Below are 112,829 nucleotides of genomic sequence, written 5' to 3'. Positions count from 1 at the left end.
GGATCTGGAATGTTGTCGCCCTTCACGATGGCCTCGTAGACCTTCACGCGGCCTACCACGTCATCGGACTTGATGGTAAGCAGCTCCTGCAGGGTGTAGGCAGCGCCGTAAGCCTGCATTGCCCACACCTCCATCTCGCCGAAGCGCTGGCCACCGAACTGAGCCTTACCACCCAGTGGCTGCTGGGTAATCATGGAGTAAGGACCAGTGGAACGGGCGTGAATCTTCTCATCGACCAAGTGGTGCAGCTTGAGCATGTACATGTAGCCCACGGAGATGGGGTACTTGTACGGCTCGCCGGACCGGCCATCGAAAAGCGTGGCCTTACCGTGCTCGTTAACCAGTACGTCGCCGTCGCGGTTCGGGCGGGACGATGCCAATAGGCGCTCGATCTCGTGGTTGGTAGCACCGTCGAAGACCGGGGTGGCGGTCAGGGAGTCCGCTGGGACATCGTAAAGCTCTTCCGGCAAGGTCTTGAGCAGCTCGGCATTAGCCGGATCCTCGGTGTCGACCTTCCAACCGGCGTGAGCCAACCAGCCCAAGTGCAGCTCAAGAACCTGGCCGATGTTCATACGACGCGGCACACCGTGGGTGTTCAGCAGGATGTCCACCGGGGTGCCGTCCTCCATGAACGGCATATCCTCTGGCGGCAAAATCTTGCCCACAACGCCCTTGTTGCCGTGGCGGCCGGCCATCTTATCGCCGTCCTGGATCTTGCGCTTTTGCGCAACGTAGACGCGGATCATCTCGTTGACGCCAGGTGCCAGGTCGTCATCGTCATCGCGGGAGAAGCGAGCAACACCAATGACCTTGCCCACCTCACCGTGCGGAACCTTCATGGAGGTATCGCGCACCTCGCGGGCCTTCTCACCGAAGATGGCGCGCAGCAGGCGCTCTTCCGGAGTCAGCTCGGTCTCACCCTTCGGAGTGACCTTACCCACCAGGATATCGCCGGCACGGACGTCAGCACCGATGCGGATGATGCCGCGCTCATCGAGGTCGCTCAAGACGTCCTCGGAGACGTTTGGAATCTCGCGGGTGATTTCCTCAGCGCCCAGCTTGGTGTCACGAGCATCGATCTCGTGCTCCTCAATGTGGACCGAGGTCAGGATGTCCTCTTCCACGATGCGTTGGTTGAGGATGATGGCGTCCTCGTAGTTGTGGCCTTCCCACGGCATGAATGCAACCAGCAGGTTGCGGCCGAGCGACATCTCACCGTTGTGGGTACCTGGGCCATCGGCCAAAACCTGGCCGGCCTCTACGCGCTGACCCATGGAAACCAGCGGGGTCTGGTTGTAGTTGGTGCCCTGGTTGGTGCGCTCGAACTTGCGCAGGATGTAGGTATCGCGCTGTCCCTCATCATCCATGATGGTAATGACGTCAGCGGTGACGTTTTCTACTACACCGGCCTTTGGCGTGATGACGACGTCACCCGCGTCATAGGCAGCGCGCTGCTCCATACCGGTACCCACCAGTGGGGCCTCGGAGCGAACCAGCGGGACCGCCTGCTTCTGCATGTTCGCACCCATCAAGGCACGGTTAGCATCGTCGTGCTCCAAGAACGGAATCATGGCGGTACCAACGGAGACCATCTGGCGCGGGGAAACGTCAACGTAGTCCACACCGGAGGCATCGGTCACTCCGATGTCCCCCTCCTTCAGGCGGACCTCGATGCGCTCGCCGATCAAACGGCCTTCCTCGTCCTGCTCGACCTCAGCCTGAGCAATGGCGAAGCGGTCCTCCTCATCAGCGGTGAGGTACTCCACCTGGTCCGTAACCTTGCCGTCAACGACCTTGCGGTACGGGGTCTCGATGAAGCCGAAGGGGTTCACGCGGGCGTAGGACGCCAGCGCACCAATCAGACCAATGTTCGGACCCTCGGGGGTCTCAATCGGGCACATGCGGCCGTAGTGCGACGCGTGCACGTCTCGCACCTCAATGCCGGCGCGCTCACGGGACAGACCGCCTGGGCCCAGCGCGGACAGGCGGCGCTTGTGGGTCAGGCCAGACAGGGAGTTGTTGTGGTCCATGAACTGCGAGAGCTGGGAGGTACCAAAGAACTCGCGGATAGCAGCAGAGACCGGACGCACGTTAATCAGGGACGTCGGCGTGATCGACTCAGCGTCCTGGGTGGTCATGCGCTCGCGCACGACGCGCTCCATGCGGGACAGGCCCACGCGGACCTGGTTCTGAATGAGCTCACCCACGGTGCGCAGACGACGGTTACCAAAGTGGTCGATGTCGTCGGTGTTCAGCGAGATCATCTCGCCGTTTGGCGCCTTCATCTCACGCTCGCCCACGTGCAGGCGTACCAGGTACTCCAGGGTGACGGCGATGTCTTCTTCAGTCAGGGTCATCAGACCGTCGTGGTCACCGCCAAGGCCCAGCTTGCGGTTGGCCTTGTAGCGGCCAACCTTAGCAAGGTCATAGCGCTTAGCGCGGAAGAAGGAGTTATCCAACAAGGACTGCGCCAGCTCACGGGTAGGCTGCTCGCCCGGGCGCTGCTTGCGGTAGATCTCCAGCAGCGCTTCATCGGTATTGGAAACGCCGTCAGATTCCAGGGTGGACATCATGAGCTCAGAGAAGCTGAAGCGCTCCCTGATCTGCTCCTCACTCCAACCCAGCGCCTTCAACAGGACGGTTACCGGCTGGCGGCGCTTGCGGTCAATGCGCACGCCGACGGTATCGCGCTTGTCCACGTCGAACTCCAGCCAAGCACCGCGGGAAGGAATAATCTTCACGGAGTGCAGCGGGCGTTCGGTGGACTTATCGATGGAACGATCGAAGTACACGCCCGGGGAACGCACCAGCTGGGAGACGATGACGCGCTCGGTACCGTTCACGATGAAGGTACCCATATCCGTCATGATCGGGAAGTCACCGATGAAGACGGTCTGCGACTTAATCTCTTGGGTGTCGTTATTAATGAACTCTGCGGTCACGTACAGCGGCGCGGAGTAGTTTATGTCCTTTTCTTTACACTCGTCGACGGTGTTTTTCACCGGCTCGAAGCGAGGCTCCGACAAGGACAGGGACATATTGCCCGAGTAGTCCTGAATCGGCGAGAGCTCTTCGAGGATATCCTCAAGGCCGCTCGTCACGCGTGCGTTATCGCCGCGCTCAGCCTGCTCACGCTCGCGCCATTCCGGCGAGCCGACGAGCCAAGCAAAGGAATCGAGTTGTACGTCAAGGAGGCCCGGCAGGGCGATAGGCTCGCTAATTTTTGCAAACGAGTATCGCTTCGGGGCTCCGGGGATATTGGCCACTGACTTGGTCTGGCGGGAGACTGCCAAGATGGGTCCTTCCAGCACCTCACGCGGATTGCTACTCGCCCTGGCCGACGAGCAGCAAAACCGCTGGTAATTTTAGCATTCGGTCTGCTGTGGAGTGTCTGGGTTCAGAATGCACAAAATCACCTTGTCAAGTCGGTTTTGCCATCACCAACCCGAAAGGCTAAATGTGCACCGAAGATCCAGATTCCAGCGCAACGAATTAGTGTATAGGAAAAACTCAGGTATGTAAAGACACACCACTCTTAAGGCTTTTTCTTTCCGCGCTAGGGGGCAAGCTCTCGCTCGCCGCTGCGCCAACGCGGCAATAATGTTGCGCCAGATCTAGTGGGGCAACCACAAGCACCGTACCACTAAAAACTCATTCCACCGCAACCCTAACCGCGCTTAATACTCTTAGCTGACACTTTCGCTAGTCATTTCGCTGGCGCTTTTCTTTCCGCGTCGGCGCACATGCTTGTTTTTACGGTCGTAAATTCCCAGCGCCCCAATGACTCCAATAAAGGTGAACACGATACCGATACCCAGTGCCGCCCACCGCGCAATCTCCGCCACGCGGTTGCGTGGGAACGATTTCGCTTCATCGAGTAGCGCCGCGCGGGACTCCTCTGAGGTGGAACCATTAAAGACGAATGCTCGCTCGCGGCCTATGCCCTCTCGGTCCGCGTAGTAGTCATCGATATCCATGTCCATGCCCACCACCAGGCCGGTAGCTTGGTCGACGTAGAAATCCGTACTGCCCGAGTGCATCAAATAACCAGGTTCGTGTCCCCCATCTTCCTTGGGGAAAGAGGTGGTATTGCCATCGGCGGCATAAAGCTGCGCTACGTTTGTTGGCTCGATTTCCTGGTGATACCGATACACCGTACGGCCATCTATTTCAGTTTCTTCTTCAAAGACCGCGTCCACTGTCTTGCGCAAGGTGGGGTCAAAGACTGGGTAATTCGTCTTTTCCGCATCCGCCGGGAATTTTAGCCAGTACCCATCGACAGCAACCTTCTCCTCAGGGCTGGCCAAGGTATGGCTCAGGCTGGCCTCTGCCTTTGCCTCACCGCTCAGGCGGTCAATGGGATAGGTCCACACCTGCGCCTGGCTTAAATCATCGAGTCCTTGGCCATCGCCGCGAAGGCGCGTCTCCCCTATGCGCAGCGTCGCAGTATCTTCATCCGAAGGCTCTTGGATGCCCGCATTGATCTGGTAGGTCATCGGCCCGGAATAAGGCGACGTTCCATCCTTATTGACCACTTGGGAATCCGCGGACTCATCCTTAAGAGTCCACGTGGTGTTTTTGAGTTCCAACGGCAGCCGCGGTGAGAAATCCAAAAACGCCGGCGCCGCTACTCCGGCGGCCACCAGCGCAACGCCGAGGCCGAGCAGGAGGACGGAGAAGATGCGGGACTTGGGCAGCATGGTGGCTTATCCTACCGACTCGTTTGTTCAAAACACACTCCCTGAAACGAGATATAGAACTTTTGTAGGATACCCGGACCCAAAGTGCTCATGTAGATTCTAATTACCTCAAGTAATGCACATCACACTACCGGGAGATTTTACCTTGCATCACGCAGAAGTAGCACCGCGTCTCAGCGCTCAGATAGCACGGGAGATTCTAAACCAGACAGAACACCCCACACCACGACCCAATCACAAGCTGGACGCCTTTATTAATGATTACAAAATCAAGGCAGGAAATCACGACGTAAAAAAGGACTTTTAGCTACCCCCTGTGAATGCAAGCCCCTCAAGCATGCATCCACAGGACCCCGCCATGTATCTATGACGATCCTTATAGACGAAAATTTCACCATAAGACTTCAAGGCCCAAGCAACGATTTTCAGCGAGAATTCCGCCACAATCACCCCGAATCGCTTCCATCAAAAAGTGTAGTCTTCATAACCCGCCAAGATGACCGAGAATGTGACCTCCTGTCGCTGATTCTCGCCAGCCAAAACATTGGAGTCGTACGAATTGACAGCGACGGCGAACTCAGTAAAGAGCTATTACCAATAGATAACTTCGGAAGACTGGTTACGGAACATGGCAACACCACGGTGGCAGTAGCTTGGGTCCGCCATTTGTCACGCGAATCTATAAAAAATGTATCCTGCGTTAAAGGGGAAATAATTTATATCAAAGATCAGGCAATATCCTACATACAAACGCTTGAAGAGATTGCTTTATTTAGCGTAAACCAATTTTGTAACGCTCGGTCACGGCTTGCACAAATTCAGCTCGCTAATTCTATTGGACTTACTACCCCTCAAACGTCAATTGGATATGAAGCGGCGTTTCCCTTTTCAATTGCCAAACCGATTGGCCCCCACTGGGTAGAACCGACTCCGGGAACACTTCTTGGAGCTATGCCTAAACGTTTGAAGCTAGATCAATCAACTCGTGATGAGCCGGTACCTCTCCTATTCCAGAAGTATATGAACTCAGAGTATGAGCTCCGCTGCTACGTAATCGACCAAGAAGTTATCGTTTTCCGAGTATCGGGATATGACAATGCAGACGACCTGTGGCAAGAGAACAACCGCGTGAGCGTATCTCTATATAAATCTACCCAAAGATTAAAAGATATTCTAATTGAATACTCCCAACTATCCGGTTGTAATTTATGTGCCATCGACCTCCTAATACAAGGAGGTGACCCAATATTTCTTGAATGTAACGTTTGCTTCGATTGGCTATTCTACGAAGACCGAGCTGGCACGAATCTCGTCTCCAACGCCATTGCTAGATATTTACAAAGGACTTTAAACGATGCTTAGAATAGCGACAGTGGGCCATTTTCGGTTCAAGGGACCGTATCTCGTTTGGGACAACCCTCTAGAGCAAACTCAGACAATCTTAAACCAGAAGGCAAGGGAGGAACTCTTCCGCTTACTAGATAGTCAAACTATTAGTGGAGTAACGGTCGTGTCTAGCGAAGATTCATTTCCGGAACTCCAGAACTTAGGGGTACTACAGCATTTTTCTAATGAACCCCCAATACCGAATGCACGGTTCTAGATATGTGGCCCGATACTCCTCCGCTCGCGCGCGACTACGCATTTGCCAGCGGAGTCCGTTCCGACGAGACAATCGCTCAACTAGATGAGCATCACCAGCATTTAAGGGAAAAACTCGCGCTCACCGGCCCACCGCATCATGTATCGGAGAATCCGATTTTCGCCAAGCAAGAATTGAACCTTCCGCACGGCGAGATAATAAGCTACACTAGAAGCTTCAAATCTGTTTTGAATTCTCGAAAATCTGCACGTTTTACGAATACAGAGCTAAAATCAATTAGCCTTAGGTCACTAGCATCAATCCTTTACGATTCCGCAAGCTTTTCAAAGCGCCCAACAACAAACGAACAGAAGTCCGGAAACATCCATTTTCGTTCGGCCCCATCTGCCGGAGGATTGTGCTCAACCGAGCTCATTGTCCGCGTTAGTAGATGCGATTCAATCGACGATGGTTATTATTTATACCACCCGAAAAACCATTCCTTACTGTTTCTCAATCATCTAGAGCCCTATAAGGAAAGGAAGACCGCGGTTGGGAAACAATCGCATGTCGTGGATGCCCCAATACATTTTATTACTGTTGGTGATCCTCGAGTCATATCCTGGAAATACGAAAGTCTAAACTCGATTCGAACGCTCTGGCTAGAAATTGGGCACTTTAGCCAAGTTATTCAAATGGTTGCTACAGCCACTGGCCACCTCTCTCGGGGCATTTCTCTCTTTCGGGAAGACATCATCGCTGACAACGCGGGACTAGATTGGCGATCTTTCCTCTGGGGCATGCTAATTGCAGTTGGGCCTAGGGACGACTGAGATGGCTTTGTTATAGGAGGAGCATTGAATATAAATGAATTTGATCGCACCAACCCAAGTGATTTTAGACTATTCCTGTGGTCTGACCTCGTGGCTCAGATAGCCGGGGTAGGAGCCGGGCTTGCTATTCCGGTGGTCACTCTACGCTTGAGCGATAGCCTTACCCTTGCCGGCCTGTATGGAACCATCACCGGAATAGCTGCACTGGCAGGCGGAATCATCGGCGGCTCTCTTGCGGATATGTGGCGCCGCAAGCCACTCATCATTGTGACCAACGCTCTGGCCGGGGTACTCAACCTCGCGTTAGCGAGTCTCATTCTATCCGGAAGTTTCTCCCCCATGGTCTTCGGTGCGCTTCTCGGGAGCATGATGTTCTTTTACCGGATAGGTCAAGCTTGCTCCGACCCTTGCCTGCCCCAGCTCGTTGAGGAAGAACAGCTCGCCGCCAAACAAGGGCTCATCCAAGCACGTCTGCAATTTGCGGGACTCATCGGCCCCACTGTGGGCGGCGCGCTTCTAGAAGTCAATGTGGCACTACCCTTCGTGTTTGTCGGTCTGGCAAATATCCTCACCATTGTCTTCTTCCTCTTCATCAGGGCTCGCCTAGACCCCCCAAAGAAGGCAGAGAACAAGCTCCTACGCACGACGAAGGAAGGCTTAGCCATCGTGGCTCGCGCGCCACTACTTCGCGGGCTCATTGCCATGCAAACACTGTCGAACTGCGCAATTAACGGCTCGCTGTTCATGGCGGTCCTCATACTGGAGGAGGGGAATAACCCTGGATGGGTAACGGGACTAGCCCGCACGTCCATAGGCCTCATCGGGATTGTGGGGGCTTTGTCGACGGGTTGGTTGCAGAAGAAGTTCTCCTTCGCCACCCTTCAGGTAGGCACATGCGCCTGGGTTGCTGCATCAATCGCCTGTGGTGCCCTGCTCAGCCCCAGCCTGTTGATGATCATCCCCTTAGGGCTGTCTGTTCTTACAGCCCCAGCCGCCGGCGCGGTAACCTATGCCGCACTCCACAGGCTTCTGGCAGAAGAAACTTTTGGCCGAGTCACCAATATCCAAATGAGCACCGTCGTTTCACTCTCTAGTGTGTGGTCGACCCCGCTGGCCGCATTGTCTCATCGCTGTACCTTGACCACTGGTTTGTGGGCCAATGCGCTCGCCGGGCTCCTCGCTATCGGGCCCGCCCTTATCTTTGTGCGCCGAGCCGATCGCGTCCTTGCGCAAGCAGACGCGAGGGAGAAAGGGAATTCCCCTAGCCACTCATGAGCGCAAGTCAACTGTTCCTATGAATGAGACTCGGCTTCTTCTTTGTGATTCCACGGAACGATGGCGCTGACATCAGTGGTCTGGCGAGTTTTCCACAGATCGTATTCCTCTTGAGTCCGAGCCAGAACTCCGCGGAATTCCCAAAGTAGGCCGACCAGCGCAAGGCCATATCGGCGCTGATACCGAGCGCACCGCGGGTGATTTTGCAGACTTGAGAGCGGGTAGTGCCAATGTCGTTGGCCAGGCGATACTGGGTAATTCCGCAGGGTTTGAGGAATTCTAGGAGAAGAATTTCTCCGGGATGCGGAACGGGAACAACATCAACATGAGTGCGTGCTTCAGTGGTAGTCGATAAAGTCAACGCCAACAGCTCCTTCGGGGGCCTAAACGACAGGATGTGTTGGTGAAGTTATATGTTTAGCCGGTCTGGCGTGCTGGTATTAGGATTATTTCACTTATCCGGAGGCATAACGCAGCCTCGGACCTGAAATACCGCCGGGGGCAGGCTGATGTGCTAGGTGCCGAGGTTCACGATGAATGGATGAGTAAGAATCATCCTCGATGCCCCGTCTGTAGCGGGGCCTGCACCAAACACGGAACGACGAGTACTGGGCGTCAACGCTGGCGATGCCGCATCTGCAAAGCCACCTTCACCCGCACCAATGACGACGCAGTTCAAGCAAAATGGTTCCGCCTTTTTATCAGTTGGCTCACCTCAGGCCGCAGCCTGGCGGTCAAGTCCGTTTGAGTGGTGTTTCTACCTTTCGATAGAGCATGCAGTGTGATGGTGTCAGGGGCCAGCACGTGCTCGGTGCTTTAACTGGTTCATGCGACCTCCTTGGTGGTGTCAGCGTCTATGACGTTGGCGGTAATCAATGCTTTGGTCTGTTCCAGGCTGGTTAGTGACATGTAGCGGTTTTGCTGGATCCAGTCATCGTGTTGTTCTGCTAGGACAGCACCAACAAGGCGCACGACAGCGTCACGATTGGGGAAGATGCCTACAACATCCGTACGCCTGCGGATTTCACGATTGAGCCGTTCAGTAGGGTTATTCGACCAGACTTTCTTCCAGACGGATTTCGGGGCGTTGGTAAAAGCTAAGAGCTCGTCGAGGGCTTCTTCCAGGTAGCTGGCAACGTGGGGGAATTTATCTTCACAAAACGCTACGACCTCACGTGCTTGGGACCACACCGATTCCGAGTCTGGTTGCTGGAATATCGTATGAAACATCGCCGATAGGGTTGGCCACTGGGTCTTGGCAACCATCGAAGACAGGTTTTTAGAAAAGTGCGTTCGACACCGCTGCCAGGACGCATTCGGCAACACGTCACTAATCGCATGCTGGATTCCTAGATGCGCGTCACTGGTGAGGTTACCCTCGTTTAGTGGACACCCGATTAGTGCGGATCTTGTGTCCGTAGGAGAGGATGTTCATTGTGAGTTCGTCAAGGAAGAAGTACACCCCGGAGTACCGGCAGGAGGCCGCCAGACTGGTCATTGAGTCTGGGCGCCCAATCGCTCATGTGGCTAAGGAAATTAGCGTATCAGCCACAATTTTAGGCAGGTGGGTCAAACTTGAGCGGGAACGCCAAGGCTCGGTAGATGGCCGCAGTGATGCCGATATACGAGCCGAAAACGCTCGCCTGCGTCGTGAGTTAGCTGAGGCCAAGATGGATAATGAGTTCTTGTCAAAAGCCACCGCCTTCTTCGCTGCGAAGCAACGCGATCGGAAAAATTTGAGCTAATGCAGCCAGAGCAAGGCGAACTACAGCATCAAACGAATGAGCAGGTTATTAGAGGTTTCTCGTTCTGGCTACTATAAATGGCAAAAGGCTCAAGCAGTACGGCTTCGCGGTGAAAATCAGCGTCAGAGATTCCTCGACCAGTTAGACAGAAAAATTCATGACATCTGGCAAGATTCTGACGAAGTCTACGGTGCCCCACGGATTACTGCAGAACTCGCCGAGGATGGGGTCTATGTCAATCGCAAAACCGTGGCCAAACGCATGCGGATGATGGGTATTGAAGGCATCTCACCCAGGGCGTTTGTTCCCGTAACGACGATTCAATCCAAGCGGAAGTCAACGCTTCCAGACCTAGTGAAACGCCTATTTGATCAAGGGCAGCTTAATCGAGTGTGGATGTCGGATATTACCTATCTACGCACGAATGAGGGCTGGCTGTACCTATGCGTTATCCGCGATGGACACTCCCGCCGAGTCCTAGGCTGGTCCATGGATAGTGTGCAGGATTCTTACCTAGTTGAACGTGCACTGCGCATGGCTTACACCCTGCGTGGTGAAGTACCCGACGGCGTGGTCTTCCACGCCGATCGTGGTACCCAGTTCACCAGCGAACAGCTGTGGCAGGTCTGTCAAGAACTAGGGATTGCACAATCGGTCGGCCGTACTGGTGTCTGCTTTGACAATGCGATGGCCGAGTCGTTCTGGTCGACATTGAAGACCGAATTTTACGATCGGAAGAAATGGCGAACCCGCAACGAAGCCCGGAAGGCGGTGGCTCGCTGGATTGAGATTGTCTACAACCGGCGCCGTCGCCACTCGTCCATCGGGATGGTAAGCCCCGTCGATTTCGAAGCCCAGCTCGCTGATCAAAATGGTAATAAGAAGGCCGCTGCTTAACCCCTAAGCAGCTTAACTACGTGTCCACGATTTGCGGGCAACCCCACTGGTGACAAGATAGACCTCATTAAGTCCGCGAGCTTTAAGATCCCTAAAGAACCCAGTCCACGACGCCACAGACTCAGATGTAGCAACCTGCATGCCCAATAGCTCACGATAGCCTTCGGCATTAACCCCGGTAGCCACGAGGACGGAAGCTTTGACCACGCGTCCTCCTTCGCGGACTTTCATGGTCAATGCATCACAGGCAACATACAGGTATGGACCGGTATCGAGTGGTCGGGTACGGAAGTCTTCGACCATCTCGTCCAGGTCTTTAGCCATGTCAGATACCTGCGACTTTGAAAGATTATTAATTCCCAAACTGGCGACGAGATCGTTCATCCTGCGTGTGGACACGCCTTTTAAATAGCAGGTAGCTATTACGGTTGTTAGTGCTCGTTCTGCCCGAGTGCGTCGTTGCAATAACCAGTCCGGGAAAAATGACCCGGTACGTAGTTTGGGTACAGCGACATCAATGGTGCCAACGCGAGTATCAAGATCGCGGTGGCGGTAGCCGTTGCGGACATTGGTTCGAGACTTAGACGTGGTGGCGTAGTCGGCGCCGCAGATCTGGTCTGCTTGAGTCGATAGGATTTGGTTGATGAATCCTTGAAGCATCTCGCGCATGAGATCTGGGGATGCTTGGGCAAGCAATTCGTCTAAGTAGGTAGTCGGGTCTATAGAATATGGGCTAGCGGCCATCGTGGTTATCCCTTTCGAGGAAGTGTGGTTACGGAATCGAAAGGTACTACGGTGGTCGCCGGCCTCATTCATAAGGGGCCCACCGTCAGTTACAGATACACCACGCTACTGGACGCAACCAGCCTGGCAGAGACCGCTAAAACCTGCGGTGTTTCAACGCGAACTCTGCAACGACGCTTCACATCTTTCTGGCTCATCCAACCTCCCCGAAGTGTTGCGACCGGCTATTTGGTAGCAATGTCGTGACTATCTGGTAGCGCTTTAGTGGGTATCCGGTAGCAGCTCACAACGCTTAGGGTGATACTTCCGGTAGCCGCACCACTCGGGTGCGGCGCATACTGGAAGGAGTCTGTCATGACGGATTACCGTGCGGTGATGACGCTGCTGATACAGCAGCGTTCTTATCGTCAGATTGAAGACCAGCTCGGGAGCTCGCACCGCGCGATTTCACGCGCGAACCATGCACTGCGAAGCCTCGGTTTGACCACGATTCAGCAGGTCGCGGCGTTGACGAATGATGAGTTGGATGAGATCTTCGTTGATAACCGCAGTAGTGGGCAAGGACAGTTCGTCCCGATTAACTTTGACGCGGTTGTCAAAGCACGCGCTGGGCGCACGAAGCAAACACTGCAATTATTGTGGGCTCGCTACACCTCAATCCCCGCCCAGGCGGGTCAGCGTCATTACAGCTACGACCGGTTTCGCCAGCTGGTGACCGCCCATGTTGATGCAGCTGGGCTTACCGCCCGTATCACCCATGCACCAGGGCATACGATGCAGGTGGATTGGGCTGGCACCAAGATGCGCCTGTACGACCCCGCGGGCAAACTGGGTGCGAAAGTCAGCATTTTCGTCGCCTCGCTGCCGTATTCAGGGCTGCTCTTTGCGTGTGCGTGCGTTGACCAGCGCCAACAATCCTGGCTTGATGCCCACCGCCAAGCATTTGACTATTTCGGGGGGTCTGCCAGGTTGTTGTCCCCCAATTGGGATCTTTGCATCGCCATCTGGTTTTCCCTTTGGATGTTGTGCCATTTTTCTTCATCTGCCCTGCACAAATAGGGCATCGTTCTCGGTTAGTAGTCACCGGAAGAATCAACCAGCTCACCACATACCATATGCACGTAATGACAGCCAAGCTCACCAGCAGCCGAACGAACGCGGCCTAAACGACAGGATGTGTTGGTGAAGTTATATGTTTAGCCCGTCTGGCCTGCTGGTATTAGGACTATTTCACTTATCCGGAGGGATAACGCAGCCTCGGACCTGAAATACCGCCGGGGGCGTGCTGATGTGCTAGGCGCCTAGGCTCACGATGAATGGATGAGTAAGAAACATCCTCGATGCCCCGTCTGTAGCGGGACATGCACCAAAATACGGGACTACAAGCACCAATCCGCGAGCGAAGGCGATGGAACGCCTGTAAAGCCACTGTCACTCGCGCTAGAGGCCGACCCAGGAAAGTGGACGAATCAGGGCGCAGACCCACGAGCCAAAGCACACACCCTAGCCAACCAAGAAACACAAGCCACCATCGGCCGTGAATACGGCCGACCAGCAACTTTCGACAGTACCTACAACCACTCTATGGGAAAACGCAAAGGCCACATGCCCTAAACCACGCAGTCCACCAACACAAAATGTCGTTTACCCCGACACGCCGGAAAACAACACATTTTGTCGTTTAACCCACGAACGCTACGCCCACTGCCAACCAAGGCGACCAAGCCACGACGATCCGACTCAGACTACGAATGAAACGGGCCCACAACTCCAAGCACAACAACACCCTCCTAAGGGAAAGTGTTGCAACGACCCTCTGAACTCAAGAGGGGCATATAAAACGGGAGAATCCCCCATCTCCCACCGCATTTAGCGCGGTAAGAGTGGGGGCTTCGAAAGCGTGAAGCTCAGTTAAATTACTTGAGCTCGACGGAAGCGCCAGCCTCTTCCAGCTTGGTCTTAGCAGCCTCAGCGTCGTCCTTGGAAGCGCCTTCGATGATGGCCTTAGGTGCACCCTCAACCATTTCCTTAGCTTCCTTCAGGCCCAGGCCGGAGACGAGCTCGCGGACAGCCTTAATAACGCCGATCTTCTTAGCGCCAGCGTCGGTCAGAACGACGTCGAACTCGGTCTGCTCCTCAGCAGCGGAAGCGCCGCCCTCAGCCGGGGCGCCCGGTGCAGCAGCAGCAACCGGTGCAGCAGCCTCAACGTCGAAGACGTCCTCGAATTCCTTAACGAACTCAGACAGTTCGATGAGGGTCATTTCCTTGAAAGCTTCAATGAGCTCGTCCTTGGTGAGCTTAGCCATGATGGCAAGTCCTTTCTGTGTTGTGTGCTTGTTGCCCGGTGATGAGGTAGCAAGCACGGTGTTTTATGTGTGCGTCTGTTGTGACGACTTAAGCTTCTGCTTCCTTCTTGTCCTGCAGAGCAACAACGGTGCGAACCGCCTTGGTTGCAGGAGCGTTGAAGACAGCGGCTGCCTTCGCCATAGAACCCTTCATAGCGCCAGCCAGCTTTGCGAGGGTGGTCTCGCGGTTGTCCAGCTTGGCGATGGCCTGAACCTGCTCCGCAGACAATGCGTCGCCGTCCATGTAGCCACCCTTGATGACGAGTGCCTTGTTGTCATCAGCAAACTTGGTGATGATCTTCGCAGCATCTACTGCCTCGCCCTTGATGAACGCAATTGCGGTCGGGCCAGTCAGCAAATCATCAAGACCTTCGATGCCAGCTTCGTTGGCAGCGATCTTGAAGAGGGTGTTCTTGGCGACGGAGTAGTCAACGTCAAAGCCCAGGTTGTTACGCAGCTCCTGCAGCTGGGATACGGTCAGGCCGCGGTACTCAGTCAAAACGACGGAGCTAGAATCGGCCAGCTTCTCCTTCAGCTCTGCCAAGTCTGCAGTGTTCTTTGGGTTTGCCATTGTCTCTCGCCTCCTTCCAAAACATCTCTTTTATTTTCCGCTGGGGCCTTCCAAAAAGAAAAGCCCCGTGCAAGAGCACAGGGCGTACGACATGAGAAATGCCGCGGAATGCGCAAAGTGTCTCCTGCGTGGGCCGCCTCCAGGGTGGAGAACTTTCAATCCTTAGTGGATGACCAACGGTCTTCGGTGAACTTTGACTCGGCCACAAGGCCGTTCAAACTTCACAAGGGATACTACCGCGCTTTCCTCGTATTCCCAAATTGGCCAGCCGCGTAGGCTATCTAGTATGACTTCCCTCATGTGGTTTCGCGATGACCTGCGCTTATCCGATAACCAGGCCCTTACCCGCGCCGCGGAGGCCGCCACCGATAAAAACGGTTCAAAGCCAGAGTTAGTGGCCGTTGTCCTCGATGAGCCCGCCTACCCCAGCACCCGGCCGCTCGGTGGCGCCACTCACTGGTGGCGGGAGCGTTCGCTCCATGCCCTAGCGCAGGAGCTTGCCTCCCGTGGGGTGAAGCTTCTGCGCGCTACCGGCGATGCCCGCACCGTCATTCCCCGCATCGCCCACGAGGTTGGCGCCGATACCGTCACCTGGAACCGCCGCTACCACGGCCCGCTGCGCGAGGTAGACGCGAGGGTCAAAGCAACGCTTGCCGATGCCGGAATTAACGCCATCTCCTGCCCCGGTTTCACCCTCGTGGAGCCATGGGAGATCACCAACGCCCAGGGCAACCCTTATAAAGTCTTTACTCCCTTCGCGGCCGCCGCGCGGTCCCAGCTTGCTGATGAGGAACCGCTGCCAGTACCGGAATTGCTGGCGGGGCGGGAGATGGGGGCATCGGCAAGCAGCAGTTGGCCCAACCCCAGCGCCGATGAACCGCAGTGGGCTGCGTCGCTCGCCCAGTATTGGACTCCCGGAGAGGCCGGTGCGCGCGAACGCCTAGCCCAGCTCGACTTAGCTCACTACGCCGAGGAGCGCGATATACCCGCGCGCAACGCCACGTCCCTGCTCTCGCCGCACTTGCGCTTTGGCGAGGTATCCCCGCGCGAGGTCTGGGTGGCCGCCGCCGAGGAGCCCGACGCGGAGAAATTTCAGTCCGAGTTGCTGTGGCGCGACTTTGCCTGGCACCGGCTCTACCACCTGCCCGATCTGGCCACCCGCAACGTGCGGCAAAAATTCAACCGCTTCGACTGGTCCTGGAATGACCCGCGGCTAAAGGATTGGCAGGAGGGTACGACGGGCATCCCGCTTGTCGATGCCGGTATGCGCGAGCTCTGGCACACCGGCTACATGCACAACCGCGTGCGCATGGTGGTGGGTTCGTTTCTTACCAAGAACCTGGGCATCCATTGGCGCCTAGGCGAGGAATGGTTTTGGGACACCCTGGTGGATGCCGATGCCGCCTCCAATCCGTTTAACTGGCAATGGGTGGCCGGCTGCGGCGACGATGCCGCACCCTTCTTCCGCATCTTCAACCCGGAAACCCAGGCTCAGCGCTTCGACCCGGATGGCGCGTATATCCGCCAGTGGGCGCCCACGCTATCCGCCCCGCCCATCGTGGACCTCAGGCAGTCGCGCCAAGCGGCGCTAGATGCCTACGCCGAGATCAAAGACGCAAACTAACGCCCAGTACCTTGGCTTTTCGTTCACACCGCAGGGCCTGATGTTCGATGCAAAAAGACCCCAAGGAAAATCCTCGGGGTCTTCATTCACGCGCTATGCGCTATCACCGTCTTAGTCGGTGTAGCCCTTCTGCACGGAGCCGTCCACAGGAATACCTGGGCCGGAGGTGGTAGAGATGGTGGCGCGCTTGATGTAGATGCCCTTTGCGGAAGCTGGCTTCAGGCGCTGGATTTCATCCATGAGGGCGCCGTAGTTCTCAGCGAGCTTCTCAGCATCGAAGGAAGCCTTACCAAGGATGGCGTGCAAGTTTGCAGCCTTGTCCACACGGAAGGAGATCTTACCGCCTTTGACCTCGCTAATTGCCTTAGCAACGTCGTTGGTCACAGTGCCGGTCTTCGGGTTAGGCATGAGACCACGTGGGCCCAAGACGCGGGCGACGCGGCCAACCTTGGCCATCTGGTCCGGGGTAGCGATGGCAACGTCGAAGTCCAGGTTGCCCTCATTGATCTGCTCGATCAGCTCGGAGGTACCAACGATGTCAGCGCCAGCTTCCTGAGCTGCGGTTGCCTTCTCGCCCTCAGCGAAGACGGCGACGCGAACGTCCTTACCGGTGCCGTTAGGCAGGGAGACAGTACCGCGCACCAGCTGGTCAGCCTTGCGTGGGTCAACGCCCAGGCGGAAGACGACGTCAACGGTGGCGTCGAAGTTCTTTGAGGAGGTCTCCTTGGCCAGCTTTGCGGCCTCGATCGGACGGTACAGGCGGGACTTATCTACCAGTTCCGCAGCGGCCTTAAAAGCCTTAGACTTGGTGCTCATTTAACAATTCCTTTTCTGGATTGGCGTGGTATTTGACGGGCCGAAGCTGGCCCTACCACATAAAGTTTTTACTTCTCCGGTGCGCCATCGATGTTAAGGCCCATGGAGCGGGCGGTACCAGCGATGATGTGTGCGCCGGCCTCGATGTCGCGGGCGTTGAGGTCCTCGAACTTGGTCTGTGCAATTTCCTTGCACTGATCCCAGGTGACGGAGCCGACCTTATCGGTGTGCGGGACACCAGAGCCCTTCTGAACGCCTGCGGCCTTCAGCAGCAGCTTGGCTGCCGGCGGGGTCTTCAGCTTGAAGTCGAAGGAGCGGTCTTCGTAGACGGTGATCTCAACAGGGACCACGTTGCCACGCTGGTTCTCGGTAGCGGCGTTATAAGCCTTGCAGAATTCCATGATGTTGACGCCGTGGGCACCGAGTGCCGGGCCAACTGGCGGTGCCGGGTTAGCGGCGCCAGCCTCGATCTGCAGCTTGATGAAGCCAGATACCTTCTTCTTTGGAGCCATCGAATTACCTCTTTCCTGTGGTACCGGACCTGCGTCACGATGAATAACGCGGCCCGTCCGGATGCTCACCTCAGTGGGCCACCGGAGGATGAAACGATTTACGTGTGCGCACGCAAAAGGCGCACGGCGTTCCAGTCTAGAACACCGTGCGCCCTGCACAAAATCATTTTTTAAGAAATGCGCTCGATTTCCGTCGGCGACAACTCCACTGGGGTTTCGCGGCCGAAGATGGAGACCAAGCCCTGCATTTTGCCGGTTTCCGGGTCGATTTCGGAAATGGTGGCAGATACGGCAGCCAGCGGGCCGGACAGGATGGTAACGGCCTCGCCCACCTCGAAGTCGTGGGCGTATTTCTTGGCCACTTCCTTCTCTGGCATTTCGACGACCTGCTCGCCCTCTTGCTCATTCGGGGCGGCCTCGCCCTTGGTGGCGGGCGCTTCATTCGGCATGAGGAACTTGGCCACGTCGCGGGTCTTGACCGGCGTCGCGTTGCCTTCATTGCCCACGAAGGAGGTCACGCCGGGGGTTTCGCGGATGACGGACCAAGCGGCATCGTTAAGCTCAGCGCGCACCAGGACGTAGCCCGGCAGCAGCTTGCGCTTAACAATCTTCTTCTTGCCGTCCTTGTTTTCCATGATCTGCTCGATGGGGACGACGACCTCAAAGATGGAGTCTTCCACCTCAAGGGTCTGGGCACGCATGTCGAGGTTCGTGCGCACCTTGTTCTCGTAGCCGGAGTAGCACTGGATGATGTACCACTGGCCCGGCTGCTTCTTCAGCTCGCGGGTGAAGTCGCGCAGGCGCTTGCGGTAAGCGGCGTCCTCGGCCTCTTCCTCGGTTTCGGCGGACTCCGCTGGGGCAGCCTCTGCGGACTCCGCGGCGGACTCGGCTTCTGCCGCGGGGGCATCGGCAAGCGCAGCGTCTGCGTTGTTGGTGCCATCCTCAGCCGGCGCTGCGGCCTCCTCTTGGGCGTCCTCGACTGCGCTGGCGTGCTCTGCAGCCTGCTCCTGCACGTTGGACTGCATGGCCTCCTCTAGGGAGGTTCCTGGGTTTTCGACGTTATTCTCGTCGCTCATGAGTGGTACTCCAAAATGTCATCGGCGCGTGTTGTAGAACCAGCCTACCCGCGGCGCGCGTGGGCAAAAAGTATCCCGCCGTTCCGGAGTGCGGAAACAGCGGGATAAAAGATTATGGGGTCATTCTAGCTAATTAGTCAGAATCTTCTCAACTCCGAGGCCAGCCAGGGTATCAACGCCCCAAACCAGCGCGGTCATGACAATCAAGAAGGCGAACGTAATGAGGGTGTACTGCAGCATCTCCCCACGAGTGGGCCAGACCACCTTCTTCATTTCAGAGACAACCTCGCCGGGGAATGCGGCGATGCCGCCACCCGGGCTGTCGGTGCGGTTTTTATCCTCAACGCGGACAACGTTCTTCTTCGCCGAGTCCGTGGAGGTCGTGGAAGCCGCACCAGAAAGCTGACGCTTACCGGTGGGACGCGGGGCCGCCGAGCCGTTCGGCTGCTGCTCATCGCTCACAGCTAACCCTCCTTGGGAAATGAATTCTTTTTCTAGGCATGAATCTCCGCCCAGACATAACTTTGTCAACCCTAGCAAAAGCTGCACGGACAGGAAAGCACGCCAGGGCGGGTGCGCCGCATCTGTGACAAAAATATCCCCGCCACCTGGAAAGCTGGTGACGGGGATTCTTGCAGGGGCGACAGGACTCGAACCTGCAACCTACGGTTTTGGAGACCGTTGCGCTACCAATTGCGCCACGCCCCTATTTTGTTATCCGTGACGCTTGAACGTCACGCGCCGATGACCTTACCAGATCCCTAATTCCGCACGGAAACCAGTGCTCCGTTAAGGCCATAGGCACGGTAGTAAAAAAGCGCCGCAGTGGCGCTTTTCTTTCCCGGTAGCGATGGCGAGAATTGAACTCGCGACACAGCGATTATGAGTCGCTTGCTCTACCACTGAGCTACACCGCCATGGTGAACACCTTCATCCTGCAGGAAGATATTTCCTCCAGACATGAATGGAGCCCCCTGACAGAATCGAACTGTCGACCTTTTCCTTACCATGGAAACGCTCTGCCGACTGAGCTAAGGGGGCATATCCCAGCATCAAGCACGTCAATATTTCGTTGTGCTCTCCGTTGCGGACTTCATTAATGTAACCTGCCACCTCCACTTTTCACAAATCGCCACGTCAGCGCCCATAAGTGAGCAAATTTCTGGGGCTTAGACGATGGTGGTCCTGCCCGCCCGGTGTGCTTGAATGAAAGACATGCTGGATCATAAAGACTGTCTTTCTCTCGACGCCGCGAAGCTCTACTACAACTCCAGTTTTTCGCAGGCGGAGGTGGCGGCGCACCTGGGAATTTCCCGGCCGACGGTCTCCAAATTGCTCACCCACGCCGCCGAGCGCGGCTTTGTCACCGTGAGTATTACCGATCCCCGCGAGCAGTCCGATGAGCTGGTTTCTGCGCTCTGCGAGCGCTTTTCGCTTGCCGATGCCCGCGTCACCGCCACCCCTCCCGGCGGATCCCTGCTCGCTGATCTAGGCAGCGCTGGCGCCGCCCTACTGGAAGAGCTCATTACCGATCACACCTCGGTAGGCCTTTCCTGGGGCGAGACCATGTCCGCGGTGGCCTCCCATTTACGCAAGCGTCCGCTAGAGGGCGTGGACATCGTCCAGCTCAAAGGTGGACACTCCCACTCGGAGCGCTCCACCAAGGATCTGCAGACTATGCAGGCATTTACCCAGGCCTTTAATGCCGAGGCACACCTACTCCCCCTCCCGGTCATCTTTGATTCCGTCGAGGCCAAGGAGTGGGTCGTCCGCGACCGGCACATTTCCACAATCCTCGATATGGGGGCGTCCGTGGACGTGGCGGTATTTACCGCGGGGGCCATCGAAAAGGAGTCCCTGGCGCTGAACCTGGGCTATCTCACCGAGGAAGAAAGTGAGGAACTTCTCACCAATGCCGTAGGCGATGTCTGTTCCCGCTTTTATACCGCCGAGGGCGCCATCGCCTCCCCCGCCGTGGATGCGCGCACCGTCGGCATCGGCTTGGACGATTTAACCCAACGCCCCACTCGCGTACTCGTGGCCGGCGGACACACCAAAACCCGCGCCATCAACGTAGCCCTTGAGATGGGCTTGGCCACCCACCTTGTAACCGATCAATCCACAGCTCACAGGCTATTGGAGCATAATTAACATAAAACGCGTCACACTGAGGGAACATTTGTTAACCATCCCATTGACATTGGTTCCGGGCGGACTAGACTAACCCATGTACACACCCGAAGTTCACATGGAGGAGCACGTCAATGTCCGCCACCGACATTTCCACCCCGCACATCAACCCGCACGGCGCACCAATCGCAGAGACCATCCTGCTGCCCGGTGACCCACTGCGCGCGAAGTTCATTGCTGATAACTTCCTCGAAGACACCGTCCAATTCAACGAAATCCGCAATATGCTGGGCTTTACCGGCACCTATAACGGAAAGCCAGTATCCGTCATGGGCACCGGCATGGGCATCCCGTCCATCGGCATTTACTCCTGGGAGCTCATCCACAAGTTCGGTGCGAAAAAGCTCATCCGCGTCGGCTCCATCGGCGCGATGCAAGAGGACATCGAATTGCACGATGTCATCGTTGCTTCCTCTGCCTCCACCGATTCCAACTTCCTGTCCCAGTATGACCTGCCAGGTACCTACGCTCCCACCGCATCGTGGAAGCTGCTCAAGGCCTTGGTTAATGAATCCGAGAAGCAGAACCAGCACATCCACGTGGGCAATATCTTGAGCTCGGACATCTTCTACAACATGGACCAGACCGTCAATGACCGCTGGGCGCACATGGGCGTACTCGGCGTGGAAATGGAATCCGCAGCGCTCTATGCCACCGCCGCTGAGGCCGGCGTCGACGCCTTGGGCCTGTTTACCGTCTCTGACAACATCGTCACCGGCAAGCAGCTTTCCGCTGAAGACCGCCAGACCGCCTTCCGCACCATGGTGGAGCTTGCTCTGCCTCTCAACGCGCTGGACTAAAAGGACCCCGCCGCCATGCTGAAAAAAGTTAAGGCCACCCCGGGTGATCGCACCCAGGTAAACCCCAAGGCCGCCGTCCCCATCCTGCTGTTCGTCTTCGTCTTCTCCCTCATCATTGACAATGGTTTCAAGACGATGACCATGCCGATCGCGGAAGCGCTCGAAATTTCCGATAAGACCGCGTCGCTGCAGGCCTCCCTGGCCGGCGTGATCATTGGTATCGGCGCCGTCGTCTACGCCGCCTTGGCGGACTCCATCTCTATCCGGAAATTGATGCTTACCGGCATCGTTTTTGTGGCCGTGGGTTCCATCCTGGCCTTCGTCTTCTCCGGTTCGTGGGCCATGGTATTAACCGGCCGCCTGATTCAAACCACCGGTTTGGCCGCCGCTGAAACACTCTATGTCATCTACGTGACCAAGCACTTGAGCGAGGATGATCAAAAGACCTACCTCGGCTTTTCCACCGCCGCCTTCCAGGCCGGCCTGCTCATTGGCGCGCTAACCTCCGGATTCATCTCCACCCACGTGTCTTGGACGGCGATGTTCCTCATCCCGCTCATTCTCCTGCTGACCATTCCGCCCATCATTAAGAATGTGCCGGAAGATGAGGCCGTGGAAAGCCACCTGGATGCGCTAGGCCTGTTCTACGTTGCTCTCTTCGCCAGCGCGCTCATCTTGTTCATGCAGGATTACACCTGGTATTGGCTCATCTTTGCCATCGTTGGCGTTGCCGCATTCACCGTGCACATCAAGAACGCAAAGAACCCCGTGGTCACCCCGGAATTTTTCACCAATGGCCGCTACGTGTGGACCATTATCATGGTGCTCTTTGTCTATTCCACGCAGCTGGGCTTTATCTTCCTGCTGCCCTTCGCAGCCCATGACATGCACGGCATGAGCTTGGATCAGGCCTCGCTGTTGATGGTGCCCGGCTATATCTGCGCCATCCTCGTCGGTATCTTCTCCGGCAAGATTGGCAAGGTCATGTCCTCTCGCGCCACCATTTACACCGCCTTTGGCATGGTTGCCGGCGCACTCTTGTTCGCTGCGTTCTTCGCACAGGTTCACGTTTCCGTGCTCATCATCGCCATCGTGGCCTTTGCCAGCGGCTTTGCCCTGATGTACGCCCCTCTGGTCAATACCGCTTTGCGCAATATCAGCGCAGCAAAGTCCGGCATCGCCATTGGGTTCTACAACCTCACCATCAATATCGCCGTACCCCTGGGCATTGCTTATACCGCCAAGCTGCAGGAATCCACCAGCTACACCACCACGCTGTTGGTCCTCACCTTCATCGCCGCCATCGGCTCCGGCCTCTATGTGGTCTCTGACCTCAAGATGGCCCGTAAAGAATCCGCTGCTATTTCTTAAAGGAGAAAACCATGACTTCTCGCACTGACGTTGCTTCCTATATCGACCACACCCTGCTCAAGCCGGAGGCCACCCCGGAGCAATTCCGCGCCCTGGTAGAAGAGGCCACCGAGCTTGGCACCTACGCCGTGTGCGTCTCCCCTTCCGCCCTGCCGCTCGAGACCCCAGAGTCCCTCCACGTCGCCACGGTCGTGGGCTTTCCCTCCGGAGCCGTCAAGCCGGAAATCAAGGCCGCTGAGGCCGCCCGCGCGGTTGCCGATGGCGCCGAGGAAGTAGACATGGTCATCAATATCCCGCTGGCTATCGAGGGCCGCGCCAAGGAGCTGCAGGCAGAAATCCAGGCCGTGCGCGATGCCATCCCAGGCAAGGTGCTCAAGGTCATCATCGAGTCTGCCGCGCTTTCCGATGCCGCCATTGTCCTCGCCTGCCAGGCTGCCGCTGCCGCTCAGGCGGACTTTGTCAAGACCTCCACCGGTTTCCACCCCGCCGGCGGTGCCTCCACCCACGCGGTCAAACTCATGCGCGAGACCGTGGGCGACAAGCTGGGCGTGAAGGCTTCTGGTGGCATTCGCACCGCCGAGGATGCCCTCGCCATGATCGAGGCCGGCGCCAGCCGCCTGGGGCTGTCCTCCTCTGCCAAGATCCTCGAGGAGCTTTAAGCCATGTCTGTGGATAAGACCTTCGACATCAACTACGCCCGCACCTGGGCCGAACACGATCCGGATGCGGACACCGCCCGTCAGGTGCTCACGTGGATCGAGGAAGATAACTCCGAAGAACTCGCCGCCGCCTTCGCCGGTCCCCTGAACTTTGGTACCGCGGGCCTGCGCGCGGCCGTGGGCGCGGGCGAATCCCGCATGAACCGCGCCGTGGTCATTCGCACCACCTACGGGCTTATCACCTGGCTCAAGCAGCAGGTGAATACCCCAGTCGTGGTCATCGGCTGCGATGCCCGCCACGGCTCCGCGCAATTCCAGCGCGATGCCGCGCAGGTTATCTCCGCCGCAGGCGGAAAGGCCTTGGTCCTGCCCGCGCAGAACCCGACCCCGCTGACCGCCTTCGCGGTGCGTTCCTTGGGCGCGGACGCCGGCATTATGGTTACCGCCTCCCACAACCCGCCTGCCGATAATGGCTACAAGGTCTACCTGGGTGGCCGCGTTGCCACCGGCCCGGGCGAGGGCGTGCAGCTTATCTCCCCGGCCGATAAGGAAATCGCCGCCGCCATTGCTAAGGCCCCCTACGCCGACGAAGTCCCGCTCACCTCCGATCACATCGAGGACGTCGATACCCGAGCGGAGTACCTTGAGCGCGCCGCCGCGTTGGTCGGTGACAATACCGATATCACCATCGCGCTGACCGCCATGCACGGCGTGGGCGCCGAGCTGGGTAAGGAACTGCTGTCTCGCTGCGGATTTACCGTCTCGCTGGTACCAGAACAGGCCGCTCCTGACCCAGATTTCCCCACGGTTTCTTTCCCCAACCCGGAAGAGCCCGGCGCCCTAGACCTTGGCATCCAGCATGCCGAGAAAATCGGTGCCGATATCCTTATCGCTTACGACCCCGACGCCGATCGCTGCGCCGCCGCTGTGCCTACCGATGGCACCTGGCGCCAGCTCAGTGGCGATGAAACCGGTGCCTTGCTTGGTGATTACCTCGCCCGCCGCGGCGCTACCGGTAACTTCGCCAACTCCCTCGTATCGTCCCGCCTGCTCGGGCGCATCGCCGCGCACTACGGCCTCGGCCACGAGGAAACCCTGACCGGTTTCAAGTGGATCGCCCGCACCCCGGAGCTGGCCTTCGGCTACGAAGAAGCCATTGGCTTCTGCCCCGATCCCAACGCTGTGCGCGATAAGGACGGCATCTCTACCTCCGTGGTGCTCGCCAGCCTCGCCGCCGAATGCAAGGCCACTGGAAGCAGCCTCCTGGACCGCTTGGATGACATCTACGCCACAGTCGGCGCCCTGCACACGCAGCCGCTGACTTTCCGTGTCGAGGACCTGAGCCTGATTACCCAAGCAATGGACAAGGTCTCTACCACCCCGCCGACGGAGCTCGCCGGCTCCCCGGTGTCCAAGGTGGAAAAGTTTGCCCAAGGCTCGAAGTTCTTCACCGATAACAATGACCGCGTCATCGTTCGTCCCTCCGGCACCGAGCCCAAGCTCAAGTGCTACCTAGAGTCCCCCGACGCCGGTCGCCTCGATGCCATCGCGGCCGACCTGCGCGATTACTTCGGGCTCTAATCCGCCCGCTTACTGAAGACAGTCTTATGGGCCAGCAGGATATCGCCACCATAGCGCGAATCTGCTGGCCCATACGGCTTTATAAGGCGGCCTAGAGCACAAGGGCTCTTCTTTCCCTACGCGGGAAGCACCCCACTCGGGCGGGCCCTCGTGCCATCAGGTCAATTACTTAACATCCAAGTATTCGACTAGTTCTTCCGCGATCTTCTTCGCACCCGTTGGGCCAAGGCCCAAGAACCAGAGTTCATCGCTGACGCGGAAGGCCTTGCCTTCCTTCACCGCTGATAGATTCTTAAATTGTTCGGATTCGACAATTTTGTCCTCACCAGTGGCCGATGGATCGCCATAGCTGGAGTAAAACAGGTAATCTCCGTCTGCCTCAGAAATGGACTCTGGAGAAATCTCCGCTGCCAGCTCATCAATGTCCTGGTTTTCTGGGCGATCCAGTCCCGCATCGCGCAGAATGACACCGATGAGGGACTTATTGGCGTACAGGCGGATCTTGTCTGGCATGAATCGAAGCATGGAGACCGTCGTGTCCTTCGGCATTTTCTCCTTGATTTGAGCCAAGGTATCCGCATAGTCATTGAGGATATCGACAGTCTTCTCCTCTTCACCGAGCGCATCACCGATCAGCCGGAAGTCTTCCTTCCATGGATATCCTGGGCGAATAGCCAACACGGTCGGCGCGATATCGGAAAGCTGCCCGTAGAGATCGTCCACGCGCAGCTGGCTGCCCACAATGAGATCAGGCTTTAGCTCCGCGATTTTTTCGACGTTCACCTCTTGAATGGTGCCCACCGAAGGTACGTCTTTCACCTTGTCAGCCAAGTAATCCGGCACTGGATTCGCACCCTTAGAGGTAACCATGCCTACCGGCTTAATCCCCAAGGACAGCACAGAGTCGAGCTCACCCATATCCAGCACCACTACGCGCTCTGGCTTCTCTTTGATCTCAGTTTCACCATTGGCGTGTTTGATAGTGCGCGGGAACTGGCCGGGCTCAGCGTCAGTTCCCAACTTGGCGGTTTCTTCATCTGCTGTACCAAAGCGCTCACCACTATGGGAGACGCTTTCATTGCCCGAACCACCCTTGGATTCGTCATTTTCGGCGGCACTGCAGGCAGACAGTGACAAGGCAATGGCGACGGCGGCAGCCATGCTTGATAGCAGGCGTTTTTTGTTGAACAATACTTCTGACATAATGGTTAGCCTAAGCTAACTTACTTATTTGTTGAAAATAATATGACGCATACCAAATCAACGCTCCCCCCAATGGGTGTACCGAATGCTCGTCGCCGCAGGTGGCGGGTCGGCGTATTCCTTGCACTTGCACTTCTGCTAATGGTGCTTCTGATTGTGCTCAGCCTATTCATCGGCGCGCAGTCTTTTAGCCCCTCTGAAATAGTCGCAGGCCTCCGCGGTGGCCCCGGCAGCGGCACGGCTGGAGACATCCTCTACGAGCGACGAATCCCACGCACCGTCGCCGCCATCCTTGCGGGTACTGGGCTCGCGGTCGCCGGCTGCATTCTCCAGATCATCACCCGAAACCCGCTGGCAGATACCGGAGTATTCGGTATGAACGCCGGTGCCGCCTTCGCGGCCGCGCTCGCACTTAGCGTGTTCGGACTATCTTCGCCCATAGCTTTTACCGCCGCCGCCTTGATCGGCGCGAGTGGCACCATGCTATTAGTTGCGCGCCTAGGACGTGACGTGTCTGGAGCCATTGATCCGCTCCGTATCGTGCTTGCCGGCGTGGCGTTAAGCGCTGTGTTCGAAGGCCTTTCTGAAGGCATGTCGCTCCTAGGTCCGCAAGCCTTCGCCCGAATCAAGGCGTGGATGGTGGGCAGCATGGATATAGCCGCTACCACCCCGCTTTATCTCATGGGGTGTGGATTGGCTATCGCCGCAGTGATGCTGCTTTTCCTAGCACCCCGCCTGACCGTCCTGCCGCTAGGTGAACACGCTGCAGAAGCACTTGGCATCAACGTAGCCCAAACCCGCGCATTGGCCCTCTTTGTTGTGTCTTTGCTCGCCGCAACGACCACTGCCGCAGTCGGCGTTTTAGCATTTGTCGGCATGCTTGTCCCCCACTTGGTTCGCCAAGTAGGCATCACCAATGAGCGCGATCAGATTTGGATTAGTGGGTTAATCGGTCCAAATCTGCTTCTCTTCGCCGACATCATTGGGCGGCTTATCTTGCCCGGCGAGTTACCCGCCGGAGTAACCGTCGCGATAATCGGTGCTCCTTTCCTCATTTTCCTTGCACAACGCAAGCAGGTGGTTCTATGAGGACCACAGACCTAAATGCCACGAGGACCGCTACCACCTCGGTACGCACCATCGCTGCGCGATACCGCCGCCGCGAAATAATCGTGCTTTTTGTGGGCATCGCCGCAGTCCTTCTCGCTGCCGTCGTAGCGCTGACGTACCCTGGCGCAGGACTAGATCGCGTGTCGGCTTGGCAGGCGCTCATTCACCCCGACTCCGGCTTCGGCACCACCGTAATCTACGAATGGCGCTTGCCCAGAGTCACCGCTGCCATCGTGGTAGGAGCTGGCCTCGCTATCGCCGGCACACTTTTTCAGACCGTAACCCGCAACCCGCTGGGCTCGCCCGACATCATTGGTTTTAACACCGGTGCCTATACCGGGGTGATCGTGGTGAGCTACTTAGGGTTCAGCAGTTTTATTAACGTCGCATTAGGAGCGGTGATCGGAGGCGGGATCACCGCGCTGATCATCGTCGTCCTGGCCCTGCACAGACAGGTAAGCGGCATGCGACTCATCCTGGTCGGTATCGGAGTCTCCCTTACGCTCTCTGCGGTCAACCGTTACCTCATCTTGAGCGCAGATTTGGACACGGCCATGACTGCGGCCACGTGGGCTGCTGGTTCGCTCAACGGCATTGAATGGATTTTCATCGGCCCAGCGGCCATCGTGCTGGCACTAATCATCGTGCTAGCTTTCACGTTGAGGTCGCGTTGCGAGGCCCTAGAGCTTGCCGATGACACCGCCTACTCCCTCGGCCTAAATGTAACCCGCACCCGCCTTGTTCTAGTGTTCCTCTCTGCCCTTTTAACAGCACTGTGCACCGCGCTGGCCGGTCCGATTTCTTTCGTAGCCTTAGCGGCACCACACCTGACAAGGTTCCTTACCGGTGGCCAACGAGTCAGCCTCCCTGTTGGTGCGCTTATCGGCGCCACCTTGCTATTGGTCTGCGACATCATAGGGCAACAGCTTTTCCACCCCACCATGCTGCCGGTTGGCGTCGTAACCGTCACCTTGGGCGGCACGTATCTGATCATCCTCATGCTCTTCGCGCACCGCACCTACCGCAGGTAATTTTGAAAGGACTTTTCCCATAATGGCTTTCCCAGATTCAGACAGCGATGGAGACATCGCGGTAGCAGTACAGGGCGCTACCGTCACTTACGGTGACTTCACCGCCGTAAACAACGTAAGCGTGGATTTCCCGCGCGGAAAGTTTACGTGCATTATTGGTCCCAATGGCTGTGGCAAATCCACCCTTCTGCGCGCTATGGCGCGAGTATTGCCCACAGAGGCAGGCACTATTTCCTTAGAAAACAAAGAGATTGATTCTTTTGGCCGCAAGGAATTATCGCGGCGCATCGCGCTCATGGCCCAAGATGCAATAGCCCCTGAGCATCTCACCGTGACGGAACTGGTAGCGCGTGGTAGGTTCGCACACCTAGGACCGCTAGGGCAGCGCAGCAGCCAGGACTTCGACAAGGTATCCCAAGCAATATCGACGGTGGAACTGGATTCGCTGGCTGACCGGCGGATGAATGAATTATCCGGCGGTCAACGCCAACGCGCTTGGTTGGCTATGGCGCTAGCCCAAGACACCCCAGTGCTCCTACTAGATGAGCCCACAACCTTTTTGGATTTGGGCTATCAGCATGACTTGCTCACTCTGGTGAGAAACCTCAGCGAAAACGAGCGCAAAACAGTCATCGCCGTAGTACATGACCTCCAGCAAGCGATACGTTTCGCCGACCATATAGTAGCGATGCAAAGCGGGCAGTTAGTCGCCCACGGAAATCCCGTGGACATAATCACCTCAGAACTAATTGAGCACCTATATGGCCTACCCGTAGAGGTTACCAAGGCTGGGCAGCAAGGACGGACAGTGATCATTCCAGACTGAAGTTTGAAGTGTCCCAGGTTTTTCCTCTGAGTAGACGGGAAATCTAAACTAGGGCCTGACCCCCGGAAAGTAGACACATCGGGGGTCAGGCCCAGCGGATTCATAAGGCCTTGGACTACGCCACCCCACAAGAAGTAGAAACCGAATACTATCTCACTCAGCCCATCAACACAGGGTCGTAAACGGAGCGGAACTCAACCCAGGACGCTTCAAAATTTGGGAATCACCTACCCGTGGCCATTTCCTCTTTATCTTTATCCGGCCATACCGTCACTGCTTTGTATGTGTAGTAGACACATGCCACGAATACAACAATATTTCCAAAGATGATCCACTGCGGTATATCATTCGGCAGAACTATCTCTAGAACAGCACTCACAAAGCACATCATTGCAACGTTTGTACTCAACGCAATGATCAGCATTCTACGTCCAAGGCCCATTTTTATCCCCTTACTTTTTCGTGTTTCCTATATTTATCCGCACTGGTCAGCGGCTGTTATGATAGAACCAGATGCGCTTGCCATGGTAGCTGCAGCCAGCGTAGGCCCAATAGGGCCTGTGAGCGGTGCAGAGGCGACCCCGACTGCAGCTGCTGTAGTCCCTCCGATCCCTACGAGGATGGTCCCCGCACACCCAGCAGCAGACCGAGTCTGAATGAGGGTTGCGTCGACCAACTCTGGATCAACATTCGTTGAATACTTTGCAGCGATCTGGTTGCCCTCTACCGAGTATTCGATGTCTACTTTCTCTCCAGTGGTGAGAGTCTTTGAAGTGGGCAGAGCTTCTTCTTTGCCATTCGGGCTTTCTACAACTACTGCGTCTGCTTCTTTATGAACATTGCCGTTTACTACTTCAGCGGAGTATCCACTCTCATTAGCGTCATTGATTACGAGAAGTGCCTGTTGCTCCTCCTGGGCCTTAGCAATCCTTTCCTTAAGGACATCATTTCCCGTCCCTATGTTGGTTGACTGCTGAACCTCGTTCTGAGGAGTTTCTGCGGATGTAGCGACTGGCGCTGGTGCGAGTACAGAAGCTAGTGCGATAGAAGCAGCAAGCTTAGTTCCGAACTTCAAGGAAAAACCTCTTTCTGAATTCTGGAATACGAATGAACTCAGGTGGATGATAAGGTCTGCGATCGTCCTGCGCAAGACATAACTGGAGTATCCCCTTTTGACCTTTAAGGGTTAAGGGTTAGAAAGTGTGTCTGGGATCGGGGATTTTTAGGTTCTGACCTGTAGGTTAGCGTGAAATATATGCTTTGGGAGCATATATCTGGCCTCAACACGGTAAATCCCCAGTGTGGCTGCCAGTCTGTGGTAGTAGGCGGTGGTGTGGTGACTCAATGCCAAAGAACCGACCACGCTGCTACTGCGGCGGTGATACCAAACGCAATGGAACAACCAGCAAAGGCACTACCCGATGGCGATGTAAGGCCTGCGGAGCCTCAGTCAATAAAAGTCGGCCAGATGTCACAGTAGCAGACCACCAGTCCCGTTAGACCCCCGAGCGTAGCTACATTCCCACTATGCACAGTCCTTCACTTGCATACTTGGCAAGCATTAGACTTGCATGCACAGCGAGTGTTACACTTGCCTTAGTTGCAAACCAGGGAAGTTGGCGTTAGGGAGAAGAACGATGAGCGACGACCTTAAGATCATTCACGACGTTCAAAAGCGCACCACGTGGAAACAGAGCTGGTGGGCGGTGGCGATAGTGGCGCTTGGCGTCGGCGGCGGTCTCGCGCTAACCAAGCTGTCATGGTGGTACGGCCTCGCGGTTCTTGTACCGACGTTCGTTCTGGGCTATCTCCTCAAGGATAAGATTGCAAACCCATTCGTGCGCCTCGATCCAAATATGGGTCCGAGCAACGATCACGCAACCTGGTCACGAGTATTGCTACCCGGTGCAATGATCATGTCTACAACACCGACGCCGGATTCATGGCCCTGGATAGTGTTCTCCGGAGCGGTAGTCACTGCAGCTACCGCGTGGATGTTGTATGAGAACCGCAACGCCGCTGTAAAGGGTGTCAATGTCTAAGGATTCTTCACCACGCCCAGCAAAGCTGGATCCGGTCATCCACCCCATCAATCGGCTTAAAATTTGTGCCGCGCTGTTCCATTCAGGCGCAACCGACGGCAGGCAGATGAAATACGCCGTGCTTGCAGAACTCACCGAGCTTCCCGCCGATACGCTGTCCAAGCAGTTGAAACATCTTGAGGACAGCGGCTATATCAGCCGCACCCGCGAATATGGCTCCACGCGCGCGAAAGACGCCGTCTGGGTCGCGTTGACTCAGACTGGAACAGGAGCCTATGCACAGCACGTTGCCGCACTTAAAGCCATGACAGAGGGCTCATAGGCTGCGCAGCCACTGCATAATGTGCTGCCACAACTGCGGAAATTCGAGGTAGCCGTCACTCCCCGGGAAGTGCCCACCGTTCTCAATGGTAGTGAGCGGAGCCGAGAAAACGTCGGCAAGCGTGATGGCTGTATCTAAAAACAGAACTGCCCGACGATCCCGTAGAAATCGCCAGGCAGTCCAACTGGGGCCAGGACCAACTCGCCAAAGTACAAACCCTGACCCACAACGAGAACCAAGCCGACCACGAAACAGGACGACCAACCCTCTACGACAACGCTATCGACACCAACTACACCCATTCAATCGGCATCCAAAAAGGCCAAATCTAGCCCAAGCGACACGCCGAGCCAGACACACATTTTGACCCTTAACCCACCTTTAAGCCCCAAGACACACTTTTTGTCGCATATGCCACGAAGCCCCGCAAGCTTCAGCTTGTGGGGCTCCATGTTGTGCCAGGTAGAAGATTCGAACTTCTGAAGGCAATGCCGGCGGATTTACAGTCCGCTCCCTTTGGCCGCTCGGGCAACCTGGCATGCACTCTGTGGTGCGTGTATGTACTTTACTATAAAGCACCCACCTACCTCCAAATCGCCAGCGCAGCAGGGAGAAATGGGGTGTGTAAGAGGGGACATCGACAAGCAGCTAGCCCACGCGGCGAACGGTGTAATCCGCGAGCTGGCGCAGCGCTTGGCTAGCGGAATTTTCCGGCAGCACGGAAAGCTGTTCTTCTACGGTGCGTAGGTAGGCGTTAATGTCCTCTAGCGCCCTCTGACGGCCGCCAGACTGGCGCAGGAGCTCGATGGCACGCTCGACCTCAGCATCGGTTTCTAGGGGTCCTGTCAGCAGCTCACGCAGCTGGTCTCCCACCACGCCGTCTTCTTCCAAGGCGTAGAGGACTGGGAGGGTAAACACGCCCTCGCGCAGGTCGGTGCCCGGGGTCTTTCCGGAGTCCTTCGGATCGGAGAAGATATCGATGACATCGTCCACGATCTGGAAGATCATGCCGATGGCACCGCCAATGCGGTATAGGGCCGCAGCGTGGTCGGCCGAGGCGCCCGAGTGGTACGCGCCGAGGTAGCCGGCCGAGGCGATAAGCACCGCGGTCTTTTCCTGAATAACGGCCATGTAGTGGTCCACGGGGTTGGCTTCACCGGCACCGATGGTCTCGCGCATCTGGCCGGTCACCAGCTCTTCAAAGGTATCCGCGAAGTGGCCTACGGTATGGGTATCTAGTTGGCTCATCAGGCGGGAGGCGTGTGCGAGGAGGGCATCGCCGGCAAGGATGGCTACGGAGTTATTCCACCGAGAGTTGGCGGATTCCACGCCGCGGCGGCGGTCCGCCTCATCCATCACATCATCGTGGTACAGGGTAGCAACGTGCACCATCTCCACAACGGTGGCGGACTTAATAACCTCTTCACAGCCCGGTTTGGTGCCGTACTCAGAGGCAAGCAGGGCCATCATCGGGCGAAAGCGCTTGCCGCCTGCCTTGGACAGATGGCTTACCTTGTCCTTCAAGAAGTCCTGGCCGCGGTCAGTTTCACTGCGCAGCTTTTCTTCTACTGCTTCCATGCCCGCGCCAATGCGTTCATTAAGCTGTGGATCACCAAGATCCACGTGAGTGGCATGCGAGTGGCCGTGAGTCATTAAATAGCGTTCCTTGCAATTAAAAGCCAGAGATAATCGTTTATCTACCGTAGTCCAAACCAGCCCCCTTAACACACTTGAGGGGTTGAACTAGTGCAATGATAGTCCCTATGTCGGAACAGATCGATTCCCCCCGCCCTGTCGAAGTCGCCATCATCGGTGCAGGACCCGCAGGAAGTGCCGCGGCCATCCACGCCGCCCGCGCAGGCTATGAGACTGTCTTCATTGATTCAGCCACATTCCCCCGCGATAAAACCTGCGGCGATGGCCTCACCCCACGGGCAATGCACCAGCTAGACAAGCTTGGCATCACCGTTAACGCCTCCTACCGCAACCGCGGGCTCAAGCTGCACGGCTACGGCGGAGACGTCACCGCCCCGTGGCCGCAAACCTATCCTTCCCAGGTGGGCACTGCCCTGCCGCGCTTTAGGCTCGATGCGCAGCTGGTAGAGGCTGCCACCGCCGCAGGTGCCACGCTTATATCCGGTACCCCCGCAAGCGCCCCGGTGATGGAGGGCAACCGGGTGACCTCGTTTCGCATCGGCGAGCAGATTATTCGGCCGAAATGGCTCATCGTGGCCGATGGCGTGCGTTCTACCTTTGGCAAGCAATTGGGCCGCACCTGGCACCGAGACGAGGTCTATGGCATCGCCGCGCGCTCCTATGCCGCCTCCCCTCAAGCAACCGAGCCGTGGATGCACTCGCACGTGGAATTAAAAGATGAAGATGATGCAGTCCAGCCCGGCTACGGGTGGATTTTCCCGTTGGGTGCAGAGCTAGGGCAGGTCAATATCGGCGTCGGCGCGCTATCGACCGCGCAGCGGCCGGCCAAGATTAATACCAAAAAGTTGCTAGAGTTCTACGCCGCCCAGCAGCGCGCGGAGTGGGGCCTTGGAGACATCGAACACGTCACCTCTGCCCTGCTGCCCATGGGCGGGGCGGTCTCTAATGTGGCGGGGGCCAATTGGATGCTCATTGGTGATGCCGCCGCCTGCGTCAACCCCTTAAACGGCGAGGGCATCGACTACGGCCTCGAGACCGCAGCGCTCGCGGTGGGCATGCTCGGGCCGAAGGATTTCACCCTCGCGTGGCCGGCCACCCTGCGCGAGCACTACGGCGAATCCTTCCTCCTTGCGCGCACGGCCGCCCGCCTGTTGACCTACCCGCAATTCCTGCCCGTGGCGAGCCCATTGGCGCTGCGCGGGCCGGTGGGCCGCTTGCTGATGCCCGCCGCAGCCCGCCTTATGGGCAACCTCATCACGGAGGAGGACCGCGACCTTATCGCCCGCCTGTGGCGCATGGCGGGCCGCAGCGTAGGCGCCGTCCGGCGCGATACGCCCCTGTGGGCCTCCACCGCGGCGGTCTAGGCGGGCTACAAGGGGTTACTGTGGGGCATCGGCAAGCGGCTTCGTTGCCGAGTGCAAGGCAACGATACCCAGGGTGAGGTTTTGCCAGCCCGCGTTGGCCCAGCCATTGCGGTTGATGGCCGCCGCCAATTCCTCTTGTCCAGGCCAAGCGCGGATGGATTCCGCGAGGTAAATATAGGCATCCGGGTTGGAGGAGACCACGCGCGCAACCGGGGGCAGCAGGCGCATGAGGTATTCCTTGTACACGGTGCCAAATACCGGGACGATGGGCGTGGAAAATTCCGCCACCGCCAGGCGCCCGCCCGGTTTGGTCACGCGCGCCATTTCCCGCAGGCCCAGCTCGTAATCGTGGATATTGCGCAGGCCATAGGAGATGGTGACGGCGTCAAACGTATTATCCGCAAAGGGCAATTTCATGCCATCGCCGGCCACCTTGGGCACATCGCGCTCGCTTCCGGCGGCGAGCATGCCGCGCGAAAAATCGCAGGCTACGCACCACGCACCGGATTTAGACAGCTCTTCTGTAGATACCGCGGTTCCGGCCGCGAGGTCGAGGACCTTCTCCCCCGGCTGCAGGTTAAGGCGCTCGCGGGTACGCTTGCGCCAGCGCTTGTCCTGCCCAAAGGACAAGACGGTATTGGTGAGGTCGTATTTTTCGCCGACGGCGTCAAACATGCGCGCGACGTCGAAGGGCTTTTTATCCAGATCTGCCTTAGACACAAATGCCTAGTCTAGGCTACGCGCGCCCCAAGGGCACGAGCCGCCCACCGTGGCAGCTCTGGGCGCTGCCCCAAAATGGTCAGCGGCACCCGGCGGGTATCTTCTAACACCTCTTCGTAATAGCCCACCAGCTGCTCGCACAGCGCGGTCCACGTCTTAGAAGAAATGGCGGCGCGTGCATTATCCCGCAACTCCGCATGGATCTCTGGGTTTAAAAGCGCATCGACGGCATTGGGCAGGTCCTCGACAAAGCTATCCACGTCTAAGAGCAGGCCGTTATAACCTTCCTGGATAAGATCCACGGGCCCGCCTGCCCGCGGGCCGATGGTGGGCACGCCAGAGGCCTGGGCCTCCTGGATGGACTGGCAGAAGGTTTCAAATTCGCCGGCGTGCACAAAAACATCGAGCGAGGCATAGGCCTGCGCCAGCTCCTCACCGCTGAGCGCGCCGGTAAACACGGCGCCGGGAAGCTGTGCCTCCAGCAGAGGGCGCTCTGGGCCGTCACCAACAATAACCAGCTGAATATCCTCGCGGCCATTGAGTGCGGACAAGCGGTGCACGCCCTTTTCCGCGGCCAAGCGGCCGACGAAGCCGACGATGTTCTTCTTTCCACTGCGGTCCCAGTTGCGGCGCAGACTAGCAGAGCGCTTTTGGGGATGGAAAAGCTCAGCATTGACGCCGCGGCCCCAGTGGCGCACGTGTTTAATGTGGTGTTTTTCCAAGTCCCGGATGGTCAGCGAGGATGGCGCCAAGGTCATCTGGCAAGAGTTGTGGATCGTGCGCAGCCACTCCCACACGGCGTAGGCCAAGGCGGAGGCATGGTACTTGGTGGCGAAGCCTGCGACATCGGTTTGGTAGAGCGCCACTGCCGGAATGCGCTGTTGGCGGGCCGAAAATGCGCCCGCTGCACCCAACACGAACGGGCTGGCTAGGTGGATGATATCGGGCCTGAATTTCCGCAACGCGTCATCCACGGCCGTGGTTGGCACGCCCACCGGCAGCGAATCCACCAGCGGCACGCGCACGGTGGGCACGCGGTAGATGGGAAAGCCTAAATAATCGGGGATTTCTTCTTGGCCCTCGCGGGCACCGGGAGCGATGACAATCGCGTCGTGTCCGGTTTCGTGCAGGTGCTCCAAAACGCGCAGCACCGAGTTTGTCACGCCATTGACATTGGGGAGGAACGATTCGGCCACGATTGCAACTCGCATGCCACCATAATGGCCTATTTTTCTTGGCCTTTGGTGAATCCAATGAAAAATCTGGGTAAATTATTTTTCAGCGCGATTTTCAGCCCGGCGGGTGGTCACGGTGATAAGCCGCCACAACCCCACGGCGGCAAGCGTAGATACAACCGCCACGGACAGCGCCGGTATGACCGCCAAGGTCCACTCGCGGCCTTCTACCTTCACCAAATCCGGGTTGTCCTCGGCGTACTGCACCCATACCTGCTGGCCCTCGCCCAGATCCGTCGGATAGAGCAAGCCTTGCCGTGGGGAATGATAGATCCCATCGCTATCTTGGAAATCCACGGTAGTGCGCAGCGCGCCGACGTCCTTGACCGTTGCCAAGGCCCGGCTAGGCTGCGCGGAAATGGCGCGGTCATTGAGGAAGGGCCCTACCACCAGGCCCACCGACCCCACGATCAGCGCCACATAGATGGCCAGCACAAGCTGGTGCAGCCGGCGCCGAAAAACCGCGGGCCTATAGCGCGGGGCCACTTACTGGCCCACCTTCTGCGTGAGCTTATCCTGCAGCGCCCGGCGCGTGGCACGGGTGGTCTGCGCCTCCACGATGGTAATGCCCGTGGAGTATTCCTTGAGCTCTGCCAGGGTATCCAGCAGCTCCTGCGGGGTGGTCACCAAGCGGTGGTCGGCACCATACGCCTCCGCCAGCTTGCCGATGCCCACCCCATGCGGCGTGCCAAAGGCCGGCTCGAAGGCATCGCGAAGCGCGGGCGCGCCTTGCTCCAAGGTCTCGAAGATGCCGCCGCCATTGTCATTGGCCACCACGATGGTGAGGTTTTCCGGCCGCGGCTGGTCCTCCGGGATCAGCAGCCCATTGGCATCGTGCAAGAAGGTCACATCCCCTACCAGGGCCATCACGCGTGGGGCGCGCCAATTGGTGGGGTCCAGCGATTGCGTGGCCAGGGCGACGCCGATGGCTTGGGAGACAGTGCCATCGATGCCCGCCACCCCGCGCGGGGCGTAGGTATCCACGCCGTCAAAGGGCATACCGATAAGGGAGGCATCACGCACCGGATTCGAGGCGCCGAGCACCACCGTGTCATTGACCGCGAGCGTATCGCCTACCGCCGCCGCTACGTGCAGGCCGGTAAACCCGAGCTCTTCATCCTCCAGGGTTGTGCGCACGGCCTCGCCGGCCATGTCGGTCGCGCCCTGGCAAATCTTGAGCCACTCGCGGCTTGGCTCCCCGGTGGTCTTGACAGTGGTGCCAAGGCGCGCGTTATCCCCGCGCTGGTTGGTAAAGTCCGCCGTGCGCGAGAGCACCACGAGCTCGATATCCGGGTCATTCATCAGCGCGAGCACGCCGCGATGCAGCGTGGGATGGCCCACCACGATGACCTGCTCGACCTTGGTATTGACCACATAGTCATTCGCGGAAACCTGCGCCTTGCGGAAAATATGCGCCGCGGCCGGGTGCACGGGGTGGAACGGCCCCGGCGCGGAGGGCTCCGCGATGGTCGGCACGTCTTCTAAGCCCTCGACCTCCCAGGCCTCATCGCCGGCGATGACGAGGGTATTTTTGCTCAAGTCCACCGCGACCTCGCCGTGGTCATAAAACCGCGGGGTGGCCGCGCGGGTGCCATCGCCACTTACCCGTTCCGGCAGGCTATCTCCTACCAGGGGTGCGTCAAAGGCGATATTGATATGCACCTGGAGGTCGCGCTCAAACCGCTCCGCAAGGGCGGCGATATCCTCTGCCGCATTGACCTGGGTGGTATCCGCATAGACGCCGAAGATGCCATCTTGCACGATGGTTTGGGAGGCGCCAGTGCCGATCAACCGCTCCGGGCGGTCTGCGCTAATAATGGCGAGCGGGGTATGCGAATAGTGCGCCTCAACCACCGCGGGCAGCGTATTGGCCACGGCCGTGCCGGAGGTCATCACCACCCCGACGTGGCGGTGTTGCACGCGCGCCATGCCTAAGGCGGTAAACGCAGCGCCGCGCTCATCAATGCGCGTATGCACCCGGATATCCTCGCGCGCTAAGAGCGCAAGGGACAGCGGTGCGTTGCGGGATCCCGGGCACAGCACCACATCAGTAAGGTGGCGCGCCAATTGGGCGGCCACCTGTTCAGCCAGCTGCATCGATTCATTCATGCTGCCAGATTTTACCTATTGCGGCGCAGCGGCTGGGAATCGGCAATCGCGCCGCGCCCTGCCGCGCCGCCGAGCCGCCGCGCCACTCTGCCGCTACTACTGCCTAGCCCTGCTGCTGGTTGCCGCTATCGCCAAACAGATCCCGCAAGAGGCGCTCCACGTCGAGGTCATCGCCTTCTTCCAGGCGGTCCTGGATTTCCGGTGGCAGCTCGGTAGGAATATCTTCAGGGAGTTCGTCCTGCAGCTTTGGCAGATTGCGCAAGCGCTCAGAGATTCCAGGGCCCGCATCCTCGGTTTCGGTCACCGTGGTGGGCACCTGCGTGGTCGTAGTTTCCGTCACCGGTTCTGGCGCCGGCTTATCGGCATCGCTCGCGGCATTGCGCCACAAGAAGAACAGGGCGCCCGCCGCCAAGATGGCAACCACGGCGATGGCGGCAAAGACCCCGGCCATCGCGCCGTTTTTCTTCTTTCCCCTACCGCGCTGATCCGGGTCATAGTCTGATGGCACCGGCTCATACTGCTGCTGGGCGTATTGTTGCTGGCCATACTGTTGTTGACCGTACTGCTGGCCATACTGCCCGCCGGGCTGCTGGTAGTTTTGTTGGTAATTCTGCTGGTAATCGGCGTTCGCGTCGAATTGCCGCGTCTCATTCTGCGGCTGCTGCGCGCCCGGGAAATACTGCTGTGGGCGCTGGCTGCGGGCATTACCGCCCGCATTATCTGGGACGCGGCCTATCTGGCGCGTGGCATCCTCGGCCGGGCCAGACCACTGGCGGGTCTCGTCAGTGCCGCGGTCGTCATAGGAGCCTTTTCGGCCATTGGAACCGTTTTCACCAAAGCCATTATTTGTCATGCCTACCAGATGTACATCATTTTCCTGTGAGTTCCCAGGGAATCTCCCAGATGCCAGCGCCGAACCGAGGAGGTGCTAGCCCTGAGGTTGGCGCGCCCGCAGCGTCCTGCCGGTCGCGGTATCTTCAGCGGCCAGCTGACTTGGGGTGGCATCCGCGATGATCTGCCCGCCGTCTGCACCGGCGCCAGGGCCCATCTCAATGATGCGGTCCGCGCTGGCCAGAACGTTGAGATCGTGTTCGATGACGATCACGGTATGCCCGGCATCGACAAGCTTGTGCAGCTCCGCATTGAGCAGGGCAATATCGGCCGGGTGCAGGCCGGTGGTGGGCTCATCCAGCATGTAGACCGTGTGCCCGCGCCGCGAGTTGCGGGAGCGCTGCAATTCCGTGGCGAGCTTGATGCGCTGCGCCTCGCCACCGGAAAGCTCCGGTGCGCCCTGCCCTAAGCGGAGGTAGCCCAAGCCCACGGCCTGCAGCGTGGCGATGGCGCGATGGATCTTTGGTTCCTCAGCAAAGAACTCTGCGGCCTCATCCACGGTAAGCTCCAGCACCTCTGCGATGCTGCGCCCGTGCCAGGTCACCTCGAGGGTCTCATCGTTGAAGCGGGCACCGCCGCATTGCGGGCAGGTGGTATAGGAACCCGGCAAAAAGACCAGTTCTACTTCGATTTTTCCTGCGCCACCACAGGTGGGGCACTGGCCCTGCTTGACGTTGTAGGAAAAGCGCGAGACCGTCCACTTGCGCTCCTTGGCCTCCGGGGTGGAGGCAAAGAGCTTGCGCACGTTATCGAAAAGGCCGGTATAGGTGGCCAGCGTGGACCGCGGGGTGCGGCCAATGGGCTTTTGGGAAATCTGCACCAGACGGGAGACCTTATCCAGGCCCTCTACCCCGGCAAGCGAGAACTCGTGGCCGCCCTCGTCTGCATCATCTTTATCCTCATCCGCCACGGCGGTGGCGGATTCCTTGAGGGTTTCTGCCAGCACGGTGCTTACCAGCGTCGACTTGCCGGAACCCGAGACCCCGGCAACAGCGGTAAATTGCCCCAGGCCAAAGTCCACATCGAGCCCGTCGATGCTGCGCGCAGAAATGTCGTGGAGGCGGAGGTGGTTGGAGGGGGTACGGGGGGCATCGGCAAGCGCGAGCTCACGCTGCGCCAAGGCGCGGGCGGTGGGGGTATCGGCGTCGTAGTCCTCGACCGGACCGGAATAGACCACCTTGCCGCCGCCCTCGCCGGCGTAGGGGCCGACGTCCACGAGCCAATCCGCCTGGGCCACCAGATCCATATCGTGTTCTACCAGCAGCACCGAATTGCCGGCGTCAATAAACCGGCGGCACATGTCCAGCACCGCCCCGCGCTCATCGGGGTGCAGGCCGGCAGACGGCTCATCGAGCACATAGGCCACGCCAAAGAGGCCGGAACGCAGCTGGGCGGCTAGCCGAATGCGCTGCAATTCACCCGCCGAAAGGCTCTGGGTGGGCCGGTCCAAGCTGAGGTGCGCCAGCCCCAACTCTAGGGCAGAAGTCAGCGCCGGCAGCACCTGTTTGAGCAGCAGATCCTCTGCGGAGTTTTCCTCCGGTTCCTGCGCGCTGAGCACCTCATAAACCTGGTCCAGGGGCAGCGCGCCCAGCTTATCGATGCTCATTCCCGCATACGTCACCTTGAGCGCCCGCGGGTTCAACCGGCGGCCGTGGCAGGTATCGCACTCGCGGGATTCCATGAAGGACAACGTGCGCTTGCGCAGCGATTCTGATTGGGTCTCCTGCAGCGTCTTGGTGAGGTAGCTGGCTACCGAGCGCCACGTGCCCTCATAATTGCGCTGGATCTGGTCCGCGCCGCGCAAGGGCTTCACAGTGACCACGGGGCGTTCTTCCGTAAATAGGATCCAATCGCGATCTTCCTGCGGCAGGTCTTGCCAAGGCGAATCCAGGTCATAGCCCAAGTTCATGAGGATATCGTGAAAATTCTTGCCCGCCCACGCACCGGGCCAGGCCTTAATGGCGCCTTCCTCAATGGACAAGGTGGGATCGGGCACCATCGATTGCTCGGTGGGCTCGTGCACCACGCCCGCGCCCTGGCACTGCGGGCACATGCCCTCTGGGGTATTTGGTGAAAAGGCATCCGAGTAGAGGCCCTCAGGGTTATCCCCGGCGCGCGAGTACAATAAGCGCACGCTATTAGATAGCGCGGAGACCGTGCCCACCGTGGAGCGCGCCCCGCCGCCAGAGGTGGATTGCTGCAGCGCCACCGTGGGCGGCAAACCCTCCACTTGGCTTACCTGTGGGTCCACCGCGGAGCTAATGAGCCGGCGCGCAAACGGCGCCACCGATTCCAGGTAGCGGCGCTGCCCTTCCCCGTGGATGGTGCCAAAGGCCAGGGAGGACTTTCCGGAACCGGAGACTCCCGTCACCGCCACGAGTTGGCCGCGCGGCATATCCACATCGACGTTGCGCAGGTTGTGTAAGTGGGCATCGCGAACCTTGATTGTCATGACCACAATCCTACCCGCGCACCAGCTTCCTAAGGCAACGCTTCGGCCCGCCACCCCCGCCGCGAATTGCCTACCGATCTGTCTACCACTCAGCCCGCCCAAGAATTAATTTCACGCCTGCCCGGGGTGTTCCGGCTGGCGAGCGCGCCCTGCCAGCACCAAGCTGCCGCCGGTGCATATTTCGCCGACACTCTTGCTGATAGACTTCATTGTCTATTATGACGATTCCGCTTGGTCTATAAGCTAGAAGGTAGGGCTCCGCGTTGACCGATAACACTTCATCCATCGCGCTGATTGGACTTGGCCCCCGCGGCATTTCCGTCCTCGAGCGCCTCGTGGCACAACTCAATACCGTGTCCCACCCGCCAGAGAAGCTAACGCTGCACCTTATCGATGATGCCCAGCACGGCGGCGGCAAGATTTGGGATATCAACCAGCCCAAATACCTGTGCATGAATACCTTCGCGCACGGCATGACGCTGTTTTCTGAGCCCAACTCCACGGTGGAGGCCCCAGTGGTGGAAGGCCCCACCATCTACGAGTGGATCCGCCTGACGCTTGGCGGTGCCCACGTGTCCCCCGGCGCCCGCGATTACGTCGCCGCCCATCCGCTGGATCCGCAGGTGCTTGAGGAATTCGGCCGCGCAGAACTGGAGAAGCTGCGCCCCGAATCCTATTTGCCGCGCGCGCTATACGGCCACTACATCCTGTGGGTCTTCCGCTCCGTCTTGCAGGATGTACCAGGCTGGGTAGAGGTCAAGCAACACCACGCCCGCGTGGTGGATATTGCTTCCCGCGATGGCGCGGATATTTTGTACCTCACCGACGACACCACCGTTGAAGCAGGCTCCACCTTGGCGGTTACGGGCTGGCAGAACCAGGGTTATACCGAAAACGAGCGGTGGATTCTCAGGATCTTGGAAGAAAACCCCAGCCTGCGCTGGATCCGCGCCGATAACCCCATTGACCAGGGCGTTGACTCCATTAAGGACAATGAGAAGGTCCTCGTGCGCGGGCTTGGCATGGGCTTTTTCGATATCCTCATCCTGTCTACGGTGGGCCGCGGCGGTAAATTCGTCGAGGATTCCTCCAAGCCTTGGGGCATGCGCTATGAAGCCACCGGCACCGAGCCCACTTTTGCGGCCGCCTCCCGGCGCGGCTATCCCTTCCTGCCGCAATCCGATGAAGGATCGCTGCCACCGGCAGCGAAAATCCCGCGCCTGAAAAAGGTCGTCGCCGAGCTGTCCCACCGCACGGGCCCGCGCTCCATCAACTATGACACTGAGGTGTGGCCTGCAGTCGCCCGCGATGCCTACCAGGCCTATATCGATACCCTCGTCCGCGTCGAGCCGGAGAGCCTGCGCACCTCCCGCGAGGACATCATTGCCGCCCTCGATGCCACCCCGGTGGATGCAGGGGTGGCCTATAACGGCCTAGCCCAACTGGATGAGGTCATTAAGCGCCATACCACCAAGGATTTCAGCCTGCTGCGCTGGATGCACCTGCTCACGGAGGATTTTTCCAGCCAGCAGGAGCTCACCGAGCACATCGTGCAGAGCCTGTGCGAGGACCTGGCAGAGGCCCAAAAAGGCCCGGATAGTCCGGTGCGCGCCGCCCTGTGGTCGGTCGGTTTCTCCCGCAAACCCACCCAGGTCCTCGGCGCCGAGGGTCGCTATACCTTGGAGTCGCGCCACCACATGTTTGATAAGGCCATTACCTTGGGCCAAACCACGTGCTCCGGCCCGCCGCCCTTCCGCACGCAGCAATTGCTGGCGCTTGTCGATGCCGGCATCGTCAGCTTCGTCGGCGGCAACCCCGTCTTGGGCACGAATGCCGATGCCGACGAATGGACCATGAGCTCCAGCGCATCCGGCGGCAAGCGCATCCCGGGCACCACGCTTCTCGATGCCTGGGTACACAAGCCCGACATCCGCCGCACCCCTCACGATTCCTTCATGCACTCCCTCGTGGAATCCGGGCGCGTGCGCGCGTTTACGGAAACCGCAAGCGATGGCATCGAGGTACCCACCGGCTCGCCTGCTGAGGACCCCGATACCCGCCAGGTCCACAACGCCGACGGCACGGTGGATAAGCGCCTGCACCTCGTGGGAATCCCCGCCCACGCCGAGTACCCGGATACCACCTTGGCCCCGCCCATTCCGGGCACGGATTCGTGGTTCATCCAGGAAGCCGATAAGGCCGCCGTGCACGCGGCCCAGGTAGCACTCGCGGGGCAAGCGTAGCTAGCAGCGAGGGGGCAGGCAACCGCCTGCCCATTACGCTGTTAGCAGTTCCGTTCAGAGGAGCCCAGGATTCATACTCCTAGCCCCATGCTGGGGCAGGTTATGTTTATCTGCGTTCGGACCTGACCCCCATTTGGTGGACACCTGATATCCAGCCCAGTCGGGCTGGAAGAAAGGTAATCTACCACCATGTCCAGGTACTCCGAACAGTTCAAACGCGATGCCGTGGCCCTCTACGAAAACAATGAGGACCTCTCACTGAACTCAGCATCAGCAGAGCTCGGTATCAACCGTGCCTCGCTGCATTCTTGGATCAAGAAGTACGGCACCGGCAAACGTGCCCGCATAAAAGCAGTGCATGATAAAGCCCAAGCGGCGAATGATTTTGAGCGAATCCGCCAGCTGGAAAAAGAGAACGCGCGGCTGCGCGAAGAACGCGACATTCTGCGTAAGGCCGCGAAGTATTTTGCCGAAGAGACTCACTGGTGATCCGCTTCCAGTTTGTCGATGACCACCGAACCGAGTACTCGGCTCACACGGATGTGCCACGTGTTAAAGCTGAATCGTTCCTCGTTTTACAAGTGGGTGAGCACCCGTAAAAAACGCAGGTTAAAGATGTGTTCCGATGCCCTTATTGGTGCAAGAATAAAGACCATCTTTGAAGTGTCCCAGGTTTTGTTCCGTTTGAGTAGATGGGAAAATCTGGAACATGCCAAGAAAATTTGACCAAGATGCAAAGGACCGTGTGGTCCGTCTTGTAGAAGACCGCATCGTGGCGGAAAACATGTCGATGCACCCCGCGCGCCAGGCAGTAGCTCCAAAGCTGGGGGTTTCATGGCACACGGCTCGTCAATGGACTCAACAGGCCCGCCGTGCAGGAAACACCCCAGAACCTGTACCTGAAGATTTGGCCGCCGAAAATGCCAGGCTACGCCGTGAAAATCACCAGCTTCGAGATACCAATGAGTTGCTGAAGGCTGCGTCAGCTTTTTTCGCGTCGGAACTCGACCCAAAACGTTAAGAAATGATCCGGTTCATCGATAAATACCGGAATTATTTCTCTGTCGAGTTCATCTGTAAGACGTTGAAAAATAACCGGGCTGGTGGGTTTATCACCTCGCGTGGTTATCGCCAGTCCAAAGCCCGTGGGTTAAGTGCTCGTCGACTTCGTGACGGCGTGCTGGTTGAACGCATTAGTGCTGTTCATAGAGATAATTACGGTGTCTTAGGTGTGCGGAAAATGTGGCATGCGCTTCGCCGTGAAGGAATCGATATCGGTCGTGAACAAACCGCTCGGTTGATGCGCCTAGCTGGTGTTTCTGGCAAAGGCACAGGCGGATCACCAATTACAACCCGAAAAGCTCACGTGCCTGATTTGCGCCCGGATTTGGTCGAGCGTGAATTTAAAGCCCGGGGCCCGAATAAGCTGTGGGTGGCCGACATTACCTACGTGCGCACGAAGAAAGGCTTTGTGTATGCCGCGTTTGTCACCTACGTTTACTCCCGACGGATCGTTGGGTGGGCGTTATCAGACTCGATGCGCACCGAAGCACTGCCGCTGCAAACTCTCAACCAGGCAACCCAAGTGTGCTGAGGAAACAACAGGTCTCATTCACCATTCGGATCACGGATCGCAGTATGTCAGCGTGGTCTACAACGAGCGACTTGCCCAGCACGGCATTGCCGCTTCCACCGGAAGTGTCGGTGACTTATATGACAATGCTCTGGCTGAAAACGTTAACGGCCCCTCACAAGAACGAGTTGATTCATACCCGCAGGTGGGATGACGTTGTCGAGGTAGAAATCGCGACGTTCGAGTGGGTGTCATGGTGGAACGAGACAAGGCTCCACCAAAGCCTGGGATACCGAACCCCGGTCGAGGTCGAAACCGAGTTTTGGAAGCAGAACCCGCCACAGGCAATAATAGAAATCAAGGCAAATGCCTAGGAACAAAACTCGGGGCACTTCACTTCCCGGCACAACAAGGTCAAATTTTTCTTGGCTACATTCCCGGAGTAGGGCCAGGGCCCATGGATCGGAAATGCTCCCGTCTTCGTTAGCTGAGATGGCATACGGCGGGTTAGCAGTAGCAACCTCTACGTCCCTTTTTTGGCGCAGGGTTGCCACCAGATCGGCGCCACTTGAAGAATCATCAACTACTAATATTTTCATTTTTCCGTGTTCCCCACATTGCTTGGCTTATGGTTATTGCCACAATGAGCATCAACAAAGTTAACTGAATTGGTTCGACTTGAGAGCCCAATGCCACCTCGGTAGCCATCACCACGGCCGGAAGGGCCGCGATGATCAGTGCCGAGATGAAAGGCGGCGCTAAGGTAATTCCCCACTGCAAGAGCAGGATAGGAAAAGTAATGCACATCACCGATAGCAGGACGATTGACAGGGTAGAGCCTCGAAGCATCTCCGCTTCCACGGAAAAGAAAGCCACGAGACCGCTAATAATCCAAGCTAAGTGAAACCTCACTGCTGCAATCGTGAGAACGCTGTTCCCTTGTTCAGTAGCCCAGCGCGAGGAGTAAAGCACTCCTACCGCAGAAATTCCTGCGCCTACAGCTAGAGCGAAACCCAGATAAGACTGGGGTGAACTGCTTCCCGTTCCTAGGAGGAAAAACATAGAGCCAGAACCACTACTGCAGTTGTTGACACCAATGAACTGCTGAGTCTTCTGGCCGACCAAGTCATTATTACTGCGACAATAAAAGGGCCGACTCCTGTTTCGATGACACTTGCTGCAGTGGGCTGCATCAAAGTAGTGGAAACATAGAATAAGCAGAAAGCGCCCGCAGTAAACAGATTGAGGCTTGCTGCAGTTGTCATTTTCATGGGGGGATGCGGTGTTTCCGTAGCTCGGTATTTTCTACGATAAAACGCTAAATAGACCACTGTGGAGATAATCGCCGCGATAAGAAACGCTGAAAACGTAGTAAAAGTAGATAGCTCTGGGTCTACTTGGGCTCCGACTATCGCAGTGCCGATTCCTTGCCATAGGACAGCTAGGGCTACGATAACCGCCCCTACACCTGGTTTATTGGACTGGATCATAAAACCTTACCCTCAAAATCCGTAAAGTTAACTTAATAGGTGCTGTTGCAAAGTTGGGCGGAGAGCAGCGAAGACTCAGTTTCTCATTCCCTGACGGCCGCTGCGTGTGGGCGTTGTTAGGCCATCTCGAAGACCCGGTTGACGATCACCGCGTCCGGGTTCGGTTGCCCGTAGGCAAACATCGTACCTAGCCCTTTCCGCAATGAGTGCATCGCCTCCATCCCTTTCAACGTCCGATATGCAGATGTCCGGTTCTTAAACGCGCCTTTCGGCCCGAGAATCCGCTTCAGCCGACCATGGTCGCCTTCCAGGATGTTGTTGAGGTATTTCACCTGCCGGTGTTCCACTGTTGGCGGGCAGATTCCCTCTGACTTCAACTCGGCGATTGCCCTGGCTAGGGAGGGTGATTTATCGGTGTTGATCACTCTGGGATACCCGGCTGACGCATTGGATCTGAGGGCCTTGGCCAGGAAACGCTTCGCTGCGGCCACGTTCCGCTTCGGAGATAGGTAAAAGTCCAGGGTCTGGCCACCGGCGGTGATCGCCCGATAGAGGTAGCACCACCTGCCGCCGACCCGGATATAGGTCTCATCCACCCGCCAGGAACTGGCCTGCCAGTCAGGTACCTGCCGGTACCACCGTGTTTGCTTTTCCAGCTCAGGGGCGTATTTCTGGACCCAGCGGTAGATCGTGGTGTGATCGACCGGCACGGCCGGCTCGGTCATCATTTCCTCCAGATCGCGGTAGCTCACCCCGTAGCGGCAGTACCACCGCACTGCCCGCAGAATGATGTCACGGGGGAAATGACGACCGGAGAAGATACCCATGGCTGTGATTATTTCACCTCGCTCTTCCTACTGCCCCAACTTTGCAACAGCACCCAGCAACCTAAAGTCAACACACCCCCAACAAACCCACCCACGAAGTTGACAACCTATATAGGAACATCCTCTCGCTCTAGCCGTTTTCGAGCAGCCCAAGGAGCCGTTCGCGCAGCTCATTTTTGCGCTCCACTACCGCGGAGTCATCGCTGCCGCTGCGCGGGCGGGGCAGCCCAACTTCAATGTCCTCGATGATGGTGGCCTCTGGCCCCGGCGACATGACCACAATGCGATCCGAGAGCAATACTGCCTCATCCACGTCGTGGGTGACCATGACCACCGTGCGGCGGTTTTCTTCCCACACATTTAGCAGCAACGACTGCAGCTGGCGGCGGGTTAGCGCATCCAATGCGCCGAAGGGTTCATCGAGCAATAAGATATCCGAGCCGATGGCGAAGGCGCGCGCCAAACCGACGCGCTGCTGCATGCCTCCGGATAACCGCGACGGGCGCCGGTCGGCCGCATGGCCCAAGCTGACCTCGTCGAGGAAGTCCTGCGCAATCTTGCTGCGCTCTGCCTTCGATAGCTCCGGGCGGGCCGATCGCAGCCCGAATTCGATATTCCCGCGCGCCGTCATCCAGGGCAGGAGCGCGTGATTTTGAAATACCACGCCGCGGTCAGGACCTGAGCCGGTCACGGCCTCTCCTCGCGCGCGCACCTCGCCGGTAGAGGGGAATGCCAGGCCCGCGATCATATTCAGCATGGTGGATTTGCCGGAGCCCGATGGCCCCAGCACGGACACGAACTCGCTTTCCCCAATGGATACTGAAGTTTCCCCAATGATCTTCGTTGGGCCGTAGCTTTTGGTAATACCAGCAAATTCGATATGGGCATTAGTCATAGCGCACCACTTTCTGCAGGGAAGCAACGAGGTAATCCAGGGCCAATCCGATAACACCGATAAGCACGATGACCACAACGATGGCGTCAATATCGAGGCGGTTCCACATATTCCAGACAAAGAAACCGACGCCCTGCCCGCCGACGAGCATTTCCGCGGCCACGATGACCAACCAAGCGGTCGATAGCGATTGCCGCATGCCGGTGATAATCCCCGGCAGCGCAGCCGGCCCGACGATATAGAGGAGCTGCTGCATCCGGTTCGTGCCGAGCGTGGCCGCCAGGTTCTTATACGTGGGGTGAATCCCGCGAACCGCCTCGATGGTATTGAGCAGCGTCGGCCACAAGGCGGAGAGGATGATGACGAAGACGGCGGTATTTTCGGCATCGCGAAGCAGTGCCAGGCCTAGTGGCAGCCACGCCAGCGGGGACACGGGGCGCAGGATCTGGACAAAGGGATCCGTCGCGCGGCGGAAGGTAGCAGAAGATCCCAGCCAAAAGCCCAGCGGAATGGCTATCACCATGGCGATGGCAAAGCCGATGAGCACGCGGCGCAGGGAAGCCACCATGTGCCAAAAGATGCCCACCGAGGCCGGCCCATCCCGGTAGAAGGGATCAGAGAGTATCTCCACGGCCCTGTCCCAGGTGCGCGCGGGAGTGGGGGCGATATCGGAAAGCCAGCCCGCAGCCGCGACCGCCTGCCAGATGGCGATGAAGGCAATGAAAAGCGCAATACCCAGGCCTATTGCCTTCCACGGGCTCTCCCGCCGCTTCTTCCGGCTGGCGGTGCGGCCCGAATGGAGCGCTGCGGTGTGAGTGCCAGTGGAGTGCGCTGTGCTGGTGCTAGTGCTGTGATTTTTCAGTGTGGTCATAAGCGTGGGGGTCCTTAACGCTGGTATCCGGCGGTGGGGTGCAGGGGATCGAAGGTATGGCCGTTGATTTCCACTGGGTCCGTAGTGAGATCGGCCTCGCGCGGCAAGACGGATTTTGTGACGTCTATGAGCGCTTGATCATCCATCGGCATTGCCTTTCCGCCCAGATCCCAGCGGGCCATTTGGGCGGCCATCCACGTAATTGCGGTGGCAGAGGTGCTGCCGCCGAACTTAATCATCTGTGGATCCACCAGTTCTTTGCCGTCCCAGGTGGTGTAATTTCCGGCCAACGCCCGCGAGATCAGCTCTTCCTTCTGGTTCAGGTACTTCTCCTTGGCCAGCATGGAGGCCGAATCGTGGACGTGGTGCGGGCTATCGACGTACTGCGCGCCTTCGTGCAGCGCCGCGACTACGCGGTCGCGCACGCCCCGGTCCACTTCCTTTGCCACGGCCACCGAGCAACACGGGTGGTTATCCCACATCTGGCGGGTGGGCACAAAGGCCCGGCCCGATCCGGTAGTCAGGGCGCGCTGATTGAAAGGTTCTGGGCCAATGAAGCCGTCGATGGTGCCTACCGAAAGTTGCGCCACCATATCGGCCGGGCGCAAGAGGCGCAGCTCCACATCGGAGACCGGATCGACCCCGCCGGCCACGAGGTAATCGCGCAGCAAGAGGGCATGCACGGAGTATTCAAAAGGTATGCCCAGGACCATGCCCTTCAGATCCGCGGGCCGCGACACGGTATCCAGGTGGGAAGTGGACAAGGTCAGTGCCTGCCCATTGGTGTTTTGCGTAAAGGCCAACTCGGTGGGCCGGGAGGCATTGGTGGCACCGGCATCGATGGCCAGCGGCATGGGCGAGAGCATGTGCGCCACGTCTAAGGCGCCGGTGGCATAGGCGGTCCAGAGATCTGCCCATCCCGCGAATTTGCGCAGCTCAACGTTGAGGCCCTGCTTTGCAAAGGCGCCCAGCCCGTCGGCGGCGACCAGCGGGGACGCGCACGCGATGGGCACGAATCCGATGGTGAGGGTTTCCCCGCCCCGCCCGGATGTCCCGGACTGAGCCTTGTCCTCCTGTCGCGGCGAGGAACACGCAGAGAGCACCTGCGAGCCCACTGCTACTCCGCCCATTGCTACTGCACTGCGCAGTATCTGCCGTCGCGACAGCTTCAGATCGTGAACCATGCGTTCTTTCTTAACTAGACCAAGTGGTTTGTTCAGAACGAACCTAGGCTAGGCGCACTACGGTGTCAATTTCTAAATTCACAGGTCAGCAAATGCGGTGCACACATTTATATTCACTCTAGACCTGGCATTCTCTACAAAATAGACCCCTTGTTCTAGATTTATATTTGCCTTCGCGTTACCATGGCGCCATCAGTTAATAAACATCTGATACAAGGAGCAATTTAATGTCTGATCTCACCCCAAACCACAACGAAGGCGACGCTCTCGAGCCCATTGATGGCGAGAAGCTCAACGACCTAGCACAGAAGAACATCGACAACCCTGAGGGTGCCAAGAAGCACGTCCGCACCCACACCGAGGCTGACGGTTTCTTCCGCAATAACACCACCGTGCGCGACCACACCATCAAGGTGGGCGAGCCTTTGCCGCTGCTTGGCGATGACTCCGCCCCCAACCCCACCGAGGTCGCCCAGGCCGGTCTTGGCGCCTGCATCAACGTTGGCATCCAGGCCATCGCTCAGCACCGCGGCGTCACCCTGACCAAGCTGGAGCTCGACATCGTCGGCGACATCGACCTCTCCCCAACCTGGGGCGTTGGTGACTTGGGCGAGGACAAGCGCCCAGGCGTTTCCAACGTCAACGTTAAGGTCGACATCGACGGAGACGCCGACCAGGAAACCCTGCAGAAGATCGTGGACGACGCCATCAAGTGGTCCCCGGTTGTTAATACCTACACCCGCCCGGCCAACCTCACCCACGAGTTGGTCTAAGGTTTAGATAGATAAAAGCGCCTGGCAAGTGCCAGGCGCTTTTCTTATGCTTTAGGAGCGACTACAGGAATTGCCACGATTCCCGGAGGCGCCCGAACCACCACTCACGGCGGCTGGCCGGGGCGGCCAAGGAGGACAAGCGGTCCGGTTCTGGGGCAAGGATCTCGGCGCGCAGATGGCCGTCATGTAGCTGGCGGGGCGCGGTGACATCTTCTTCGAAAAGGCTGCCCGTTGCCAGGCCCGCTGCGGCCGGGGTGACGTCGATGTCCTCATCGTCATAGATTTGCGGCAACGCCGCCACTGCCGCCAAGCCCATATTGATGCCAATAGAAGTATCCAGCGCCGAGGCCACCGTAATATCCATGTGCCGTTCACGCAGGTGCTGTGCCACCTCGAGGACGCGGCGCACCCCGCCCAGCGGCGCGGGTTTGACCACCGCCACATCGGCCGCCTGCAGATCCGCCACACGGTACGGATCCTCAACCTTGCGAATGGATTCATCCGCGGCCACGCGCACAAAAAGCCCGTTGCGCATGAGCTGCCTGCGCACCTCCACCAGTTCTTCCGCGCTCGCGCAGGGTTGTTCCATGTAGTCCAACGGCATGAGCGCCTGGGCGGCCTCTACCGCTTCGGCCACACTCCAGCCGCCATTGGCATCCACGCGCAGCACCGGGATAACGCCCCGGGCACTCACGTGTTCGCGGACGGCGTGGACGCGTGCGATGTCATCGGCAAGCGTCTGGCCCTTCTCCGCCACCTTGATCTTGAACGTCCGGCAGCCGGGGTAGCGATCCACAATCGCCGGGACCTCACTGGCGGGAACGGCGGGAATGGTGGCATTGACCTCTACCCATTCGCGGACGGGCTTAGGAAAACCCTCGTAAGCGGCTTCCAACCCGGCGCGCAGCCACGCGGCCGATTCCGCGGGCCCGTATTCCAGGAACGGCGCAAATTCACCCCAACCGGCAGGCCCTTCAATCAGCAACGCCTCCCGCGTGGTGATGCCGCGAAACTTCACGGCCAGCGGGAGGGAGACTACGTGGGCGCGGTCGAGCACGTCATCAATGTTCATGGATTCATACTATCTGCCTTACTTACCCATGCCTAAGTAAGAACACTTCAGCACATACAGCCCGGTATATTCATTTTATACTAACCCCTAAAGGGGGAAATTTTCATCGCGTCAACAAATCCAGTAGATAACCAGATAAGCTGTATCTCGAGAATTGAACCTCAGTAAGCGTCGGCTCGTTTCCGGCGTTGAATGCTCCAGCCGAACCTTCGGGTTCGGCTTTTCTTAGATCTGGAAGGCTTATCCTGCCGGTGGGCCACCTCGCTGCAGCGAGGTGGCCCTCTTTCACACCTAGTCCCCATCTTGCAGAACCGGCACATCTGACATATTATACTTCACATGAGGGGTGATTAGCCCTATACAAGTAGAGAAGGATGGGTCACGTCAGATGGGCGCGGCACTAGTGAACTGGACGAGGTGGACTTGGTGCGCATCCTCTTCGAGGACGACGAACTTCAACGAATGGCCGAGGATTCCTCCTACATCCCCAAACGATGGGGTTCGGACATCATCAAGGCATATCGCAAGAAAATCCAAATCCTGAGGGGAGCCGTGGATGAACGCGACCTGCGGGCCATGCGGTCGTTACATCTGGAACAACTGAAAGGCGACCGAGCCGGGACCTCTTCGATCCGCCTGAACAAGCAGTTTCGGCTCATCCTCAAATTCGCAACGAACAGCGATGGCCGCGTGGTCATCGTTATTGAAATGGTGGATTACCACTGAGAGAAGGTGAACTCATGAATACTTCAATTGCTGCGGAGCTATTCCCGGCCGGAGAGATCCTCGCTGACGAGCTGGACGCACGCGACTGGACCCAGGCCGACTTTGCCGAGGTACTCGGACGTCCGGCACAGTTTGTCTCGGAGATTATTTCCGGAAAAAAGGAGATCACGCGCGAATCCGCAGCCCAGATCGGCGCCGCCCTGGGCACCTCCGCGGAATTCTGGCTTAACGTCCAGGACTCCTACCTGCTATGGAAGCAGTCCCAGGACGACCGTACGCAGGACAACCTCAACGCCGTGAAAACCCGCGCACAGTTACGAGAGTTAGCCCCCGTCTCTCTGCTCGTCAAGCGGGGATACATCACCGCCACCGACGTACAAAGTCAGGCATGCGAGGTGCTGAACTTATTTGGCAAGAAATCCTTTGAAGATCCCTTGGGAATAAGCTTCGCCGCCCGCCGTAGTAACCGCGAGGAAAATGTCACCGTTTTGCAGGAAGCGTGGGCGGCTTGCGTTAGAGCAACTGCCAGCGTTCTCGACGCTGTCCCCTACTCCCGTAAGGCACTAGAAGACCTCGCCCGGACGCTGTCGAGTAGAGCATGTGACCCGCAGGCGTTTGCTGAGTTCCAGACTCTGTTCGCCGAGGCGGGGGTGAAACTTGTTTATGTGGAGGCTTTTCCGGGAGCAAAACTCGACGGCTGCGCCATGATGATCGACGGACACCCCGTGATTGGCATATCGGGACGAGGGAAACGGCTCGATAAGATACTATTTACCATCCTGCATGAGACAGCCCACATATTATTGGGTCACCTTGTCGATAATGGCGAGGTCATCCTCGATGACCTATCAGATGACAGTGCCAATAATGAAGCCGAGGCAGACCAGCTGGCCAGCGAACTCGTGATCTCTAGCCCTTTACCGGCGGTTCCTGATCGTGTGCACTCATCCTGGATTAAAGAACAAGCCGGCCACTTAGGGGTTCATCCCATCGCCCTGATTGGAAGGCTTCAAAAAGAGGGTAACCTGTCGTGGAAAACCACTCTCGTGCGCAACGCTCCCACCGTCATCGCTCAGCTTGAAAGCTGGAAATCACCCCTCCCAGCCTGACTGAGATTGTAAACTTCGTTCACCCACCAGCAAGACGTTTGCCTATCGGACACTGAAAGAAATGGAAGCGATGCACTCATTGTGGAAAGGATACGGTTTGCTGACGACTCCGATGCCCAAGATTTTCTTCACTACGTTTTGAAACAGTCGTATTCGGGCCAAGGGGTGGGAACCCACCCCACAAGAAGTACTATGCACGCCGCGGACGTTACCTCATTACCGACTATCTGCAGCTAGTGAGCTAACGTGAGGAATTCCCTGCCGAGCAACCACAATGTTCTCCAGGCATAGCCGCTTTGCAGGGAGGTTGTTTCTCTAAAAACTTACCGCCCCTAGGGGGCAGGGGAACCGAAGTCTATCAGGGGTAATGAGAACTGAACCCCAGCCAAAAAGATCTAATAAGTAGTGGATAAAAGCATCTTTCATCCTTAGAAACCATTGACCCCAGCCCCCACCCCGGCTACGTTGGTTCCTACCTACCCCGAAGGAGGAACCATGTTACTGGCAGAAGCATTAGCAGAGCGCGCGCAGGCGCAGGAACGGCTCAATGAGCTGCGCGAGCGCCTGCTCTCCGTCGTCCGCGTGCAGGAGGGCGATACCCCGGACGAGGATCCGGCCGAGCTTTTGCGCGAGTTGGAGGGCATTACCGGGCGCATCGATAAGCTCGTGCAGGCCATCAATGCCACGAACGTGGCCACCGATTTTGATGGCGAGAAGAACTTGATGCAGGCACTTGCGCTTCGCGATGGCCTCGTGCGCACCCGCCGCATCTACCACGACCTCGCCCAGGCCGCGGGCGCGCGCCAAGACCGCTACTCCCGCGCGGAGATTAAATTCGTGGCCACGCTGCCGGTAGCAGAGCTGCGCAAGCGGGTCGATGACCTGTCCAAGCAGTACCGGGAGCTTGATACCCGCATCCAGCAGTTGAACTGGAATACGGAACTGATAACTTCATAGCGAAGCTTTAGTCATGCCACGCCGCGCGCGTGGCGGTAGCCTTTACGCACTTGCAGCGAGTATGCCCCCGCCTTCGAGGGGAAATTCGAGGACATCTAGGCACCCTTTGGCGTTAAAGGGTTGAGGAAGTTCGAGTCTTCCCACCGTATTGATGACCGCGCCGGCACAGGGTACACGGGTACATTGCGGGTAACCCCTCGCAGTTATTGAGTATCGATCATTACCAGCATGCTGGGCAGTGCGTAGAGGTGAGGGTTGGGAATGGGGACTAAACTTTTTCGCGCCCACTATGCTGGGCGCTATGAGCGAGCAGAAGAAATACAGCACCGATAATCCATTCCGCGAGGAATTGTGGCGCCCGGTTGAGGGCTTTGGGGATCTCACGGACGTCACCTATCACCGCCTGGCGGCAGACGGGCGCAAGAATGGCATCGTGCGCATCGCCATCGACAGGCCAGAGGTGCGCAATGCCTTCCGGCCGCACACCGTGGATGAGCTGTACCGTACCTTGGATCACGCCCGCCGCACGCCGGATGTGGGCACGATCTTGCTTACCGGCAATGGCCCATCGCAAAAAGATGGGGGTTGGGCGTTTTGTTCCGGCGGTGACCAGCGCATTCGTGGGCGCTCGGGGTATCGCTATGCCACCGAGCACGCCCACGATGATGCCACGGCGGATGAGTCCAGCGTCGATGAGGCCCGGGCCAAGGTCGAAGGCGGCCGCCTGCACATCCTGGAGGTCCAGCGCCTCATCCGCACCATGCCCAAGGTGGTTATCGCCGTGGTCAATGGATGGGCCGCCGGCGGTGGGCACTCGCTGCACGTGGTCTGCGACATGACCGTGGCCTCCCGCCAGGAGGCACGCTTTAAGCAGACGGACGCGGACGTTGGATCCTTCGATGCGGGCTATGGCTCGGCCTACCTGGCCAAGATGGTGGGCCAGAAATTCGCCCGCGAGATCTTCTTTTTGGGCCGCACCTACGATGCCCAGCGCATGTATGAGATGGGCGCGGTCAATGAGGTCGCAGACCACGGCGAGCTCGAGGACGCCGCCATCCGCATGGGCCAGGAGATCAACATGAAGTCCCCCACCGCCCAGCGCATGCTGAAATTCGCGTTCAACCTCACCGATGATGGCCTGATGGGCCAGCAGGTCTTCGCCGGCGAGGCCACCCGCCTGGCCTATATGACCGATGAGGCCGTCGAGGGCAAGCAGTCTTTCTTGGACAAGCGCGAGCCCAACTGGGACGAGTTCCCTTACTACTACTAAGGAGTGCCCCGCACCGTGCTCATCGCATTCTGTATCCTGCTCGCGGTCCTCGCCGTCGCGGGCGTTCTCGGCTCCCGCGTGTGGATGCTGCGCCGCATTAAAGAGGCCGAGGCCAATAACGAGCGGCCCTTTGATCAGGAGGACACGTACCGCTGATTCCTGCATCGACTCACCCCGGCCGCAACCGGGGTTTGTCCCGCTGTGGCCTTAAGATCTAGTGCCGTGACTATCCTCGCCCCCTTGCCCGTCGACCCGCACGATCCCGCGGCCATCCTGCCGGACCTCGAATCCGCCATTGCCGGTAGGTCCTGCTTTTTGCCGCTGCCGCTTGCCGATGCCACCCGCGCCACCCTCCTGCGCAATTCCCAACGCGCCGGCGAGCCCATCGCAGAGGACATCGCGCTCGTGGTCTCCACCTCCGGGTCCACCGGCACCCCAAAGGGCGCGCAGCTAACGCCGGCCAACCTGGTGGCCAGCGCCGATGCCACCCACCAGGTCCTCGGTGGCCCTGGGCAATGGCTCTTGGCGATGCCCGCCCACCATATCGCCGGCATCCAAGTCCTCGTCCGATCCCTTGTGGCCGGGGTGGATCCGCTCTGCCTCGATCTCAGCGCGGGCTTTAATATCTCTGCCTTCGCCCGCGCCGCCGCGGAGCTTTCCCGCACTGGCGACCGCACCTACACTGCGCTCACCCCGCTGCAGCTGGCCAAGGCCATGGACTCGCAGGAGGGCATCGATGCGCTCCAGAGTTTCGATGCCATCTTGGTGGGCGGTGCCGCCATCCACCCGCGCCTGCACGCCGCGGCCGCGGACCAGGGCATCACTATCACCACCACCTACGGTTCCTCCGAGACCGCCGGCGGCTGCGTCTACGATGGCCGCCCACTGCCCGGTACGACGGCCCGCGTCCAGGACGGCCGCATCTTACTCGGCGGGCCCACCATCGCGCGGGGCTACCGCAATGCCCCAAGCCACGAGGCATTTCCCGGAAACGGGTGGTTTGCCACTTCCGATGCCGGCGTCATCGAAGATGGCATCCTCACCGTCACCGGACGCCTCGATAATGTCATCGACTCCGGTGGGTTGAAGCTGCACCCAGAGGTCTTGGAACGTGAGATCCTCCGGGTGCCGGGGGTTGACGAGGCGTGCGTCCTCGGCATCCCGCACCCGCGTCTAGGCCAGGCCATCGTGGCCGCCTATACCGGTAATGCCGAGCTTGGCGATATCTTCGAAGCCCTCGAAGACGCCGAACTCCCCCGCTGGCAGCTACCAAAAGATCTAAAGCGCCTCGCGGAATTTCCCACCACCGGTCCTGGCAAGGTTGACCGCCAGGCCGTCGCCGCCCTCTTTAACGCATAGCCCCACCGCAGGCCCCAGCCTCGACTCCGGCCCTGACTTCCTGATTGCTGTACGCCCACTACGCAGTGGCACAATGGTGGCTATGACTTCATCAGCCGGTAATTATTCCGCTACCGCACAGGATTGGATCAATGGCGCTCGCCCGCATACGTGGGCCAATGCCTTCGCACCCGTAATCGCAGGTACGGGCGCGGCCTTCGGCATTAATAGCGGGCATATCGGCCGCGCGCTGCTCGCACTCATCGTGGCGTGGGCGCTAATCATCGGCGTGAACTTTGCCAACGACTATTCCGATGGCATCCGCGGCACCGATGATGACCGCACCGGTCCGCAGCGGCTGACCGGCAGCGGGCTTGCACAACCGCGCCACGTGAAATACGCCGCCTTTGGCTGCTTCGCCGTCGCCGGCCTGGCCGGAATCATCCTGTCTCTGGCCGCTGGTGCCTGGTGGCTCATTATCATCGGTGCGCTGTGCATCGCTGGTGCGTGGTTTTATACCGGCGGCAAGAACCCCTACGGCTACCGCGGCCTGGGCGAGGTCGCCGTCTTTATATTCTTCGGCCTCGTCGCCGTGCTCGGCACTGAATTTACCCAAGCCGGCCGCATTTCCTGGACTGGCCTGGCACTCGCCATCGGCATCGGCGCCATGAGCTCCGGGGTGAACCTGGTCAATAATATCCGCGATATTCCCTCCGATGCCGAGGCCGGCAAGATCACCCTCGCGGTGCGGCTGGGCACTAAAAACGCCCGCCTGCTCTTTACCGGCCTGCTGCTCTTGCCCTTCGTGCTCACCATCGCGGTTGCCTTCGGCAGCTGGCTCGCGCTGGCCGGCCTGGTCTACTTCCCGTTTGCACTCCGCGCGGTACGCACCGTCAACCGCGGCGCCACCGGAGCCGAGCTCATCCCCGTGCTGGGGCTGACCGGGCGCGCCATGCTCATCTGGGCCGTGATCGAGGCCATCGCCGTCGCCCTGGTCTAGTCCAAGGCTAAGCTTCTGCGCCTAGGCCTCCGCGCGGCCTTCCAATTCGGCCTGCACCCAACGCTTGTGCGCCTTGCGTTGCGCGGAGTATTCCGCCAACGTCTGTGTGGCCTCGATGCGCCAATTTTTAAAAATCAGCATCGATAGCGGCAGGGCGACAAAGAGCGCCAAGAGCGCTGCCACGAGGACGGGGATGGGGAAATCAATCGCTACCGCCAGCAGCTCAATGACCGCGGTGAGCGCGATAAAAAGCACCACGCGCGCGAGCCCGTATTTCCATAGCGCCTTGCGGGAGCGACGGCGCAGTTCGGGGTCCGGTTTTGGTGGCTCAGGGTTGTGCGTCATGGGGGTCGATTGTACGCCGTACAGGTAGAATAATCCGCATGGGTCGACTAATCCTCCTACTGCTTTTTGTCCTCGCCGCCTACCTGGTGTGGAAGGCCTTTGGGCCATCATCCTGGAAGTCCCGCCAGGTTGAAGAACAACCGCGTTCCATCAAGGGCCCCGATGATGACGAGGAGTTCCTGTGGAACCTGGAAAAGGAGCGCTTCAAGCAGCGCCGCAAGCAGGAGGCCGAGGAAGAAAAACGCCGCCAGCGCCGCACTCGCGACGCCGACGGCAACGGTGATTCAAAGGGCCAGGACGACAACCAGGATTAATCCTTTGGCACGAACCGCATCTCAAGTCCCAGCGCTTCTGCCACGGCGGTAACCTTTTCCCACCGCACGCCTGCCCCACCGTGTTCGATGGTGTGGAGGGTGGAGCGGGAGACTTGGGCGGCATCGGCAAGCTGCTGCTGGACGATGCCCAACTCCCGCCGCCGCTGCGCAATCTGCGCGCCCAAGCCCAGGATGAGCTCGTTATCGCCGGCGGGCTTTCCCTGCTTATTGCGCGGGCTATGGTTGGTGGCCATTTAGTTCAGCCCCGCATAGGAGTGTAGGCCGGAGACCACCATATTGATAAAGAAGAGGTTGAATACCATCACCGCCATCGCTAGGACGTTGATCCACGGCGCGGCCTTGCGGAAGGCCGGGGTCGCACGGGCGTGCAGGTAGGCCGCATAGAGGATCCAAGTGGCAAAAGACACGGTTTCCTTCGGGTCCCAGCCCCAAGGCCGGCCCCACGCGGATTCTGCCCAAATGGCGCCCAAGATGATGCCTAGGCCCAAGGTGGGCAGGGTGATAACGCCCAAGCGGTATGCCAGGCGGTCAATCTTTGCCGCGGACGGCAGCGGATAAGCCAGCGCGCCAAAGAAGCCGCGTTCGGCGTCCTTTGGCTGCCACAGGCGCAACAGGCTCAAAAGCGAGGCGATGCCGGACACGATGCCGATGGACGCGCCCAAGGACACCACCGTGACGTGAATGGGCAGCCAGTGCGATTGCAGCGCCGGCACCACCGGTGCGGAATCCGCATAAAGCTTGGTGGAACCGTAAAACATCAGCGCCAGCACCGGGGTAAGGATCCACGGCCAGACCGTGCGCCATTCCTTGCGCTGCATGGCGATATTTCCCACCAGCAGCACGCCGAAGCACACCATCAATACGTATTCGTAGAGGTTGCCAAACGGGAAACGGCCCGTGGCCAGCCCGCGCAGGACGATTGCCGCGGCGTGCAAAGCAATGCCAACCCACATCAGCGAGGTGGTCATTCCGCCGAGCTTATCCAGCTTGCGTTCCTTCTCCGCGACTTTTTCCTCGCTCGAGGTGGCGGCCGCAGACGACGCCTCAGCCTCGTAATCGGTGCTGGCAGCTGCTGCGCCCGTGCCAGTGGCGGCGTCAGAGCCGGTGGCCGCGTCTGTGCCGGTGCCAGCCCCGGTGGCGGTCCCGGCCGCGGCGCCAGCCTCGGCCCCTGCGCCGACCAATACCTTGGACGCCTCCGAGCGACCCACGCGGCGCGCCTCGATGAGGCTGCGAATGCGGCCGTAGTACAACAGCGACATAAATAGCGCGACGCAGTACACCACGAATGCGGTCTGCACCGCGAGATCCGAGAAGTTCGACAGATTCTGATCGATCTGCAAGGGAGTCCACCTAGCCTTCACACGTGCGGGATAATGCTGAATACCTTACTCATGCACACAGCGGGATCCAACTATAGTTGGATTAATCATCAGTATAGAGTTTGTCTTCTTCCACCTCATCTGGATCCGGAAGCTCCAAGAGCGCGCGGTGCAGCTCGTGGAATTCCTCGGACCAGCCGGCGCGGTCGGTGCGGGCGAGACCACCCATCTCGATGGTGGTGCCGCCGGCGGAATCCGGCCGCAGGCGAATATAGACGCGGCGGCGCTTAATCATCAATGAGGCCACCAGGGATACCAACATGATCAGCGCGGATGCCAGCACCCACTTCTGGAATGGGTCATAGGAGACCTGGTAATTAGCAAACTCATTGGCGCCGTTGAAGGTGATCTTGGTGCCATCGTCAAGCGTGACGTCATCGCCCTGGCTCAGGTTCACGCGGTCGATCTTTTGCAGCTGGCCCGAGTGTACGAGGCTTGTGTCCAGCGAGAAGAGCGACTGCGGCGTACCGGTATCGAGGCCAGCATCGCCGCGGTAAATATCGACCGCCAGCGCCGGATCATTCAGGCCTGGGTGGGAGGACTGCAAAAGCTTACCGTTCTCACCGCTCCACTCGGCCGTCGGGGCGAAGAGGCCCTGGATGGCCAGCTGGTTTTGGCGGCGCTCGAAAAGATCCGGGTACATGCCCGCAGGCGGGTCAAAGCGCAGCACGCCCGAGGACAGGAAGAAGGTCGTGTCAGTGGGCTGGAATTGGATGGTCTGCGTGCGCTTTTCACCATCCGGCCACTCCACGGTCACCGTCGGCGCATAGCCGTGGCCCTGCAAGTAGACGCGGTTTTGCGCCAGGCGCAGCGGGTGGTTGACCTTGAGCTCGTAGTCCTTCCATTCGGAAGGATCCTTATAAATATCGTCGCCTTCCGCATAAGAGACATTGGAGGTAAACATCTCCGCCTGGCCATTGGGCAGGTACTTCGCGGTGAAGTCGTGCGCGGTCATGCAGAAGGGGTGGAGCCCAGTGCCATCGAAAAGCGGCCCTGCCCGGAAGGAGTCAAAGTTCGAGGTAGAAGTATTACAAAACTCCGTGGACTGCTCCAGCGAGGTATTGCCGCCCTGCGAGCCGGACTCCGTCACCACGATGACCTGGCCCTCGTAGTTGACCAGGCGCCCGGCGGCCACGGTGACCAGGATCGCCACCAGCGCGACGTGGAAAATGAGGTTGGCCAGCTCGCGGCCGTAGCCGCGCTCAGCGGAAAAGGCGTGCACCCCGGCGCGATCCTTCTCCGGGGCGTACTCGGCCACGCGCCACCTTTTCAGGCGCTTGTGGATCTCCGCGCTGAGTTCTTCCTCGCTCTTATCCGAATGCCCCTCGGCGCTCAGCGGCAAGCGGTGGAGGTACTTCGGCGCGCGCGTGGGTTGTGTGCGCCACGCCTTGTAGTGATCGATGGAGCGCGGAATGATGCAGCCAATGAGCGAGACCGCCAACAGCAGGAAGATGGCTTGGAACCAGATGGAGGAAAAGACATCAAAAAGCTGCAGCTTATCGTAGATTTCCGCTACGGTGCCATTGGATTCGATGAACTCCTGCACGTTCTGCTCGTTCAGATCGCGCTGCGGCAAGAGGGAGCCGGGGATGGCGGCGAGCGCCAGCAGGAAAAGCAGGGCCAGCGCGGTGCGCATGCTGGTAAGCCAGCGCCAGGCTTTGCGGATATATTTCACGTTTCTCCTAAATGAGGGTTGCGCCGTAGTCCAAGGTCCATTTCTGGATATAGGAAATAAACTCGCCCCACAGGCCGGTAATCAGGGCAACGCCCACGAGGATCATCGCCACGCCGCCGATGATCTGAATGGTGCGCGAGTGCTTGCGTGCCCACGAAATGGTGCGCATCGCCCGCGCGGACCCCAGCGCCACCAGCAGGAACGGCAGGCCAAGGCCCAGGCAATAGCCCACGATGAGCAGGGCGCCGCGGGCTGCGGTCACGCCTTCGGTGCCGGCGGAAATGGACACAATCGCCGCCAGCGTGGGTCCCAGGCACGGCGTCCAGCCCAGCGCGAACACGCCGCCCAAAAGCGGCGCGCCCAGCCAGGTGGTCCAGCGCTTCGGCGCCAGGCGGGTGTCTTTCTGCAGCGCCGGAATCGCACCCAGGAAAACCACGCCCATCAAGATGGTGATGCCACCGCCCACGCGCATCAGCGTATCGGCGTTGAGCGTGAGCGCGGAAATCGCGCCAAAGACCGAGACCGTCGCCAGCACAAAGACCACGGTAAAGCCCAAAATAAAAAGCGCTGCCGCCAGCACGACGGCCCATTGCCTGCGCTTGCCGACGCCCACCCCCAACTTCTCGTCATAGTTCACCTCACCGCCAACAACGCTGGCAAGGTAAGAGATATAGCCGGGCACCAGCGGGATGACGCAGGGGCTGGCAAAGCTCACAAGCCCCGCCAGAGCCGCAGCAAGGATGCCGAGGATCAACGGGCCGGAGGTGGCAGCTTCGGCAAACTGACCGCCGATATTTGCTGCGTAATCCATTTATTCCTTTTCTAACTTATCCACAACTTCCATCACGTCATCGGTAGTGATGGACCGCAAGAAAACGGTAGCCGGACGGTGCTGTTTATCCAAGACGATCGTGGTCGGCACCACGGACGTAGGCACGCCGCCGAGCGCCGCGGCCGTCTTAAACGGCGGGTCATAGATGGAGGGGTACTCCAAGCCGTTATCGTCCAAGAAGTCATTGGAGACCTGCGGGTTATAGTCGCGCACGTTAATGCCTAAGACCGTACCCAAGTCGCGGTCTTGCAGTTCGGCGTGTACCGCCTGCAAGTCATCGGCCTCGGCGCGGCACGGCGCGCACCACTGTCCCCAGGAGTTCAAGACCACGACTTCGCCCTCGTAGTCATCCAAGGAAATGGTCTTATCCGTATCGCGGACATCGGCGCCGCTGAAGCTGCGCAGCGGTTTCCTATCGGCTTCCTCGTAGTGGATTTCCCTCTCCCCGCCCGGGGAGATGAATTCAAACTCGCCGCCGGTAGCCACCGCATTTTGGGCGTTTTCGGCGTCCTGCGTGCAGGCGGTCAAGGTCAGGGCGGTTGCAGAAAGCGCGGCTGCCACAACGCGCGTTGCCGCACGGGTGCGTGTGCGTGCCATTAAATCTCCTGCGCCGGCGCGGAGTAGAAGATATCGGTGACCTGGTTATCCTCAAAAAGCAGCGAGGTTACCGAAGCCAGCGCGCACTCGCGATTCCACGGCGCATGCGGCAGGCGCTGGCCCAGCACCGTGCGCTGCACCATCACGATGGGCAGCTGGTGGCTCACCAGCACGGCCTCGTGCCCCTCCGCCGCAGTATGCGCGCGGTCGACCGCCCCGAGCATGCGCTCGGCGATGCCCTCATAAGCCTCGCCCCACGACGGCTCCAGCGGGTTGACCATCTTGGGCCAGTGCCGCGGATTCCACAGTGCCGAGCGCAGGCCCTTGGTGCGCAGGCCTTCGAATTGGTTACCGGACTCAATGAGCGTCTTATCGACGTCCACATTTAGCCCCGTTACCTGCGCAATCGGCCGCGCCGTTTCCTGCGCGCGCTGCAGCGGCGAGGCCGCCAAATAGGTCACATCATGATCGCGGAAGCTTTCCGCCGTCCGCGCGGCCATGGAATGCCCGCGCGAGGATAGGTGGTAGCCCGGGATGCGCCCGTACAGGATCTTTCCTGGGTTGTGTACCTCGCCATGGCGCACGAGGTGAACGATGGTGCGTGTCATGTCTCTCCTTGTTGAGTAGGCCTTGTTGCGCAGGCCTTATTGTGCGGGACGCGCTGCAGCCGCGGCCTTCGCGGCGGGCTTGAGGGCGGCATCGATGCGCTCGAAGTCGGCATCGCCAAGAGCATCAGAGACGAACCAGGTCTCGAACGCGCTCGGTGCCACGTAGATGCCGTTTTCAAGCAGCGCGTGGAAGAACGGGGCAAAGCGGAAGTTCTCCGCTGCCTGCATGTCCGCGAAGTTGCGGCCCTCGCCCTCTGCAAAGCGAATGGAGAACATGGATGCCGCGCGCTGAATGTGGTGCGCCACGCCCTCGGCCTCCAGCGCGGAGGAAATCATCGCGCCAAGCTGGTCGGCCTTTTCTTGCAGGCGGGGGTAGAGGGATTCATCGGCAAGCTGCAGCGACTTCAGGCCCGAAGCCATCGCCACAGGGTTACCGGACAAGGTGCCCGCCTGGTAGACCGGACCATCCGGTGCCAGGTAGTCCATGACCTCGGCGCGACCGCCAAAGGCCGCGGCCGGCAAGCCACCGGAAACCACCTTGCCAAAGGTCACCAGGTCCGCCGCCACGCCATCGACGCCGTACCAGCCCTTATACGAGGTGCGGAAGCCGGTCATGACCTCGTCGAGGATGAGCAGGGCGCCATCGGCATGCGCGATTTCCTTCAGCGCCGCGTTGAAGCCCTCATTCGGGGCCACGGTGCCCATATTGCCGGCAGAAGCCTCCGCAATGATGCAGGCAATCTGGCCCTCGTTCTCCGCGAAGGCCTCGCGCACCGCATCCAGGTCGTTATAAGGAACGACGATGGTGTCCTTCGCCGTCGCACCCGTAACGCCCGGCGAATCCGGCAGGCCGAACGTCGCCACGCCCGAGCCCGCCGATGCCAACAGCGCATCCACGTGCCCGTGGTAGCACCCCTCAAACTTCAGCACCTTCGCGCGGTCCGTATAGCCGCGAGCCAGGCGCACCGCCGACATCGTAGCCTCCGTGCCGGAGTTGACCATGCGCACCTTATCGGCCGCCGTGCGCTTGACGATTTCCTCCGCCAGCAGCGCCTCACCCTCCGTCGGCGTGCCAAAGCTCAGCCCACCGGTGGCAGCCCGCTGCACGGCCTCGACGATTTCCGGGTGCGCATTGCCGTGGATCATCGGGCCGTAGGAGCTTACGAGGTCGACGTACTCATTGCCGTCGACATCCCACAGGCGCGATCCTGCGCCCCGCTCGATCACGCGGGCCTGGCCGCCCACGGAGCCGAAAGCGCGCACCGGCGAGTTCACCCCGCCCGGGATCACTTTGGAGGAACGCTCGAACCACTGTTGCGACTGGGAAGTATTAGGCATGTCTGTCATTCTAGCGACTCGCGCGACATACAAAAGTTTGACTGTGCATGTCGATGGAATTCACAGCAACCCTCCAACGTTCCCTGAGGTTCCGTGATACGTCATAGAAAACGGCATTCCCGCTGAGATGGCACACTGGGGAGGTATGAAGATTGCATTCTTAGGAACTGGACGCATGGGCACTGAGCTTGCCCGCCACCTACTATCTGAGCACGAGCTCACGGTGTGGAACCGCACCACCGAGCGCGCACAACCGCTCGTGGACGAGGGCGCGGCGCGCGCCGATACCCCCGCCGCGGCCATCGAGGGTGCCGAGGTCATCATCACCTCCCTCTTCGGCCCCGACCAGATCCGCGAGGTGATCATCGAGCCGCAGCTTATCCCCGAGGGCATTACCTGGATCGACACCACGACGGTTTCGCCTGACGATGCCCGCGAATTCGCCGCCGCCGTCGACTCCTACGTCCACTCCCCCGTCGTGGGCTCGCTGGGCCCGGCGCGCGAGGGCAACCTGGGCGTTTATGTTGGCACGCCGGACGATGACCGCCGCGAGGTCGCCCTCGGCCTTGCCGAGGCCTGGGCCGGCGAAGAGAAGCTGATTGGGGTGGAAACGGCGGCGACGGCGGCCATCGGCAAGCTGCTGGCCAACCTTGCCCTGGCCGTGACCGCCGAAGGCCTGCTCGAGGCCCTGCAGCTCGGCGAATCCGAGGGGCTCGATTCCGAGGTCATCTTGCAGATGCTCGATATCACCGGCCTGTCGTTTATGTCCAATATGAAAGGCCCGTTCATCACCGGCGAGCGCAATACCGACCCCGGCGATTTCACCGTCGACGCCCTGGCCAAGGACGCCAAGCTCATGGAGAAGACCTCCGATAAGCCCCTGCCCGCCGTAACTGCTGCCATCGAGCGCTTCGCCGAGATGCAGGACATGGGCCACGGGAATCAGGACTTCTCGTCCATCTTCGTTTTCCGCAATAAGGGCTAGTTATTCACATGTCGCGTCAACGAACCGCGGCCTTTTAGCGCTTTTCGGGCGAGTTATCCACAGGCTGCGCTCGCGCGCCGCGCTTTAGTTGCGCTATCACCTTAAGCTGCGGGGCATGACAGCACTTCAGGCATACCTCGCGGCTTTAGCGCCCGGCATCGACATCGTCGCCGGGTGCACTGGCATGTCCGCCCGCGAGCTGCGCGCGGCCGGTGCGCCGAACCGGACTGCGCGCACGCTGCTCACGCTTGCCGATGCCTTCTTCTCCCCCACCTCCTTTTCCCGCCAACAACGCCGCGCCGTGGCCGCCGCCCGCGAACGCGCCCACGCGCTGCCAACACTCGAGGTCATCGAGCGCTACGCCACGCGCGCCAAGACCAAGCGCCAGGCGTGGCAGCTGCGGGTGGAGCTTTGCCGCACCGCCGCGGATACCGATGAGATGGAAAAACTCGCGCGCAAGAAGCTGCGCGAGATTAATCCGCCCACCCCGCCGCGCCCTGGCGTGCGCATTCGCCGCCGCAAAGACGCGCCGTGGACGCTCGCGATTACCGGGCCGTCTGCCCTCATCGCTGACTTAGAATCCAACTTGGACGAGGATGCGCCTTTAGATTCCGTCGCGGGGCTTTTCTCCGGCTCCGGCGCCGCCGCCCCGCGGCCGACGGTAACGACCAATGCGATCATCACGCTCGACGATCTCGACCGCATCATCGACGGTGACGGCGAGGAAATCACCATCCAACTCACCAATGGTGCGCGGCTTACCGGCGCCGAATTGGTCGCGCGCACGCTTTCCGAGCGTGGCCTTATCACCCTCGTGCATCCCTTCGAAGGCGCGGTAAACCTCTACCGCACCGAGCGCATGGCAAACGAGAAGCAGCGGCTCATGGCCGCCGCCGAAAATCCCGTCTGCCCGTGGCCGCGATGCAATTATCCCGCGGATAAGTGCCAAATCCACCACCTCGAAGCCTGGCAGCACGGTGGCGATACCAATATGGCCAACCTTGCGGCCTGCTGCTCATATCACAACGGCGTCAACGACGATGACCCGAATGCCCCACCTCGCCGTGGTCGCCTCGCCCGCAGACGCGGGCGGGTGGTGTGGCAACCGCCCTGGGCCGACACCGTGCCCGATGCCGTGCCCGGCCCCAGCGCCGGAACCTAGTGCTAGCGCCTAGCATAGGCCCCCAGCACGGACTTTCGGCACTGCCCCGTAGCGCTGGTTCCTAACACCGGTTCTCAGCACTGGAACCTAGCGCCCAGGGCCCGCTGCCATTCCCAGCCGAGGGACAGCTCCTCGCACATGCCAATTATCTGTGCGCATGTCAGGTTTCCGCACGCGCGGAATCAGCCGCAAGCGCCTGTTCAGGCAGCAGTAGCCCTGCTGCCTGTTTAGGCATGCCCAAAACCGATTCGCTCCAGCTCCGGACCGCGTCGCGGTACAGGCGCGGGACCGCCGGCGATTCTTAACTACCGGCAGCGTCAGCCACCGACTTCGCTAGCTGCAACCGACGCCAGTTGCAGCCGAGGCCAGCTTCTGATGCTAGATGCGGGTCCCAGCCACGCGAGCTAGCTGCTAGAGATGCGTGCGGCAGCAGCGCGCGCATCTGCGATGACCGCGGGCACGCCCACGCCGCCGGCCCAGGCACCCGTGGCGTCGACGCCTGGGGATTGGGACAAGGCATCGCGCACGGCGGCTACGGTGTCGAGGTGGGTGGCATCAAAGCGCGGCAGGCCACCGAACCAACGCTGGGTGAAGATTTCGGCAACGCCAGCCGCGCGGCCGTCGAAGCCAGTCAGGTGTTGCAGGTCATCGAGGGCGTAGTCCACGAGGTCGTCTTCTTCGGCGCGGACGATGGCGTCGTCGCCGAACCGGCCGAACGAGGCGCGCACCAGCGCCCCGCCGCGCTCTGCCAGGTGGGGCCATTTGCGCGACGACAACGTAAACGCCTTTGCGTGCACGTCATCTTGGTCGGTGGCTACGAGGATGCCGGAGTTTTGTGGCAGCGCGGTGCCGGAGGGATCGGTGTCGGATTCGAATTTGAGGCCCACGACTGCCGATGCCGCCAGCTTCACCCCCTTCAACCGCGTCGCCGCATCCGGCGCCACCTTGGGCAGCAGGCGCGCGGCGGTCGGCGCCGGGGTAGCTACCAACACGCGGTCGAAGGTCGCGGTATCGCCCGGCGCGCCGGTGAGGCGGAACTTATCGCCCTCGCGCGAGATGCCAGAAATGAACGTGTCAACGAAAATCTTCGCGCCGGATTTTTCCGCCAGGGTCTCATAGAGTTCGGCGTAGCCGCCGCGGAAGGTCTGGAAAACGGGCCCGCCGGCGCTGGGGTTATCTGCACGGGCTTTCTCAAGGGAGCGCACGGCCGCAGAGAGGGTGACGGGGCCGGAGGCGGCGAGGGTATCGAGGGCATCGGCAAGCGTGGGGATGGTGGCGCGGAGGCCAAGGTCATCGGCGGTGCATGAGTACACCCCGCCCAACAGCGCAGAAACCACGCGGTCCACCAGGTCCCCGCCGTATTGTTGACGCACCAACTCACCAACCGAGACGTCGCCGCCCACGGTCCACTCGAAAGGCTGCTCGTTATCGATGCGCCGCGCCGTCTCTTCCGAAACCAGGTGCGCAACCGGCGCGGAATGCGACGGAATGCCCATCACCCCGCCCTGCGGCAGGGCCTTGAGCTCCCCGCTGTAGACCAGCGAGCGCAAACCTGACGGGTCAACTAAACTCCCGGCAAGGCCGAGGGAGTGGAAGAACTCCACGGCATCGCGCCGACGGGCGAGGAAAGCCTCGGCACCCATGTCGGTGGGGCCGTCATTAAACGGCACGGAATACAGCTTGCCGCCAATGCGCCCGGCGGCCTCGAAAACCTCGACATCGTGATCGCGCAGTTCGTAGGCAGCGGTAAGGCCGGCGAGGCCGGCACCGATGATGGCAATACGCATTTAGCCCTCCTCGTGAATGATGGATACGGCGCGGGTGATGGCCTCCGCGTCGGTAGTGGGCAGCACCCCGTGCCCAAGGTTCCAGATATGGGTGTCGATATCGCCGCGCTGCTGGGCGCGCTCGACCTCGCCGCGGATGGTGCGCACGGCCTGGCGCACGGCATCGTCGCCGGCAAAAAGCAGCGCTGGGTCGAGGTTGCCCTGCAGCACGCGCGAATTCACGCGCTGCGCGGCGGTGTCCATGGCCACGCGGTAGTCCACGCCCATGACCTCGGAGCCGGCTTCGGACATCGCCTGTAGCAGCTCCCCGGTGCCCACGCCGAAGTGGATGCGCGGGATGTCGACGCTGGCCAGGATTTCCTGCGAATAGGGCAGCACGAACTCGCGGTAGTCGCGCTCGTTGAGGTAGCCGGCCCAGGAATCGAAAAGCTGCATGGCGTCAATGCCGGCATCGACCTGCACCTGCAGGTAGTTGATAATCGTGGGCACGAGCCGGCGCATGAGCATATGCCATGTCTCGGGCTCGGCGTGCATGAGCGCCTTGGTCCGCTCGTGATTCTTTGATGGCCCGCCCTCGATGAGGTAGCTCGCCAGGGTAAATGGCGCGCCGACGAAACCGATAAGCGCTTGGGTCTCGGTCAGCTCGTCGAGGATTCCCGCAATGCCTTGGGCGACTTCAGGCACGTCAGCTTCCAGAATAGGCAGCTTGCCGATGTCCCCCTTCTCCCTCACCGCCTTCTCCATCACCGGCCCGCGGCCGGGCACGATGTCAACGTTGACGCCGGCGGCCTTGAGTGGGACCACGATATCGGAAAAGAGGATGGCCGCGTCCACGTCGTGGCGGCGCACCGGCTGCAGGGTGATTTCTGCCAGGAGTTCCGGCATGAAGCAAGAGTCCAGCATGCTGATGCCCTCGCGGGCGGCGCGGTACTCCGGCAGGGAGCGACCAGCTTGTCGCATCAACCACACCGGCGGGCGGGAGGGAGTGCGGCCGAGGGCGGCGTCGATAATGGGGGCGCGGTTAAGTCGAGACATACCCCTCATTATGAATCAAAAGTTGGAGCAGGGGCTAATTTGCCGCGCCTTTGCCCGCGCGCTTCATGCGTGTCAATGGCGCCTCGGCTTGCGCGCTAGCCCTGCGTTCAGCGTCCGTCAGCCGTAGGCCAGCTGCGCACTAACCTCGCGTGAGGCGAGCGCTAGCCCTGCGATCAGCGCCCGTCAGCCCCGCCCGTGGAGGCTGCGGTGGGCGATAAACCGATTGGACTGGGGCCGGAAGAGCAGAACCACCGCGATAAGCAGCGTCACGGCGATAACCAATAAGCCAAGCCCGCCGATACCAAGCGCCAGGGCTGCGATATTGAAGAAGAGGGCAATCGCAATGACAACGGAAATAATGCGGCGCGCCCACTTCGATCCATTGGCGAGTTGCGCGGAAAAGAGCGCCAGAATGATTGCGCCTATGATATTAAACACCGCGACGAATAGGCGGTTCGACCGCACGTACTCGGCGACGCGCGAATCCGAGGGATCCATCTGCTCGCCGCCTCCGCCGAAGATGCCGACCATGCCACTGACCAGCATGATGACGGCGGCAACAACGAGAACCCAATACGCCCACTGGAGCGGGCGCGGCCACACGGACAAGTCTTGTTCCTGGGTGATGTTCTGTACGGGGCGGTTATAGTCGCGGGGCCCTGGGCGTTGATTCTTATCCGCAGGACCGTCGCTTTGACCATCATCGCGCCGGCCGTGGCCGGGGAACATGCTGGTCATCGGTTGACCCTGTCGTCATCGCCCCTGTTTTGGGAGCCGTAATTCCGCGGAGACTGATTGCGACCGCCTTTACCCTTGGGGTCCTTTTGCTTGGCGTCCTTCTCTTTGACGCCCTTCTCCTTGGCTTCCTGCTTTTCGCGCTTCTCGCGTTCTTTATCGCGGCGCGCCTGCTCGAGTTCCTTTTCCAGCTCGCGCATTTGCTCGAGCTCGCCGGTGTAGTCAAGGGTGTCGGGCTTAATGGAGAAGATGAGACCCAGTACGGCGGCGACGCCGACCAGGATTTGCACCATGCCGTCGGCGGCGAAGAGCCAGTCGGGGACGTCGGCACCCGCGGGCGTGACCATGAAGGTCAGAAGGATGCGGAAACCGAAGTAAATGGAAAAGGCGAACCAGATGCGGCGCGAGGTGCCCGCGCGTTTTGATGGCTCTGCCAGCGACTTCAGCAAAAACAGCAGCAGCACCAGCACGCCGATGGCAATGGCTGCCGACAGCGCCACCGATCCATAGGCAGCCATTTCAATAAAGGAATCCGATACCTCTTCGCCGTCCTCGCCACCCGAGGTGCTTTCGACCATCTGCTTGGCCTGTGCCATGAGCACATCGTGGTTGAGCAGGGTCAGCACCACGTTGAGGATCTGGTGGACGGTCTCGCCGACGACGACGCCCAGCCATAGCCACAACATGTAGACCACGGTCTCGGGGCGCTTGGAACCGCCCTTCGCGTCCTTGCCGCCCTGCCGGCCACCGCCAGTTTGATTCGGGCTCGGCTTCCCGTGCTGGCCGCGCTGGTTTCGCTGGTTCTGCGGTTTGCCCGACTGTGGCTCCTGCTGGCCGCGCGGTTTGCCGGGCTGCGGCTTGGGCCGCGATTCTCGTTGAGGCTCACGCTGCTTATCGCGCTGCGGCCCCGGGGTTCCGGGTTGTTGCCCCTGCTGGCCGTGCGGATCTCCGGGCTGTGCCCCTGGAGCACCCGGCTGCGGCTCCTGTTGACCGTGCTGCGGCCGCGGATCGCCTGGCTGTGGGCCTGGGTTGCCCGGCTCCGGCGACTCGGGGTGCGGCGACGGACGAGAAGAAGGCTGTGTCACAAAAATCCTTTACTTGAGCAGGCGTGCGGCTTCGGTGGCGAAGTACGTCAGGATCTGGTCGGCACCGGCACGCTTGAAGGCGGTAAGAGACTCGAGCATGATGGCCTCGCCATCGACCCAACCGTTTGCGGCGCCGGCCTTGATCATCGCGTACTCACCGGAGACCTGGTACACGGAGACGGGCACCGAGGAGGTCTCCGCGATTGCGGACAAGACATCCAAATACGGCAAGCCCGGCTTGACCATCACGAAGTCGGCGCCTTCCTCGATATCGAGCTCGGCCTCCAGCAGGGATTCGCGGAAGTTGCGCGGGTCCTGCTGGTAGGTGCGGCGGTCGCCCTCGAGGGAAGAGCCGACGGCCTCGCGGAAGGGGCCGAAGAAGGCGGAGGCGTACTTCGCGGAGTAGGCCATGATGGAGACGTCATCGCGCCCGGCTTCATCGAGGTCGGCGCGGATGGCGGCAACCTGGCCGTCCATCATGCCAGACGGCGAAATGATCTGCGCGCCGGCTTCGGCCTGGGAGCGGGCCATCTTTTGGTAGAGCTGGACGGATTCATCGTTAAGCACGCGGCCCTGGTCATCGAGGACGCCGCAGTGCCCGTGCGAGGTGAACTCGTCGAGGCAGGTATCGGCCATGATGATGAGGTCATCGCCAAATTCCTCGCGCAGGGCGGCAATGCCGCGGTTCAAAATGCCGTCGGGATTCCAGGCCACGGAGCCGGTGGCGTCCTTGTCCTTTTCCAGCGGAACGCCGAAGAGGTCCACGCAGGTAACGCCGGCCTCGAGGGCCTCTTCGGTCGCGCGGCGCAGCGAGTCAAAGGTGTGCTGGTACACGCCGGGCATGGAGGAAATCTCATTCGGCTCATCGAGACCGTCTGCGATAAACATCGGCAGAATTAAGTCCGATGGGCGCAGCGTGGTTTCGGCGACGAGGTTGCGCATCTGCGGCGTGGAGCGCAGTCGGCGGGGGCGGCGGGCAGGAAAAGAGCTCATTGGGTACTCCTTAGAGCGAGACTAAAAACTTACGCCTTCTCGACCTTAGTAGTCTTCTTGCGCGCGCGACGCTTCTTGCGGGGCGCAGGCAGGTTACCGGCGGCGCGGAGGGCGGCGACGTGGCTGGCGAGGGCATCGACAAGCGCGGGCACGTCCGCAACATCCGGCACGACATCGACGCGCAGACCCAGCTCTTCTGCGGCCGCGCTTGCCGATGGCCCGATGCACGCAATGATCGTCCGCTGGTGCGGCTTGCCGGCGATGCCCACCAGGTTGCGCACGGTGGATCCGGAGGTAAAGGCCACGGCGTCGAAGCCGCCGGTCTTGATCATGTCGCGGATTTCTGCCGAGGGCGGGGCGGCGCGCACGGTGCGGTAGGCCACGACGTCATCGACGTCCCACTGGAGGGCCTGGAGGCCATCGACAAGCGTATCGGCAGCGATATCGGTGCGCGGCAGGAGCACGCGGCTCACGGCGTCGATGTCCTCGACGTAATTGGGAAAGACCTCGAGCAGGCCCTCGGCGTTTTGCTTCTTCTTGTGCGGCAAAAGCTCCGGCACCATGCCCTTGGCGCGGATGGCATCGGCGGTCTTGGTGCCTACGGCGGCAAGGTGCACGCCGGCGAAATCGCGGGCGTCCAGGCCGAGCTGGGAAATCTTATCCCACACGGCGGTCACGGCGTTGACGGAGGTAAAGACGATCCACTTGTAGCGGCCCTCGACGATGCCCTTGATGGCGCGGTCCATCTGCGCCGGGTTGCGGGGCGGCTCAATGGAAATCGTCGGCACGTTTTGCGGGATGGCGCCGTAGCCTGCCAGGCGCGCGGACATGGGCCCGGCCTGTTCCTTGGTGCGCGGCACCAGCACGCGCCAGCCGTAGAGAGGGCGGTTTTCCCACCACGAGTACTTGGTGCGGTCATCGATGCTGCGGCCGAGCGTGACCACCAGCGGGCCGGACAGGTCCGCGTCCAGCTTGGCGATGGTCCCCAGCGTCGTCTCGTACGTGCGCTGCAGGCGCGTGGTGCCGTGGACGGTCACGAAAGCCTCGGTTTCCGCCGGCATGCCGCGCTGCTGCAGCTCGGTGGAAATCTCCGCGAGGTCATCCTTGGTGGCCTGCAAAACGATGGGCTGGGTGGCATTGGCGAGCGCGTCCCAGTCGGCACCATCGGTGACATCGGCCTCGGTGTACGTCGAACCCAGGGCTAGCCCGGCAAAAGACGGCACGGTTGAGGGCAGGGACATGCCCGGCACGACCTGGAATTCCAGGCCTGCGGAGGCCACGGCGTTGATCTCGGCTTTGATGGATTCGCGGTTGAGCGGGTTGCCGGTCACGAGGCGGATGACGTCCTCGCCATCGGCCTCGGCAAGGCACTCGCGCAGCTGGCTTACGATGTCCTCGCCCGGTCCGTAGACCACCGCGGCGGTTGGCGCCGGTGGGCGGGGCGGCTTGCGGCGCGCGCCCTTGGCCTTGGCATCGGCGCACATCTGCGCGTATTCCTCTTCCGCGGCATCCAACAGCTCTTGCGGGACGGGCAGCGCGGTGGCGACGGCATCGCGTACGCCCTGCATGACCTGCGGATCGGCCACGGCGATAGCGTTATTGGCCAGAACTTCGCGGGCGCGGACGGTCAGCAGGTCTGGGTTTCCCGGACCAGCGCCCACGAAGACGATCTTGCCCAACTGGGTGTCTGACACAGCATTGCTCATAAAGTTCTTTTCTAGATCTGGGCCCGCGGCACCGCACACGGACATGATCGCCTGCAGTGTTTCTCCCCGCGCCGTCGGTGGGTATCAAGGTCATAACGGCCAAAATCCCAGGCGCGACGTCCTGGGATGCCCTTAAAGGGGGCCGGGTATCATTGCAAAAAATGATCTATGGTATCTACACCTTAAATTATTAGCGCTTAAAGTAGAAATTACTGACCAAGTAGGTCGGCCGCGCCTTGGGCGAAAAGCTCATCAGAGACCCGCGCGCCCAACTCTGCCGCTTCCGCTGCGTCCGCCGCGGTGCCGGAGGCGGTGGCGGTCAATTGGCGGGAACCATCCAGCGCAAACACGCCGCCGCGCACCGTTAGTTGATCGCCGTTCCAGCGGGACGTGGCGGCCACGGGCGCGGTGCAGCCGGCCTCGAGCCGGGCGAGAACGGCGCGCTCGGCGAGGGCGGCGGCGGTGGCCTGATCATCGACAACGGCGTCGAGCGCCGCGGCGGCCTCAGTGCCGGCGACGGCCTCGATGGCCAGCGCACCCTGGGCGGGGGCGGGCATGAATAATTCTGGATCGAAGATATCGCTCGCCCGGTCCTCGTAGCCGCCGCGCAGCAGGCCGGCATAGGCCAGCACCACGGCATCGAGTTCGCCGTCGGTCACCTTGGACATGCGGGTATCGATATTACCGCGCAGCGGGCGGATATCCAGGTCCGGGCGCAGCGCGGCCAGCTGGGAGATGCGCCGCGGCGCCGAGGTTCCCACCCGCGCGCCCTCCGGCAACTGCATCAGGGTCATCCCATCGCGGGCGACCAGCACCTCGCGGCTGTCCTGGCGCTGCGGGATGACCAGGCGGAAGCGGTCATCTTCGGCCGTGGGCAGGTCCTTGAAAGAGTGCACGGCGATATCGCATTCGCTGCGGTACAGCGCCTCGCGCAGCGCCTGGGTGAATACGCCCACGCCGATGCGCTCGACCGGGGCCATATTGGTATCGCCTGCGGTGGTGACGATGTGGAGTTCGGAATCGAATCCGGCATCGATAAGCCAATCGCGGACGTGTCCTGCCTGGGTGGTGGCGAGCTTGGAGCCACGGGTACCAATCTGGAACATTTACGCCTCCTTATTCAGCGTGGGCAATTCATTGACGGCCACGGCAACGCCGGAGCCTTCCAGCTGCAGGCCAAAAAGCTCCTGCAGGGCATTTTCGCTGCTAAAGCTGCTATCCGATGCCGCCAGCTTCTTCGCCCGCACCGTCGGTTCATGCAGCAGTTTGTCGGCGACGCGCTTGAGGGCGCCTTGGACATCGGCAAGCTGCTTGCCCTCTAGCTCCGGGTGCTTTTGCTGCAGGCGAGCTGCCTCGCACTCCACGAGGTCCGCCGCGCGGCGGTGCAAGGCGCTCACGGCCGGTGCCACATCGCGCACGCGCTGTGCGGAGGTATAGGCGGCAAGTTCCTCGTCCACGATGGTGCGGGCCTGCTCGTGCGGGCTCGTACCGGCCGCGACGTCGGTGGCGGCCGCGGACAGGGACTTGCTAAGGCGCTCGATGTTCACCAAGTCCACGTCATCGATTTTCGTTGCCTCGTCATCGATATCGCGTGGGAGGGAGAGGTCAATGAGCATCAGCGGGTGCGCGGGCGGGATATCGCCGGCGGTGATGGTAAAGCCCTCGGCGCCGGTGGCGGAGATGGCGAGGTCGACATCGGCAAGCGCGGTGGCGCGGTCCTGAAAGTCCACCACCCGGGTGCGCACCCCGGCCTCTTCTGCGTGGCTGGCAAGGCGCTCGGCGCGCTCGCGGGTGCGGTTGGCAATCACCAGCTCGCCGATGCCCAGCCGACCCGCGTGGGTGGCCGCAAGCGAGGCCATCGCCCCGGCGCCGAGCACGAGCGCGGACTTGCCCTGTAGATCCTCCGCATCGAGGCGCTGCAGTGCCTGGTCAAAGGCGAAGGTCACCATCGAGACGCCGGCCTTGTCGATCTCCGTTTCCGAGTGCACACGCTTGCCGGCCCGCAGCGCGGACTGTGCCAAGGCGTGGATGCGCGGGCCGACCGTGCCCTGCTCGGAGGCGGACTGGTAGGCAGAACGCACCTGGCCGATGATCTGCTGCTCGCCCACCACCATCGAATCCAGACCGGAGGTAACGGACATGAGGTGTTCCGCGGCGGCATCGGCATAGCGCACGTAGAGGTAATTGCGCAGCTCTTCCTCATCGACCTGGGAGACTTCCTTGAGCACCCGGATGACGTCCTGCACGCCGGTGTGGAAGGCATTGGTCACCGTATAGACCTCGAGGCGGTTGCACGTGGAAATGATCATCGCCTCAGTCAGGGACTCGGCATCAACCAACTGCCCGCAGGCGGAATGCTGCACCACATCGTCCATGCTCAACTTTTCCAGCAACGCCACGGGTGCCGATTGGTGGGACATTCCCACAACAAGCACGCTCATGCTCCACACTCCTCAACCTTTTGATTGACCGCAATGGTTCCAAAGACTACCCCGCATGGGCGTGGAACCCGAATCGTCAGCGCAGCTCGGCAGCCAGCTCTTCGTTATCGACTTCCCAGCAGGCGAATTCTTCTCCGTCTATCACTACAACGGGAACGCGGTCACCGAATTCCATCTCGAGCTCGCGGCTGTCTTCCACGTTGCGCACTTCCAGCTGGGCGCCGGCCGCCTGGATAACGGGGGTAATCTGCTCTTTTACCCGTTTGCAGGAACCGCAGGTGGGGCGCACCATGAGCTCGACTAGATGCTGGGACATAGGGGCGGGATTCTCCTCATAAGGACGCCGACGGTGGAAACGTTTACTATGGACATATTAGTCCACCCCGCGTTTGCGAAAGCTGTTTATTCCACTCGTGTCCGCTATACCTCCCCCCGGATTCCCCGAATCTCCCCGCGACTTTTTGGCCAATTGGACGGCCTCGCGCGGCAATCTGCGCAACTTCTTAGAAAACCAGGCGCTGGCCCCTTTGGGCGAGGAAGAACAGCGCGCCGCAGGTGAGGCGGCCGCTGCCGCCGCCTTAGAGGAATTCGGGCTCGAGCTCGAGGACTTCGCCTCCGGCATCGCCTCCGTCTCCGGCTCTTATGATGCCGCAGGCTCCCCGCGCATCACGGACCAGGATCCGGACGTCCCCGTCGATGTGGGTGCTGCCGCCTTTTTTGACGTGGACAATACCCTCGTTCAGGGTTCCTCCTTGGTGGAATTCGGCTTTGGGCTCGCCCGCCGGCGCTATATCCGCATCTCTGAGATACTCCCGGTGGCCTGGAAGCAACTAAAATTCCGCCTCTCAGGCGCGGAGAACGCAAAAGACGTTGCCGCCGGCCGCGCGCAGGCCTTGGAGTTTGTCAAGGGCCGCAGCGTGGACGAGCTCATTGAGCTCTGCGAGGAAATCGTCGAAGCCTCCCTCGCCCGCCGCGCGTACCCCGGCACCACGCAGCTCGCGGAGATGCACCTGGCCGCCGGCCAACAGGTGTGGCTGGTGACCGCTACCCCAGTCCAGCTCGCCCAGGTCTTGGCGCGCCGCTTTGGCTTTACCGGCGCCCTCGGCACCGTCGCAGAGGTAGAAGACGGCAAGTTCACCGGCCGCCTAGTGGGCGATATCCTCCACGGCCCGGGTAAGAAGCACGCCGTGGCCGCCCTCGCTACCATCGAGGGCCTCGACCTGGACCGGTGCACCGCCTACTCCGACTCCGCCAATGACATGCCCATGCTCACCATGGTGGGCACCCCCGTGGCCATTAACCCGGACCGCAAGCTGCGCAACATCGCAGAAGAGCGCGGCTGGATCGTCCGCGATTACCGCTCCATCCGCCGCGCCATCCGCACCTATGGCCTTCCAGCGCTTGTCACGGCCGCCTTTTCCTATGGCGGCTGGCGCTACTTCCGGAAATAGCAGCGCACGCGGCGGAGCGCTCTCAGCGTAGAAGCAGCTTCGGCACTAAAACCAGAAATCCTCCGCCGCCGCGCTAAGGCACGGTGCGGAGGATTCCTAGGCTGTTGGGTTTACTTGCCCAACTTACGACGCTGCACGCGGGTGCGGCGCAGCATCTTGCGGTGCTTCTTCTTGGACATGCGCTTGCGGCGCTTCTTGATGACAGAACCCATAACAGGCGTCCTCACTTTCTTTTAGTACGTACTGTGAACCTGCCGGCGCCTGAAACGACAAAGGTGCACTCTTTGCCACCTTGGCCGCACATATGCGGGCCATCACGGCGTGCCGACACGAATGCGATCCATCTTACCTAGTCCCCAGCGCGTCTCCAAAAGTGGCCCCGATGGAAACCCGCGGCAAGACGTCGCGCGGGAAAACGAGACAGCGCCCACCACCGCTGACCAAGAGTGGCCAACAGAAGTGGGCGCTGCCTGAAAGGCGCGAGAACCTACGCTCCGTAAACGGATGCCTCGAGGTACTCGTTGACGGCGGACTCGTGAACGCGGAAAGAGCGTCCGACGCGGACTGCCGGCATTTCGCCTGCGTGAACCAAACGGTAGACAGTCATCTTGGAGACGCGCATGATTTCGGCGACCTCCGCGATCGTCAGAAAGGTTCCTTTTTCTTCATTTGCCATAATTATCTAACCCTTCAGCTCGTTACGCGCTGTAGGCTTCCCCTCCCACAGGACTTCACGCACGTGCTCGTTCCAGCCTATCGTGAAACATGTGACTAATGCGACCCACGTGCCAAATTTTTTCACAGCAGTTGTTCAGTTCACCGCCAAAAGCGCTGCGTAACAACCGCCTCATGGCTCCCGTACGGCCCCCGAGTGGTGTGAGGTAACTACACCCCCACCACGGGGAACTGGTCGCATTAGGTGGGCTTCTACCCCAGCTCCTTAGCCTTATCGGAGCATGCCTCGGCGGCGCGGTAGAACGCACCGCGCAGGCCGGACTCTTCCAGCTCGCGCACGGCCGCGGCGGTGGTGCCGCCTGGCGAGGTCACGCCTGCGCGCAGCTGCGTTGCCGAGCGGCCCGAATTGGCCAACATATCGCCCGCGCCAGCAGCCGCCTGGGCGGCGAGCTTTTCGGCGATATCGCGGGGGAGGCCGAGCTGCACGCCGGCATCGACAAGCGCCTCTGCCACGAGGAAAAAGTACGCCGGCGAGGAACCCGCCAGGGCGGTCGCGGCGTCGATATTCTTCTCCGGAATGACCGCAACCTCACCAACGGCCTCGAGCAGCTCCGTCACGCCCTGCATCTGGGCCTCAGTGACGTGCTCGCCGGCGGCGCAGGTGCACATGCCGCGGCGTACCAGCATCGGCGTATTGGGCATAACGCGCACAACCGGCACGCCCTCGCCCGCAGCGGCCTGCAGGGCCTCCAGCGTCAGCCCAGCAGCCATAGAGACCACCACGGCGTCCTTGGCCGGGTTAATCTCGCCCAGCAGGTCCAAGATGGCGTAAGGCTTGACGGACGCGAAGATATAGTCCGCGCCGTCCACCGCCTCGGCGTTATCCGTCGTGACATTAACGCCATAGTTGCTCTTGAGTTCTTCACCGCGGGAGGCGGTGCGGTTGGTCACCGTGATATCGGAAGCATTAAAGCCCGATTCCACAAGACCCGAGGTCAAAGCCTCACCGATTTGTCCTCCACCTAAAATTGCAATCTTTGTCATAGTCTCCACCATGCCAAAAATAACGACACCCGGCTACCTCCACGAGGGAAGCAGCCGGGTGGTTCTCAGCGGGTGGCTGGTTTAGAGCATGACCAAAAGCAGCGGACCAAAGGTCAATATGAGGCCGGTAATGCCTGCGAGGAACATGGAGAAGCCATCGCGGGCGGTGCGCAGCGCATGCGTGACACCAGCCATGATTGCGGTGACGCAGAGCGCCAGGATGGCCACGACGATGCGCGGGAAGTTATCCCAGAGCACCTCAAAGCCCTTGAAGATGATGATCGCCAAAACGATGCCCACAACCACCATGATGAGGATGGACATGGGATTGAGCTTTTCGTGCTCTTCGGTGATTTCCTCGTCCCGCACCTGGGGCAGCTCGCCGGTATCGTCGGACTTCTTTGCGGCCGCGGCAGGTTTTTGCGCAGGCGCGCCAGCCTTGCCCTTGGTTCCCGCGTCCTTGGCATCCTTGGCTCCCGCTGCGGTCGCAGCAGCGGCAGCGCTAGCTGCGCCTGCCTTTTCCTTGGTGCCGGATTCGGCGCCGTCAGCAGCGTCCTTGCGCTTGTCCTGCGAGGGCTGCGAAGACTGCGACTTGCCGATGCGCTGGATCACCGCAGTGTCATCCGCGGACGGCTGATAAGACTTCTTCTCGGCGTCCTGAGCACCCGCCTTGTCCTCCGGCTCCGACTGCGCAGGTTTCTTTGCTTCCTGCGCGTTAGTCTTCTGCGCATTAGCCTTCTGCGCGGGGGCAGGCTTGGCCGTCGGCTGCGAGGCAGAACCTGCTGCCGGCTTAGGAGAGGCGGTAGGCCCGCTCGGCTTGCCGTTCTGCTTCGGCGCAGGCGACGCGGTGGGGGTACCAGCGGAAGGCTTCTCAGCAGCCGGCTTAGGGGAAGCGGATTGGGGCTGGGATGGCTTGCTTTGCGCAGGCTTGCCGATGCCCGACTGCCCCACGCCCTGCTTCGAGCCTTCCTGCGTGCCCGCGGCTGGCTTCTCCGCGCTTGGCTTACCTGCAGCGGCCTTGCCCGCTGCAGGCTTGGACTCCGAGGTCTTAGACTCCGCAGCCTTGTTTCCCGCGGACTGCTCGTCCTTGGACTTCGGCGCGCGGATGACAGGAGCGTCATCGTCGATGGAGACGCTGGTGTGCTTCGCCTCAGGCGGGGTGGACTTTACCTTCTTCAGGCTGCCGGTGAGCTCGGCAACGGATACGCCGCCCTCATCGAGGCTCCGCCGACGGCGGCGAGAGGTTTTCTCGTCCTTGTCCGTGCGGTCCTTCTTATTGCGAGCCAGCAGCTCGGCCACGGTCAACTGTTTTTCGTCAGCCATGATCTCTTCCTATTCCAATCCCTTGTCGGTCCGGCGCAAAATAACACCTTCGCGCAGCGCCCATGGGCAGATTTCTAACTTCTCAATTCCCAGAGCTCGCATGCTTGCCTCGGCAACCAAAGCGCCGGCGACGATTTGGTGCGATCGGTTCGAACTTACACCCTCAAGGTCCGCTCTGTCTGCTGCAGTCATGCGCGTGATGAATGAAATCAACTGGCGCAGGCCCGGTGCGGTCAATGTGCGCTTGACGTATGGCCCTGCAGACGAGGGTGCCGCGCCGGTAAGGCGCGAGAGGGTACGGAAGGTTTTCGAGGTGCCCACGGCTAGGCCGGCGGGGCCCATCGCCTTCATCTGCGTGACGGCATCTTCAAGCTCTGCATCGATGAAATCGCGCAGCGCACTGACCTTCTTCTTCTCAGGCGGATCGGTATCAAACCAGTTGTGGGTCAGCCGGCCTGCGCCCAGATCGAGGGAGAAGGCTAGGTCAGGGTGTTCATCGGTACCGGTGGATAGCTCCAAGGAGCCACCGCCGATGTCCAGGTTGGTGATACGCCCAGCGGACCAGCCGTACCAGCGGCGAGCGGCGAGGAAGGTGAGCTGGGCTTCCTCCACGCCCGAGAGGATCTGCAGGCGCACGCCGGTCTGCTTTTCCACCTCATCGAGCACTGCTTCAGAGTTAGGGGCAGAGCGAACCGCGGAGGTCGCGAAGGCGATAAATTCGGCGCACCCGAGTTTTTCACCCAGCTCACTTGCCTCACCCACGGCGGACACGAGCTTTTTCAGGCCCTTTTCGTGGATGTTTCCCTTCTTATCCAGCTGCTCTACCAGCCGGAGTGGGGTCTTCCAATCGCTCATCGGAGTAGGCCGTCCCCCCATTGCGGCATCGACCGCAACGAGGTGGACGGTATTACTTCCAACGTCTAATACACCTAATCGCACACTAATAGCGTAGTAGGTCTACCGTGGTTAGGTGTGAATCGCCCAAAATCTGACACCGTTTACCTAGGTTTTCCCGCGAGCTCGCCGGCGGCGGCATCGATTAAAGCCGGGCGCGAAGAGGCCCCAGATTTTCCGCGGGAGTGGTTCGAATTTACCAACCCAAACGACCCTTACCACGTCTTTTCCATCGATCTGACATGGGTGGAATCGCACTACAGCTGCCAATTTGGCACGTCGGCGTGCCGGGGCATCGATAAGAGCCAGCCCGATGTGGGCTGCTGCGTGCACGGTGCATATATGGCCGATGAACAAGACCGCGACCAGCTTTACGATGCCGTCTCTCGCATGCCCGCGCGCTACTGGCAGCTGCGCCCAGCGGGGGTAGATGAGTTCCTGGCGCAAGAAAACACCGATGAGCTAGAGCCGTGGCTGGAATGGGATGAGCTCGACGGCGAGGACGGCGAACCGGAGCCGGCACTGAAAACGCCCATCGTGGATGGTGCCTGCATCTTTGCCAACCGCGCCGGCTGGGAAACGGGCACCGGCTGCGCTCTGCACCAATGGGCCGTCGATAGTGGCGAGGAACTTACCGTGGTCAAGCCGGAGGTGTGCTGGCAGCTGCCGCTGCGGCGCTACGAGGATTATGAAGAACGCCCCGATGGGCAGGAGATTTTGCGCACCACCATCGGCGAATATGACCGCCGCGGTTGGGGCAATGGCGGCGAAGACTTTGATTGGTACTGCTCTACCGATGGCGCCTGCCACGCCAACCCGCTGCCGATGTGGCAATCGCACGAGGACGAGCTCGTCGCGCTCATGGGGCGCGAAAGCTACGATATTTTGGCGCAACAATGCCGGGCCCGCGCAGAAGCCGCCGAACACGGCGTGAAGCTTACCCAGCACCCGGCCAGCATCAAGGCCGGCTGGTACTAGAGCTCGAATTTATAGCCCAACCCGCGCACCGTTACTAGGTGCTTCGGGCGGGAGGGGTGCTCCTCAATCTTGGTACGCAGGCGCTTGATATGCACGTCGAGCGTTTTGGTATCGCCCACGTAATCCGCACCCCAGATGCGATCGATGAGCTGGCCGCGGGTCAGCACGCGCCCGGCGTTGCGCAGGAGGTATTCCAGCAGGTCAAACTCCTTGAGCGGCATCGCTACCGGCTCGCCCGCCACGGTGACGATGTGGCGCTCCACATCCATCTTCACGCGGCCGCCGGAGAGGATCTGCTCGTCTTCTGCCTCGGCGCCCTCTGCGGCGTCCGCGTTGGAGGCCTGATCGTTGCCGCGGCGCAGCACGGCGCGGATGCGGGCGATGAGCTCGCGGGAGGAATACGGTTTGGTGACGTAATCATCCGCACCCAGCTCGAGTCCCACGACCTTATCGATTTCCGCGTCGCGCGCGGTGACCATGATGACCGGCACGGAGGAGGTAGCGCGCAGCTGCTTGCACACGTCGGTGCCGGACATACCGGGAAGCATGAGGTCAAGCAGCACGATGTCGATGTCATTATCGGCGAATTTCTCCAGCGCGGATGGGCCATCGAGAGCGATAATCGGCTCGAAGCCTTCCTTGCGGAGCAAGAATGCCAGCGGATCGGCCAGCGACTCTTCATCTTCCACGATGAGAATAGTGGTCATTGTGCTTTATCCTTTCGACGTGCTGCTACGCGTGCTACCGCACGCTGGAGCCCAGGAGCCGCCGCATCGACGGATTCCTTGTCTTCATTATCCTGCAAGTCAGCCTCGTGCGCTGGCTTCTCTTCCTTATATATGGGCAACTCGATGGTAAAAGTAGAGCCCGTGCCAGGCCGCGACCACAGCTTGATATTGCCCCCGTGGTTCGCCACCACGTGTTTGACAATTGCTAATCCTAGGCCAGTGCCTCCCGTCTGCCGCGACCGGGCTTGGTCAACGCGGAAAAAGCGCTCGAAGACGCGCTTTTGATGCTCCGGCGGGATGCCGATGCCGCGGTCCGTTACCCGGATCAGCACGACGTCATCCCCCACCACCTTCTGTGAGACGGAGACCGGCAATTCCTCTGGCGAATAATTGATCGCGTTGGAAATGAGGTTGGACAGCGCGGTTACCAAGAGGGAGCGGTCACCCATGACCTGCACGTCCTCGGAGGGACCTTGGGTCAGCCTGATGGAGCGCGCGTCTGCGGCGAGCTGATTGCGCGAAATCGCCTCGTCGATGAGATCGTCCACGAAAAGCGGTTCCATCTCCGGCAGTGCCTCGGCGCCCTGCAGCTTGGAGAGCGAAATGAGCTCGCTGACCATATCCGCCATGCGGTTGGCCTCTTTTTGTACCTTGGTACCGAAGTACTTCACATGCTCCGGGTCCTCGGGGTCTTGGAGGAGGGCCTCGGCCAGCAGAGCGATGCCACCCACCGGGGTTTTCAGCTCATGAGAGACGTTGGCCACGAAGTCACGGCGCGCGGATTCCATGCGCACGTTTTCGCTCTCATCGGTGCCGTAGATGATGATGAAGCGGCCATCGTTAAGCGTCAGCGGCTTGATGACGGCCTTGACCTGTGTGACGCGGTGCCCGGTGCGGCGCTTGGGGATGGCCAAGTCCACGGTGCGGGTTTCCTTATCCTCGAAGACCTGCTCTGCGGTCTTCCAGATCTCTGGGTTGACGGCGCGATCGTGGACCACGGACATCTCGTGCGCCGCTGGATTGGACAGGATGATTTCCTGGTTCCTATCGAGCACCGTCAGCGCCGTGGGCGAGCCTTGGACCGCAAGATGCAGGCCTTGGCTCACGGTGGTGACCTGGTTTGCCTGGGCATCGCTCGCGCGCTGGCGGCGTGCCATGCGCTCGCGCACCCGCGAAATTAATGGCAGCACCACCGCGCAGGCAACCACGCCCGCGAGAAAGACAAAAATTAATTCCACGTCATTAAGCCTAACCATTAGAAAGTCCCCAGGGAGCACCTCCCCGGGGACTTATATGCAGTAGTGGGTTACTTGCCACCCTGCGCGGCGACGGCAGCGGCCCCGGCCTCGGCGGCCTCTGGGTCCAGGTAGGTGCCGCCCTCGTTGACCACGGAGCCATCCTCCGCAATCTCGTACACCAGCGGGATGCCGGTCGGGATATTCAGCCCGGCGATGTCATCATCGGAAATACCATCGAGGTGCTTGACCAACGCGCGCAGGGAGTTGCCGTGCGCTGCGATCATGACTGACTCGCCCTTCTTAGCCCGCGGCAGAATCTCTTCCTCGAAGTAGGGCACGAAGCGCTCAACAACGTCCTTCAGACACTCCGTCTGTGGGACCTTGTCCAAGTCCGCGTAGCGGGGGTCGTTTGCCTGGGAGTACTCGGCGTCATCGGCAAGCTCGGGCGGGCGCGTGTCATAGGAACGGCGCCATGCCATGAACTGGTCCTCGCCGTATTCTTCCTTGGTCTCGGCCTTGTTCAGGCCCTGCAACGCACCGTAGTGACGCTCGTTAAGGCGCCAGTCACGGATGACCGGGATCCAGTGGCGGTCGGCCGCATCCAGCGCGATATTGGCGGTGCGGATGGCGCGGCGCAGCAAGGAGGTGTACAGAACGTTGGGCAGGATGCCCTCTTGCGCGAGCAGCTCGCCGCCACGCTTGGCCTCTGCCTCACCCTTTTCTGTCAGGTCAACATCGACCCAACCGGTAAATTGGTTGGATTCATTCCAGGTGGATTGGCCGTGGCGAAGAAGAATCAGTTTTCCGTTAGTCATGCCTCCAGCATGCCACGAAACCGCCCGGCGCGTCAGTGAGGCTAGTCTCCCATCGCGCGGCGTTGGTGGCAGTCAGGCACGGGAATCTGCTGGGCTTCGGCATAAATCTCCGTCAGCTCCCGGGCCGTGTTGGTCCAGCTAAAGCGCGCGGCGTGCGCGACGGCGGCCTCGCCCATGGCGATGCGCCGGGGGTCATCGTCCAGCAGCTGGGTCAAGGAATCCGCCCACTCCTTCGGATCGTGGGACGGCACCAACAGCCCGGTCTCACCATCGACGACGGCGATGGGCAGCCCGCCCACGGCCGCGGCAACAACCGGCGTGCCAGAGGCCTGGGCCTCGAGAGCCACCAGGCCAAAGGATTCGTTGTAGCTGGGCACCGCCACGATATCGGCGGCGCGGTACACCCCCACCAGCTCCTCGGGCGGGCGCGGGCCTAAAAAGCGCACGCGCTTTTGCACGCCCAACTCCCGCGCCAAATCCCTATACGCCTCCGGCGAGGCATTGGCCCCGGATGGCCCGCCGCAGATGAGCACCCGAAAATCGCGGGTGGGCTCGCGGTGGCACAGCTCGGCGGCGGTGCGGATGAGGACTTCGGGTCCCTTGAACTTTTGCAGGCGCCCCACAAAGGCGATGATCTTGGTATGCAGAGGGATGCCCAGCTCGCGGCGGGAGCGCTCCGTATTGCGGTCGGTACCAGGAGTGAAAAGGCCCACGTCGGCACCCGGGGAGACCACGCGGATGATATCGCGCTCGGCATCGTAGTGCTCCGCTAGATCGCGGGCCTCTTGATCGGTATTGACCACGAGGAGATCTGCATTATCCACCAATTGCTGCTCGCAGATGCGCCGCGCTTCTGATTCCACGGTGTCCTCGGCGGTGCGGTAAGCGTTTTTCACCGCGGCCAAGGTGTGGGCGGTGTGGACCAGCGGAATGCCCCAAAGATCGCGCAGCAGCCATCCCACTTGGCCAGACAGCCAGTAGTGGGAATGAATAAGGTCATATTTTTTGCCCTGCCACTTGGCAAATTGCACCACGCCGCCGGAAAAGGCCGCGAGCTGAGTGGGCAGATCTTCTTTTTCTAGCCCCTCAAAGGGGCCTGCCACGATGTTGATCACCCGCAGGTTGGGGGCCACGTCCACGATTTCTTTGTGGCTGGGGCGGGTCGCGCGGGTATAGACATCTACCTCGACGCCTAGCTGGGCTAATTGGCAGGCAATATTTAAAACGTAGACGTTCATTCCGCCGGCATCCCCGGAGCCAGGCTGCTCAATGGGGGAGGTATGCATAGAAATCATGGCGATGCGCATGTTGCCCCATCTTAGCGGCGCTATACTGGCCCCTGCCAACAACCTACGCTACCGAAAGGTCACGCATTGTCCGCTTATGAATCAAAGGCATGGCTCCAGTATTACCCGGAGTGGACGCCGCATAGCCTCGACTATGGCACCACCACCCTGTTGGACCTGTATGACAACAACCTCGAGGTCAATGGCGATAAGTCAGCCACGTATTTCTTTGGACGCAGCCAAAACTATTCCGAGCTGGACCGCCAAGTGCGCGCCGCCGCAGCAGGCCTTAAGGCCTTCGGCGTGCGCCCCGGTGACCGCGTAGCCATCGTCGCCCCCAATAGCCCGCAGTACATCGCGGCCTTTTATGCCATCTTGAAGCTCGGCGCCCAGGTTGTGCTGCACAATCCGCTCTATACCGCCCACGAGCTGGAAGGACTTTTCCAGGATCACGGCGCGCGCATTGCCATCGCCTGGGACAAGGCCGCGCCCACCCTGGAGAAGCTGCGGGCTACCACCAACCTGGAAACGGTCGTGTCCATCAACATGATCAACGCCATGCCCACCCTGCAGCGCGCCGCGCTGCGCCTGCCGCTTCCCCCGCTCAAGGCCAAGCGCGAGCAGCTTTCCGTCCCAGCGCCGAATACCGTGCCGTGGGAGGCACTGATTGGTGATGCCATCGGTGGCAACGGCAGCGATATTAAGACGCCGAAGGACATTGATAAGGACACCGTCGCGCTGGTGATGTACACCTCCGGTACGACCGGTGCGCCCAAGGGCGCGATGCTCTCGCACGGCAACCTCGTATCCAACCTGCTCCAGGGCAAGGCATGGGTCCCGGGCCTGGGCGATAAGCCAGAGCGCATGCTCGCAGCCCTGCCCTTCTTCCACGCGTATGGCCTGACCATGAACGTCACCTTGGCCCAGCTCATCGGCGGCGAATTGGTCATCCTCCCCGTGCCGCAGATCCCGCTCATCATGCAGTTGATGAAGAAACACACCCCCACTTGGGTCCCTGGCGTTCCTACCTTGTACGAGCGCATCGTCAAGGCAGCCGAGGAGCAAGAGGTTCCCATCAAGGGCGTGCGCGCGGCCTTCTCCGGTGCGTCCACCCTGCCTTCTGAGACCGTCAATAAGTGGGAGCACGCCACCGGCGGCCTGCTCGTGGAGGGCTACGGCCTCACCGAGTGCTCGCCCATTATCGTGGGCAACCCCATGAGCACCGACCGCCGCCCCGGCTACGTGGGCATTCCCTTCCCGGATACCGAGGTGCGCATCGCCAACCCCGATAACCTGGATGAAACCCAGCCGGACGGCGTTGAGGGCGAAGTGCTGGCCCGCGGCCCGCAGATTTTCAAGGGCTACCTCAATAACCAGGAAGCCACCGATGCCGCCTTCCACGGCGACTGGTTCCGCACCGGTGATATGGGCATCATGGAAGAAGACGGCTTCATCCGCCTGGTCAGCCGCATCAAGGAAATCATCATCACCGGCGGCTTCAACGTCTACCCGGGCGAGGTCGAAGAAATCCTGCGCGAGCACCCCAGCGTCGACGACGCCGCCGTGGTGGGCCGCCCGCGCGAGGACGGCTCCGAAGACGTCGTGGCCTGCCTCGATCTTGCCGATGGCGCCGCTCTCGACCCCGAAGGCCTCAAGGACTACTGCCGCGAGCGCCTGACCCGCTACAAGGTCCCGCGCACCTTCTACCACTTTGAGGAACTGGCCAAGGACCAAATGGGCAAGATCCGCCGCCGTGAGGTACAAGAAGACCTCATCAACCGCCTCGAAGCAGAGAAGAACTCCTAAAACACCTAGAGTTCACAACCACCATGCTGCGCACCATCGATACCCCCATCGGCCCGCTGCTGCTCACCGCAGACGCAGACGGACTGTCCCGCGTCGACTTCGTCGCGATCCAGTTGGGTCGCGACGGAACCAGCAAGGACCGCAACGAGGAAAGCAAGGGACACCGCGAAACCAATAAGGTTCGCGGCGAGGTGAGCGGCGGGGACGATGGGGGCACCGACAAGCGCGGTGCAGACATCTTAGATGCGGCGCAGGAGCAGCTCGCGGAGTATTTCGCTGGGTGCCGCCGCGAGTTTGACCTGCCGCTTAACCCGGCGCCGACGACGGAATTTCGCGCCCAAATTCACGCGCAGTTGGACACCATTGGCTACGGCGAGATCTCAAGCTATGGCGAGCTCGCCGCCGCTGTGGGTCGTCCCGCTGCTACCCGGGCGGTCGGTACAGCCTGCGGCGCCAATCCCCTGCCCATCATTAGGCCCTGCCACCGTGTGCTGCGCAGCGATGGAACGCTCGGCGGCTATGCCGGCGGCCTGGATATCAAGCGTTTTTTGCTGACACTCGAAGAAAACTAGAGGATTTCCTCACGTTCTGGGTATACTCGCCCTTTGTAATATTTTTCTTTACCAAACGAAATGGTAGCGCGTGTCCGCATACGAATCCCGGGCCTGGGTCAAGCACTACAGTGACTGGACCCCCGCCACGCTTGATTACGGCGATAAAACCATCGTTGACTACTACGTCAATAACCTCCGCATCAATGCGAATAAGTCCGCTACCTACTTCTTCGGCAATACGCAGAACTACGCGGAATTAGACTCCCAGGTGCGCGCAGCCGCCGCGGGCCTTAAGGCCTTTGGCATCCGGCCTGGCGATAGGGTCGCCATCGTCATGCCCAACTGCCCCCAACACGTGGTGGCGTTTTATGCCATCCAGCTGCTGGGAGCCACCGCGGTAGAGCACAATCCCCTCTACACCGCCCACGAGCTCGAGGGGCTGTTCCAGGACCACGGCGCGCGCGTGGTCATCGCCTGGGATAAGACGGCGCAGACGCTGAATAAGCTGCGCGCCACCACCCCGCTAGAGACCATCGTGTCCGTCAATATGATCGAGGCGATGCCGCCACTAAAGCGCCTCGCGCTGCGGATTCCCCTGCCACCGCTGGCCGCCAAGCGCGAGCAGCTGACCGGTGCGGCCCCGAATACCGTGGCCTGGTCCACGCTTATCGGTTCTGCCATCGGCGGCGACGGCAAGGACCTCGAGATTGCCCAGGTTACGCAGGACGATATCGCGCTTATCCTCTACACCTCCGGCACCACCGGAAAGCCCAAGGGCGCGCTGCTATCGCACGGCAATCTCATCGCCAACTGCGTGCAGGGCGAGGCCTGGCTGACGAATATGGACGCCACCGAGCAGCGCTTCCTCGCTGCCTTGCCGCTCTTCCACGCCTACGGCATGACCACGCTGTGCGTGCTCAGCATCTACTTCGGAGCCGAGCTCATCCTGATTCCGTCCCCGCAGATGCCGCTCATCATGGACATCATTAAAAAGCACACCCCCACCTGGCTGCCGGGCGTGCCCACGCTGTACGAGAAGATCATGGACGCCGCCGAGGACAAGGGCGTGGATCTCGCCGGCATCAGCAACGCCTTCTCCGGCGCCGCCACCCTGCCGGTTGACGTGATGGAGCGCTGGGAATCCATGACCGGCGGCCGCCTCGTGGAGGGATTTGGCATGACGGAGACCTCCCCCGTGCTCATTGGCAACCCCATGAACGGCAACCGCCGCCCGGGCTATGTGGGCCTGCCCTTCCCCGATGTTGAGGTGCGCATTGGCAACCCGGATAACCTCGATGAAACCCAGCCAGATGGCGAGCCGGGCGAGATGCTGGCCCGCGGGCCGCAGATTTTCCAGGGCTATTTCAATAATGAAAAGGCCACCGAGGAGTCCTTCCACAATGGCTGGTTCCGCACCGGTGACATGGCCATCATGGATGAGGATGGCTGGGTCCGCCTGGTCAGCCGCATCAAGGAAATCATCATCACCGGCGGCTTTAACGTCTACCCGGCCGAGGTAGAAGAAGTGGTGCGCAAGCACCCAGACGTCAAGGAGGTCGCCGTGGTGGGCCGCCCGCGCAAGGATGGCTCCGAGGACGTCGTCGCCTGCGTCATCCTGCGTGATGGCGCCGTCCTGGACCCAGACGGCCTCAAGTCTTTCTGCCGCGAGCGCCTGACCGGCTACAAGATTCCGCGCACCTTCTACCACTTTGAGGAGCTGGCTTCAGACCAGCTGGGCAAGATCCGCCGACGCATGGTGCAACAGGATCTGCTCGATCTCCTCAAGCAGAAGGCTTAGTATTAACCACCATGTCAAACCTCGAGTACGACGCCACGCTGACGGATTTCCTCGCCACCGCAGTAGCCAACTTCCCCCACCGTCCCGCCACCTTTTTCGGCGGCGAGACCTTGAGCTACGCGGAGCTTGATACCCGCATCGCCGTTGCCGCCGGCGCCCTGCGGGAGATGGGAATCCGCCCCGGCGACCGGGTAGCACTGGTCTTGCCCAACTCCCCGCAGCACCTCATTGCCTTTTTCGCGGTGCTGCGCCTGGGCGCGGTCGTAGTCGAACATAACCCTCAGTACACCACCCACGAGCTGGCCCCGCTCTTTGCCCACCACGGCGCCCGCATCGCCCTGGTCTGGGATCAGGTCGCCGCCGTGGTCGATGGCCTGGCCAGCACGGTAATCCCCGTGTCTTTGGAGGGGCCCCTTCCCCTCTCCGGTGCCCCGGTGCCCCACCGCCAGGCCGCGCTTGCCGATGCCGCCCTCATCCTCTACACCTCCGGCACCACCGGCCAGCCCAAGGGCGTGGTGCTCACGCACGGCAACCTCGCCGCCAATTGCATCCAATTGGAAGCCCAGGCCGATCTGCGCCCGGGCCACGAGCGCTTCCTCGCCACGCTGCCGATGTTCCACTCCTACGGATTGACCATGAGCGTCTTGCTCGCCGTGCGCTGTGCCGCCGAGATCATCCTGCTGCCCGACCCGCGCCCCGCGGCCGTGGTCAGCGCCTTGGCACAGCGCCGCCCGACGTGGATGCCGGGCGTTCCCACCATTTATGAGCGCGCCATGGGCGAGCTGGCGGCGGAATCTGCCTCCGAGGCGGCCACTGAGCCGACCGCCGAGCAAGCCGCCGAGCAGGCCGCAGACCTGGGCGGGGTGCGCTACGCCATTTCCGGGGCTGCATCGCTGCCGGCGCGCATCATCGAGCCCTGGCAAGACCGCACCGGCGGCATGCTCGTCGAGGGCTACGGGCTCACAGAGGCCTCCCCCGTGCTGACCATTAATCCGCTTGGTGAGGGGCGGCGCGTGGGGACCATCGGCAAGCCGCTTGCCGATACCGAATTGCGCATCGGGGATCCCGCTGACCTTGACCGCAGCCAACCCGATGGCACCCCCGGCGAAATCCTTGCCCGCGGACCTCAGGTTTTTGCGGGCTACCTCGATAATCCCGCCGCCACGCGGGAGGCATTCCACGGCGAGTGGCTGCGCACCGGCGATATGGGGGTGCGCGAGGCCCATGGCCATTTCCGGCTGGTGGGCCGGATTAAAGAGGTCATCATCACCGGTGGCTTTAACGTCTTTCCCAGCGAGGTGGAACACGCCCTGCTTAGCCACCCCGCGATAAGCCAAGCTGCGGTTGCCGGCATCCCGCGTGCCGATGGTTCCGAGGACGTCGCCGCCTGCCTGGTACTCCACCCCGGCGCCACCTTCGACGCGGAGGCGCTGCGCGAGCACTGCCGCGGCCTTTTGGCCCGCTATAAGGTCCCGCGCCATTTCGTAGTGCAAGAAGAATTGCCCACCGATCAGCTGGGCAAGCTGCGCCGCCGCCAGGTGCAGGACATCTTGGTGGCAGCAGTGTCCTCACACTAATCCTCAGCAGCGGTGGATTCCCGGCGCGGGCTACGTCCCGGTGCGGGGCTATTCCTCGCCGCGGGCGGCATCGGCAAAGATGCGCCCCGAGCGCTCTTCTAGTTTCTTCTTCGCGCGCACCTGCTGCTGCGCCGCGAATTCGGAGCGCGGTGGGGCTTGAATATAGCGCTCTGCGTGCAGTCCAAGTTGCAGCTCCTTGGCACGCAGGACCTCCGCATCGATCTTGATGCCCAAAATCAGCATCGTATTGGACAGCCAGACGGTCATAAATACCGCCATGACCGTTCCGAATGCCCCGTAAATGCTCACCCCGGCCAGGTACTTGATGTAGAGGGAAAATGCGCCCCACACCACCAGGTTCGTCACTAGCGCTACCACCGAACCCAAGGTGAGCCAGCGGAAGCGGCTGGGCCGAACGTTGGGTGCAAAGTGGTACCACACGGCAATGAGTGCCAGCGCCACCACGACCGTTATAGGGAAGCGCAGCCAATTCCACACGGGCATAAACATGCCGCCGATAAAGTCCACGGTTCCATGCAGCCCTAGGCGGAGTGCCACGGGTTCGATGACGCTGTCCACGACGGTATCGCGCAATAAATTGGCGCACAGAACCACCACCGCGCCGATGACGAGGACCACGGTAATGGCCCACATCAACGCCCATGTGCGGATGGTGCCGCGTCCCTCCACCCGGCCGTAGACAGTATTGGCGGTGCGTGAGAAGGCACGCACATACGCCGAGGCGGCGAAGAGTGAAATCAGGACGGAGACCACCAGCGCAAACGTGCCCTCCCGCGTGGAACCGATAATGGAGCTGACGATATTTCCGGCCTCTTCCGCCATGGAACGGGGCACGTACGTTTCGATGAACTGCGTGGTCAACGCCTCCACTTCGCCCCGGCGCGAAGAAAAGACCAGCGTGGCAATAGAATATGCCGCTAGGACAGTGGGCGCGAAGGCCATGAGGGTGAAGTAGGTCATCGCGGCGGCGCGGTCCATTAAGGCATCGTGGAAGAAATCAGCCCACACGCGTCGCATTACCAGGCCCCAGCTGTCCTTGCGCAGGCGGTTGCCGCGCGCCCACGGATCGACATCGGCGGCGGGGCTTTCCACGGTGACCAGGGTGGTAACGGTGCTTAGCACGATCTTTTGCTGTTGGGCAGTCTGCTTCCGGGCTTGCTTGCTGCCGGTTGCGGGGGCATCGTCCAAGGCACTCATAGTTACGCAGCGTATGCGGCCTAAGAATCTATTCTGTGAAGTGACACTCGCAGCGATTAGGCTGGGGAGTATGACTGAACAGAACCAAGAAAAGATTAACGTCAAGTCCTTCGAGCTCGACCACCGCCTCGTCAGCGCGCCTTATATCCGCGTGGCTGACCGCACCGATTTGGGCGGCGGCGTGGAGATTATCAAGTACGACCTGCGCTTCTGCCAGCCCAATAAGGATCACTTGGACACGGAGGCGCTGCACTCCGTAGAGCACATGATGGCCAACTTTATGCGCAACTACACCGACAAGCTCATCGGTTTTGCCCCTATGGGCTGCCGCACCGGCTTCTACGCCATCACCAACGGCATGGAGCAGGATGAATTGCTGCGCGCCGTTGAGGGTGCGCTCAACGATATCCTCACCGCCACCGAGGTTCCCGCCGCTAACGAAGAGCAGTGCGGTTGGGGCGCGCACCACAGTCTGAAGGGCGCGCAGGATGCGGCCCGCAAGTTCTTGGACGCCAAGCCGGAGTGGCTCGAGGTCATGGCTGCCTAAAAGTGCGCCGGCCGCAGCGCCGGGGCGGCTTTGCGCTGCCTGCCCGTGCCGCCCGTGCTGCCCGCGCTGCCAGTGCTGCCAGTGCTGCCAGTGCTGCCAGTGCTGCCTGCAAGCGACACTTACGTCCAAAACAACCGCGTTTCGCCAAAAATGAGGGCGAATTTGAGAAGAACGCGGTTGTTTTGGACGTTTTTATGCCCGCGCAAGCCTAATCCACGCAGGCCTAAACCCGGCGCGAACCTGGTGGATGCGACCCCGCCGCGGCGAGAGGCGCAGCCTAGTCCATGGAAACACCCAGCCACACGGGCTCGGGCACGAGCTCAACGCCGAAAGCCTCGCGGACGCCATCGCGGATAGTGCGGGCTAGCGCGACGATATCGGCGGCGGTCGCGTTTCCGCGGTTTGTCAGCGCCAGGGTGTGCTTGGTGGATAGCGTTGCCGGGCCGGAGCCGGGGTAGCCCTTTGTGAAGCCGGCGTTATCGATAAGCCAGGCGGCCGAGAGCTTCTCGTGCGGGGACGATTCGCCCTGTGCGGTGGCGACGGGGTGGCGGGGCATGCGGTCGGCGGGGGCATCGCCAAGCGTGGCGCGCACCTTGTCCTGGATGGCGTCGGCGACGCTGGATTCGACCACGGGGTTGGTGAAGAAGGAGCCTGCGGACCAGGTGTCGTGGTCGGCGGCATCGAGTACCATGCCCTTGCCGCGGCGCAGGGCGAGGACCTCCTCGCGGACCTGGGCGACGGGGCGGCGCTCGCCGGGGGCATCGGTAAGCTGCCCAAAGCGTAAGGGGCGAGAGAGCCCATCCGTGGTTAATTGCAATTCGACCTCGAGCACGACCGCGCGGCCGGTGAATTTCAGGTTGGAATAGCGGTAGGCCAGATCGAGATCGGAGACGGGAACCCACTCATCGGCATCGGTGCGCAGGTTATACAGGCGCACGCGGGTCAGGACCTCAGAAATCTCGGCGCCATAGGCACCCACGTTTTGCACCGGCACCGCGCCCACGGTGCCGGGGATGCCGGACAGGCACTCGATGCCGCCCAGGGACAGCGCGACGGATTCCGCCACGACCTCGTCCCATACCGCGCCGGCTTGGGCGCGCACGAGGCCGGTTTCGGTATCCATGTCCACCGCGGCAAAGTCGAGGACGACGGCGACCACGTCCACCTCGCCATCAGAAACCAGCAGGTTGGAACCGCCGCCAACCACGATGAAAGGAACTTTTTCTTTCGCGAGGTACCGCAGTGCCGCAACCGCTGCTTCAGGCCGCGAACAACGCAACGTGACCTGTGGCTTTCCCCCCACGCGCAAGGTGGTGAGATCGGCAAAGCTCGCCGTGGGATCCACGTCTACGCCGTCGATTGCTGTGAGTTGTTGCGTCAAAAATTTATCAAGCACGTATACCAAGGTAGTCTGTTAAGCATGTCAACTCGTAGTGAAAACACCGTAACCATCAATCAGCCTATCGACATGGTTCACAAGGCGCTGCTTACCCAGGGGTACTGGGAGTACATCGTGGAAAATCTTTCCCCGGAGGCAGGCCAGGTTCACGATTTCTCCGATAACGTAGCAACTCTCTACGAGGTCCTGCCGACCAACCTCTTGCCAGAGGCAGTGCGCGCCATGGTCTCGCAGGACCTCAAGGTCAAGCGCGTGGTCACCGTGGGCGAGCTCAACGGCCAGGCCGCTGACGTCAACTACACCGCAGACGTCAAGGGCACCCCGGTGGACTTCAAGGGCGAGATTTCCCTGGCCGGCGAGGGCGAGATGACCAAGCTGACCTACACCAACGAGATCTCCGTCAAGATCCCGATGATGGGCGCAGCCATCGAGCCGAAGGTGGGCGAATCCCTGGCAGAGCTCTTTGATAACGAGGGCAAGCTGACCGAACAGTGGATTTCTGAAAACTTCTAAGGCACTCCCAACCTTAGAATCCACCGATTCCCATGGCCGACCACGCTCATAACCTGCGCGCCAGCGCAGCAGCGGGTCGGCCTTTTGGCGTTATTACCCGCGGCACTACCAACTACAACCGGCTGCGGCGCTGCGATAGGTGGATGGTCGCCCACCCGGAAATCTCGGCGCTGTTGCGCCACGTACGCACCCCGCTCGCGCTCGACGTGGGCTATGGAGCCTCCCATACCACCACCGTGGAGTGGGCGCGGTGGCTGCGCCGCATCAATCCCCGCGTGGATGTGCGCGGGCTAGAAATCCACCCGGACCGGGTGCTGCCGCCGCGCGATGGCGTGCGCTTTGAGCTGGGCGGTTTTGAGCTCGCGGGCTACCGTCCGCAGGTGGTGCGCGCCTTTAATGTGCTGCGCCAATACGATGTGGACCAGGTTGCGGAGGCCTGGCAGACGGTGTGCTCGCGCTTGGCCCCTGGCGGGTTCTTTGTGGAGGGCACCTGCGATGAGCTGGGCCGGCGCGCGGCATGGATCCTGCTCGATCAGCATGGGCCAAAGACGTTGACGCTCGCGTGGGATCCCTTCGACGTGGCCCGCCCCTCCGATGTGGCCGCGCGCCTGCCCAAGGTGCTCATCCACCACAACGTGCCCGGCGAGCCCATCCACGAGCTCCTGCAGGCCGCCGACAGGGCCTGGGATCGCGCCGCCGGGTGGGCCCCGCACGGCCCGCGGGTGCGGTGGCGCATGGCGCAGGCCCTGCTTGCCGATGCCCCCTTCAACCTCCACCCTCCCCGCCGCCGGCTGCGCGATAATACGCTCACTGTGAGCTGGGAGAGCATCGCGCCCCGCTAATATCCAGCACACATTGCCACCGGCCGCCTCATGCGCCACACTGGTAGTCATGGCTGCAAAGAAATCGGGCGGATCGCTCGCTTGGAAAATTGTCGTAGGCGTCCTCGTAGCGCTGCTTGTTTTAATCCTCATCGCCGAGTTTGGCCTGCGCTGGTTCATTGGTAATCAGATGACCGAGGAGTTTAAAAATAGCGCCAAAGAAGAAGGCATCGAGGTCACGGAGGATCCCTCGGTAAGCTTCGGCGGCAGCCCCTTACTCTTTGGGCTTATGCGCGGCTCGATTTCCCAGATGGATATGACCACGCCATCGACCCTGCAGATCGAAGGCTCCCAAATCAAGGGGCAACCCGCCTCTGAAATCCACGTGGAAGATATGACGACGGATGCTGATAACCCCGTGGCCGGTTTCCTCCGCGCCACCACCACCGTTCCGGATGACTACCTGCTGGCTAGCTTCCAAAAAGGAATCTCAGACCAATCTGGCAGCGAAACCATTGGGAATATGGTGGTCACTGAAATCACCGCAAATGACCAGAGCGACGAGCTAGAGGTGAAATTCGGCGGTGGCTTGGCCAGCCTTTCGCTCAAGCCCAGCGCCCAAGACGGCAAGCTGGAGATCAATGCCACCGAGGCCTCCATCTTTGGCCTCTCGCTGCCTGAGCAAGCCACCAGCGCCATTTCTGATGCCCTGCAAGACGGCATGTCTGAACAGCTCGTTGCCAATGAGATGCAGGTCGAATCCGTGGACGTGGGCGATGGCAAGCTCACGCTGACCATCACCGGCACCGATGTCCCGATGAACGATATGGACCACTTCTCCGGCGAAAGCGGCGAGCAGAAGAAGGCCGCCTAACAGCGCCGTCCTAGGGCGGGGTCGGCCGCAGAAGCGGCCGACCTAGGGAGTGGGGGCCTAGGGCGCGACTTAGGCGGCGGGAAATTCTACGACGGGCAGCGAGCTGGACAGCTCGCTGCCTTTTTCTATGACAATCTTGTGAAAACCGGCCTGGGCGGCAGCGGTTTCCGCGAGGGACCGCGCCGGTTCCGCCTCCGGCAGGATGAGGCCCACGCGGGCAGGATCCGGGCAGGCCTCGCGGATGGCGATGAGCTCGGAGAGGATAGAGGTGGCATCGCTAAGCGTGGCATCGATGCTGACCCACACCTCTTCCGCGCCGGACTGGATGGCCAAGCGGGCCTCAGAGGCCTTGATGAGCGTGTGGTGGCGTCCTGTGGGATAACCTGCCACGGCGATAATCCCCGCCGGCTCGGCGGCCGCCGCCACCGTAACGTGGTGCGGCGAGACCAGCACATGCTGCCCAGCGGCCTGCTCCCTGACCTCGGCGGCGGAAGCGTGCAGGAGATTTTTCATGCTTAGTAGCTGTAGTCGCCGTTGATGATGGCCTTGAGCTGCGGGCGCACATCAAACCAATAAATGCCGGTGATGACCGTGCCAATCCACGCCAAAAATTGCAGGCCGGTAGCCATCGCAACCGCCGATCCCGCAAGCAGGCCTACCCATACCCATTTACCCTTGCGGTCGCCGGCCCGAAACGCGTCCTCGCGCGTAGATGCGGCGAGGACAGCCCCGATGATGGCAGCAATGGTCAGGGCCTGGAAAAAGTAGATGGGAAACTTATAGGCAATATCAATTAAAACGTACATGCAGATTAATTCGTGGGTTCGTCGGTATCGATAACTTCGCCATCGATAATATTATCGTCCTTGTCCGCAGCAGCGGAATTACCATTCTTGGGCGCGTTCTTCTTCTCGTTCACGCGCTCCTGGGCATAGCCATACGCGTCCTTCACGCCCTCACGGGTTTCCTGGTACGCATCCGCGAACTTGCCCTTGGCCTCAGAGATAGCCTCCGACTCGCGGGTTTCTTCCGCGGCCTTCTTAATGGACGCGCCCCACTGCTTGGCGGTAGTGGTGGCCTTATCCAGCATGCCGTCCTTCTCACCCTGTGGGCCCTGCGCACCTGCGCCCTGCGCGCCCTGGTTCTCGCGCTCTTCCTGCAGGCGGCCACCGAAGTCCTTGGCGGTATTCAGCGCGGACGCGCCAGCTTCCTTCAGGGAATCAAAAAGCTTCTTCTTCTCAGTCATGAAATCCTCCGTGTGATAGTTTAGTCCGGCGCATTAGGCGCCGAAAATGAGATGATTAACAGCATATATGGCCAAGCCTGCCAGGGAGCCGACGATAGTGCCGTTAAGGCGAATAAATTGCAGATCCTTGCCCACCATCAGCTCGATATTTTGCGAAGCCTCCTGCGCATCCCAGCGCTTAATGGTCTCCGGGATGATCGCGATGATCTCCGGGGCGAATTTCTCCACCGCATAGCGCGCAGCCTTGTCCACCAGGTCATTGGCCTGGGCCAAGAACTCGGAATCCTCGAGCAAACGGTGCGCTAGTTCCTTCACCTTGGCCGTCATCTTCTGCCGCAGGAAGGACTCCGGGTCATTGAACTGATCAATCAGCGTGGTGGAAATCGTGCGCCACATCGCCGCCGGCGCCTGCTGCACCTGATCAGAGGCGAGCATCTCTTGCTTGATGTTCTCAATGCGCTCGCGCATATCCGCATCCCATTGCAGGTCCGCAGCCAACTTTGACAGGTTGCGGCGAATGGCCAGGCGGGCCTCGTGGTTGCCATCGCGGCGGACTTCCTCGGCGAAATTAACGAGCTCGCTATAGACCTTGTCCCCCACCATCTCGCGGGCAAAACGCGGCGCCCACCCGGGCATGCGCTCATCAATCGCCGTAACCACCGTCGATTCCATGCCAAGAATCTTCTTGTGTGCCCAGTCAATGAGGTCATCCTCCAGCGGGCGCGCCTTGCCGTCCGCGATATAGCCCTCCAGCAACCGGCCCAACGGCGGCCCCCACTCCGGCTCCGCCAGGCGGTCCATGACCTGGGTACGGATAAACTGCTCCGCCTCAGCCGGGTCGAGGTCCTCCACCACGCTGGCGGCGCGCTGACCAATCCATTCGGAGACTTCCTCCGCCTTGCCGGGTTCTGCCCCCTGGCGCGCCAACCACAGCGGCAGCTCCGCATCCCGCACCTTAGCGCTCAGCGCATCCGCGGTCAGGAAATTCTCCTCCACAAAGTCCTTCAACGCATCGCCCACGCGGTCCTTATTATTTGGAATCAGCGCGGTATGCGGGATAGGCAAGCCCATCGGCCGGCGGAAGAGTGCAGTCACCGCAAACCAGTCCGCCAGGCCACCGACCATGCCAGCCTCCGCCGCCGCACGCACGTAGCCCACCCACACCGGCGCTCCGCTTTCCGATGCCTGCCACCACGAGCACCCCAAAAAGATCACCGCCGCCAGCAAAAGCAGCGACAGCGCAATCGCTTTCCACCGCCGCAGGTCCGCCCGGCGCGCCTCCTGATTGCCGGCCTGCGGCACACCGGTGCCTGACGATGCCGGCTCCCTCGCCGTATCGAGCTCTGCGTCCGAGCGGTGCGTCATGAATTCTCCTTGGAGTTCGTAGGTGCATTCGAGCTTCGCTCTATAACACTAGTTGGCATTGCAAAGGGGCAAGAAAGCTGGCTTGGCTAAAATCGTTTGATTAGGATTTGTATCGCCCCTAAGCCTTTAGGCAGCTGGGTAAAGGTGGGGATTGAGGAGCTGAAAACTTCCCACGGCCTTCACTTCAGGCGAGAATTAATAATCACTACAACGGCGAAACCAACATAGGCGATCAATGCGCCAGCAGTGCCAAAGCTTAAGAATGCTTTAGTTAAATTTGAAAAATCATCCCGGACTGCAAAACCTAAAGCCGACACAATCCCAGTGGTTATCGCAATAAAATTAACGGCGCTTGGAATCGTCACCTTATAGAGATGAATCTGCCATATAGTGACCACTGGTCCAAAAAGCAGGCTCATAATCACAAATGCATTGTCTTGCATGTACATGGCCCACAGGGAGGAGGAGACCGCTAACATACCCAGCGATGCGTAGGTGATTCCTTTTAACATAGTCACTCACGTATCTTTGTACATTCGAATCGAGGGTGGCTGTGATTTCTGTCGGCCTTCAATCCCTACGAAAAACTATACCAAGAGTGAAGGAAGAATGAGTTTTATAGGACCAGACCTCCAGGCTGATCGGAGACCGATGCTCCGCCATGGGCATTATCACCGTCTTGAACCCGTAGTCCAGGGGAATGATGAGGAACCATCAAGCGAGACACTGAAGTGCCCCGAGTTTTGTTCCTAGGCATTTGCCTTGTTTTCCATTATTGCCTGTGGCAAGTTCTGCTTCCAAAACTCGGTTTCCACCTCGACCGGGGTTCGGTATCCCAAGCTTTGGTGGAGCCTAGTCTCGTTCCACCATGACACCCACTCGAACGTCGCGATTTCTACCTCGACAACGTCATCCCACCTGCGGGTATGAATCAACTCGTTCTTGTGAGGGGCCGTTAACGTTTTCAGCCAGAGCATTATCATAGGAGTCACCAACACTTCCGGTGGAAGCGTCAATGCCATGCTGGGCAAGTCGCTCGTTGTAGACCACGCTGACATACTGCGATCCGTGATCCGAATGGTGAATGAGACCTGTTGTTTCCTCAGCACACTTGGGTTGCCTGGTTGAGAGTTTGCAGCGGCAAAGCTTCGGTCCGCATCGAATCTGACAGCGCCCATCCAACAATCCGCCGGGAGTAGACGTCGGTGACAAACGCGGTGTAGACGAATCCTTTTCGTGTCCGTACATAGGTAATGTCAGCCACCCACAGCTTATTCGGTCCTTGAGCTTTAAATTCACGCTCAACCAAGTCCGGGCGCAAATCAGGCACGTGAGCTTTTCGGGTTGTAATCGGTGATCCGCCTTTGCCTTTGCCAGAAACGCCAGCCAGGCGCATCAGTCGGGTAGCGTGTTCACGACCGATATCGATTCCTTCACGGCGAAGAGCATGCCACATTTTCCGCACACCGTAGACACCATAATTATCCCGATGAACAGCACTAATGCGTTCAACCAACGCAGCATCACGAAGTCGACGAGCACTTAACCCGCGAGCCTTGGACTGGCGATACCCACGCGAGGTGATAAACCCACCAGCCCGGTTATTTTTCAACGTCTTGCAGATGAACTCGACAGAGAAACGAGGGCCTGACCCCCGGAAAGTGGACACGTCGGGGGTTAGCTATGCTGCTCTAGTCAGTGTAGCTGAATTCTCGGCTTCAAAGACGTCAGGAGCTGAAAGATTGCACCAGGAGTGCCGTCGGCGTGTGTTGTAGCGCATGCACCACCGGAAGACTTCTTGGCGGCAGGAGATCGGATTGTCAAAGACTTTCCTGTCACGCAAGATTTCCCGCTTGAGCGTGGCGTTAAACGATTCTGCTAGGGCGTTATCAGCACTCGTTCCTACCGCTCCCATAGACTGGCGCACACCCAACGACGAGCAATAGTTCCTAAAGGCTTGTGAGGTGTACACGCTGCCGTGATCAGAATGGAAAATTGCCCCTTTAAGGCTTCCGCGGACTTTCCTGGCATGGGACAAAGCTTCGATAACCAGTGATACCCGCATGTGATCGGCGAGTGCATGTCCGACAAGTTTGCGCGAGTAGACGTCGATGACCGTGGCCAGGTACATGTTCTTGCCGCCCTTACACGGCAGGTACGTAATGTCGCCTACATAGACGTGGTTTGGCCTGTCAGCTGTGAATCTGCGGCCTACTAGATCTGGCATGACGCGGTGACCAGGCTTACGCCTGGTAGTGACGCATCGGCGGCGTTTGGTAAAGCCTTTAAGTCCCATGGATTTCATGATTCGTGCGACTTTCTTGTGATTTATCGGGCCAAAGCTCGTATCGGCTTTAAGGCTTGCAGCGATGCGTTTAGCACCATAAAGCCCGTATTCATCATCGAAGATGGTCTTGATTCTTGCACCAATAAGAGCATCCGAACACGTCTTTAACCTGCGTTCTTCGCGGGTTTGCACCCATTTGTAGAACGAGGAGCGATTGAGCTTTAACACCTGGCACATCCGCTTAACCGAGAATTCGGTTCGGTGGTCATAGACAAACTGGAAGCGGATCACCAGTGAGTCTCTTCGGCAAAATATTTCGCGGCCTTGCGCAGGATGTCACGTTCTTCGCGCAGCTTTGCGTTCTCTTTTTCTAACTGGCGGATCCGTTCGGAATCATTCGCTGCTTGGACCTTGTCGCGCATGCTTTTTGTGCGGGCACGTTTGCCGGTGCCGTACTTCTTGATCCAAGAATGCAGCGAGGCACGGTTGATACCGAGCTCTGCTGATGCTGAGTTCAGTGAGAGGTCCTCATTGTTTTCGTAGAGGGCCACGGCATCGCGTTTGAACTGTTCGGAGTACCTGGACATGGTGGTAGATTACCTTTCTTCCAGCCCGACTGGGCTGGATATCAGGTGTCCACCAAACAGGGGTCAGGTCCCGATTCCGGTTTTCATCGATGAACCGGATCATTTCTTAACGTTTCGGGTCGAGTCATGAGGCGAAAAAAGCCGAGGCAGCCTTCAACAACTCATTAGTATCGCGTAGCTCTTGATTTTCACGACGTAGCCTCGCGTTTTCGGCAGCCACATCTTCAGGCACAGGTTCTGGGATGCTCCCCGCACGCCGGGCAGGCTTAAGTCCATTGACGAGCTGTGTGCCATGAAACCCCCAGCTTTGGAGCTACTGCCTGGCACGCATCCTGCATTAACATATTTTCCGCCAAGATGCGGTCCTCCACGAGACGGACCACACGGTCCTTCGCATCCTGGTCAAATTTTCTCGGCATGTTCCAGATTTTCCCATCTACTCAAACGGAACAAAACCTGGGACACTTCAAAGATGGTCTTTATTCTTGCACCAATAAGGGCATCGGAACACATCTTTAACCTGCGTTTTTTACGGGTTTGCACCCATTTGTAGAACGAGGAGCGATTGAGCTTTAACACCTGGCACATCCGCTTAACCGAGAATTCGGTTCGGTGGTCATAGACAAACTGGAAGCGGATCACCAGTGAGTCTCTTCGGCAAAATATTTCGCGGCCTTGCGCAGGATGTCACGTTCTTCGCGCAGCTTTGCGTTCTCTTTTTCTAACTGGCGGATCCGTTCGGAATCATTCGCTGCTTGGACCTTGTCGCGCATGCTTTTTGTGCGGGCACGTTTGCCGGTGCCGTACTTCTTGATCCAAGAATGCAGCGAGGCACGGTTGATACCGAGCTCTGCTGATGCTGAGTTCAGTGAGAGGTCCTCATTGTTTTCGTAGAGGGCCACGGCATCGCGTTTGAACTGTTCGGAGTACCTGGACATGGTGGTAGATTACCTTTCTTCCAGCCCGACTGGGCTGGATATCAGGTGTCCACCAAACAGGGGTCAGGTCCCGATTCCGGTTTTCATCGATGAACCGGATCATTTCTTAACGTTTCGGGTCGAGTCATGAGGCGAAAAAAGCCGAGGCAGCCTTCAACAACTCATTAGTATCGCGTAGCTCTTGATTTTCACGACGTAGCCTCGCGTTTTCGGCAGCCACATCTTCAGGCACAGGTTCTGGGATGCTCCCCGCACGCCGGGCAGGCTTAAGTCCATTGACGAGCTGTGTGCCATGAAACCCCCAGCTTTGGAGCTACTGCCTGGCACGCATCCTGCATTAACATATTTTCCGCCAAGATGCGGTCCTCCACGAGACGGACCACACGGTCCTTCGCATCCTGGTCAAATTTTCTCGGCATGTTCCAGATTTTCCCATCTACTCAAACGGAACAAAACCTGGGACACTTCAACACCGCGGAACTGAGATTCGCCTACGACCTTGCCGGGCATACAGGTAGCACTCTTGCCGGTGCACCCCGCGGACGAACGCTCGGCGCTGCGCTGGTACAGATCAAAGTGCGACTGCGGCATTGATGGGAACAATTGCTGTTCCAGTCAAGAAAGGAATGAACGTTATAAATTTACGTCTATTCCTGATTAGAAAAGTTCCAACGTCGGTAGAGCGCGTTGAATAGTCTCGCTGCAGAAAAGAACACGATAAAAAGGAAAACCGAAGACAAGCAGAAGATTAAAATTGCTTCCACTAAGGTTCCCTGCTCGCTCTGGAGCGATATAATGGTCACCACGATAGCTCCTAAGAGAGACGCGGTGATTACTTGCTAAAGAGGCCAAGCCCCATTTTTCATCAGTAGCCTACTCAGCTCTTAAGTTATCTGATTCCACCTAATCATAAGCGCTAATACGGCGTTACGAATGGGGTCTTTGCAGCGTTTGCGACGGGCTTGAGTTCAGAGGGTCGTTGCAACATGCCCCGAACTGGGCCATTGGCATCCGTTGTCGACGTGCCTAGGTCATCAATCAGTTTCGCGATTTCTGGGTTAGCAAGCAGCTTCTTTTCAATCGCATCAATCTTGGCCTTATCAGCCGGATCTCGTCTCGCCATAGTAGTCATTCTGGTCCATCTCCTCATGCGGGTTAGGTACCCACACAAACCATTAGACACTCTCTCCAAGTAGGTTGCAGGGTCGATAGAATGTGGTGCAGCGGTCATCGTCATATGCCGTTCGGTGAGATGTGGTTGTTGAGTCGAAAGTTTCCGACGGTGACCGCCCTACTATTTTCGGGCCCACCATCAGCAAGCGTTACACCACACTAAGGGACGCAACCGCTGGATATCAGGTGTCCACCAAACTGGGGTCAGGTCCAAATGAGATGTTCTATGGGCCTAAATGGCGACATCATGAGGAATTAGAAAAAGCGATTCATAACTATGTCGACTTCTAAAACGAACGAAGAATCAAGCTTGAGTTCGGCAGATTAAGCATCAATCAACGCCGACGCAAGCTGCTACTCTAAATATTCCTAAAAATGTCCGCATCCCCTCTTGCTACTTAACCCCTATCTGCTTCAAATACAAGCAACCCCCGCCTCCTGCAGAGCTTATATGCGGTAGAGGCGGGGGTTGTGTAGAGTCAGTACAGAAACTGAGACGTTGCCTGAACTAGGCGTGCGCCTTAGTTAACTCGGCCGGTTTCCTTGCGGTACTGGCGGTAGTAGCGGCGTCCATAGTGGATGGTGCCGGCGGCTGCGATGGCCACCACAACCAAGGAAATGACGCCGATGGCGATGGTCAGGCCGTAGTTGCCTTCACCTGCGGTGCCCAGCGGGGTGTCCCACACGCCGAGGCCCCAGATGAGGATGCCGGCTGCTGGCAGGCAAGACAGGATCAAGCCCATGCCGACCCACGTGGAGGTGCGGAGAAGGGAAGAGTGAGGAGCTGCGAAGGATACTGGGTCGTAGCCTTCGATGTAGTTGTCCTGAATCTTGCCGGAGAACTCCGGATACGTTTCGCTCTGGTAGTCAGCAACTACGTGGGTGTTATCGCTCATGGCGGAGTCTTTCTGTCTTTCTCTCGTTCCTAGTATTCCTACGGAATAACTCTAGCTTAGTCGTCCTTGCCACGGAAAGCAGCACGTGCACGTTCGCGGGTAACGGCAGATACTGCGGTCAGTGGGACGCCAGCCGGGCAGACATCGGCACACTCACCGTAGAGGGAGCAGTGGCCGAAGTTGGATTCCAAATCAGCAACCATGTTGCGGGCACGGCTGCCGCGCTCTTCCTTACCCAGCGGCATCATGGACAAGTGAACCAGCTTGGCGCCGGTGAACAGGTGTGCCGCACCGTTCGGGCAGGCAGCAACGCAGGCACCGCAACCAATGCAAGCGGCGTGGTCCAGCGAGTACTCGGCGGTCTCGTGGTTGATGTGCATGGTATCGGCATCCGGTGCGGTGCCGGCATCCATGGATACGTAACCGCCCTGCTCCATCACGTGGTCCAGTGCGGAGCGGTCAACCACCATGTCCTTAATGACGGGGTACGCAGCGGAGCGGAAGGGCTCCAGCTGGATGGTGTCGCCATCGTTGAAGTTGAACAGGCGCTGCTGGCAGGCAGGGGTGTTCTGGCCCGGGCCGTGTGGGCGACCGTTGACGGTCAAACCACAGGTACCGCAGATGCCCTCGCGGCAGTCAGAAGCGAAAGCGAACGGTTCTTCGCCGCGCTCAACATAGCCTTCGTTGACGTGGTCCAATAGCTCCAGAATGGACATCTGCTCGGAGGCATCATCCACCTGGACGGTTTCGAATTTACCTTCCTGGGTGGGTCCGGCTTGACGCCAGATCTCAAGTGTCAATTTCATTACTTGTAGTTCCTTGTCATCAGCGGGATCGAGTCAAAGTACAGGGGTTCTGCGTGGCGGATGAACTCGTTCTTGTTCGCGCCCGGCTCCCAGGCGGAAACGAAGCACCAGTTTTCATCGTCACGCTCGGCTTCGCCTTCTTCAGAAAGGTGATCTTCGCGGAAGTGAGCGCCGCAGGACTCATCGCGGTCGAGGGCGTCGATGCACATGAGCTCACCCAGGTCCAGGTAATCGGCAACGCGCAGGCCGTATTCCAGGACTTGGTTCATGTCATTCGCCTCACCAGGGATGCGGACGTTCTTCCAGAAGTCATCGCGCAGCGCGCGGATCTTCTCGATGGTGTCCTTCAGGTCCTCGATGTTACGGGACACGCCGCAGCCGAAGTACAGAAGGTCACCCAGCTGGCGGTGGTAGTGGGACGGACCGTGCGGGTCATCGCCGTGGACCTGCATCAGCTTATCGATGCGCTCCTGGGACTTCTGCACGGCTTCCTGCGCCTCCGCGGAATCCTCGGCCAGCTTGTCCTCGTTGAGGTGGTCAGCCAAGTAGTTCGGGATAGTAAACGGTAGGGTGAACCAGCCGTCAACAGAAGCCGAAAGCAGAGAGTTAGCGCCCAGGCGGTTAGCGCCGTGGTAGGTCCAGGAGCACTCACCGGCGGCGAAGAGGCCGTCAATAGAGGTCATCTCGTTGAAGTCGGTCCACAGGCCGCCCATGGTGAAGTGGCAGGTAGGAGCGATGCGCATGGGGGTCTCGTACGCGGACTCACCAATGGCCTCTTCATACATCTGAATGAGGTTGGAGTAACGCTCGCGGATCTTATCCTTACCCAGACGCTCGATGGCGTCGCGGAAGTCAAGGTAGACCGAGTTCTTCAGCGGTCCAACGCCCAGGCCCTTGTTGATCTGCTGGGAAATTGCACGGGAGGCAACGTCACGGGGAACCAGGTTGCCGAAGGCCGGGTAGCGGCGCTCCAAGAAGTAATCGCGCTCTTCCTCCGGAATGGTGTTCGGGTCGCGGTCATCGCCCTCTTCCTTGGGGGACCAGATGCGGCCGTCGTTACGCAGGGACTCCGACATCAAAATGGTCTTGGACTGCCAATCGGAGTTAACTGGCAGGCCCGTCGGGTGGAACTGCACGAACGCCGGGGAAGCCAGGTAAGCGCCCTTGTCATAAGCGCGCATCATGGCGCTGGCGTTGGAGTTCTTTGCCAGGGTGGACATGTGGTAGACGTTGCCGTAACCACCGGTACCCAGGATGACGGCGTGGCCGGTGAAGGCCTTGAGCTCACCGGTAATCAGGTTGCGGGTGACGATGCCGCCCGCGCGCTTCTTGCCGTTGTCCTCGTAGGTGATGATGTCCTGCATATCGTTGTGGGCAAAAAGCTCCACATTGCCCAGGCCGATCTGACGGTACAGTGCAGAGGTCGTGGACAGCTGCAGCTGCTGACCTGTTTGGCCACGGGTGTAGTAGGTACGGGAGACCTGCACACCACCGAAGGAACGGGTGGCCAAGGTGCCGCCGTATTCACGGGCGAACGGGGCGCCGATGGCGTTCATGTGGTCGATAACACGAACGGACTCGTTAGCCAGGCGCCAGCAGTCAGACTCGCGGCAGCGGTAGTCGCCGCCCTTTACGGTGTCCTTGGTGTGGCGGTACGCGGAGTCGTTATCCACCTTCTTGGCGCGGGAGGCGTTGACACCACCCTGCGCAGCAATGGAGTGCGCGCGGCGCGGGGAGTCGTGGTAGGTAAAGACCTTGACGCCGTAGCCCAATTCACCAAGGGCTGCCGCAGCAGCACCCGCGGACAAGCCGGTACCTACAACGAGGACCTCGAACTTGCGGCGGTTCAGTGGGGAGACCAGGTTCATGTGGTCAACGTGGTGAGCCCACATATCCTTCATCGGCACGCCGTGCGGTTCCTGGGATTCCAGGATATTACCAGCGGAGACGCCCTCAACGATGGACTTTGGGTGCGAGAAGTTGGGGTGTTCACGCTTGAGTTCAGTAGTAGTCATGGGTTCCTATCTCCTTTAGCTGACCAAGCCCAGGGCAACGGACAAAGGCATAACGATGTTGCCGATGCATACAACGGCCGGGATGATGTAGGCCAAGACCAAGAAGGTCTGACGCCATTTTGCACCGGTTATACCCAGGTCAGATGCGGCGAGGCGAATGCCGTGGGTCAGGTGCAGGAAGAGGCAGCACATTGCCAGCACGTAGAAGATGGTGACCGGCCAACGGCTAAAGGTTTCGATCATATTGGCCTTGACGGAGCCTTCAACGAAGCCCTCTGGGGCCATCGGCTGTACACCCAAGGTGAGGTCCAGCAGGTGGAAGATGATGAAGAGCAGCAGCACGACACCGGTTACCAGCATGGACTTGGTGGCGAAGGAATCCAGGCCACCCATCAGGTTGGTGCGCTTGAACTTGCCGCGGGATGCCTTGGAGCGGGAAGCCAAGGTAAAGGCACCGTAGATGTGGGCAAGGATTGCCACGATCAGCACGATGCGGATGATCCACAGGGCAGAGCCATGCGGCAACAGCGGTTCACCCATAGAGCGCAGGAACTCGCCGTACTCATCCAGGGCGGGCTCACCGTTGTGTGCCGGCATGTACAGCTTCAGGTTGCCGGCCATGTGGCCGACGACGAAAAGCGCAAAGAGCAAACCGGTAACGGCCATGATGAGCTTCAGTACCCACGATGGCGTTCCGGGCTGCTGACGAATTGGTTCATTAGTGATGTGGCCGTGAGCGATTGCCTCACGGTCCGGATTTCTTAAAGTCATGACACCTCCATAGTCGTACTTACCTTAACCGGGCTTAACCGCTGGTTACTAGTTATTTTCGAGCGGCCAATTGCTCCTGGTTCGCAAGCGCGACTAGGCGGTGAGATCTTTTAGGTAAGGGTATCCTGAGAACAAGAATGCGAAAACGCTGTTACCTTGGGTACCTTCATTTCCGCAATGCAGATGTTTCATATTTGTAGCCCAAATTGTGAGCTTCGCCACTCCATGTTGCGCAAGTGATTAGTCCACCCCTTTATGTGTCAAACTTTCGCATGAAACCCCACAAACAGCGTGTCCAGGTAGCGAAGAGTCTTCACAAAATTTTCGCCATAAAGATGCACAGCCGCGCTCGCTACTAGTAACCTTTGGCGCATGAGTAAGACGTATGTGGGATCTCGCCTTCGCCAGCTTCGCCGTGAACGCGATCTCAGCCAAGCCTCCCTAGCTGGCACCCTCGGCCTTTCCGCCAGTTACGTCAACCAGATTGAGCACGATGTCCGCCCGCTCACCGTGCCGGTGCTGCTGCGCATTACCGAGGTCTTTGGCGTCGACGCCACG

The 112,829-nt window shown here is 59.9% G+C and carries 107 protein-coding genes, 4 tRNA genes and 9 pseudogenes (2 of these 120 running past the window's edge); 46 read left to right on the top strand and 74 right to left on the bottom strand.

The window, feature by feature from the left end; all coding sequences use genetic code 11:
- Together HMPREF1261_RS04235 and HMPREF1261_RS04230 are read right to left on the bottom strand one after the other, a co-directional pair.
- Window positions 1–3,311: the 5' portion of a DNA-directed RNA polymerase subunit beta gene (locus HMPREF1261_RS04235; protein WP_023016723.1), read on the bottom strand. Its footprint begins 184 nt before the window's first position; the window shows 3,311 of its 3,495 coding nt (coding positions 1–3,311); its start codon is at window positions 3,309–3,311; the stop codon falls past the left edge of the window.
- 375 nt (window positions 3,312–3,686) lie between these two features.
- On the bottom strand, window positions 3,687–4,700 hold the full coding sequence (locus HMPREF1261_RS04230; protein WP_023030096.1) for a DUF3068 domain-containing protein: 1,014 nt from the start codon (window positions 4,698–4,700) through the stop codon (window positions 3,687–3,689).
- Window positions 4,701–5,066: 366 nt separating this feature from the next.
- Here HMPREF1261_RS04230 and HMPREF1261_RS12430 point away from each other — a divergent pair, with 366 nt between their 5' ends.
- From HMPREF1261_RS12430 to HMPREF1261_RS04215, 3 genes are all read left to right on the top strand, one after another.
- Window positions 5,067–6,062, top strand: coding sequence for a RimK family alpha-L-glutamate ligase (locus HMPREF1261_RS12430; protein WP_023030095.1), 996 nt, complete (start codon window positions 5,067–5,069; stop codon window positions 6,060–6,062).
- A 243-nt stretch (window positions 6,063–6,305) separates the two neighbouring features.
- Complete coding sequence (locus HMPREF1261_RS04220) at window positions 6,306–7,115, top strand: SagB/ThcOx family dehydrogenase (RefSeq protein ID WP_023030093.1); 810 nt, start codon at window positions 6,306–6,308, stop codon at window positions 7,113–7,115.
- A 24-nt stretch (window positions 7,116–7,139) separates the two neighbouring features.
- Window positions 7,140–8,390 carry an MFS transporter gene (locus HMPREF1261_RS04215; RefSeq protein ID WP_023030092.1) on the top strand — a complete coding sequence of 417 codons (1,251 nt, stop codon included), beginning with the start codon at window positions 7,140–7,142 and terminating at the stop codon, window positions 8,388–8,390.
- Window positions 8,391–8,397: 7 nt separating this feature from the next.
- On the opposite strand, the gene HMPREF1261_RS12425 is transcribed toward HMPREF1261_RS04215, so the two are convergent.
- Both HMPREF1261_RS12425 and HMPREF1261_RS04210 read right to left on the bottom strand, forming a co-directional pair.
- Entirely contained in the window at window positions 8,398–8,751 is a 354-nt protein-coding gene (locus HMPREF1261_RS12425) for a HigA family addiction module antitoxin (RefSeq protein WP_232207985.1), read from the bottom strand.
- Between the two features lie 464 nt (window positions 8,752–9,215).
- Window positions 9,216–9,761, bottom strand: a pseudogene (locus HMPREF1261_RS04210) (transposase); the annotation flags it as partial.
- A gap of 56 nt (window positions 9,762–9,817) precedes the next feature.
- Here HMPREF1261_RS04210 and HMPREF1261_RS04200 point away from each other — a divergent pair.
- Window positions 9,818–11,032, top strand: a pseudogene (locus tag HMPREF1261_RS04200) (IS3 family transposase).
- A gap of 45 nt (window positions 11,033–11,077) precedes the next feature.
- Here HMPREF1261_RS04200 and HMPREF1261_RS04195 read toward each other — a convergent pair.
- Window positions 11,078–11,776: pseudogene (locus tag HMPREF1261_RS04195) on the bottom strand (IS256 family transposase); the annotation flags it as partial.
- A gap of 354 nt (window positions 11,777–12,130) precedes the next feature.
- Here HMPREF1261_RS04195 and HMPREF1261_RS12870 point away from each other — a divergent pair.
- Complete coding sequence (locus HMPREF1261_RS12870) at window positions 12,131–12,835, top strand: transposase (RefSeq protein WP_023030089.1); 705 nt, start codon at window positions 12,131–12,133, stop codon at window positions 12,833–12,835.
- An 857-nt stretch (window positions 12,836–13,692) separates the two neighbouring features.
- Here the strand turns inward: HMPREF1261_RS12870 and rplL are convergent.
- Complete coding sequence (gene rplL / locus HMPREF1261_RS04185; protein WP_005276856.1) at window positions 13,693–14,082, bottom strand: 50S ribosomal protein L7/L12; 390 nt, start codon at window positions 14,080–14,082, stop codon at window positions 13,693–13,695.
- A gap of 88 nt (window positions 14,083–14,170) precedes the next feature.
- On the bottom strand, window positions 14,171–14,692 hold the full coding sequence (gene rplJ / locus HMPREF1261_RS04180) for a 50S ribosomal protein L10 (RefSeq protein WP_005276854.1): 522 nt from the start codon (window positions 14,690–14,692) through the stop codon (window positions 14,171–14,173).
- 286 nt (window positions 14,693–14,978) lie between these two features.
- Between rplJ and HMPREF1261_RS04175 the strand changes: the two genes are divergently transcribed.
- On the top strand, window positions 14,979–16,316 hold the full coding sequence (locus HMPREF1261_RS04175; protein WP_023028262.1) for a deoxyribodipyrimidine photo-lyase: 1,338 nt from the start codon (window positions 14,979–14,981) through the stop codon (window positions 16,314–16,316).
- Window positions 16,317–16,427: 111 nt separating this feature from the next.
- Here HMPREF1261_RS04175 and rplA read toward each other — a convergent pair whose 3' ends face one another.
- From rplA to HMPREF1261_RS04140, 7 genes are all read right to left on the bottom strand, one after another.
- Window positions 16,428–17,132, bottom strand: a complete 705-nt coding sequence (rplA, locus tag HMPREF1261_RS04170) for a 50S ribosomal protein L1 (RefSeq protein ID WP_005276847.1) — start codon at window positions 17,130–17,132, stop codon at window positions 16,428–16,430.
- A gap of 68 nt (window positions 17,133–17,200) precedes the next feature.
- Entirely contained in the window at window positions 17,201–17,644 is a 444-nt protein-coding gene (gene rplK, locus HMPREF1261_RS04165) for a 50S ribosomal protein L11 (protein ID WP_005276845.1), read from the bottom strand.
- 170 nt (window positions 17,645–17,814) lie between these two features.
- Complete coding sequence (nusG, locus tag HMPREF1261_RS04160; protein ID WP_005276843.1) at window positions 17,815–18,720, bottom strand: transcription termination/antitermination protein NusG; 906 nt, start codon at window positions 18,718–18,720, stop codon at window positions 17,815–17,817.
- A gap of 129 nt (window positions 18,721–18,849) precedes the next feature.
- A complete protein-coding gene (gene secE / locus HMPREF1261_RS04155; RefSeq protein ID WP_023016713.1) occupies window positions 18,850–19,182 on the bottom strand; it encodes a preprotein translocase subunit SecE in 333 nt (110 codons plus the stop codon).
- Between the two features lie 173 nt (window positions 19,183–19,355).
- Window positions 19,356–19,428: transfer RNA gene (locus HMPREF1261_RS04150), tRNA-Trp, on the bottom strand.
- A 137-nt stretch (window positions 19,429–19,565) separates the two neighbouring features.
- Window positions 19,566–19,637, bottom strand: a tRNA-Met gene (locus HMPREF1261_RS04145).
- Between the two features lie 48 nt (window positions 19,638–19,685).
- A tRNA-Thr gene (locus HMPREF1261_RS04140) sits at window positions 19,686–19,761 on the bottom strand.
- 174 nt (window positions 19,762–19,935) lie between these two features.
- Here HMPREF1261_RS04140 and HMPREF1261_RS04135 point away from each other — a divergent pair.
- From HMPREF1261_RS04135 to HMPREF1261_RS04115, 5 genes are all read left to right on the top strand, one after another.
- Entirely contained in the window at window positions 19,936–20,871 is a 936-nt protein-coding gene (locus HMPREF1261_RS04135; RefSeq protein WP_034653776.1) for a sugar-binding transcriptional regulator, read from the top strand.
- A gap of 113 nt (window positions 20,872–20,984) precedes the next feature.
- Complete coding sequence (deoD, locus tag HMPREF1261_RS04130; RefSeq protein WP_023030088.1) at window positions 20,985–21,710, top strand: purine-nucleoside phosphorylase; 726 nt, start codon at window positions 20,985–20,987, stop codon at window positions 21,708–21,710.
- A gap of 15 nt (window positions 21,711–21,725) precedes the next feature.
- Window positions 21,726–23,081 carry an MFS transporter gene (locus tag HMPREF1261_RS04125; RefSeq protein WP_023030087.1) on the top strand — a complete coding sequence of 452 codons (1,356 nt, stop codon included), beginning with the start codon at window positions 21,726–21,728 and terminating at the stop codon, window positions 23,079–23,081.
- Between the two features lie 11 nt (window positions 23,082–23,092).
- Entirely contained in the window at window positions 23,093–23,740 is a 648-nt protein-coding gene (deoC, locus tag HMPREF1261_RS04120) for a deoxyribose-phosphate aldolase (protein ID WP_023030086.1), read from the top strand.
- A gap of 3 nt (window positions 23,741–23,743) precedes the next feature.
- Entirely contained in the window at window positions 23,744–25,321 is a 1,578-nt protein-coding gene (locus HMPREF1261_RS04115) for a phospho-sugar mutase (RefSeq protein ID WP_023030085.1), read from the top strand.
- Between the two features lie 165 nt (window positions 25,322–25,486).
- Here HMPREF1261_RS04115 and HMPREF1261_RS04110 read toward each other — a convergent pair whose 3' ends face one another.
- Window positions 25,487–26,524, bottom strand: a complete 1,038-nt coding sequence (locus HMPREF1261_RS04110; protein ID WP_023030084.1) for an ABC transporter substrate-binding protein — start codon at window positions 26,522–26,524, stop codon at window positions 25,487–25,489.
- A gap of 141 nt (window positions 26,525–26,665) precedes the next feature.
- Here HMPREF1261_RS04110 and HMPREF1261_RS04105 point away from each other — a divergent pair, with 141 nt between their 5' ends.
- Genes HMPREF1261_RS04105 through HMPREF1261_RS04095 form a run of 3 tightly spaced genes read left to right on the top strand, consistent with a single transcriptional unit; the run spans window position 26,666 to window position 29,491 of the window.
- A complete protein-coding gene (locus HMPREF1261_RS04105) occupies window positions 26,666–27,613 on the top strand; it encodes an iron ABC transporter permease (protein WP_084538509.1) in 948 nt (315 codons plus the stop codon).
- Window positions 27,610–28,665 carry an iron chelate uptake ABC transporter family permease subunit gene (locus HMPREF1261_RS04100; protein WP_023030082.1) on the top strand — a complete coding sequence of 352 codons (1,056 nt, stop codon included), beginning with the start codon at window positions 27,610–27,612 and terminating at the stop codon, window positions 28,663–28,665. Before HMPREF1261_RS04105 ends, HMPREF1261_RS04100 begins: the two co-directional genes overlap by 4 nt.
- 22 nt (window positions 28,666–28,687) lie before the next feature.
- Entirely contained in the window at window positions 28,688–29,491 is an 804-nt protein-coding gene (locus tag HMPREF1261_RS04095) for an ABC transporter ATP-binding protein (RefSeq protein WP_023030081.1), read from the top strand.
- 475 nt (window positions 29,492–29,966) lie between these two features.
- Here the strand turns inward: HMPREF1261_RS04095 and HMPREF1261_RS04085 are convergent, their stop codons facing one another.
- Complete coding sequence (locus HMPREF1261_RS04085) at window positions 29,967–30,566, bottom strand: hypothetical protein (RefSeq protein WP_232207984.1); 600 nt, start codon at window positions 30,564–30,566, stop codon at window positions 29,967–29,969.
- A 269-nt stretch (window positions 30,567–30,835) separates the two neighbouring features.
- Here HMPREF1261_RS04085 and HMPREF1261_RS12730 point away from each other — a divergent pair.
- The 4 genes and pseudogenes from HMPREF1261_RS12730 to HMPREF1261_RS12410 form a co-directional block, all read left to right on the top strand.
- Window positions 30,836–30,967, top strand: a pseudogene (locus HMPREF1261_RS12730) (IS256 family transposase); the annotation flags it as partial.
- A 161-nt stretch (window positions 30,968–31,128) separates the two neighbouring features.
- Window positions 31,129–31,533, top strand: a complete 405-nt coding sequence (locus tag HMPREF1261_RS04080; RefSeq protein WP_005276821.1) for a hypothetical protein — start codon at window positions 31,129–31,131, stop codon at window positions 31,531–31,533.
- A complete protein-coding gene (locus HMPREF1261_RS04075; protein ID WP_005276819.1) occupies window positions 31,526–31,855 on the top strand; it encodes a transcriptional regulator in 330 nt (109 codons plus the stop codon). The genes HMPREF1261_RS04080 and HMPREF1261_RS04075 overlap by 8 nt, the downstream gene beginning before the upstream one ends.
- A 125-nt stretch (window positions 31,856–31,980) precedes the next feature.
- A pseudogene (locus HMPREF1261_RS12410) lies at window positions 31,981–32,187 on the top strand (IS256 family transposase); the annotation flags it as partial.
- A 124-nt stretch (window positions 32,188–32,311) separates the two neighbouring features.
- Here HMPREF1261_RS12410 and HMPREF1261_RS04070 read toward each other — a convergent pair.
- A tRNA-Tyr gene (locus HMPREF1261_RS04070) sits at window positions 32,312–32,393 on the bottom strand.
- A 110-nt stretch (window positions 32,394–32,503) separates the two neighbouring features.
- Complete coding sequence (locus tag HMPREF1261_RS04065; protein ID WP_023030079.1) at window positions 32,504–33,508, bottom strand: polyprenyl synthetase family protein; 1,005 nt, start codon at window positions 33,506–33,508, stop codon at window positions 32,504–32,506.
- 98 nt (window positions 33,509–33,606) lie between these two features.
- Between HMPREF1261_RS04065 and HMPREF1261_RS04060 the strand changes: the two genes are divergently transcribed.
- Window positions 33,607–34,875 (top strand): geranylgeranyl reductase family protein, encoded by a 1,269-nt coding sequence (locus HMPREF1261_RS04060; RefSeq protein ID WP_023030078.1) that lies wholly within the window; start codon window positions 33,607–33,609, stop codon window positions 34,873–34,875.
- 15 nt (window positions 34,876–34,890) lie between these two features.
- Here HMPREF1261_RS04060 and HMPREF1261_RS04055 read toward each other — a convergent pair whose 3' ends face one another.
- The 6 genes from HMPREF1261_RS04055 to HMPREF1261_RS04030 all read right to left on the bottom strand — a co-directional run bounded on the left by HMPREF1261_RS04055 (window position 34,891) and on the right by HMPREF1261_RS04030 (window position 42,282).
- Window positions 34,891–35,595, bottom strand: a complete 705-nt coding sequence (locus tag HMPREF1261_RS04055; protein ID WP_023016699.1) for a demethylmenaquinone methyltransferase — start codon at window positions 35,593–35,595, stop codon at window positions 34,891–34,893.
- 11 nt (window positions 35,596–35,606) lie between these two features.
- Complete coding sequence (locus HMPREF1261_RS04050; protein ID WP_023030077.1) at window positions 35,607–36,806, bottom strand: glycosyltransferase family 1 protein; 1,200 nt, start codon at window positions 36,804–36,806, stop codon at window positions 35,607–35,609.
- A 60-nt stretch (window positions 36,807–36,866) separates the two neighbouring features.
- On the bottom strand, window positions 36,867–37,316 hold the full coding sequence (locus tag HMPREF1261_RS04045) for a DUF3592 domain-containing protein (protein ID WP_023030076.1): 450 nt from the start codon (window positions 37,314–37,316) through the stop codon (window positions 36,867–36,869).
- Entirely contained in the window at window positions 37,317–38,939 is a 1,623-nt protein-coding gene (menD, locus tag HMPREF1261_RS04040; RefSeq protein WP_023030075.1) for a 2-succinyl-5-enolpyruvyl-6-hydroxy-3-cyclohexene-1-carboxylic-acid synthase, read from the bottom strand. It abuts the gene before it with no gap.
- A gap of 103 nt (window positions 38,940–39,042) precedes the next feature.
- Window positions 39,043–39,792 (bottom strand): hypothetical protein, encoded by a 750-nt coding sequence (locus HMPREF1261_RS04035; protein ID WP_023030074.1) that lies wholly within the window; start codon window positions 39,790–39,792, stop codon window positions 39,043–39,045.
- Window positions 39,793–39,867: 75 nt separating this feature from the next.
- Window positions 39,868–42,282, bottom strand: coding sequence for an excinuclease ABC subunit UvrA (locus tag HMPREF1261_RS04030; protein WP_023030073.1), 2,415 nt, complete (start codon window positions 42,280–42,282; stop codon window positions 39,868–39,870).
- Between the two features lie 263 nt (window positions 42,283–42,545).
- Here HMPREF1261_RS04030 and HMPREF1261_RS04025 point away from each other — a divergent pair, with 263 nt between their 5' ends.
- The 5 genes and pseudogenes from HMPREF1261_RS04025 (at window position 42,546) to HMPREF1261_RS12985 (ending at window position 46,472) form a co-directional block, all read left to right on the top strand.
- On the top strand, window positions 42,546–44,525 hold the full coding sequence (locus HMPREF1261_RS04025; protein ID WP_023030072.1) for an FAD/NAD(P)-binding domain-containing protein: 1,980 nt from the start codon (window positions 42,546–42,548) through the stop codon (window positions 44,523–44,525).
- Between the two features lie 189 nt (window positions 44,526–44,714).
- Window positions 44,715–45,014, top strand: a complete 300-nt coding sequence (locus HMPREF1261_RS04020; protein ID WP_023030071.1) for an IS3 family transposase — start codon at window positions 44,715–44,717, stop codon at window positions 45,012–45,014.
- 195 nt (window positions 45,015–45,209) lie between these two features.
- Window positions 45,210–45,546: pseudogene (locus HMPREF1261_RS12995) on the top strand (transposase).
- Between the two features lie 3 nt (window positions 45,547–45,549).
- Window positions 45,550–46,119 (top strand): IS3 family transposase, encoded by a 570-nt coding sequence (locus HMPREF1261_RS12990; protein WP_084538507.1) that lies wholly within the window; start codon window positions 45,550–45,552, stop codon window positions 46,117–46,119.
- A gap of 44 nt (window positions 46,120–46,163) precedes the next feature.
- A complete protein-coding gene (locus tag HMPREF1261_RS12985; RefSeq protein ID WP_023030069.1) occupies window positions 46,164–46,472 on the top strand; it encodes an integrase core domain-containing protein in 309 nt (102 codons plus the stop codon).
- A gap of 205 nt (window positions 46,473–46,677) precedes the next feature.
- On the opposite strand, the gene HMPREF1261_RS04005 is transcribed toward HMPREF1261_RS12985, so the two are convergent.
- The 5 genes from HMPREF1261_RS04005 to HMPREF1261_RS03985 all read right to left on the bottom strand — a co-directional run bounded on the left by HMPREF1261_RS04005 (window position 46,678) and on the right by HMPREF1261_RS03985 (window position 51,365).
- On the bottom strand, window positions 46,678–47,223 hold the full coding sequence (locus tag HMPREF1261_RS04005) for an EamA family transporter (protein ID WP_232207983.1): 546 nt from the start codon (window positions 47,221–47,223) through the stop codon (window positions 46,678–46,680).
- Between the two features lie 481 nt (window positions 47,224–47,704).
- A complete protein-coding gene (locus HMPREF1261_RS04000; RefSeq protein ID WP_023030066.1) occupies window positions 47,705–48,415 on the bottom strand; it encodes an IS6 family transposase in 711 nt (236 codons plus the stop codon).
- A gap of 130 nt (window positions 48,416–48,545) precedes the next feature.
- Window positions 48,546–49,310 (bottom strand): ABC transporter ATP-binding protein, encoded by a 765-nt coding sequence (locus HMPREF1261_RS03995; protein WP_023030065.1) that lies wholly within the window; start codon window positions 49,308–49,310, stop codon window positions 48,546–48,548.
- A complete protein-coding gene (locus HMPREF1261_RS03990) occupies window positions 49,303–50,181 on the bottom strand; it encodes an ABC transporter permease (RefSeq protein ID WP_023030064.1) in 879 nt (292 codons plus the stop codon). The genes HMPREF1261_RS03995 and HMPREF1261_RS03990 overlap by 8 nt, the downstream gene beginning before the upstream one ends.
- 14 nt (window positions 50,182–50,195) lie before the next feature.
- A complete protein-coding gene (locus HMPREF1261_RS03985) occupies window positions 50,196–51,365 on the bottom strand; it encodes an ABC transporter substrate-binding protein (protein ID WP_023030063.1) in 1,170 nt (389 codons plus the stop codon).
- A 227-nt stretch (window positions 51,366–51,592) separates the two neighbouring features.
- On the opposite strand from HMPREF1261_RS03985, the gene HMPREF1261_RS03980 reads away from it, so the two are divergent.
- Window positions 51,593–52,138, top strand: coding sequence for an OsmC family protein (locus tag HMPREF1261_RS03980; protein ID WP_023030062.1), 546 nt, complete (start codon window positions 51,593–51,595; stop codon window positions 52,136–52,138).
- Between the two features lie 61 nt (window positions 52,139–52,199).
- Here the strand turns inward: HMPREF1261_RS03980 and HMPREF1261_RS03975 are convergent, their stop codons facing one another.
- Window positions 52,200–53,210: an o-succinylbenzoate synthase gene (locus HMPREF1261_RS03975; RefSeq protein ID WP_023030061.1), complete on the bottom strand. Its 1,011-nt coding sequence runs from the start codon at window positions 53,208–53,210 to the stop codon at window positions 52,200–52,202.
- Between the two features lie 426 nt (window positions 53,211–53,636).
- Here HMPREF1261_RS03975 and HMPREF1261_RS03970 point away from each other — a divergent pair, with 426 nt between their 5' ends.
- From HMPREF1261_RS03970 to HMPREF1261_RS03945, 7 genes are all read left to right on the top strand, one after another.
- Window positions 53,637–53,936: a type II toxin-antitoxin system RelE/ParE family toxin gene (locus HMPREF1261_RS03970; protein ID WP_023030060.1), complete on the top strand. Its 300-nt coding sequence runs from the start codon at window positions 53,637–53,639 to the stop codon at window positions 53,934–53,936.
- 14 nt (window positions 53,937–53,950) lie between these two features.
- Window positions 53,951–55,045 (top strand): HigA family addiction module antitoxin, encoded by a 1,095-nt coding sequence (locus tag HMPREF1261_RS03965; protein ID WP_023028234.1) that lies wholly within the window; start codon window positions 53,951–53,953, stop codon window positions 55,043–55,045.
- A 495-nt stretch (window positions 55,046–55,540) separates the two neighbouring features.
- On the top strand, window positions 55,541–56,002 hold the full coding sequence (locus tag HMPREF1261_RS03960) for a DIP1984 family protein (RefSeq protein WP_023028233.1): 462 nt from the start codon (window positions 55,541–55,543) through the stop codon (window positions 56,000–56,002).
- Window positions 56,003–56,303: 301 nt separating this feature from the next.
- Entirely contained in the window at window positions 56,304–57,272 is a 969-nt protein-coding gene (locus HMPREF1261_RS03955; protein ID WP_034658040.1) for a 1,4-dihydroxy-2-naphthoyl-CoA synthase, read from the top strand.
- 15 nt (window positions 57,273–57,287) lie between these two features.
- Window positions 57,288–57,428, top strand: a complete 141-nt coding sequence (locus tag HMPREF1261_RS12855) for a hypothetical protein (protein WP_023028231.1) — start codon at window positions 57,288–57,290, stop codon at window positions 57,426–57,428.
- 66 nt (window positions 57,429–57,494) lie between these two features.
- On the top strand, window positions 57,495–58,631 hold the full coding sequence (gene menE / locus HMPREF1261_RS03950; protein ID WP_034657904.1) for an o-succinylbenzoate--CoA ligase: 1,137 nt from the start codon (window positions 57,495–57,497) through the stop codon (window positions 58,629–58,631).
- Window positions 58,632–58,704: 73 nt separating this feature from the next.
- A complete protein-coding gene (locus tag HMPREF1261_RS03945; protein WP_023028229.1) occupies window positions 58,705–59,610 on the top strand; it encodes a 1,4-dihydroxy-2-naphthoate polyprenyltransferase in 906 nt (301 codons plus the stop codon).
- Between the two features lie 21 nt (window positions 59,611–59,631).
- Here HMPREF1261_RS03945 and HMPREF1261_RS03940 read toward each other — a convergent pair whose 3' ends face one another.
- Window positions 59,632–59,955 (bottom strand): DUF4229 domain-containing protein, encoded by a 324-nt coding sequence (locus tag HMPREF1261_RS03940; RefSeq protein ID WP_023025118.1) that lies wholly within the window; start codon window positions 59,953–59,955, stop codon window positions 59,632–59,634.
- A 38-nt stretch (window positions 59,956–59,993) separates the two neighbouring features.
- Between HMPREF1261_RS03940 and HMPREF1261_RS03935 the strand changes: the two genes are divergently transcribed.
- Window positions 59,994–60,269, top strand: coding sequence for a hypothetical protein (locus HMPREF1261_RS03935; RefSeq protein ID WP_005276761.1), 276 nt, complete (start codon window positions 59,994–59,996; stop codon window positions 60,267–60,269).
- Here HMPREF1261_RS03935 and HMPREF1261_RS03930 read toward each other — a convergent pair.
- The 7 genes from HMPREF1261_RS03930 to hemL form a co-directional block, all read right to left on the bottom strand.
- Complete coding sequence (locus HMPREF1261_RS03930) at window positions 60,266–60,523, bottom strand: helix-turn-helix domain-containing protein (RefSeq protein ID WP_023016668.1); 258 nt, start codon at window positions 60,521–60,523, stop codon at window positions 60,266–60,268. The two genes, HMPREF1261_RS03935 and HMPREF1261_RS03930, sit on opposite strands and share 4 nt — an antisense overlap.
- Window positions 60,524–61,630 carry a c-type cytochrome biogenesis protein CcsB gene (gene ccsB, locus HMPREF1261_RS03925; protein ID WP_023030058.1) on the bottom strand — a complete coding sequence of 369 codons (1,107 nt, stop codon included), beginning with the start codon at window positions 61,628–61,630 and terminating at the stop codon, window positions 60,524–60,526.
- 82 nt (window positions 61,631–61,712) lie between these two features.
- Window positions 61,713–63,344, bottom strand: a complete 1,632-nt coding sequence (locus HMPREF1261_RS03920; RefSeq protein ID WP_023030057.1) for a cytochrome c biogenesis protein ResB — start codon at window positions 63,342–63,344, stop codon at window positions 61,713–61,715.
- 7 nt (window positions 63,345–63,351) lie between these two features.
- Window positions 63,352–64,155: a cytochrome c biogenesis CcdA family protein gene (locus HMPREF1261_RS03915; RefSeq protein ID WP_023030056.1), complete on the bottom strand. Its 804-nt coding sequence runs from the start codon at window positions 64,153–64,155 to the stop codon at window positions 63,352–63,354.
- Window positions 64,156–64,773 (bottom strand): TlpA disulfide reductase family protein, encoded by a 618-nt coding sequence (locus HMPREF1261_RS03910; protein WP_023030055.1) that lies wholly within the window; start codon window positions 64,771–64,773, stop codon window positions 64,156–64,158.
- Complete coding sequence (locus tag HMPREF1261_RS03905; protein WP_023016663.1) at window positions 64,773–65,381, bottom strand: histidine phosphatase family protein; 609 nt, start codon at window positions 65,379–65,381, stop codon at window positions 64,773–64,775. Before HMPREF1261_RS03905 ends, HMPREF1261_RS03910 begins: the two co-directional genes overlap by 1 nt.
- A gap of 36 nt (window positions 65,382–65,417) precedes the next feature.
- On the bottom strand, window positions 65,418–66,728 hold the full coding sequence (hemL, locus tag HMPREF1261_RS03900) for a glutamate-1-semialdehyde 2,1-aminomutase (protein WP_023030054.1): 1,311 nt from the start codon (window positions 66,726–66,728) through the stop codon (window positions 65,418–65,420).
- Window positions 66,729–66,864: 136 nt separating this feature from the next.
- Between hemL and HMPREF1261_RS03895 the strand changes: the two genes are divergently transcribed.
- Together HMPREF1261_RS03895 and HMPREF1261_RS03890 are read left to right on the top strand one after the other, a co-directional pair.
- On the top strand, window positions 66,865–67,704 hold the full coding sequence (locus HMPREF1261_RS03895; RefSeq protein WP_034657900.1) for an NAD(P)-dependent oxidoreductase: 840 nt from the start codon (window positions 66,865–66,867) through the stop codon (window positions 67,702–67,704).
- 115 nt (window positions 67,705–67,819) lie between these two features.
- Window positions 67,820–68,866 (top strand): HNH endonuclease signature motif containing protein, encoded by a 1,047-nt coding sequence (locus HMPREF1261_RS03890; RefSeq protein ID WP_023030052.1) that lies wholly within the window; start codon window positions 67,820–67,822, stop codon window positions 68,864–68,866.
- Between the two features lie 404 nt (window positions 68,867–69,270).
- On the opposite strand, the gene HMPREF1261_RS03885 is transcribed toward HMPREF1261_RS03890, so the two are convergent.
- The 9 genes from HMPREF1261_RS03885 to HMPREF1261_RS03845 all read right to left on the bottom strand — a co-directional run bounded on the left by HMPREF1261_RS03885 (window position 69,271) and on the right by HMPREF1261_RS03845 (window position 78,964).
- Window positions 69,271–70,653 (bottom strand): protoporphyrinogen oxidase, encoded by a 1,383-nt coding sequence (locus HMPREF1261_RS03885; RefSeq protein WP_023030051.1) that lies wholly within the window; start codon window positions 70,651–70,653, stop codon window positions 69,271–69,273.
- Window positions 70,654–71,688 (bottom strand): uroporphyrinogen decarboxylase, encoded by a 1,035-nt coding sequence (gene hemE, locus HMPREF1261_RS03880; protein ID WP_023030050.1) that lies wholly within the window; start codon window positions 71,686–71,688, stop codon window positions 70,654–70,656.
- A 183-nt stretch (window positions 71,689–71,871) separates the two neighbouring features.
- A complete protein-coding gene (locus HMPREF1261_RS03875; protein ID WP_023030049.1) occupies window positions 71,872–72,426 on the bottom strand; it encodes a hypothetical protein in 555 nt (184 codons plus the stop codon).
- Window positions 72,423–73,508: a proline-rich domain-containing protein gene (locus HMPREF1261_RS03870; protein ID WP_023030048.1), complete on the bottom strand. Its 1,086-nt coding sequence runs from the start codon at window positions 73,506–73,508 to the stop codon at window positions 72,423–72,425. The genes HMPREF1261_RS03875 and HMPREF1261_RS03870 overlap by 4 nt, the downstream gene beginning before the upstream one ends.
- Before the next feature lie 9 nt (window positions 73,509–73,517).
- Window positions 73,518–74,501: a porphobilinogen synthase gene (hemB, locus tag HMPREF1261_RS03865; RefSeq protein WP_023030047.1), complete on the bottom strand. Its 984-nt coding sequence runs from the start codon at window positions 74,499–74,501 to the stop codon at window positions 73,518–73,520.
- Window positions 74,502–74,530: 29 nt separating this feature from the next.
- Complete coding sequence (locus HMPREF1261_RS03860; protein ID WP_232207982.1) at window positions 74,531–76,207, bottom strand: uroporphyrinogen-III synthase; 1,677 nt, start codon at window positions 76,205–76,207, stop codon at window positions 74,531–74,533.
- Between the two features lie 209 nt (window positions 76,208–76,416).
- Window positions 76,417–77,313 carry a hydroxymethylbilane synthase gene (hemC, locus tag HMPREF1261_RS03855; protein ID WP_023030045.1) on the bottom strand — a complete coding sequence of 299 codons (897 nt, stop codon included), beginning with the start codon at window positions 77,311–77,313 and terminating at the stop codon, window positions 76,417–76,419.
- Window positions 77,314–78,648, bottom strand: coding sequence for a glutamyl-tRNA reductase (locus HMPREF1261_RS03850; RefSeq protein ID WP_023030044.1), 1,335 nt, complete (start codon window positions 78,646–78,648; stop codon window positions 77,314–77,316).
- Between the two features lie 76 nt (window positions 78,649–78,724).
- The gene (locus HMPREF1261_RS03845; RefSeq protein WP_005276722.1) at window positions 78,725–78,964 is read right to left on the bottom strand and encodes a glutaredoxin family protein; all 240 of its coding nucleotides are present in this window, start codon (window positions 78,962–78,964) and stop codon (window positions 78,725–78,727) included.
- 97 nt (window positions 78,965–79,061) lie between these two features.
- Between HMPREF1261_RS03845 and HMPREF1261_RS03840 the strand changes: the two genes are divergently transcribed.
- The gene (locus tag HMPREF1261_RS03840; protein ID WP_023030043.1) at window positions 79,062–80,099 is read left to right on the top strand and encodes an HAD family phosphatase; all 1,038 of its coding nucleotides are present in this window, start codon (window positions 79,062–79,064) and stop codon (window positions 80,097–80,099) included.
- A gap of 110 nt (window positions 80,100–80,209) precedes the next feature.
- On the opposite strand, the gene HMPREF1261_RS12385 is transcribed toward HMPREF1261_RS03840, so the two are convergent.
- From HMPREF1261_RS12385 to HMPREF1261_RS03820, 5 genes are all read right to left on the bottom strand, one after another.
- A complete protein-coding gene (locus HMPREF1261_RS12385) occupies window positions 80,210–80,311 on the bottom strand; it encodes a 30S ribosomal protein bS22 (protein ID WP_003855542.1) in 102 nt (33 codons plus the stop codon).
- Between the two features lie 275 nt (window positions 80,312–80,586).
- Complete coding sequence (locus tag HMPREF1261_RS03835) at window positions 80,587–80,775, bottom strand: helix-turn-helix domain-containing protein (protein ID WP_005276651.1); 189 nt, start codon at window positions 80,773–80,775, stop codon at window positions 80,587–80,589.
- Window positions 80,776–81,026: 251 nt separating this feature from the next.
- A complete protein-coding gene (gene proC, locus HMPREF1261_RS03830) occupies window positions 81,027–81,818 on the bottom strand; it encodes a pyrroline-5-carboxylate reductase (protein ID WP_023016649.1) in 792 nt (263 codons plus the stop codon).
- 81 nt (window positions 81,819–81,899) lie between these two features.
- The gene (locus tag HMPREF1261_RS03825; RefSeq protein WP_023030042.1) at window positions 81,900–83,141 is read right to left on the bottom strand and encodes a hypothetical protein; all 1,242 of its coding nucleotides are present in this window, start codon (window positions 83,139–83,141) and stop codon (window positions 81,900–81,902) included.
- 9 nt (window positions 83,142–83,150) lie between these two features.
- A complete protein-coding gene (locus tag HMPREF1261_RS03820) occupies window positions 83,151–84,080 on the bottom strand; it encodes a Ppx/GppA phosphatase family protein (RefSeq protein WP_172596695.1) in 930 nt (309 codons plus the stop codon).
- 33 nt (window positions 84,081–84,113) lie between these two features.
- Between HMPREF1261_RS03820 and HMPREF1261_RS03815 the strand changes: the two genes are divergently transcribed.
- The gene (locus HMPREF1261_RS03815; RefSeq protein ID WP_023030041.1) at window positions 84,114–85,013 is read left to right on the top strand and encodes a hypothetical protein; all 900 of its coding nucleotides are present in this window, start codon (window positions 84,114–84,116) and stop codon (window positions 85,011–85,013) included.
- Here HMPREF1261_RS03815 and HMPREF1261_RS03810 read toward each other — a convergent pair.
- The 4 genes from HMPREF1261_RS03810 to mshA all read right to left on the bottom strand — a co-directional run bounded on the left by HMPREF1261_RS03810 (window position 85,010) and on the right by mshA (window position 89,101).
- Window positions 85,010–85,720 (bottom strand): response regulator transcription factor, encoded by a 711-nt coding sequence (locus HMPREF1261_RS03810; RefSeq protein ID WP_005276636.1) that lies wholly within the window; start codon window positions 85,718–85,720, stop codon window positions 85,010–85,012. The two genes, HMPREF1261_RS03815 and HMPREF1261_RS03810, sit on opposite strands and share 4 nt — an antisense overlap.
- A complete protein-coding gene (locus HMPREF1261_RS03805; protein ID WP_369707751.1) occupies window positions 85,717–86,979 on the bottom strand; it encodes a sensor histidine kinase in 1,263 nt (420 codons plus the stop codon). The genes HMPREF1261_RS03810 and HMPREF1261_RS03805 overlap by 4 nt, the downstream gene beginning before the upstream one ends.
- A gap of 68 nt (window positions 86,980–87,047) precedes the next feature.
- Window positions 87,048–87,794: a phosphoglyceromutase gene (locus HMPREF1261_RS03800; RefSeq protein WP_005276632.1), complete on the bottom strand. Its 747-nt coding sequence runs from the start codon at window positions 87,792–87,794 to the stop codon at window positions 87,048–87,050.
- A 41-nt stretch (window positions 87,795–87,835) separates the two neighbouring features.
- Window positions 87,836–89,101 (bottom strand): D-inositol-3-phosphate glycosyltransferase, encoded by a 1,266-nt coding sequence (mshA, locus tag HMPREF1261_RS03795; protein ID WP_023030039.1) that lies wholly within the window; start codon window positions 89,099–89,101, stop codon window positions 87,836–87,838.
- A gap of 66 nt (window positions 89,102–89,167) precedes the next feature.
- Here mshA and HMPREF1261_RS03790 point away from each other — a divergent pair, with 66 nt between their 5' ends.
- The 4 genes from HMPREF1261_RS03790 (at window position 89,168) to HMPREF1261_RS03775 (ending at window position 94,815) form a co-directional block, all read left to right on the top strand.
- The gene (locus HMPREF1261_RS03790; RefSeq protein ID WP_023030038.1) at window positions 89,168–90,886 is read left to right on the top strand and encodes a long-chain-fatty-acid--CoA ligase; all 1,719 of its coding nucleotides are present in this window, start codon (window positions 89,168–89,170) and stop codon (window positions 90,884–90,886) included.
- A gap of 23 nt (window positions 90,887–90,909) precedes the next feature.
- A complete protein-coding gene (locus HMPREF1261_RS03785; RefSeq protein WP_023030037.1) occupies window positions 90,910–91,458 on the top strand; it encodes a methylated-DNA--[protein]-cysteine S-methyltransferase in 549 nt (182 codons plus the stop codon).
- A gap of 70 nt (window positions 91,459–91,528) precedes the next feature.
- Window positions 91,529–93,238 carry a long-chain-fatty-acid--CoA ligase gene (locus HMPREF1261_RS03780; RefSeq protein ID WP_023030036.1) on the top strand — a complete coding sequence of 570 codons (1,710 nt, stop codon included), beginning with the start codon at window positions 91,529–91,531 and terminating at the stop codon, window positions 93,236–93,238.
- Between the two features lie 11 nt (window positions 93,239–93,249).
- Window positions 93,250–94,815, top strand: a complete 1,566-nt coding sequence (locus HMPREF1261_RS03775; RefSeq protein ID WP_023030035.1) for an AMP-binding protein — start codon at window positions 93,250–93,252, stop codon at window positions 94,813–94,815.
- A gap of 48 nt (window positions 94,816–94,863) precedes the next feature.
- Here the strand turns inward: HMPREF1261_RS03775 and HMPREF1261_RS03770 are convergent, their stop codons facing one another.
- On the bottom strand, window positions 94,864–96,033 hold the full coding sequence (locus HMPREF1261_RS03770; RefSeq protein ID WP_023030034.1) for a YihY/virulence factor BrkB family protein: 1,170 nt from the start codon (window positions 96,031–96,033) through the stop codon (window positions 94,864–94,866).
- A 70-nt stretch (window positions 96,034–96,103) separates the two neighbouring features.
- Here HMPREF1261_RS03770 and HMPREF1261_RS03765 point away from each other — a divergent pair, with 70 nt between their 5' ends.
- A complete protein-coding gene (locus HMPREF1261_RS03765) occupies window positions 96,104–96,580 on the top strand; it encodes an S-ribosylhomocysteine lyase (protein WP_023030033.1) in 477 nt (158 codons plus the stop codon).
- A gap of 277 nt (window positions 96,581–96,857) precedes the next feature.
- Here HMPREF1261_RS03765 and HMPREF1261_RS03760 read toward each other — a convergent pair whose 3' ends face one another.
- Complete coding sequence (locus HMPREF1261_RS03760) at window positions 96,858–97,976, bottom strand: UDP-N-acetylmuramate dehydrogenase (RefSeq protein ID WP_023030032.1); 1,119 nt, start codon at window positions 97,974–97,976, stop codon at window positions 96,858–96,860.
- Between the two features lie 24 nt (window positions 97,977–98,000).
- Here HMPREF1261_RS03760 and HMPREF1261_RS03755 point away from each other — a divergent pair, with 24 nt between their 5' ends.
- The 3 genes from HMPREF1261_RS03755 to HMPREF1261_RS03745 are packed head-to-tail and all read left to right on the top strand — an operon-like array spanning window position 98,001 to window position 100,187.
- A complete protein-coding gene (locus HMPREF1261_RS03755; RefSeq protein WP_023030031.1) occupies window positions 98,001–98,492 on the top strand; it encodes a DUF2505 domain-containing protein in 492 nt (163 codons plus the stop codon).
- A 32-nt stretch (window positions 98,493–98,524) separates the two neighbouring features.
- Window positions 98,525–99,334 carry a hypothetical protein gene (locus HMPREF1261_RS03750; protein ID WP_023030030.1) on the top strand — a complete coding sequence of 270 codons (810 nt, stop codon included), beginning with the start codon at window positions 98,525–98,527 and terminating at the stop codon, window positions 99,332–99,334.
- Between the two features lie 49 nt (window positions 99,335–99,383).
- Complete coding sequence (locus HMPREF1261_RS03745; RefSeq protein ID WP_023030029.1) at window positions 99,384–100,187, top strand: DUF2993 domain-containing protein; 804 nt, start codon at window positions 99,384–99,386, stop codon at window positions 100,185–100,187.
- Window positions 100,188–100,256: 69 nt separating this feature from the next.
- Here HMPREF1261_RS03745 and HMPREF1261_RS03740 read toward each other — a convergent pair whose 3' ends face one another.
- The 16 genes and pseudogenes from HMPREF1261_RS03740 to HMPREF1261_RS03660 form a co-directional block, all read right to left on the bottom strand.
- Window positions 100,257–100,700, bottom strand: coding sequence for a hypothetical protein (locus HMPREF1261_RS03740; RefSeq protein WP_023030028.1), 444 nt, complete (start codon window positions 100,698–100,700; stop codon window positions 100,257–100,259).
- Between the two features lie 2 nt (window positions 100,701–100,702).
- Window positions 100,703–100,993 carry a DUF2516 family protein gene (locus HMPREF1261_RS03735; protein ID WP_023030027.1) on the bottom strand — a complete coding sequence of 97 codons (291 nt, stop codon included), beginning with the start codon at window positions 100,991–100,993 and terminating at the stop codon, window positions 100,703–100,705.
- A gap of 5 nt (window positions 100,994–100,998) precedes the next feature.
- Window positions 100,999–101,433 carry a CGLAU_01105 family protein gene (locus HMPREF1261_RS03730; protein WP_023030026.1) on the bottom strand — a complete coding sequence of 145 codons (435 nt, stop codon included), beginning with the start codon at window positions 101,431–101,433 and terminating at the stop codon, window positions 100,999–101,001.
- Window positions 101,434–101,466: 33 nt separating this feature from the next.
- On the bottom strand, window positions 101,467–102,798 hold the full coding sequence (locus tag HMPREF1261_RS03725) for a DUF445 domain-containing protein (protein ID WP_023030025.1): 1,332 nt from the start codon (window positions 102,796–102,798) through the stop codon (window positions 101,467–101,469).
- Window positions 102,799–102,977: 179 nt separating this feature from the next.
- The gene (locus HMPREF1261_RS03720) at window positions 102,978–103,310 is read right to left on the bottom strand and encodes a hypothetical protein (RefSeq protein ID WP_005276599.1); all 333 of its coding nucleotides are present in this window, start codon (window positions 103,308–103,310) and stop codon (window positions 102,978–102,980) included.
- 237 nt (window positions 103,311–103,547) lie between these two features.
- Window positions 103,548–103,775, bottom strand: coding sequence for an integrase core domain-containing protein (locus HMPREF1261_RS13260; protein WP_369707758.1), 228 nt, complete (start codon window positions 103,773–103,775; stop codon window positions 103,548–103,550).
- Window positions 103,776–103,900: 125 nt separating this feature from the next.
- The gene (locus tag HMPREF1261_RS03710; protein ID WP_084538504.1) at window positions 103,901–104,467 is read right to left on the bottom strand and encodes an IS3 family transposase; all 567 of its coding nucleotides are present in this window, start codon (window positions 104,465–104,467) and stop codon (window positions 103,901–103,903) included.
- A gap of 12 nt (window positions 104,468–104,479) precedes the next feature.
- Window positions 104,480–105,672 (bottom strand): IS3 family transposase gene (locus HMPREF1261_RS03705; RefSeq protein ID WP_100067808.1). Its coding sequence is split into 2 segments (ribosomal slippage): window positions 104,480–105,393 and window positions 105,393–105,672, totalling 1,194 coding nucleotides; the frame shifts between segments, so codons are not numbered across the junction.
- 266 nt (window positions 105,673–105,938) lie between these two features.
- Window positions 105,939–106,137, bottom strand: a pseudogene (locus HMPREF1261_RS12980) (hypothetical protein).
- Window positions 106,138–106,310: 173 nt separating this feature from the next.
- Complete coding sequence (locus HMPREF1261_RS03690; RefSeq protein ID WP_005327899.1) at window positions 106,311–106,610, bottom strand: IS3 family transposase; 300 nt, start codon at window positions 106,608–106,610, stop codon at window positions 106,311–106,313.
- A gap of 266 nt (window positions 106,611–106,876) precedes the next feature.
- Window positions 106,877–107,075: pseudogene (locus HMPREF1261_RS12975) on the bottom strand (hypothetical protein).
- 514 nt (window positions 107,076–107,589) lie between these two features.
- Window positions 107,590–107,742: pseudogene (locus HMPREF1261_RS03680) on the bottom strand (IS256 family transposase); the annotation flags it as partial.
- Window positions 107,743–108,304: 562 nt separating this feature from the next.
- Window positions 108,305–108,679: a hypothetical protein gene (locus HMPREF1261_RS03675; RefSeq protein ID WP_005276566.1), complete on the bottom strand. Its 375-nt coding sequence runs from the start codon at window positions 108,677–108,679 to the stop codon at window positions 108,305–108,307.
- 56 nt (window positions 108,680–108,735) lie between these two features.
- Window positions 108,736–109,485 (bottom strand): succinate dehydrogenase/fumarate reductase iron-sulfur subunit, encoded by a 750-nt coding sequence (locus HMPREF1261_RS03670; RefSeq protein ID WP_005276565.1) that lies wholly within the window; start codon window positions 109,483–109,485, stop codon window positions 108,736–108,738.
- Complete coding sequence (locus HMPREF1261_RS03665) at window positions 109,485–111,500, bottom strand: fumarate reductase/succinate dehydrogenase flavoprotein subunit (protein WP_023028196.1); 2,016 nt, start codon at window positions 111,498–111,500, stop codon at window positions 109,485–109,487. Before HMPREF1261_RS03665 ends, HMPREF1261_RS03670 begins: the two co-directional genes overlap by 1 nt.
- 15 nt (window positions 111,501–111,515) lie before the next feature.
- The gene (locus HMPREF1261_RS03660) at window positions 111,516–112,271 is read right to left on the bottom strand and encodes a succinate dehydrogenase cytochrome b subunit (protein ID WP_023030021.1); all 756 of its coding nucleotides are present in this window, start codon (window positions 112,269–112,271) and stop codon (window positions 111,516–111,518) included.
- A gap of 372 nt (window positions 112,272–112,643) precedes the next feature.
- On the opposite strand from HMPREF1261_RS03660, the gene ramB reads away from it, so the two are divergent.
- On the top strand, window positions 112,644–112,829 hold the start of the coding sequence (gene ramB, locus HMPREF1261_RS03655) for an acetate metabolism transcriptional regulator RamB (RefSeq protein ID WP_023030020.1). 1,224 nt of this gene lie beyond the right edge of the window; 186 of the gene's 1,410 nt are visible here — the first part of the coding sequence; it begins with the start codon at window positions 112,644–112,646; its stop codon lies off the right edge, out of view.

The sequence above is a fragment of the Corynebacterium sp. KPL1818 genome, from assembly GCF_000478135.1.
GTDB lineage: Bacteria > Actinomycetota > Actinomycetes > Mycobacteriales > Mycobacteriaceae > Corynebacterium > Corynebacterium accolens.
Note: the sequence above shows the minus strand (reverse complement) of the source record. Positions and strands in the feature narration are given on the sequence as shown.

Coding starts and splice junctions, on each gene's coding strand:
- rplJ (WP_005276854.1), bottom strand. CDS start 14,692: ATGGCAAACCCAAAGAACACTGCAGACTTGGCAGAGCTGAAGGAGAAG.
- hemC (WP_023030045.1), bottom strand. CDS start 77,313: ATGTTCCAGATTGGTACCCGTGGCTCCAAGCTCGCCACCACCCAGGCA.
- HMPREF1261_RS03960 (WP_023028233.1), top strand. CDS start 55,541: ATGTTACTGGCAGAAGCATTAGCAGAGCGCGCGCAGGCGCAGGAACGG.
- HMPREF1261_RS03935 (WP_005276761.1), top strand. CDS start 59,994: ATGGGTCGACTAATCCTCCTACTGCTTTTTGTCCTCGCCGCCTACCTG.
- HMPREF1261_RS03890 (WP_023030052.1), top strand. CDS start 67,820: ATGACAGCACTTCAGGCATACCTCGCGGCTTTAGCGCCCGGCATCGAC.
- HMPREF1261_RS03910 (WP_023030055.1), bottom strand. CDS start 64,773: ATGGCACGCACACGCACCCGTGCGGCAACGCGCGTTGTGGCAGCCGCG.
- HMPREF1261_RS04000 (WP_023030066.1), bottom strand. CDS start 48,415: ATGGGTATCTTCTCCGGTCGTCATTTCCCCCGTGACATCATTCTGCGG.
- HMPREF1261_RS03940 (WP_023025118.1), bottom strand. CDS start 59,955: ATGACGCACAACCCTGAGCCACCAAAACCGGACCCCGAACTGCGCCGT.
- HMPREF1261_RS04230 (WP_023030096.1), bottom strand. CDS start 4,700: ATGCTGCCCAAGTCCCGCATCTTCTCCGTCCTCCTGCTCGGCCTCGGC.
- HMPREF1261_RS04100 (WP_023030082.1), top strand. CDS start 27,610: ATGAGGACCACAGACCTAAATGCCACGAGGACCGCTACCACCTCGGTA.
- hemL (WP_023030054.1), bottom strand. CDS start 66,728: ATGACAGACATGCCTAATACTTCCCAGTCGCAACAGTGGTTCGAGCGT.
- HMPREF1261_RS03965 (WP_023028234.1), top strand. CDS start 53,951: ATGAATACTTCAATTGCTGCGGAGCTATTCCCGGCCGGAGAGATCCTC.
- HMPREF1261_RS04095 (WP_023030081.1), top strand. CDS start 28,688: ATGGCTTTCCCAGATTCAGACAGCGATGGAGACATCGCGGTAGCAGTA.
- HMPREF1261_RS03665 (WP_023028196.1), bottom strand. CDS start 111,500: ATGACTACTACTGAACTCAAGCGTGAACACCCCAACTTCTCGCACCCA.
- HMPREF1261_RS12990 (WP_084538507.1), top strand. CDS start 45,550: ATGATCCGGTTCATCGATAAATACCGGAATTATTTCTCTGTCGAGTTC.
- HMPREF1261_RS04020 (WP_023030071.1), top strand. CDS start 44,715: ATGTCCAGGTACTCCGAACAGTTCAAACGCGATGCCGTGGCCCTCTAC.
- HMPREF1261_RS03990 (WP_023030064.1), bottom strand. CDS start 50,181: ATGACCACACTGAAAAATCACAGCACTAGCACCAGCACAGCGCACTCC.
- HMPREF1261_RS04105 (WP_084538509.1), top strand. CDS start 26,666: ATGGTGCTTCTGATTGTGCTCAGCCTATTCATCGGCGCGCAGTCTTTT.
- HMPREF1261_RS03725 (WP_023030025.1), bottom strand. CDS start 102,798: ATGACGCACCGCTCGGACGCAGAGCTCGATACGGCGAGGGAGCCGGCA.
- HMPREF1261_RS03785 (WP_023030037.1), top strand. CDS start 90,910: ATGCTGCGCACCATCGATACCCCCATCGGCCCGCTGCTGCTCACCGCA.
- HMPREF1261_RS12985 (WP_023030069.1), top strand. CDS start 46,164: ATGTCAGCGTGGTCTACAACGAGCGACTTGCCCAGCACGGCATTGCCG.
- proC (WP_023016649.1), bottom strand. CDS start 81,818: ATGACAAAGATTGCAATTTTAGGTGGAGGACAAATCGGTGAGGCTTTG.
- HMPREF1261_RS04075 (WP_005276819.1), top strand. CDS start 31,526: ATGTCTAAGGATTCTTCACCACGCCCAGCAAAGCTGGATCCGGTCATC.
- HMPREF1261_RS04125 (WP_023030087.1), top strand. CDS start 21,726: ATGCTGAAAAAAGTTAAGGCCACCCCGGGTGATCGCACCCAGGTAAAC.
- HMPREF1261_RS03860 (WP_232207982.1), bottom strand. CDS start 76,207: ATGAGCAATGCTGTGTCAGACACCCAGTTGGGCAAGATCGTCTTCGTG.
- HMPREF1261_RS03770 (WP_023030034.1), bottom strand. CDS start 96,033: ATGAGTGCCTTGGACGATGCCCCCGCAACCGGCAGCAAGCAAGCCCGG.
- HMPREF1261_RS04115 (WP_023030085.1), top strand. CDS start 23,744: ATGTCTGTGGATAAGACCTTCGACATCAACTACGCCCGCACCTGGGCC.
- HMPREF1261_RS13260 (WP_369707758.1), bottom strand. CDS start 103,775: ATGCTCTGGCTGAAAACGTTAACGGCCCCTCACAAGAACGAGTTGATT.
- HMPREF1261_RS03750 (WP_023030030.1), top strand. CDS start 98,525: ATGGCCGACCACGCTCATAACCTGCGCGCCAGCGCAGCAGCGGGTCGG.
- menD (WP_023030075.1), bottom strand. CDS start 38,939: ATGAATGAATCGATGCAGCTGGCTGAACAGGTGGCCGCCCAATTGGCG.
- HMPREF1261_RS04050 (WP_023030077.1), bottom strand. CDS start 36,806: ATGCGAGTTGCAATCGTGGCCGAATCGTTCCTCCCCAATGTCAATGGC.
- HMPREF1261_RS03930 (WP_023016668.1), bottom strand. CDS start 60,523: ATGGCCACCAACCATAGCCCGCGCAATAAGCAGGGAAAGCCCGCCGGC.
- HMPREF1261_RS03915 (WP_023030056.1), bottom strand. CDS start 64,155: ATGGATTACGCAGCAAATATCGGCGGTCAGTTTGCCGAAGCTGCCACC.
- HMPREF1261_RS04030 (WP_023030073.1), bottom strand. CDS start 42,282: ATGACAATCAAGGTTCGCGATGCCCACTTACACAACCTGCGCAACGTC.
- HMPREF1261_RS12870 (WP_023030089.1), top strand. CDS start 12,131: ATGACGGATTACCGTGCGGTGATGACGCTGCTGATACAGCAGCGTTCT.
- HMPREF1261_RS03845 (WP_005276722.1), bottom strand. CDS start 78,964: ATGTCCCAGCATCTAGTCGAGCTCATGGTGCGCCCCACCTGCGGTTCC.
- HMPREF1261_RS04035 (WP_023030074.1), bottom strand. CDS start 39,792: ATGACAAATAATGGCTTTGGTGAAAACGGTTCCAATGGCCGAAAAGGC.
- HMPREF1261_RS03720 (WP_005276599.1), bottom strand. CDS start 103,310: ATGTTAAAAGGAATCACCTACGCATCGCTGGGTATGTTAGCGGTCTCC.
- deoD (WP_023030088.1), top strand. CDS start 20,985: ATGTCCGCCACCGACATTTCCACCCCGCACATCAACCCGCACGGCGCA.
- rplA (WP_005276847.1), bottom strand. CDS start 17,132: ATGAGCACCAAGTCTAAGGCTTTTAAGGCCGCTGCGGAACTGGTAGAT.
- HMPREF1261_RS03885 (WP_023030051.1), bottom strand. CDS start 70,653: ATGCGTATTGCCATCATCGGTGCCGGCCTCGCCGGCCTTACCGCTGCC.
- HMPREF1261_RS03675 (WP_005276566.1), bottom strand. CDS start 108,679: ATGAGCGATAACACCCACGTAGTTGCTGACTACCAGAGCGAAACGTAT.
- HMPREF1261_RS03995 (WP_023030065.1), bottom strand. CDS start 49,310: ATGACTAATGCCCATATCGAATTTGCTGGTATTACCAAAAGCTACGGC.
- hemB (WP_023030047.1), bottom strand. CDS start 74,501: ATGAGCTCTTTTCCTGCCCGCCGCCCCCGCCGACTGCGCTCCACGCCG.
- HMPREF1261_RS03985 (WP_023030063.1), bottom strand. CDS start 51,365: ATGGTTCACGATCTGAAGCTGTCGCGACGGCAGATACTGCGCAGTGCA.
- HMPREF1261_RS03850 (WP_023030044.1), bottom strand. CDS start 78,648: ATGAGCGTGCTTGTTGTGGGAATGTCCCACCAATCGGCACCCGTGGCG.
- HMPREF1261_RS04135 (WP_034653776.1), top strand. CDS start 19,936: ATGCTGGATCATAAAGACTGTCTTTCTCTCGACGCCGCGAAGCTCTAC.
- HMPREF1261_RS03690 (WP_005327899.1), bottom strand. CDS start 106,610: ATGTCCAGGTACTCCGAACAGTTCAAACGCGATGCCGTGGCCCTCTAC.
- HMPREF1261_RS03945 (WP_023028229.1), top strand. CDS start 58,705: ATGGTGGCTATGACTTCATCAGCCGGTAATTATTCCGCTACCGCACAG.
- HMPREF1261_RS12385 (WP_003855542.1), bottom strand. CDS start 80,311: ATGGGTTCTGTCATCAAGAAGCGCCGCAAGCGCATGTCCAAGAAGAAG.
- rplL (WP_005276856.1), bottom strand. CDS start 14,082: ATGGCTAAGCTCACCAAGGACGAGCTCATTGAAGCTTTCAAGGAAATG.
- HMPREF1261_RS04220 (WP_023030093.1), top strand. CDS start 6,306: ATGTGGCCCGATACTCCTCCGCTCGCGCGCGACTACGCATTTGCCAGC.
- HMPREF1261_RS03895 (WP_034657900.1), top strand. CDS start 66,865: ATGAAGATTGCATTCTTAGGAACTGGACGCATGGGCACTGAGCTTGCC.
- HMPREF1261_RS04080 (WP_005276821.1), top strand. CDS start 31,129: ATGAGCGACGACCTTAAGATCATTCACGACGTTCAAAAGCGCACCACG.
- HMPREF1261_RS03730 (WP_023030026.1), bottom strand. CDS start 101,433: ATGACTGAGAAGAAGAAGCTTTTTGATTCCCTGAAGGAAGCTGGCGCG.
- HMPREF1261_RS03810 (WP_005276636.1), bottom strand. CDS start 85,720: ATGACCACTATTCTCATCGTGGAAGATGAAGAGTCGCTGGCCGATCCG.
- HMPREF1261_RS03800 (WP_005276632.1), bottom strand. CDS start 87,794: ATGACTAACGGAAAACTGATTCTTCTTCGCCACGGCCAATCCACCTGG.
- HMPREF1261_RS03975 (WP_023030061.1), bottom strand. CDS start 53,210: ATGAACATTGATGACGTGCTCGACCGCGCCCACGTAGTCTCCCTCCCG.
- HMPREF1261_RS03955 (WP_034658040.1), top strand. CDS start 56,304: ATGAGCGAGCAGAAGAAATACAGCACCGATAATCCATTCCGCGAGGAA.
- HMPREF1261_RS03835 (WP_005276651.1), bottom strand. CDS start 80,775: ATGGCAAATGAAGAAAAAGGAACCTTTCTGACGATCGCGGAGGTCGCC.
- nusG (WP_005276843.1), bottom strand. CDS start 18,720: ATGAGCGACGAGAATAACGTCGAAAACCCAGGAACCTCCCTAGAGGAG.
- HMPREF1261_RS03755 (WP_023030031.1), top strand. CDS start 98,001: ATGTCAACTCGTAGTGAAAACACCGTAACCATCAATCAGCCTATCGAC.
- HMPREF1261_RS03660 (WP_023030021.1), bottom strand. CDS start 112,271: ATGACTTTAAGAAATCCGGACCGTGAGGCAATCGCTCACGGCCACATC.
- HMPREF1261_RS03875 (WP_023030049.1), bottom strand. CDS start 72,426: ATGACCAGCATGTTCCCCGGCCACGGCCGGCGCGATGATGGTCAAAGC.
- HMPREF1261_RS03670 (WP_005276565.1), bottom strand. CDS start 109,485: ATGAAATTGACACTTGAGATCTGGCGTCAAGCCGGACCCACCCAGGAA.
- HMPREF1261_RS04175 (WP_023028262.1), top strand. CDS start 14,979: ATGACTTCCCTCATGTGGTTTCGCGATGACCTGCGCTTATCCGATAAC.
- deoC (WP_023030086.1), top strand. CDS start 23,093: ATGACTTCTCGCACTGACGTTGCTTCCTATATCGACCACACCCTGCTC.
- HMPREF1261_RS03745 (WP_023030029.1), top strand. CDS start 99,384: ATGGCTGCAAAGAAATCGGGCGGATCGCTCGCTTGGAAAATTGTCGTA.
- HMPREF1261_RS03735 (WP_023030027.1), bottom strand. CDS start 100,993: ATGTACGTTTTAATTGATATTGCCTATAAGTTTCCCATCTACTTTTTC.
- HMPREF1261_RS03740 (WP_023030028.1), bottom strand. CDS start 100,700: ATGAAAAATCTCCTGCACGCTTCCGCCGCCGAGGTCAGGGAGCAGGCC.
- HMPREF1261_RS04060 (WP_023030078.1), top strand. CDS start 33,607: ATGATAGTCCCTATGTCGGAACAGATCGATTCCCCCCGCCCTGTCGAA.
- HMPREF1261_RS03775 (WP_023030035.1), top strand. CDS start 93,250: ATGTCAAACCTCGAGTACGACGCCACGCTGACGGATTTCCTCGCCACC.
- HMPREF1261_RS04110 (WP_023030084.1), bottom strand. CDS start 26,524: ATGTCAGAAGTATTGTTCAACAAAAAACGCCTGCTATCAAGCATGGCT.
- hemE (WP_023030050.1), bottom strand. CDS start 71,688: ATGTCTCGACTTAACCGCGCCCCCATTATCGACGCCGCCCTCGGCCGC.
- HMPREF1261_RS03765 (WP_023030033.1), top strand. CDS start 96,104: ATGACTGAACAGAACCAAGAAAAGATTAACGTCAAGTCCTTCGAGCTC.
- HMPREF1261_RS04065 (WP_023030079.1), bottom strand. CDS start 33,508: ATGACTCACGGCCACTCGCATGCCACTCACGTGGATCTTGGTGATCCA.
- HMPREF1261_RS03825 (WP_023030042.1), bottom strand. CDS start 83,141: ATGGCTGACGAAAAACAGTTGACCGTGGCCGAGCTGCTGGCTCGCAAT.
- HMPREF1261_RS03905 (WP_023016663.1), bottom strand. CDS start 65,381: ATGACACGCACCATCGTTCACCTCGTGCGCCATGGCGAGGTACACAAC.
- rplK (WP_005276845.1), bottom strand. CDS start 17,644: ATGGCTCCAAAGAAGAAGGTATCTGGCTTCATCAAGCTGCAGATCGAG.
- HMPREF1261_RS12430 (WP_023030095.1), top strand. CDS start 5,067: ATGACGATCCTTATAGACGAAAATTTCACCATAAGACTTCAAGGCCCA.
- HMPREF1261_RS03980 (WP_023030062.1), top strand. CDS start 51,593: ATGTCTGATCTCACCCCAAACCACAACGAAGGCGACGCTCTCGAGCCC.
- mshA (WP_023030039.1), bottom strand. CDS start 89,101: ATGCGCATCGCCATGATTTCTATGCATACCTCCCCCATTGAGCAGCCT.